Origin of the sequence: Halanaerobium hydrogeniformans, from assembly GCF_000166415.1 — a bacterium.
Lineage (GTDB): Bacteria > Bacillota > Halanaerobiia > Halanaerobiales > Halanaerobiaceae > Halanaerobium > Halanaerobium hydrogeniformans.
The window spans coordinates 1-115,343 of the sequence record NC_014654.1; the positions used below are offsets into that span (position 1 = coordinate 1).

Genomic DNA, 115,343 nt, shown 5'->3' on the forward strand with positions numbered 1-115,343 from the left:
AGTGTTTATTCAACCCCCTTTAAATGGGGGTGAATTTTACTTAAGATTAATTTTTTAGAATTACAGGAGGTATTTTATGTCTTTTTCGCAAAAAGAACTAAATCATATCTGGGAGAAAACTTTAGAGAAGATTAAAGAAAAAATTACTAATCCTAGTTTTAATACCTGGTTTTCAGAAACAAAAGCAGTTTTAACTACAAAAGAAAATCAGCTGGTTTTACAGGTTCCTAATAACTTTATTCAGGAATGGATTGAAACACAATATATTAATTTAATTGAGGATATACTAAATGATCTCACTGGCAATGAATGGAGCCTGCTTTTACTAACTCCCAAAGAGGTAAAAAAATTCAAAGAAAAACAGGCTGAAAACAAAAAAGTCCACTCAAAAAATAATAATACTGATCTGATGGATGAAACTGATGATTTCGATGATTTAGGGGAGCAGGAGGATGAAGAAAAACTTAATAATGGTTTTAATCCTAAATATACTTTTGATACTTTTGTAGTAGGTAACAGCAACCGTTTCGCTCATGCTGCTTCACTAGCTGTAGCAGAAGCACCAGCAAAGGCATATAATCCTCTTTTTATTTATGGAGATGTAGGTTTGGGTAAAACTCATTTAATGCAGGCTATTGCTCACTTTATTTTAAAAAATAATCCTGATTATAAGGTTGTGTATGTTTCATCTGAAACTTTTACAAATGAACTCATAAATTCAATTAAAGATGATTCAACTGTTGATTTTAGGGATAAATATAGAAATATAGATATTTTACTGGTTGATGATATTCAGTTTTTAGCTGGCAAAGAACGGACTCAGGAAGAATTTTTTCATACTTTTAATACTTTGCATGAATCAAACAGACAGTTAATAATTTCCAGTGATCGCCCACCAAAGGAAATTCCTACACTTGAGGAAAGACTTAGATCCCGATTTGAATGGGGTTTAATAACTGATATACAAAAACCTGATTTAGAAACTAGAATTGCTATTTTAAGAAAAAAGGCAGATATAGAAAACTTAACCATCCCTAATGAGGTAGTTATTTATATTGCCAATAAAATACAATCAAATATTAGAGAATTAGAAGGAGCATTGGTTAAGGTTATTGCGTATTCTTCACTTGTTGATCGGGAAATAGATATTGAATTAGCCAGAGAAGCTTTAAAAGATCTAGTTAATAAGAAAAAAGATGAACATATCGAGGTTAATATAGAACGAATCAAAAAAATTATTATTGAAGACTATAATTTACGGATGGAAGATATGGAATCTAAAAAAAGAACCCAAAATATTGCTTTTCCTCGTCAAATTGCAATGTATTTAAGCAGAGAATTAACAGATTTTTCTTTACCCCATATTGGAGACGAATTTGGTGGTAGAGATCATACAACTGTTATTCATGCTCATAATAAAATTAAAGAAAAAATAAAAAATGAAGAAGATTTCAGCAAGAAAATAGAACGTCTAACCAATACAATAAAACACGGATAAATTTATAAACAAAAATTGTGGATAGTTATTAAGGTAGTTGTAGATAGAATGTTAATAAAATAAAACTGTTAGTATGTGGATAACTTTTGGGTGTTAAGCCCACATATTATCTACAGGCAAAATCAACTACTAGTTGGTATTAGAGGGCTTATCCACATATTAACAGCCCCTACTACTATTACTACTAGTTATATTAATAAAAAAACAACTATAATATTTTGTGCTTATTGTTAATAACTTTTTAAAATGGAGGGATCTAAGTTGAAATTTTCAATAGAACAAAAGGATTTATACAAAGCTTTAAACATAGTTAGAAGAGCTGTAGCTAAAAACAAAACACTTCCTATTTTGACAGGTATTTATTTAAAAGTAGAAAAAAATATACTAAGTTTAAAAGCTACAGATTTAGAATTAGGTATTAAATATAATGTTAATGTTGATTCAGAAGAAGAGGGTTCAGTTGTATTGCCTGCAATGCAATTTATTAACATTATTAGAGAATTACCGTCAGAAAAGATTGAAATTGAATTAAACGAAGATAAATGGCAGTTGCAAATAAATTGTTTAAACTCATTATTTAAAATTAATGGTTTTGATCCTGATGAATTTCCAAGTCTACCAGAAGTTGAAGCAAGTGCTGAATTTAATTTGCCTGCTGCTAAATTTAAATCAATGCTGGAAAAGGTTAAAATATCAACTTCAAAAGATGAAACTCAACCAGCTTTGACCGGAGCGCTTTTTGTTGTTAAAGCAGAAGAAGTGAGAATGGTTTCAACCAATACATATCGATTATCTTATGTTGATTCTCCTTTAAAAACTAATTTAGATCAAATAATAGAAGTTATTTTACCTGGTAGTACCTTAGATGAATTAAATAATTTACTGGAAGATGAAGGTAGTATTGATATTGTAGTTGATAACAATTATGCTCGTTTTGAATTTGCTGGTATAGAATTAATATCTAGACTTATTGAAGGTAAATTTCCCAATTATGAACTAGTAATACCAGATGAATTTAATTCAAAATTCAAAGCAGACTTATCTAAACTACATGGAGCAGTTAAAAGAGCATCATTGATAGCTAAAGAAGACGCGAATATAATTTCTATTTCAGCTGATGAAGGAATAATGGAAATTAATTCAACTGAAGGAAGTGCTGGTTATGCTCATGAAGAGCTTTCAATAGAATTGTCCGGTCCTGATCAAAAAATTAATATTGATGCTGGTTATTTAATTGATGTATTAAAAGTGTTAGATAGTGAAGAAATAAATATAGAAATGATAGGTCCATTAAATCCTCTTGTTATAAAAAATGAAGATCAAGCTGGAGGAAAATTTATTTATTTAATTATGCCTGTTAGAGCTCAGGCTTCTTAAAGGAGGGTTATGTTTGGAAAAAATAGAGATTAATACCGATACAATAAACTTAGATCAATTTTTAAAATGGGCAAATATTGCTATGAGTGGTGGAGAGGCTAAATATCTAATTCAAGAAGGAGAAGTAACAGTTAATGGAGAAGTAGAAACACAGAGGGGAAAAACTCTAAAAGTGGGAGATGTTGTATCTCTAACTGGAAACGATAAAAAATATATAGTAAGTCGGGGATAATAAATGCATTTAAAAAGGGTTCTCTGCCGTAATTTTCGCAATTTCGATGAAATAATACTTGATTTAAATTCAAATTTAAATATATTTTTAGGTGATAATGGTCAGGGAAAAACAAATTTATTAGAAGCAATTTACATAATGGCTACAACTAATTCCCACCGCAGTAGTGTTTGTTCTGAATTAATAAATTGGAAAAAAGAAGAAGCTCTTATTCAGTTGCTTTTAGAGCGCAGAGAGGGTAATATTAAATTAGCTATGCGTTTAGATAAAGGTGGACGCAGGGTAGAATTAAATGATAATCCACTTGATAAGGTAAAAGAAATGGTGGGTTATCTTAATGCTGTTTTATTTTCGCCTGAAGATTTAAAGTTGGTTAAAGAGGGACCTTCTCACCGGAGAGAATTTATTAATTTGGAAATTTCTCAGGTTAGCAGATATTATAATCATCTTTTAAGTAAATATGATCATATTTTAAAACAGAGGAATAATCTTTTAAAATCAATTAGAGATGGGAAAAAATCTTCAGAAAATATGCTCTCTATTTGGGATGAACAGTTATCTACTATTGGGGCAAAAATTATTTTAAAAAGAATAGAAGTAGTTGATAAATTAAAAATCTTGGCTAGACTTTCTCAAAGACAGATAACAGAGGGAAAAGAAGAACTAGAAATAGAATATGATATATCATTAGATGGTTTTTCTGAAAAAATGGGAGAGGCAGAGTTGAGAGGACTTTTTAATAAAAATTTAAAAGAAAAAAGAGAACAAGAAATTAATAGAGGTTATACTGTTATTGGACCACACAGAGATGATCTAATCTTAAAGATAAATGAGATGGATTTAAGAAAATATGGATCTCAAGGCCAACAGAGAACTGCTGCTCTGGCTTTAAAACTTGCAGAGCTTGAATTTATGAAATCTGAAACGGGAGAATATCCAGTTCTGCTTTTAGACGATGTTTTTTCTGAATTAGATAGTTTAAGAAGAAAAGCATTGATTAATATTATAGCAAATAAAATTCAAACTATAATTACAGCAACAGACGGAGAAAATTTATCCGGACTTAAAAATAACTCTTATCATGTTTATAGAGTTAAAGAGGGTAAAATTAAAAAAAGAGGGTGAGTTTTAAGATGTTCTTACATCTTGGTGGAGGCAATATGATTCCTTCTGATCAAGTAGTTTTGATCGGTGATCTAGAAAATACTACTTATTCTGAAATCACACAAGAATTTATGCAGATTTCTGATGAAGAAGGATTTATAGTAGACTATTCGGCGGGTAATCCCCGTTCTTTTGTGTTGACAGGAGAGACAATATATCTTTCAATGATCTCATCTAAGACACTAGCAGATAGAGTTGATAAGTTTACTGAAGAAAATGGGGGATATTGATGGATTTTAAAGAGAGAAGTAATTACGAAGCAGAACATATACAGGTTTTGGAAGGTTTGGAAGCAGTTAGAAAAAGACCTGGAATGTATATAGGTTCGACCAGTACTGAGGGTTTACACCACTTAGTATATGAGGTCGTTGATAATAGTATAGATGAAGCAATGGCAGGCTATTGTACAGAAATAATTGTTGAAATTCAGCCAGGTAATATTATAAAAGTTAAAGATAATGGACGTGGTATTCCGGTTGAAAACCATCCAAAAATTGATAAACCTGCTGTAGAAGTTGTAATGACAACCCTTCATGCAGGTGGTAAATTTGGAGGAGAAGGTTATAAGGTTTCTGGAGGTTTACATGGTGTAGGAATTTCTGTTGTAAATGCCTTAACAGAATGGATGGAAGTTGAGATTGCCTGGAAAGATGGAAAAGTATATAAACAAAAATATGAAAGGGGCGTACCTCAACACGAACTGAGAGCTATTGGAAGCTGTGATAGTGATTGTACAGGTACTACAATAGAATTTAAAGCTGACCCCCAAATTTTTGAAGAGATAGATTATGAATATAGAAATTTAGCCCAGCGTCTAAAAGAACTTGCTTTTTTAAACAAAGGGCTTAAAATTAAAATAATTGATAGTAGAGTTGATGAAACAAAAGAAGATGAATATCAGTATGATGGTGGCCTAGTTTCTTTTGTTAAGTATTTAAATCAAAGTAAAAAACCTCTTTATCCAGATCCAATCTATTTAGAAACAGAGGGAGAAGAGGGCTCATTAGAAGTAGCTATTCAATATCATCAGGGCTATAACAGTTCTATTTTTAGTTTCGCTAATAATATTAATACCAAAGAGGGTGGAACTCATTTAAGTGGGTTTAAATCTGCCATTACAAGAACCTTTAATGATTATGCTCGCAAAAAAAATATTTTGAAAGATTCTGATGATAATTTTAAAGGTCAGGATATTAGAGAAGGAATGACTGCAATAATAAGTGTAAAATTAGCTGATCCTCAGTTTGAAGGACAAACCAAGACTAAACTTGGTAATTCTGAGATGAGGGGTTTTGTTGATTCTGCAGTTTCCTCTTTTCTTAAAACCTTTTTAGAAGAAAACCCTAAAATAGCTAAGGTAATTGTTGATAAGGCATTAAGTGCTGCCAGAGCAAGAAAAGCAGCTCGTAAAGCCAGAGATCTAACCAGAAGAAAAAGTGCCCTTACTTCAACTGCTTTACCAGGTAAATTAGCTGACTGTGCAAAAAGACAGGCAAAAGATACAGAGGTATATATTGTTGAGGGTGATTCTGCAGGTGGTTCGGCTAAACAGGGAAGAAATAGGGAATTTCAAGCTATTTTACCATTAAAGGGTAAAATATTAAATGTGGAAAAATCCCGTTTAAATAAAATATTAAACAATGATGAGATTAGAGCTCTAATTACTGCCATTGGTACAGGTGTTGCAGAAGAATTTGATATAAATAATTTACGCTATGAAAGAATAATAATTATGACAGATGCAGATATCGATGGTGCTCATATAAGAACTCTACTTTTGACATTCTTCTATCGTTATATGCGTCCTTTATTAGAAAATGGAAATATTTATATTGCACAACCACCTTTATATAAGGTTAAAAAGGGAAGAAAAGAAGAATATGTTTATAATGACAAAGCATTAAAAGAGCTTCTCGATGAAATTGGTAGAGATAGAGTTTCTATGCAGAGATACAAAGGTTTAGGAGAAATGAATCCGGGACAGCTCTGGGATACTACAATGGATCCTGATAATAGGATTTTACTCCAGGTTAATATTGAAGATGCAATTTTGGCTGATGAGACATTTTCTATTTTAATGGGAGATAAAGTAGAGCCAAGACGGAAATTTATTCAGGAAAATGCAGCTCAAGTTAAAAATCTTGATGTTTAAATCTTATTATTATATAAAGGCTGGTGAATAATTTGAATCAAAAAGCAGCAAGAGTAGAAAAAATTGACATAGATAAAGAAATGAGGGGTTCTTATCTTGATTATGCAATGAGTGTAATTGTAGGTAGAGCTCTTCCTGATGTAAGAGATGGCTTAAAACCTGTTCATAGGAGAATATTATATGCTTTAAATGATCTAGGTATGACTCCTAATAAACCACATAAAAAATCAGCTCGTATTGTTGGGGAAGTACTTGGTAAATACCATCCTCATGGTGATACAGCTGTTTATGATACTATGGTAAGGATGGCCCAGGATTTTTCATATCGCTATCCACTTATCGATGGACATGGTAACTTTGGGTCTGTTGATGGTGATTCAGCAGCAGCCATGCGTTATACAGAAGCAAGAATGTCATCTATCACAACAGAATTATTAACAGATATAAATAAAGAAACTGTAGATTTCACACCTAATTTTGATGAATCTTTAGAAGAACCGCAAGTTTTACCGGCAAGGTTCCCCAATCTTTTGGTAAATGGAAGTGCAGGAATTGCAGTTGGAATGTCAACAAGCATTCCTCCTCATAACCTGGGCGAAGTAATAGATGGTGTCGTAAAATTAATTACTAAACCAGAAATAACAACCAAAGAATTAATGACAATTATTAAAGGACCTGATTTTCCTACAGGTGGACAGATTATGGGAAGGGGAAGTATCTACAAAGCTTATAAAACTGGTAGAGGAAAATTAACAGTCAGAGCTAAAACAAGGATCGAAGATTTAAAGGTTAATAGAAAACAGATTATAGTAGATGAATTACCCTTTCAGGTAAATAAAGCTCGTTTGATCAAAAAAATTGCTAATCTGGTTAAAGATGAAAAAATTGATGCTATTTCTGATATTAGAGATGAATCTGATAGAGATGGAATGAGAATTGTAATAGAGTTAAAAAGAGAAGCTACTCCAGAAGTTGTTTTGAATCAATTATATAAACACAGCAGATTACAAATAACCTTTAGTACAATAATGATTGCTCTGGTAAATAATGAGCCAAAGGTATTATCATTAAAAGAAATTTTAGAACATTATTTAGAACATCAAAAGAAAGTGATTACCCGAAGAACTAAATATGATTTAGATAAGGCATTAGATAGAGCTCATATTTTAGAAGGATATAAAATTGCTCTGGCAAACATAGATGAAATTGTAGAAATGATTAAAGAAGCTGAAGATGTGGATACTGCTAGAATTGCATTAATGGATGATTATGAATTATCTGAGATTCAAGCAAATGCGATTTTAAGAATGAGATTGCAGAGTTTAACAGGGTTAGAAAGAAATAAAATTGATACTGAATATGATGAACTTCAAGCTAAAATAACCAGATATCGTTCTATTTTAGCTGATGAAGATAAACTTCTTAATATAGTTAAAAAAGAGATATTAGAAATAAAAGACAAATATAATGATAAGCGTAGAACTAAGATTATGGATAAGGTAACTGATCTTGAAATTGAAGATTTAATAGAAGAAGAACAAATAGTAATTACTATGACCCATCAGGGATATATAAAAAGAATGGCATTAGATCTCTATAGAAGTCAAAGACGTGGAGGTAAAGGTGTAATTGGTATTAGTACCAAAGAAGAGGATTTTGTAGAAAATATATTTACTACTACAACCCACCATAAATTCCTGTTTTTCAGCAATCAAGGAAGGGTCTATAGACTTAAAGGATATCAAATTCCAGAAGCAGGTAGACAGGCAAGGGGTACGGCAATAATAAATCTTTTAGAATTAAAAGAAGAAGAAAGAATAACCGCCGTGATTCCTGTTAAAGAGTTTCCTGAAGATGCCTATTTAATTATGGCCACCAAAAATGGTTTAATTAAAAAGACATCATTAGATGCTTATGATACTAATTATACTGGACTGATTGGTATTAATTTACGAGAAAATGATGAATTAATTGGTGTCAGGATTATTGATGAAGATGAGAATATAATTTTAGTTAGCAAAAATGCCAAAGCTATTCATTTTAATGAAAGTGATGTAAGGTCAGTAGGTAGAAATTCTTATGGAGTTAGAGGAATCAGGCTTAGTGAAGAAGATTATGTAATAGACATGGGAATTGATTCTGCTGGAGAGCATCTGCTTGTAATTACCGAAAATGGATATGGTAAAAAAACACCTCTTACAGAGTACAGAATTCAAAACAGAGGTGGAAAAGGTATATTAACTGCTAATATAACCGAAAAAAATGGTCAACTTGCAGCAGCTAAAATTGTAGATGCTAATTCTGAAATGATGGTTATTACTCACGAAGGAATTATTATTAGAGTTCAGGCAGAAGAAATATCAACTACAGGTAGAAATACTATTGGTGTTAAAATAATAAATGTTGAAGAAGATGATAAAGTAGTTTCTCTTGCTAGAATTAATGAAGATGAGATAGTGGATGAACTCGAAGAATTAGATAAAATAGAAACAGAAACTGATGATCTAGATAAATTATATGAAGAAGAATGATTGTAAAAATTATAAATATTATAAAATAAAGGTGTTTTAAGGCTATAAAACCCGCTTTCACAGGGGTTTTTATAGTCAAATGAAATAAAATCAATAATTCCTTGACAAAGGAAGTTAATCAATGTTAACATAGTAAATGTCGCTGAAAAAGACACATTGTTTTTTTGGAAAAATAATAAAAAAAGTTCTTGACAAACGACAGCAGTATTGATAAGATATTAAATGTCGCTGTTAAAAACAAAAGCGATCTGTGAGGGGCAAAACTTCCCGAGCAAAGCACCAATCTTAGTATTATTAAAGAAGATAGAGTGCGACGGTCTCAATGACCTAGCAAGGTATCATCTTATTATTGTTCTATTAAAGAAGATCAGTGCGACGGACTCAATGTCCAAGTGCTGAATCATCCTTTTTGTTCTATTAAAGAAGATTCAGTGAACCTTGAAAATTAAACAGCAAGCCAACGTTAATATACTTTGAGTGTTAAAACTTAAAAGTAATTATTAGTTCAAAGCTTTTATATAAATAATAGAAGCCAAATCAAATTCTTTAAACGGAGAGTTTGATCCTGGCTCAGGACGAACGCTGGCGGCGTGCTTAACACATGCAAGTCGAACGGTCTACCTCGACGGAAGCCTTCGGGCGGAAGACGAGACTAGATAGTGGCGGACGGGTGAGTAACACGTGGATAACCTGTCCTCAAGTCTGGGATAACCTGGCGAAAGTCGGGCTAATCCCGGGTAAGCTGAGAGTGTGGCATCACACAATCAGAAAAGGTGCTATTAGCATCGTTTGAGGAGGGGTCCGCGGTAGATTAGCTAGCTGGTGAGGTAATGGCTCACCAGGGCGACAATCTATAGCTGGTCTGAGAGGACGATCAGTCACACTGGAACTGAGACACGGTCCAGACTCCTACGGGAGGCAGCAGTGGGGAATCTTCCACAATGGGCGAAAGCCTGATGGAGCAACGCCGCGTGAGTGAAGAAGGTCTTAGGATTGTAAAGCTCTGTCCTTAGGGAAGAACCGTGGGTATAGAAAATGATACCCACCTGACGGTACCTTTGGAGGAAGCACTGGCTAACTACGTGCCAGCAGCCGCGGTAATACGTAGAGTGCAAGCGTTGTCCGGAATTATTGGGCGTAAAGGGTACGCAGGCGGATAATCAAGTCAAGCGTGAAAGGTGTCGGCTTAACCGACAGACTGCGTTTGAAACTGGTTATCTTGAGTGTAACAGAGGAGAGTGGAATTCCTAGTGTAGTGGTGAAATACGTAGATATTAGGAAGAACACCAGTGGCGAAGGCGACTCTCTGGGTTAACACTGACGCTGAGGTACGAAAGCTGGGGGAGCGAACGGGATTAGATACCCCGGTAGTCCCAGCCGTAAACGATGGATACTAGGTGTTGGAGGTTCGAATCCTTCAGTGCCGGAGTTAACGCATTAAGTATCCCGCCTGGGGATTACGATCGCAAGATTGAAACTCAAAGGAATTGACGGGGGCCCGCACAAGCGGTGGAGCATGTGGTTTAATTCGAAGCAACGCGAAGAACCTTACCGAGAATTGACATCCCGTGACTACCTGTGAAAGCAGGGTTTGGCATTTATGTCACACGGAGACAGGTGGTGCATGGCTGTCGTCAGCTCGTGTCGTGAGATGTTGGGTTAAGTCCCGCAACGAGCGCAACCCCTGTTCTTAGTTGCCAGCGAGTAATGTCGGGGACTCTAAGAAGACTGCCGGTGAAAGTCGGAGGAAGGTGGGGATGACGTCAAGTCCTCATGCCCTTTATATCTCGGGCTACACACGTGCTACAATGGTTGGTACAGAGGGGAGCTAAGCCGCGAGGTGGAGCAAATCCTTGAAAACCAATCCCAGTTCGGATTGCAGGCTGCAACTCGCCTGTATGAAGTTGGAATCGCTAGTAATCGCAGGTCAGCATACTGCGGTGAATACGTTCCCGGGCCTTGTACACACCGCCCGTCACACCAATCGAGTTGGATGCACCAGAAGTCATCTGCGGATGCCGGAAGGTGTGTCCGGTAAGAGGGGTGAAGTCGTAACAAGGTAGCCGTACCGGAAGGTGCGGCTGGATCACCTCCTTTCTAAGGAGAGAACGTGAGCTTGCTGTTTAATTTTGAAGGTTTGCAAAAATCATTCAATAAAAATAAAAAATAGAAAAAACAAATAAATCCTGCAATAAAAGATGTGAGGATTTATATTAATTTAAAAAGAGAATGGGTCTATAGCTCAGTTGGTCAGAGCGCACGCCTGATAAGCGTGAGGTCGGTAGTTCAAATCTACCTAGACCCACCATTTCACTAATTTAGAACTACTATACGGGGGTATAGCTCAGCTGGGAGAGCGCCTGCCTTGCAAGCAGGAGGTCAGCGGTTCGAATCCGCTTACCTCCACCAATTTAACACCTTGAATGTTAGAAATCAGAAGTTAGGATATAAGCAAAAAATAAAACTAACTTTTAATTTGTAACATTTAAAAACTGTACATTGAAAAATGCATATAGGAAATAATATAGATTAAGCTAGAAAGAGCTTATGGTGGATGCCTAGGCATTCAGAGTTGAAGAAGGACGTGACCGGCTGCGAAAAGCCGCGGGGAGCTGCTAAATAAGCGTAGATCCGTGGATATCCGAATGGGGCAACCCACCAGTGTGGAGCACTGGTATTATGCAGTGAAAGAAGTAGCTGTGTAAGAACAAGCAGGAGAATTGAAACATCTTAGTACCCTGAGGAAAAGAAATCAAAACGAGATTCCCTTAGTAGCGGCGAGCGAAGGGGGAGAAGTCCAAACACTAAAAGTGTAAACCTGTAGGTGTTGCTTTTAGTGGGTGTGGGATATTGTTAATTAGAGGCTACAGCCTTTAGATGGCTTAAATTTTTTGCTAAGTCGAAGGGACTGGAAAGTTCCGCCAGAGAGGGTAATAGCCCTGTAGGCGAAAAGCAAAAGAAGTCAAACGATATCCAGAGTATCACGGGACACGAGAAACCCTGTGAGAATATGGGAGGACCACCTTCCAAGACTAAATACTCCTGAATGACCGATAGTGAACAAGTACCGTGAGGGAAAGGTGAAAAGAACCCCGGAAGGGGAGTGAAATAGAAACTGAAACCGTAAGCTTACAACAAGTAGGAGGACTATTAGAAAGTCTGACTGCGTACTTTTTGTATCACGGACCGGCGAGTTACTGATCGTAGCAAAAGGTTAAGCCATAGAGGTGTAGCCAGAGCGAAAGCGAGTCTGAATAGGGCGGAAGTTATGATGAGTAGACCCGAAACCGAGTGATCTATCCATGACCAGGGTGAAGCGGGTGTAAGAGCCTGTGGAGGCCCGAACCCGGTGTTGTTGAAAAAACATGGGATGAGTTGTGGATAGGGGTGAAAGGCCAATCGAACTCGGAGATAGCTGGTTCTCCTCGAAATAGCTTTAGGGCTAGCCTCAGAGTAAAAGTTAATTGGTTGTAGAGCACTGATTGGACAAGGGGCCCAACAAGGTTACCAAATCCATTCAAACTCCGAATGCCAATTAATGTTCTCTGGGAGTCAGACTGTGGGGGATAAGCTTCATAGTCAAGAGGGAAAGAGCCCAGACCACCAGATAAGGTCCCAAAGTATATGCTAAGTGGAAAAGGAAGTGAGATCGCACAGACAACCAGGATGTTGGCTTAGAAGCAGCCATTCATTTAAAGAGTGCGTAATAGCCCACTGGTTAAGCGGTTTCGCGCCGAAAATGTAACGGGGCTAAAGCATATCACCGAAGCTGTGGTTTCTAGGAACTGTCCATAAAATTTATCTATTAATGATTTAGGATGAATTTAGATAGGTTTTATGGGCGGTTTCTAGAGAGGTAGAGGAGCATTGTGTGCTGGGTGAAGCTATACCGTAAGGAGTAGTGGACGGCACAGAAGAGAGAATGCCGGTATGAGTAACGAAAAAAGGAGTGAGAATCTCCTTCGCCGAAAGTCTAAGGATTCCTGAGGAAGGCTCGTCCTCTCAGGGTTAGTCGGGACCTAAGCTGAGGCCGAAAGGCGTAGGTGATGGAAAATCGGTAAAGATTCCGATACCACTGTAAATTGATTGAGTGAAGTGGGGACGCGGTAAAGAAGGTGGAGCATGTGACTGGAAGAGCATGTATAAGCTATTAAGCTGGGGTAAGGAGGCAAATCCCTTTACCCATCTAAACAGCTTAAAGTGATGTGGAGCCAAAAGAGGCGAAGCCACCGGATAAATCGCCAAGAAAAACCACTAACGAGATTTACAGTGCCCGTACCGCAAACCGACACAGGTAGACGGGAAGAGAATTCTAAGGCGCGCGAGAGAACCCTTGTTAAGGAACTCGGCAAAATGACCCCGTAACTTCGGGAGAAGGGGTACCCTTTAGGAATACCTAGAGGGTCGAAGTGAAAAGATCCAAGCGACTGTTTATCAAAAACACAGGTCTCTGCTAAGTCGTAAGACGAAGTATAGGGGCTGACGCCTGCCCGGTGCTGGAAGGTCAAGGAGAAGGCTTAGTACTTATGTACGAAGGTCTGAACCTAAGCCCCCAGTAAACGGCGGCCGTAACTATAACGGTCCTAAGGTAGCGAAATTCCTTGTCGGGTAAGTTCCGACCTGCACGAATGGCGTAACGACTTGGATGCTGTCTCAACAAGGGACTCGGTGAAATTAAATTGCCTGTGAAGATGCAGGCTACCTGCGACAGGACGGAAAGACCCCGTGGAGCTTTACTGCAGCCTGATATTGGGTTTTGGTGTAGAATGTACAGGATAGGTGGGAGGCATTGAAGCTGGTATGCTAATATCAGTGGAGCCGTTGGTGGGATACCACCCTTTCTACAGCGGAATTCTAACTGGAGGCCATAAACTGGTCACAGGACATTGTCAGGCGGGCAGTTTGACTGGGGCGGTCGCCTCCCAAACAGTAACGGAGGCGCTCAAAGGTTCCCTCAGTGCGGATGGAAATCGCACGAAGAGTGTAAAGGCAGAAGGGAGCTTAACTGCGAGACAAACAAGTCGAGCAGGTACGAAAGTAGGACTTAGTGATCCGGCGGTATAGTGTGGAATTGCCGTCGCTCAACGGATAAAAGTTACCCCGGGGATAACAGGCTTATCTCCCCCAAGAGTTCACATCGACGGGGAGGTTTGGCACCTCGATGTCGGCTCATCGCATCCTGGAGCTGAAGCAGGTTCCAAGGGTTGGGCTGTTCGCCCATTAAAGCGGTACGCGAGCTGGGTTCAGAACGTCGTGAGACAGTTCGGTCCCTATCCGTCGCAGGCGGAGGATACTTGAGGAGAGCTGTCCCCAGTACGAGAGGACCGGGATGGACACACCGATGGTGAATCAGTTGTTCCACCAGGAGCATAGCTGAGTAGCTAAGTGTGGGAAAGATAAACGCTGAAAGCATCTAAGCGTGAAACAAACTCCAAGATAAGGTATCCCACTCTGTTAAAGAGTTAAGATCCCTTAAAGATGATAAGGTAGATAGGCCGGAGGTGTAAATGTAGTAATACACTGAGCTGACCGGTACTAATAGATCGAGGGCTTAATCATATTTATTTCCTATATGTATCTTTGAATTTACAGTTTTCCGGTGGTAATTGCGGAGGGGTAACACTTGTTCCCATTTCGAACACAAAAGTTAAGTCCTCCAGCGCCTATGGTACTGCATTGGTAACGATGTGGGAGAGTAGGTCTCTGCCGGATCCTTTTTTGTTTTAAATTAATATATTTTCCATTAAAAAAACTGATAAATATTTAAAAAAATACTGGAAATAATAAATAAATTATGCTAAAATAATAAATAAGGGAAATAATAATATAACTTTAATAATACTCCCCGATAGCTCAGTTGGTAGAGCAGGTGACTGTTAATCATCTTGTCGCAAGTTCGAGTCTTGCTCGGGGAGCCATTTTTTAAATATAATTGTCAGAATAATTTCATTAATATAAAAACTTTCATATAGATGCCGTTAAAGCCAGTATATACAAGGTGGGATCAGATGATGAATGTTAAGATGAGAGTTGAAACAATATTAAAAATTTTGCATATCTTTACATTCTTTTCATTATTTTTAAAATTATTTGACAAATCTGAAAAAAATGCTATACTATTTCTAGTGATAAAAAAATGTGTAAAAAATTGAATATAAAATTAGGTGGAGAAAATGAGAAAACCTTATTGATAATAACTTGAGCTAACTATGTCTAAATACTTTTATTAGTTGTTATCAATAAGGTTTTTTTCATTGAAACCTTAATATATTAATTGGAAGGGGGATAGAAAAATAGTACTTAGGTTGAATTAATTTCATAATATTATGACTATATTATCTTTATTATCTATTAGGAAAATCAAAAATTAGGAGGATTAAGTATATGGGAATTACTTTAAATTTAGTTTTAGCAGCTTTTGGTGGCGGACTTTTCGGATCAGCAATCGGTGCATTACCCGCATTTATTTTTACAGGATTTTTAGTATTAGCTGGTGAAGCTCTAGCACTCGCTGGAGGAGCAGGAGATTTTACAGGAGTTATAGCATTTGGTACTTTATTTGGTCCACATATCGCTTTTGCTGGTGGAGCAGCTGCAACAGCTTATGCTGCAAGCAAAGGTAAATTAGAGGGTGGAGCAAATATCTTAAAACCTTTAATGGGAATTAGAGAAAACTGGGACATCTTACTTGTTGGTGGAGCTTTTGGTGTTTTAGGTTTAGTAGTTAATCAATTCTTAGCTTCAATTGGTACTCCTAGTGATACAATTGCTATCACTGTTGTTGTTTCTGCTTTAGTTCATAGAGTTGCTTTTGGTGAAACAGGTATCTTTGGTAAATATGATCCAGAAGTAAGTGATTCAAGATGGAGTATTACTCCTGATATTGCCTGGTTACCATGGCAGATGAATCTTTCTCAATTAATTCCAATTGGTTTAGGTACAGGTTTAGTTGCTGGGTTTGTTGCAATAGAAACTGGTACAGTATTTATCATGTTCGGTATTACAGCTGCTTCTTTAATTATTCTGCAGACAATGGGTGAAGGTCCAGTTACTCACCATATAGCTTTCCCTGCAGCAGCGGCAGCAATGGCTACAAACAGTGTTATCTGGGGTGGAATCTTTGGTGTGCTAGGTGCTATCTTAGGTGAATTCTATGCTCGCTTATTCTACTCTTGGGGAGATACTCACATTGACCCTCCTGCAGCAACAATTGCAACATTGATTACAGCTGCAATGTTATTCTTAGGATTCTCATTCTAAGTAAATTTTATGCTTAACAATTAATTATAGCTTGAAATAAGATAAATAGATTGCATTCACTATGATTAATGTAAGACCTTTTATAGATTCATGTAAGATAACAAAATAACAAGAGGAGTGATTAATTTTGGAAAATTATGTCTTAGCGATTGATCAAGGAACTACTAGTTCACGGGCAATGATATTTGATCATGATGGGCAAGTTGTTAGTGTAGCTCAAAAAGAATTTACACAGTACTTCCCAAAACCTGGTTGGGTAGAACATGATCCAGATGAAATTTGGGGTACAACATTAGGTGTTATTGCTGATGCTTTAGGTAAGAAAAATATTAAACCTTCTCAAATCATCTCAATTGGTATCACAAATCAGCGTGAAACAACAGTTGTTTGGGATGCTGAAACTGGAGAACCTATCCATAATGCTATCGTTTGGCAGGATAGAAGAACCGCTTCAATTTGTGATGACTTAAAAGACGCAGGTCATGAACAAACTATTAAAGACAAAACTGGTCTTGTTGTAGATGCTTATTTCTCAGGTACAAAAATTAAATGGATGCTTGACAATGTAGAAGGCGCTAGAGAAAAAGCAGATGCTGGCAAACTTAGATTTGGTACAATTGATACCTGGTTAATCTGGAAACTTACAGGTGGAAATGTACATGTTACTGATTATACTAATGCTTCACGTACATTAATTTATAACATTAAAGAACTTAAATGGGACGATGAATTATTAGGTTTCTTAGATGTACCTCGTTCAATGCTTCCAGAAGTTAAAGCTTCAAGTGAAGTTTATGGTAATACAGTTGACTTCCATTTCTTCGGCGAAGAAGTACCAATTGCTGGTATTGCTGGAGATCAACAGGCAGCTACATTTGGTCAGGTATGTTATGAAAAAGGTATGGCTAAGAATACTTATGGTACAGGTTGCTTTATGCTCATGAATACTGGTGAAGAAGCAGTTGCATCTGAAAATGGATTATTAACTACAATTGCTTATGGTATTGATGGTAAAGTTAACTATGCACTTGAAGGTTCTATCTTTATTGCTGGTGCAGCTATTCAGTGGTTAAGAGACGAATTGAAAATAATAGATAAAGCTCCTGATTCAGAATACTTTGCTAATAAAGTTGAAGACACTGGTGGAGTTTATGTAGTACCTGCTTTTGCTGGTTTAGGTGCTCCATACTGGGATATGTATGCACGTGGTACAATTGTTGGATTAACAAGAGGTACTTCTAAAGAACATTTAATCCGTGCAACATTAGAATCTATTGCTTATCAAACAAGAGATGTATTGGAAGCTATGGAAGCAGATTCTGGCATAGAACTTAAGACTCTTCGTGTAGACGGTGGAGCTGCTATGAATGACTTCTTAATGAACTTCCAGGCAGATATCCTTGGTGTTGAAGTAGAAAGACCAAAAGTTAATGAAACTACTGCTTTAGGTGCTGCTTATCTTGCTGGTTTAGCTGTTGGATTCTGGGACAACAAAGAAGAGCTCGTTGCTAAGTGGGATAGAGATGCTTTATTTGTTCCTAAGATGGCTGAAGAGAAGAAAGAAAAATTATATGCAGGCTGGAAAAAAGCTGTAGAAAGAGCAAAAGATTGGTCTGACGAATAAAAAAATAATATAAAGTTACTATTATATTATTGGACATAGAAAATTAGAAAGCCCAATCCAGACAGCATATTTTTTATGGTGTCTGGTTGGGTTTTATTTATCTTATGGATAAAAAATATGAATTAGGAGGAAATAAAATTGTCTCAAAACAAATATGATGTAATTATTGTTGGAGGAGGCATTTCTGGTTGTGCAGTGGCCTGGAAACTTGCCAGGTATAATATTGATGTTTTATTACTAGAAAAAGATCCAGATGTTGCAACTGGTACAACCAAAGCTAATACTGCTATTATTCATGCTGGATATAATGCTGATCCAGAAAAACAAAAAGGTCGTTTAAATAATAAAGGAAATATCCAGATTAAACAAATTGTAAAAGATTTAAATATACCTTTTGAAGAAATTGGTTCATTAGTGGTTGGTATGGAGGGCGATAATTTAAGTGTTTTAGATGAGTTATTAGAAAAGGGAAAAAGAAATGGTGTAGAAGGCCTAGAAATTGTTGATAAAGAATGGTTGCTCAGAGAAGAGCCCCATATCAACAAAGATGTTGTTGCTGCTTTATGGGCTCCAACTGCTGGGATTATTACTCCCTGGGAATTCGCCTTAGCTATGGCTCAAAATGCTGTTGCAAATGGAGTAGATATTCAATTAGAAACTGAAGTATTAGATGTATATACTGATAATGGTAAAGTTACCGGTGTAAAAACTAATAAAGGAGATTATCAGGCTGATTATGTAGTTAATGCAGCTGGGTTATATGCTGATGATGTTGCTAAAATGGTAGGTGTAGAAAAAATTGAAATCCATCCTCGTAAAGGTGAATACTATATTTATGATCATGCTAAAGATTTTGAAATCAATCATGTACTTTTCCCAATCCCAACCAAAATATCAAAGGGTATAGTTTGTACTCCTACAGTAGAAGATAATTTACTTATCGGGCCTACCTCAGATTTTGTAGACAGCAAAGAAGATTTAGCTACATCCAGGGAAGGATTAGATCATGTCTTTGAGGGCGCTAAAAAGATGTTCCCTGATCTAACTCTACAGGATACTATTAGAGTATTTGCTGGTTTAAGAGCCGCGGATAAAACAGAAGATTTTGTTATAGAAGCAGCAGATACTGTGGATGGTTTTGTTAATGTTGCTGGAATCCAATCACCTGGATTATCTTCAGCTCCTGCAATCGCTGATTTGGCAGCTGAAATCTTAGAAGATTTAGGCTTAACTTTAGAAGAAAAGAAAGATGTTATTGAAACTAGAGAAGAACCTGTAAGATTCTATGAAATGTCAAATGAAGAAAGAGCAAAATATGTTGAAAAAAATAAAAAATATGGTAAAATTATCTGTCGTTGTGAGACAGTATCATATAAAGAAATCTTAGATGCTATACATGGTCCTGTTGGAGCAAGAACAGTTAATGCTGTAAAAAGAAGAACGAGAGCCGGTGCTGGTAGATGTCAGGGTGGTTTCTGTGGGCCTAGAGTAACTCAAATATTAGCAGATGAACTCGGCATTGATACCACTGAAGTAAGATTAGAGAAAAACAATTCAAAAATTGTTGAACACAAAATAAAAGGTTTACTCGGAAGTAAGGTGATTGATAATGCTTAAAGTAAAAAAAGATGTAGTTGTTATTGGTGGTGGACCAGCTGGTTTAGCTGCTGCAGCTGAGGTTTATGATAATGGAGTAGAAGATGTAATAATCCTTGAGCGTGACTTTGAGCTTGGTGGTATTTTACCACAGTGTATTCATAATGGATTCGGCCTCCATTATTTTAAAGAAGAGTTAACCGGACCTGAATATTCTCAGAGATTCGAAAATGATGTAGAAGAAAGAGATATTGAGGTTAAACTGAATACCATGGTTTTAGATGTAACTCCTGATAGAAAAGTTTATGCGATGAATCAGGAAGAGGGTTTTCTGGAAATTGAAGCTGGTGCAGTAATACTTGCTATGGGATGTAGAGAAAGAACAGCTGGTGCTTTAGGTATTCCTGGAACAAGACCAGCGGGTGTTTTAACTGCAGGTACAGCCCAACGCTTTACAAATATTGAAGGATATGTACCAGGTGAAGAAGTTGTAATACTTGGTTCTGGAGATATTGGACTAATTATGGCTAGAAGAATGAGACTAGAGGGAGCAGACGTAAAAGCTGTCTGTGAAATTCTACCATATACCGGTGGACTAACCAGAAATGTAGTTCAATGTTTAGAAGACTACGATATTCCTCTATTGCTTAATCATACCGTTACAAAAATAATTGGTAATGATAGACTTGAAGCAGTTGAAATTACTGAAGTTGATGAAAATATGAAACCTAAACCAGAAACTTCAAAAATTATTAAGGCTGATACCTTACTGCTTTCAGTTGGCCTAATTCCTGAAAATGAACTTTCTAAAAAAGCAGATGTAGTACTTGATGATACTACAGGAGGACCGTTTGTAAATGAAGGACGTGAAACCAATATAGAGGGTATATTTGCCTGTGGTAATGTATTACATGTACATGATTTAGTTGACTGGGTAACCCAGGAGTCACAAATTGCAGGAAACTGGGCTGCTAAATATGTCAAAGGTGAATATAAAAGAACCGATTCTAAAATCAAGATGAAAGCCGGGGAAAATGTTAGTTATGTAATTCCTCATACTGTAGAATTGGATGGTTCAGATAGAAATAGAATACCACTTTATATGAGGGTTTCAACTCCTTTAATGGCAGTAGATATTAATCTATATGCTGATGGAGAAAAACTATATTCTTTCTCTGAACCATTTGCTAAGCCCGGAGAAATGATTACAGTTCCTTTAGCACAAAAAACTCTAGATGACTTAGATGATGTTAAAGAAATCAGAGTGGATATTATAGAAAAGGAGGGACAATAAATGAAAGAAACTAAGACCCTGACTTGTGTAGCCTGTCCAAAAGGCTGCGAAGTAACCGTAGAATTTGAAGGCGATGAAATCTTAAATATTGATGGACATGCTTGTCCACAGGGTAAAACTTATGCAGAAGAAGAAATTGTTGCTCCTACTAGAATATTACCTACAACCGTAAAGGTAAAAAATGGAGCATTACCTCTTTGTCCGGTTAAAACAACCAAACAGATACCCTTAGAAATAATTCATGATGCTATGGCAATAATCGGTCAAAAAGAAGTTGAAGCACCTATAGAAATAGGACAGATAATAATAGAAAATATACTAGATTCAGGTGCAGATATTGTTGCTACAAGAGATCTACCAAAAAAAATTGAGGTGTAAAGAATGAAACTAAAAGATAAAAAAATTGCGATGCTCATTGGACCAGGATATGAAGACTTAGAATTTTGGGTTGTCTATATGCGAATGATTGAAGAAGGAGCAGAAGTTGATGTAGTTGGAGTTGAAAAAGGTGTAGAATACTCAAGTAAACACGGCTGTCTTAAAAAAGCAGCAGACTACACAGCTGGTGAAGTATTAGACAATGATTATGATGGTGTTTTAGTTCCAGGTGGATGGACACCAGACAAAATCCGTAGAGATGCTGATGTTGTAGAATTGGTCAGAAAAAACCATGATGCCGGTAAAATAATAGGATTAATCTGTCATGCAGGACTTGTTGGAATTTCAGCAGGTATTGTTGACAGTAAAGCGACCGGTTCTCTTGGTATAAAAGATGACTGCATAAACGCAGGTGCTGAATGGGTAGATGAAGCTGCCTTTAGAGATGGTGATATTGTCTGGGGTAGAGTGGTAAAAGATATTCCTGCCTATTGTAGAGAGCTTGTTGCAGCATTAGCAGATTAATTAAAGAATAGCCTTATAATTGGATAAAATTTGAAAGATGGTTTGTTTTTAGCTATGGTGAAGTATTTAATATTTTGCCATAGCTAAATTCTCTTTATAATAAATTACTATATTTGTTAATTTTTAATAATTTTATAAGTTCTTAATTGTTTGATTATTTAAAATTAATATGATAAAATTACTATGATGAAGAGAGAGCATTAATAGAATTAATTAAACTTTCCAAGACAAAAATAGAGAAATTTATATTTTTTAAAAATAAATTAAAATAATAAAAGGAGGAGTTTAGTTATGAAGAAAAAATTAGTTAATAATCCAGATCATGTTGTAGAGGAAATGGTAGAAGGTATAGTTCTTGCCGCCCCAGATAAGCTGACCAAGATTGAGGGCTATAATGTAGTTGTTAGAAAAGATAGCCCCAATGAAAAAGTTGCTCTAGTAAGTGGTGGTGGAAGCGGTCACGAACCAACTCATGCTGGATTTGTTGGTGAAGGTATGTTAGATGGAGCAATTGCTGGTGATGTTTTTACTTCTCCTACTCCTGATGCTGTTTTTGAAGCAATAAAGGCAGTAGATGGTGGAAAAGGTGTTCTCTTAGTAGTTAAAAACTATACTGGTGATGTTATGAACTTTGAAATGGCAGCTGAAATGGCTGAAGCAGAGGGCATCGAAGTAGACCATGTAGTTGTAGATGACGATGTTGCTGTAGAAGATAGTTTATATACCACAGGTAGACGTGGTGTAGCAGGAACTATTTTCGTTCATAAAATTGCTGGTGCAAAAGCAGAAGCTGGCGCAGATTTAGCCGAAGTAAAAGAAGTTGCAGAAAAAGTTATAGAAAATGTTAAAACCAAAGGTATGGCTTTATATCCTTGCCGTGTTCCTTCTGCTGACGAATCAACCTTTACTTTAGATGAAGATGAAATTGAATTAGGTATTGGTATTCATGGTGAACCAGGAACAGAAAGAACTGAAATCATGAAAGCTGATGATATTGTTGATGAACTATTAGGTAGTGTTATTGAAGATATTCCATATCAATCTGGTGATGATGTAGCATTGATGATTAATGGTATGGGTGGAACACCATTAATGGAACTGTTTGTTGCCAATAGAAGAGCCAATCAGATTCTTGAAGAAAAAGGAATTAATATTTATAAAACATTTGTTGGAGAATATATGACTTCATTAGAAATGGCTGGTCTTTCTATAACACTTCTTAAACTTGATGATGAAATGAAAGAACTTTTAGATGCTCCAACAGAAATTAATATAATGAAATAAGCTATTCAAGATAGTTATTTAAGGAGGACTTATTTGTGACTGAGAAAAGCAAAGAAATTCTGGATAAAATAGCAGATGTAATTATTGAAAACAAGAAGCATCTAACAAAATTAGATTCTGCTATAGGTGATGGTGACCATGGAATTAATATGGCAAGAGGTTTTAAAGAAGTTAAAGAAAAAATAAATGGTAATAATTTCGAAACAAATCAAGAATTACTTAAATCAGTAGCAATGACTTTGATTTCTACTGTTGGAGGTGCTTCAGGACCTCTATATGGAACTGCTTTCCTTTATATAAGCAAGGTAATACCTGATGCCGATTTTACAGTTGATTCACTTATAGAAATCGGTCAATCTGCTGTTGATGGAATTCAAAAAAGAGGTAAGGCTGAGCAGGGTGAAAAAACAATGTTAGATGCTATAATTCCTGCTGTAGATGCACTCAAAGAAAGCAAAGAGAATGGTGATGATTTAGAAGAAGCCTTACAAAAATGCAAAGCAAAAGCAGAAGAGGGTATGAAAGCCACAATTCCGATGCAGGCTACAAAAGGTAGAGCAAGTTATCTAGGTGAGAGAAGTATCGGCCATCAGGATCCAGGAGCTACTTCAAGTTATTTAATGATTAAAACAGTAGTAGATGAATTATATAAATACAAAGACTAATTAATTTAAATTGATTGGAGTGAGTAGATGGTTAATATTTTGCTTGTTTCCCACAGTGTAGAGATTGCTAAGGGAACTAAAGAATTAGCAGAACAGATGAAACAGGGTGATGTGGAAATTGTTGCAGTTGGAGGAACAGAAGCTGGAGATCTTGGTACAAATCCAGATGCAATAGAATCTGCAGTTAATGAGATCGATAAAAGTGATGGCTTAATCATCCTGGCTGATTTAGGTAGTGCTGTAATGAGTGTAAATATGGTACTGGATTGGCTTGATGATGAGGTCAGAGAAAAAATACATTTAGCAGATGCCCCATTTGTAGAAGGAGCTGTTATTGCAGCTGTTGAGTCAGGAATGGGCAATTCGATGGAAGAAATATTATCTTCTATAGAATCTGCTGAAATAATCAAAAAAAATTAAAAAAACAAAGCGTATTAAAAAACGGGTCAGTATTAATTTACTGGCTCGTTTTTGATTTTCTAACAAATTTTTTGAAAATTATGTTGACAAAGAAAATTCAATACTATATAATCATAATTGAACATAAACAAAAACAAACAATCACTAACGAAAAGAGGTTTTAATTATGTTTGCCGAAGAAAGAAGAAAAGAGATAATAAAGACTTTGGAAAACAGTAAAAGAGCGAGTGTTAATGAATTAAGTGAAGAATTTGATGTTTCCCGAGCAACAATTAGAAGAGATTTAAGTGAGTTAGAAAAGGAAGGTTTTTTAAGAAGAACTCATGGCGGAGCAATTTTAAGTGGAAGCAGCAAATTAGAACCATCTTATAAGGAAAAAGAAGACCATTTTGCTAGCGAAAAAGCAGCTATTGGTAAAAAAGCAGCAGAAATTATCAAAGATGGAGATACTATTTATATAGATGCAGGAACAACTACCAGAAATATTATTGACCACCTTAAGGGAAAAAACAATTTAACCATAGTTAGCAATGCCCATCACATAATAAAGAGGGTCAAAGATTCGGAAATAGATTGTGAGCTTGTAGTAGTCGGAGGAAGTTTCAAAAAAACAACTGAGGCAATGATAGGTCCAATGGCAGAAGATTTTTTAGAGAAATTAAGGGTTGATAAAGCTTTCATTGGTGTAAATGGATTTAATTTGGAAGCTGGAGCTACAACTCCAGACCCTAAAGAGGCAAAGATAAAAGAAATTGCAGTTTCAATTGCAGCTGAAAATTTTTTTCTCTTCGACAGATCTAAGTGGGAAGAAGTATATTTTTGCAGATTTGCTGATTTAAATATGATAGATTTTATAATAACAGATCAATTGGCCAGAGAAAAAGAAAAGGCTTTAAAAGAGAAAAATATTCAAATTATAAAAGCTTAGATTTGACGTAACAAGATTTTAACAGGGAGGTGAAAAGATGATTTTAACAGTAACTCTTAACCCAGCTGTAGATAAAATAATAATTCTTGACAAATTAAAATTGGGAAAATTAAATCGAGTAAAAGATGCAAAAGCTCTTGCAGGTGGGAAAGGTATCAATGTATCTGAAGTGCTTAGTGCTTTAGGAGTTGACAATACAGCTCTAGCAATAGTTGGAGGAGATAACGGAAATTTAATCAATAATTATCTTGAAAAAAGAGGTGTAAAAACTGATTTTCAGTGGTCAAATATTAATACCCGCCAGAACCTTAAAATCAAAGAAAATAACAGCAATAGAGAAACTGAAATAAATGAAACAGGAAGAGTAACAAAAAAAGATATAAAAGCATTCAAAAAAAATCTTGATAAATATTTAACCGCAGATAACACTATAGTTCTTTCTGGCAGTCTTCCTGAAGGAGTAAATAAAGATATTTATGCAGAATTGATAGAAAAAGCTGTTACACAAGATGCAAAAGTGATTCTTGATAGTTCAGGTGAAGAATTTAAACAAGCAATTAATAAAGCTCCATATTTAGTAAAACCAAATTTAGCTGAGATAGAAAATCTTCTATCAACGAATATAGAGAGTGATGCTGACCTTAAAAAGGGAGCTGAATACTTGTTAAAAAAAGGTATAAAAATTGTGATGATTTCTTTAGGAGCAGAAGGTGCTTTTATTGCTTCAAAAGATGAGGCATACAGACTTTATACTCCTGAAGTAGAAGTAGCGCAAACAACCGTAGGTGCAGGTGATACTATGGTTGCTGGACTGGCAGCAGAAATTGATAAAAATTCTTCTTTAAAAGAGACAGCAGTTTATGCTTCAGCACTAGCAACTGTATTTGTAAAAAGCGGCTCTATAGAAAATGTTACCAAAGAGCAGCTTAATGAAATAAGAAACACTATTAAAGTAAAGAAAATCTATTAATTAAAGGGGTGTAATAATGGAAGTAAACGAATTTATTAATCAGGATTTAATTAAGATGGAGCTGCAGAGTAAGGACAAAGATTCGGTAATCAAAGAAATGATTGATATCATGGTTGAAAATGGCATTGTTGGTGACAAAGAAGAAGTTGTAAAAAAGGCAATGGAAAGAGAAGCAAAAGGAACAACAGGTGTTGGTAGAGGTGTTGCAATTCCTCATGTTAAAAGTGATGCGGTTAAAAAAGCTGCTGTAGCATTTGGTAGGTCAAGTGAAGGTATTGATTATGGATCAATGGATGAAAAACCAAGTTATTTATTTTTCCTAATCACTGTTCCAGAAGAATCTCATAATGAACATTTGAAAATATTGGCTCAACTATCAAGAAATTTGGTCCATGATGATTTTAGAGACAGCCTTTTAGAAGCAGAAAGTGCAGAAGAGGTAATGGGTATTTTAGAAGCAATTTAATTTAAACGGTCTATTTATTCTATTTTCTATTTATTCTATTGATTATTCGTCAAGTAATTATTTTAATTACTAAAAGATTGAAGTTAAAAACCAAGGAGGATTTATAATGAGTGAAAAGAAAAAAATTGTTGCGGTAACTTCCTGTCCGACAGGAATTGCTCATACTTATATGGCTTCTGAGTCTTTAGAAGAAGCAGCTAAAAAAATGAATGTAGAAATATCTGTTGAAACCCAGGGTTCTGTTGGGGTTGAAAACGAATTGTCTGAAGAGGATATTAAAGCAGCAGATGCTGTAATAATTGCTGCAGATACAAATGTAAGTCATGAAAGATTTGTTGGTAAATATATAGAAGAGGTTGCTGTAGCAGATGCAATTAATGATGCAGAAACTTTAATTAAGAATGCTTTAGAAGGTGCTGAAAAAGGTGAAGTTAAAGAAGATGTTAGCTTAGAAGCTCAAGTTGACGATGAAAAAGCAAAAAGAAAGCAGAAAAGAACCGGAGCTTATAAGCATTTAATGACCGGAGTATCATTTATGTTACCTTTTGTTGTGGCAGGTGGACTGGCAATAGCTATTTCATTTGTTTTCGGTATTGATGCGGCTGAAGAATCAGGGACTCTTGCTGCAGCTTTAATGCAGATTGGTGGAGACGCAGCTTTTGCTCTAATGGTTCCAATTTTAGCGGGTTATATTGCATTCTCCATTGCTGATAGACCTGGTATTGCTCCTGGTATGATCGGTGGTATGCTGGCAAGTCAATTAGAAGCAGGTTTTCTTGGTGGTATTATAGCAGGTTTTCTAGCCGGTTATGTAACTCAGTTTTTGAAAGAAAAGATTTCTTTGCCGAAAAACTTAGAAGGTTTAATGCCCATTCTGGTATTGCCTTTCCTGGCTAGTTTAATAATTGGTCTATTAATGATCTATTTGATTGGACCACCTGTAGAAGCAATAATGACAGGTTTAGAGAGCTGGCTACAAGGAATGACAGATGCTAATGCAGCTTTACTTGGTCTAATCTTAGGAGCTATGATGGCTTTTGATATGGGAGGACCTGTAAATAAAGCAGCTTATACATTTGGTGTTGGTCTGCTGGGATCAAATATTTTTGCTCCAATGGCAGCAATTATGGCGGCAGGTATGACACCTCCACTTGGCCTTGCTTTAGCAACAGTATTGTTTAAAGATAGATTTACCAGACAGGAAATTGAAGCAGGAAAACCAGCCTGGGTTATGGGAATATCCTTTATTACTGAGGGAGCAATTCCATTTGCCGCAGCTGATCCATTAAGAGTAATCCCTTCAATAATGACTGGTTCAGCAGTTACTGGTGCTTTATCAATGTTATTTGGGGCAGGCTTAAGAGCGCCTCATGGTGGTATTTTTGTCCTACCGATTCCTGGAGTTGTAACTAATCTGGGATTATATGCAGTAGCGATAGTTGCTGGTACTTTAGTAACTGCATTAATGTTAAGGGTTACAAAACCTAAATTAAAAAATGCTTAAAGAAAATTTTCCTAATAAATAATAAAGATAATATGCAAAAGAGAGGGCCTTAAGGCCTTCTTTTTTGTTTTAAATATAAAAATTTTTAATTTAATAGAAGAAATACCATTAAAAATTGATTATAAATTTATTGATTGGTTTCATTAATGATTAATCTTTGATATAATAAAGTAATATTTAAAAAAATTATTTTAAAAAATTAGGGAGTGTTAAGATGATTTTTATTAAGAAGGTTTTTGTTTTAACAGCTATTATTTTTTTAGTGTTTTCAATGTCAGCTATGGCACAAAATATTGAAAATACAATGAGTTTAGATCAGACAGGTCCTGCAGCAGTTGTTAATGGGGAAGAAATTTCCAGGCAGGAATTAGAGGGATTTGCAGCTTTAAACGAAATATTAATGGATATTTTGCAATCTAATCAAGAATTTGGAACAGTATTATTACAGACAGAATCTGGCCAGGAATTAATTGAGGAATTTATGAGATATAAATTAGACCAATTAATCAGTACAAAATTGATGGTTCAGGAAGCAAAAAATCGAGGTTTAGAAGTAAGTGATCAGGAGATTAATCAAATTATTGATCAGCAGATTGCTGGAATTAAACAGCAGAACAATCTCAATGATCAACAATTAGAAATGGCTCTTCAGCAGGAGGGTTTTGCTTCTTTAGATGAATATAAATCTTTGCTTATTGAAAGTAATATGGACAGATTTTTTATAGAAAAATTAAGAACAGATATTACTGAAGAAATAACCATAAGTGATGCAGAAGTAGAAGAATTTTATAATGAAAATCAAGCTCAATTTGCAATTCCTGCAGAATACAGAATCAGCCATATTTTGTTTAATGAAGCAGATAAAGCAGAAGAAGTACTAACTCAAATAGAGTCTGGAGCAGACTTTGCCGAAATGGCTAAAGAACATTCTATTGGTCCGACTGCTGAAAATGGTGGTGATTTAGGCTTTATTGCAGCTGATGATAGAGGTATAGATGCAGTTTTCTTGAATGCTGCTAAAGAGCTTGAAGTCGGACAGGTAAGTGAGAGTCCTGTAGAAACTCAATTTGGATTTCATATTATTAAAATTACTGATTATCGTGATGGTAGTAGCAGAGAATTTGCTGAAATTAAAGACGAATTAAAAGAAGAAATGCTTTCTCAGAGAGCTAATCAGCTCTGGAATGAATTCATTATTGGACTCAGAGAGGATGCTGAAATCACTATAAATCTCTAAAATAAATAAAGATGTATTTAAAGCTCCTGGTTTATTTTCCATTAAATTAGGAGTTTTTCATTAAAAATAATGGGAGATGAAAGTATTGCAGGATATTATATTAAAATATGGCAAAAAAAAATTAAATTTTAATATAGAAGAAGTTAAAATTAAGAAAATTATTGAGGCTAATTTAATTAATCAATCTTCTTTGGCAGAGATCACTAAAAAAGCACTTGCTGAACCGATTGCATCTAACAGGCTGAGCGAGATTGTAAATGAGGGAGAAACAGCAGTTATTGTAATTTCTGACTTAACACGATCCTGGCAGAAAATTGATCAGTTTCTTCCCTTTATAATTAAAGAACTTCAAGTGGGTGGAATTAAAGCAAAAGATATAAGCCTGCTTTGTGCTGGGGGATCTCACCGTCCTCATTCAGAAACTGAAATCAAAAAATTGATTGGGGAAGAATTATATAAAAACTTTAAGTTTATAGATCATGACTCAACTAAAAAAGAAGATCTAGTCAAAGTAGGAGTTACAAGCTATGGAACAGAAGTTATAGTTAATAAAAATATTTTAGAAAATGATCGAGTTATTTTAACTGGCGGGATCGTTTTCCACCCTCTGGCTGTATTTTCAGGAGGCAGAAAATCACTTTTGCCTGGAACTGCAGCTTATCAATCTATTATGAAAAATCATTCTTTATCTCTGGCCGAAAAAGAGGGAGCAGGAATCAAAAAAAGTGTTGCCAGCAATAATCTTTCAGATAATCCAGTTCATCTGGATATGTTAGAAGCTGCCAAAATGATAAATAATGTTGATTTTATTTTCAATGTTATTCCTGATGGCAGAGGAGGGATTTCAGCAGCAGTTGCAGGTGGTTTATTTAAAGCCCATCAAAAAGGCTGTCAGATTACAACTGATTTGTTTGCTAAAAAGATTGATGAAAAAGCTGAGCTAGTAATTGCTTCCTGTGGGGGTTTCCCCAAGGATATGAATCTTTATCAGATCTCAAAAGCAATTATCAATTCAGTTAGAGCCGTCAAAAAGGGTGGTTATTTACTTTTAATGGGTCAGGGCAAAGAAGGCATAGGTCATCCAGAAGTTAAAGAGATTATCCAGAACTGCAAAAATAATTTAGAGAGAGAAATGCTTTTACGCAGAAACTTTACAATTGCTCGTTTTGTAGGTTATTTAATTACTTCAAAAATAGAAGATATAAACTGTATCTTAATAAGCGAATTAGAACAAAGGCAGCTGAGCACCACCAGCATTAGAGTTGTAAAAACTTTAGAGGCTGGTTTAGAGATAGTGGAAAATGACTTAGGTAAATTACCCCCAGCATATATTATGCCTGATGCTGCCAACACTTTACCAATCGAATAAAGAAGTAATAGAATAAACTTGAATTTAAAATTTTGCTGTAATATAATTAATTTAAGAAATAAATAGCCAGAGACTAAAAACTTAGAAGGGCAATAGTAGATATTTAGTAGAAAAAACCAGAGAGCTGATGGCTGCTGAAAATCAGCCTACTAAATATTCGAATCCAGCCTGGAGTTGTAAGGAAGAAAAGAATTTTCTGAGTAATCCAAACCGGAGAAGTCCGTTAAAACTTTTTAAGCGGCAGTTAATTTGTCATTAGGGTGGCACCACGGGAAATCCTCGTCCCTTTTTATAGGGAGGAGTTTTTTTATTTTTAGAATATAAAGAGGAGGAATAAAAATGCTAGATATGAGATTTATCAGAGAAAATCCAGAGCTGGTAGAAGAATCTTTTGCCAAGCGCAACATGGATTCTATAATACCAGAGTTTCAAAAATTTGATGAAAAGCGGCGTGATCTGCTTTATGAAGCTGAGCAGCTAAAACATAAACGTAATGTTAATTCTGACAAAATAGGTGAATTAAAAAGAAATGGAGAAGATGCTTCTGAGCTTATTTCTGAAATGCAGGAAGTATCAAGTAGAATCAAAGAATTAGATCAAAAAATTGCAGAGGTAGAAGAAAAATTAGATTGTGTGTTGTTAAGCATTCCTAATATTCCGCATCAGTCTGTACCTGTTGGCAGTGATGAAGAAGATAATAAAGAAGTGAGAACCTGGGGAGAGCCACCAGAATTTGATTTCGATTTTAAAGCTCACTGGGAAATTGGTGAGGATTTAGATATACTTGATTTTGAAAAAGGTGCAAAGGTTACTGGAAGTAGATTTACCTTCTTAAAGGGAGCTGCAGCTCGTTTAGAGAGAAGTTTAGTTAATTTCATGCTTGATTATCATACAGCTGAGCATGATTATGAAGAGGTTTTCCCACCATTTATTGCTAATGCAGATAGTATGACAGGCACTGGACAACTGCCTAAATTTAAAAAAGATATGTTCAAACTTGAAGGTCTTGATTATTATTTAATTCCAACTGCAGAAGTACCTGTAACAAATATGTATAGGGATCAGATTATGGAGCCTCAAGAACTGCCAAAATATTTATGTGCCTATAGTGCTTGCTTTAGAGCAGAGGCAGGTGCACATGGCCGTGATACCAGAGGAATAATCAGACAGCATCAATTTAATAAGGTAGAAATGGTTAAGTTCGTAAAGCCAGATGACTCTTATCAGGAATTAGAAAAAATAACTGCTGATGCAGAAGATATACTTCAGCAGCTAGGACTTCCTTATCGAGTTGTAACTTTATGTACAGGTGATTTAACATTTTCTTCTGCAAAAACCTATGACTTAGAAGTCTGGATGCCTGCTTATGAAACCTATCGTGAAATATCTTCCTGCAGTAATTTTGAAGATTTTCAGGCCAGAAGAGCAGGAATAAGATATAGACCAGATCCTGATTCCAGCACTGAATTTGTGCATACCTTAAATGGTTCTGGACTTGCAATAGGTAGGACTTTAGCAGCTATCTTAGAAAATTATCAAAATGAAGATGGAAGTGTAACAGTTCCCGAGGTTTTAAGACCATATATGGGAACAGATCTAATTAAATAGCAAAAATATAATCAACAAGTTAATATAGATAAAAGATTAATCAATCCTCTTTTGCTGTAGTGTTAAAAAGATAAAATTTAACTGCAGTAAAAGGGGATTTTTATTTTTTTAAATTTTTTTCAAAAAAAAGAAGGAGTATTGAAGTCAGTCTAGAATATAGTTAATGAGATAAAAATAAAACTGCGTTTTACTATTAGAAACAAAAAGTTTTGTTGTTCGTTATAACTATCTCTAAAAGATTAAAGGAGGATTTTAAATGAGTAAGTGGGATGATTTAAAAAGAGTTGAAGAAAGTGGAATTGTTGCTGTTGTGAGAGCTGAAAATGCTGAAGAGGCAATAAAAATTACAGAGGCAGTGAAAAAAGGTGGAATCAAAGCTATTGAAATCACCATGACTGTACCTGGTGCAATCGATGTAATTGATGAGCTTACAGATGAATACAGTAGAGACGAAATTTTAATTGGAGCAGGTTCTGTGCTTGATGCAGAAACAGCTCGGGCTTGTATTTTAGCTGGTGCTGAATATATTGTTTCTCCTTCTTTTGATAAGGAAACCGTTGCTTTGTGTAATCGCTATCAGAAGGCCGTTATGCCTGGTGCAATGACTGTTACAGAAGTTGTAAATGCTATGCAGACTGGGGCTGATATAGTTAAAATTTTCCCGGCAACATTATTTGGTCCAAAAATTATTAAAGCGGTTAAAGGCCCGGTACCTCATGCACCCTTAATGCCTACAGGTGGAGTTAACCTGGATAATGTTAAGGAATGGATTAAAGCTGGTAGTTATGCAGTTGGTGTGGGAAGTTCTTTAACTAAAGGTGCAAAAACTGGAGATTATGAGCAGGTTACAAAAACTGCTAAAGAATTTGTAAGGTTGATTAAAGAAGCTAGAGAAGAAATGAAGTAAAATTTCAAAAATTATCAGGAGGTTTTAATATTATGTCTAAGAAAGTTGTAACTTTTGGAGAGATTATGTTGCGTTTAACACCACCTGCTCATGAACGTTTTGTTCAGGCAGATAGTTTTAATGTTATTTATGGTGGTGGAGAGGCTAATACTGCTGTATCACTTGCTAATTATGGTCTGGATGCACGTTTTGTGACTAAATTACCAGATAATCCAATCGGGCAGGCTGCCTTAAATGAAGTTCGTCGCTTTGGTGTTAATACCGATTATATTGCTCGTGGAGGAGATCGCTTAGGTATTTATTATTGTGAAAACGGTGCCAGCCAGAGACCATCTAATGTTATCTATGATAGAGCTCATTCAGCTATTGCTGAGGCCGAAAGCGCAGATTTTGACTGGGAAGAAATTTTTGCTGATGTTGACTGGTTTCACTATACAGGTATAACCCCTGCTCTAAGTGAACAAATGTCAGATGTTACTTTAGAGGCTGTTAAAGCTGCTAAAAAGCATGGTGTCAAGGTTAGTTGTGACCTAAACTATAGGGCCAAACTGTGGAGCCGTGAAAGAGCAGGCCAGGTAATGGAAGGTCTAATGGAATATACCGATGTTGTAATTGCTAATGAAGAAGATGCCGAAATGGTATTTAATATTAAAAGTGGTTCTGATATTACAGGTGGAGATCTCAATGTCGATGGTTACAAAGATGTTGCAAGCCAGTTAATTGAACGTTTTGATCTCGAATTAGTTGGTAGTCATCTAAGAATTAGCCACAGTGCTTCTAGAAATGGTTGGCTGGTAATTTTATTTGATGGCGAGAACTTCGTCCAATCAGCTAAATATGATATTCATATTATTGATAGAGTTGGAGGCGGAGACTCTTTTGCTGGAGGTTTAATATATTCACTAGTTACAGGCAAAGACCTTCAGGATGCTGCTGAATTTGGAGCTGCTGCTTCCTGTTTAAAACAGTCAATACCAGGTGACTTTAACCATGTTAGTGTTAAAGAGGTAGAAACTCTTGCGGCAGGTAATGCTTCAGGTAGGGTTAAAAGGTAAAAAGATAATAAATTATATAGATAGAAAATAAGGCTGCATTTATTTTGTAGCCTTATTTTCATTTAAAGTAATATTTTTCTAAATTAGGATATTTTAAAAAAATTTAAATTAAGGAGGTTTCAAAATGATTGATGTAGTTACAATAGGAGAAACCATGGCAGCTATGGCTCCGAAAGAGGTGGGTTCACTTAAATATTTAAATAATTTTTCCAAATATATTGCCGGAGCAGAATCCAATGTGGCAATTGGTATTAAAAGATTAGGATTTAAATCAGGTTGGATAAGTAAATTGGGGAAAGACCCTTTAGGAGACTATGTAGAATTTTTTATTAGAGGAGAGGGAGTAGATGTTTCGCAAGTTAAAAAGGATAGTGATCATCGAACAGGTCTTTTAATTAAAGAAATGCATACGACTAAAGAACCAAAGGTTTTTTATTATAGAGATAATTCTGCTGCAAGTCATCTTGAGCCAGATGATATAGATGAAGGTTATATAAAAAAAGCCAGACATATGCATTTAACAGGTATAACACCTGCTTTGAGTGATTCAGCTCAGAATGCTTTCTTTAGAGCCTTAAATTATGCTAAAAAAAATGGTTTAAGGGTTTCTTTTGATCCAAACTTGCGCTTTAAATTATGGTCTACAGTAGAAGAAATGAAAAATGTAATGCTTAATATAATTCCTCAGGTAGATGTGCTTCTGCCGGGTATTGAAGAAGGAGAAATCCTGCTTGGACTCAGTGAACCTGAAGCAATAATTAAAGCTTTTTATGAAATGATGAACGAGGGTTCCCTGGTTGTATTAAAGCTTGGGGCAAAAGGTGCTCTATATTATCAGGGTGATCAGATAGTACATGTAGATCCCTATAAGGTAAGTAATATTGTAGATTTAATTGGAGCAGGAGATGCTTTTGCTGCTGGACTTATTACTGGTCTACTGAGAGAGATGTCAATAAAAGAAGCTGTGGAGCTAGCAAATTTAGTTGGTGCTCTTTGTATTACTGTTAAAGGAGATATCGAAGGTTTGCCGACCTGGGAACAGGTAGAAGTTTATCAGGGCAAAAAAGAAGAGATTCATCGTTAATGGAATTTAATAAACTAAGCTAAATTTCTTTATTTGTATCTAATGTGCTTTAAGTAAGTATAATTGACTAATTTACTCTGTATTCATACTGAAATATAGGCAAAATTATGCTATAATGAATATTCAGGTACATTTAGTAATTTAAAGGAGGTTGGTAATTTGAGCAAATCTGATATGACAGTAATTAAAAGAGATGGTCGTGAGGTAGAATATAAAAGAGAGAAGATAAAGACGGCTATTCACAGAGCGATGATTGAATCTGGAGAAGATGCAGGTGAGAAAGATGCGGAGAAGGTGGCTGTTGAAGTAGAAAACAGTCTAAAAAAAGAATTTTACAGTAAAGATAAAGTGCCAAAGGTTGAGGAGATTCAGGATTTAGTTGAAGAAGAATTAATGAAATCAGCTTATGTGACTACTGCAAAAACTTATATATTATATAGAAGTAAAAGACAGCAGTCAAGATTACAAAGGAAAAGCAAGGATAAAGAAGGAGCCTTGTTAACCAATGAATTTTTAAGCAAATATAAGCATCAGCCTAATCCATTTCCAACTGAGTTGGGAGAATTTATTTATTATAGAACATATTCTCGCTGGTTACCGGAAGAACAGCGAAGAGAATACTGGTGGGAAACAGTCAAAAGGGCTGTTGAATATAATTGTTCTTTAGCTCCTACTACTAAAAAAGAGGCAGAAAAGCTTTATGATAATGTTTATTATTTAAAGAACTTTTTAGCTGGTAGGACATTATGGACAGCCTCAACCAAATCCAGCAAAAAATATGGGATGTCAAATTACAATTGTAGTTTTACAGTAATTGATAGTTTTAAAGCCTATCAAGATTTATTTTATCTTTTGATGATCGGTAGCGGTGTTGGATTTCGCGTATTACCTCGTGATGTAGAGAAATTGCCTAAGATTAGAACAGATATAGAGGTTATTCATAAATATTATGAGCCTGTACCTAAAGATGAAAGAAGAGAATATACAGATTTTGATTTTGACGGCAAAGATGTAGTAAAAGTAAATGTTGGTGACAGTAAAGAAGGCTGGATCCAATCTTTAGAATATTACTTTAAGTTTTTAACTGATCATGCTTTTCGTCCTGTAAAAAGAATTATCTTTAATTATGATTCTGTTCGCCCTAAAGGAGAAAAGCTAAAAACTTTTGGTGGAACCGCTTCAGGACATCAAAGTTTGAAGAGAATGTTCACTAAAATAGATAAACTTTTAAGAGAAAAACCGGATAGAGAAATGGACTCTATTAAAAGAGTTAAATTAAAGTCAATCGATGCAATGGATATTGCAAACATAATAGCAGAAAATGTAGTTTCTGGTGGAGTTAGACGTTCATCTCAAATTTGTCTTTTTGCTAAAGAAGATAAAGAAATTGCCCAGGCTAAAAGCAATCTTTATATAAAAGAAGATGATGAATGGGTTATCAATCCCGAGATTTCTCACCGTCAGATGAGCAATAACAGTATTTTCTATGAAGATAAGCCTTCTCGAGAACAGCTTAGTTGGCATGTTAAGCAGATGCGTTTTAGTGGAGAGCCAGGTTTTATTAATGCTGTAGAAGCAAGCCGCAGGCGCGAAAACTTTAAAGGAGTTAATCCCTGTGCTGAAATTCTCTTGGACTCCAAAGGAGTATGTAATTTAACATCATTAAATGTGATGGCATTTGTTGATGAAGAAGGTAATCTAGATAAAGAAGCCATGTTTGAGGCCCAAAAACTTTCTGCTCGTTCCGGTTACAGGATGTCTTTAATAGAATTTGAACTTCCAGAATGGGATCAAATAAACAAAAGAGACAGATTGATTGGAAACTCTGTAACGGGCTGGCAGGACATGAAAAATGCTGCTGGATTAAGTGAAGAAGAGGAAGCACAACTTTTAAAAGAGTTAAGAGAGGTATCACATAAGGCTGCTAAAGAGATAGCAGAAGATGTGGGAGATAATGTGCCCAAATTGATGACCACGGTTAAACCTGAGGGAACTCAAACTCAGATGCCAACAGTTTCTAGTGGTTTGCATTATTCTCACAGTGCATATTATATACGTAGGGTAAGGATTTCTGCATCTGATCCGCTGGCCCGGGTCTGTGAAGAATTAGATTATCCTATTCATCCAGAAGTAGGTCAGAATCCAGATGATCCAGAAACATTAGTTATAGAGTTTCCGGTTAAGGCACCAGAAGGTGAAGTTAAAGCTGACATTGATGCTATTACCCAGCTGGAAACATATAAGATGTTTATGAAAAACTATGTTGACCACAACGCTTCTATTACTGTTCATGTAAAAGATGATGAATGGGAAGATGTAGAAGAATGGTTATGGGAAAACTGGGATGATGTAGTTGGGATTTCATTCCTATCCTACAGTGATAACTTCTATGAACTAATGCCTTATGAAGAAATCACAGAAGAAGAATATAATAAAAGAGTAGAAGAGATGAAAAGATTTAATCCCTCTTTAGTAACAAAGTATGAAACAGAATATATAGAACGAGAAGTAGAAGAGGGTGCATGTGAAACTGGAGCTGCCTGTCCTATAAGATAATAATTACAAAAAATATTCAATTAATATTATAACTCTTAAAACTAAACTCCTATCAATTTAAATTGATAGGAGTTTCTATTACGTTAAATAATTTTTTTTAGTGTCATCAGGTGCATTATCAAGTTTCTTTTTTAGTTTTTTGTATTGATGATCTAAATTCCTATATTTGATTTTAATATTCTCAACTTCTCGATCATTTATACCCATTGAAACTTCTATATAGGAATAAATTGTTTTTAAAGCAGAAGCTATTATATTCAGATTTTTTTGTTTTATTTCATTACTTTGCTCAGGATCATAGTTTTTCAGCTTTTCTTCTACAATCTCAATATTATTTTTAAGTTTATTAATCATTTGATTCTTCAATCGACTTCCTCCTTTTAAGATATATCTAATTTAGTATTAGTTAAAACATTTTTAATTATAGTCTGTTTAAAATAAAGGCTTTTTCTTTTGATCGAAGATTAGAGGCTCAATTATTATCATTGCTCTGTTCAAATACTATTTAGCTCCAAATAGCTAGAGTAAATTTAACTATAGTTCAATTTACTCTATATAACTATAATATCATTTTAGCAATGATTACGCAACACTATGACCTATATTATGCTTTTAATTCTATATTTATCAAAAAAATAGAGTTTTTCTTTACAAATATTAGTAGAAAGATAGTTTTAAGTAGACTATTTTTTTAAAAAAGCTTTAAAATAAATGATGCTTGTGAGAGAATAGAATAATAGAGAAGTACTTAAGTTGAGATTTTTCAATAATTAGGAGGGATTTTAAATGAAAATTGTGATGATTGAACCGATTAATATTTCTATGATGAAGTTAGAAGAATACAAACAAAGATTTGAAGTTGAAGGTCATCAATTGATCGCTTATTCTAATAGGGCCAAAAATGATAAGGAAATGATTAAAAGAGCCGAAGATGCTGATATTTTAATTATTGCTAATCAGTCGCTTTCAGCTGATGTAATAAATAGCTGCAAAAATTTAAAAATGATTTCTGTTGCATTTACAGGTTATGACCATATTGCGATTGATGCCTGTCAGAAAAATAATATAGTAGTATCGAATTCCTCCGGTTATGCAAATCAGGCTGTGGCGGAATTAGTCTTCGGTCTAGTAATTGATTTAATGAGAAATATAAAAGAGTCTGATCAGGCTGTTAGAGCCTCGAAAACCAGAAAAGGTTTAATTGGAAATGAACTTGCAGGAAAGAAATTCGGTATTATTGGATTTGGTTCAATAGGTCAAAAAACTGCCAGAATTGCCAAAGCATTTGACTGTAATATACTGGTTGATAATCATAAAAAACATAAAGCGGGCGAAGAGCTTGAGGTAGAATATTTGCAATTAGATCAATTAATGCAGGAGAGTGATATTGTAAGCCTGCATGTACCTCTAAAAGAGTCAACAAAAAATTTGATTGATGTAGAAAAAATTGCTTTGATGAAAAAGAATGCAATTTTAATTAATACTGCCCGGGGGCCTGTAGTAAATAGTAAAGATTTAGCTGAGGCTTTAAATAATGAAAAAATTGCCGGAGCAGGAATAGATGTTTTTGAAATGGAACCACCGATTCCGGAAGATCATCCACTTTTAAATGCCAAAAATACTATTTTAACTCCTCACACAGCATTTGCAACAGATGAGGCTTTTTTAAAAAGAGCAGATATAGTATTTAATAACATAGAAAAGTGGTTAGCTGGTAATCCCCAGAATGTTGTTAGTTGAGAGATGAAAATCAAATAAAAGAAAAAATAATTATTTTAATTACTTTCAGCTTTTCTTTCTTTGTATAATTTCTAGATAAGATAAAAAAAGCAGAAAATATCTTGACAGCAATAAAAAGATATAGTACAATATTACTTGTGACATAAGTGGAGAGATGTCCGAATTGGCTAAGGGGCCGGACTTGAAATCCGGTGAAGCCGAAAGGTGTCGGGGTTCGAGTCCCCGTCTCTCCGCCATTGAATATTAAGGGCTAACGCCTATTTTAGAGACCTGCCGAGAGGCGGGTCTTTTTGTGTTTTGGGAGTGAATCCTGCCATAATCCTGCCATTTTAAAAATTAAGTAAATTAATATAAAAGCAGCTTACTTTAAAAGCAAGCTGCTAATTTAATTAAATAGTTTATTAAAGCAGTAATTAATCTTCAATTAACTAGGAGGGAACAATTCATCTAAATCAGTAAGTTTATCGCCTGTCCATGGATTAATACCATTTTCAGCATCTTCCCAAAATGAATTGATTGCTTCCTTTCTTACTGTTTTATAGTATAGATCTTCGAGGCTATTAATAGTATCCTGCTTCTCCTTTTCAGTATCAAATTCATCATCTTCGTGTCTTTCTTCTTTTAGTCTATAAATCTCATCCATAATTTCATCACTTGTCATAAAATCATCTCCTTTTTAAATTAATGGCTAAAAAATATCTGCAGGTTTGCATTCCTGCAGATATTCAATTATGAATTCATAAATTTCTTGTACTTATCAACTGATTCTTTCTGCATAGAAGGAATAACATGAGAATATGTATCTAAAGTTGTAGTGATAGTAGAATGACCTAATCTTTCTTGTACAACTTTAGGATGTACTCCTGCTTGCAGCATCAAGGTTGCATGTGTATGTCTAAGATCATGCAGGCTTACGCTATTAAGTCCTATTCTTTTAGCAAGTAACTTAAAACGATTTGTAGTAGTGTTAGGATATATTTTACTTCCATCTGACTTACAAAATACTAAGTTGTTATTTTGATATTCTGGTCCAAAGAGTAATTTATTTTCATTTTGTTTTATTTTTAATTTCTTTAAAATTTTAGTATCGTCTTCTGCAATTGATATTACTCTGCGGCTGGATTTGTTCTTGGGTCCCTTATATACCATACCAGTTTTTTTAGTTTTTACTAATGTTCTAGTTACCTGAATGGTTTTACCGTTAAAATCAATGTGATTCCAACCTAATCCCAATAATTCACCTCTACGCATACCAGTATTTACTGCTACATATATGAAATAATAAAGCCAAGAGTTACCTGCTTTATTCAGCAAATGTTCTACCTCTTCAATTGATAAGGTTCTTATTTCAGGCTTCTCAGGACTTGGAGCAGGGACTGCTTTTACAGGATTGTAAGAAATGAGCTGCCATAGTACAGCCTGTTTAAAAGCTCTATTCAGTATTCTGTGGTGCTGAAGAACAGTTTTTTTAGATAAACCACCTTCTTTCCCATCTAACCTACCTTTTTTCAATTTTTTATTTTGATAAGATTGAATATGGAGTGGTTTAACTTCTTTTAATTTTAAAGCCCCTAGTGCAGGTATAATATGTTTTGTTACTATCATTTCATATCCTGCATAAGTAGTAGGTGATAGTTTTGGCAGAGCATAATCTTCTAACCATCTTTTTAAATACTTTTCAACGCTAATTTTTGTTAAAGAAGTTCCAATTCCCATAGTTTTTTCTTGCCGCTTTTTAGCCACCCAATCTTTTGCTTCTCTTTTCGTATTAAAAGTCTTGCTAATTCTATTTCTTTTTCCAGTGGCAGGATCTTTACCCATATCCATAAAAACTTCGTAATTACCACTCTCAGTTTTTCTAATGTGTGCCATTGTTATTCCTCCCTTATATTGCTATCTACTATCCTTATACAAGAAAAGAATAAATAATTTAACTGCTTTTATTATCAAGATCACTGTAAAACCAAGCTAAGAATTTATCGCGTGGAATCACCCATTTCCCTTCTAGCTTTTTAGCAGGTATTATGCTTCTATTTAATAGTTCATAAACTTTAGTTTTGCCGTATGGCAAAATCTGAACTAAATCTGCTGGAGATAGTGTAAATGGCAGATCTTTTCTTGATTTTCTAGATAGTTCTTTAAACAAATTTTCATTATCTTGATATTTATCATTATTTTTCATTTTCCACCTCCTAGTAGTTCTTTGCTGGTATGCAATTTTTTATTCTTATATTGAAATTATAATATAAGTTAAAATCTTGTTCGATGTAAAACAAAAAATTATTGTTTTACAAAAGAGAAAATAATAGAGGTAAAAACATATTTATGTTCAATATTGAATTAAGGGAGTGATTAAGAATGACAGATAAAGCTTATAAAAAAGAAATATTAAAAACTTCATATCGTGAAACATTAATCTATTGTATTAATTTACTTAACAACCCAGATTTTCAAGAATTTAATGAAGATATAAAAGAGATTAGAAATGATTGGATAAGCAAAAAAATTACAACTATAAATTGGGATAAGGATAATCGAATTAATAAATGCGGGGAGCTGAAATTAACCGGGCCTATACTACCAGTTAATATAGATAGAGAAAATATTGAATATATATTTTATGAGGGAAATATTCCCGGTATTGACGATAATATATATATAGATAGTTGGCAGTCGAAAATCAAAGAAAAATTTAATATAAATAAAATAATAATAGATTACAAAAATGGTGAAAATGCCAATAGAGAAGAATATCGAGATTTACTATTACATGAATTACATCATAAGAAGAATAATAGTTATGATAAATTTGATCTTCTATTTAAATTAAAAAAATGTTCTTTTATAATGGAGTTGTATTTAGATAAAGTCATCGAGAAAAAAAATAGAGGTAATAATATATATAAATTTTATAAAAATTTAGCGGCTGAAATTAAAGACAGAAATATTAAAAAAATCAATATAATTTTGAAATCTATTTTTGTTGCGTTCTCAAAAGAAGAGCTCAATTCTGATGTAATATCAAATATCTATGAAAAAGTAAGTTCTTATGATAAAAGCAAAACAGGTTATGAGGAAACCAAGGAAATTATTAATAATATAATTCTTGAACTAAAAAAAGAAAAAATTAATATTAACGAAATATCTCAATCTTTTCAGAAAATATTAACTAGTAAAGAATTTACCAAGACTAATATCAATACAAATAAATATTTTGAAACAAAAAAACATTTAGAAATAATTTTTGGAGAATTAAAAGAAGAAGGAATTAATAATGATGTGCTAGCAAATATTCACAAAGATATAATTTCTTCTTATAAAAATAAAACAGCTAAAAAAGAAGATGCTAAAAAAAATATAAATGAAATATTGCTTGAATTAAAAAAAATAAAAATTAACAAGAGGATAGACAAAATATCTAAAAATTATAAGAATTGGTTTTTAGATAAGGAAGAATTTACTGAGAGTCATAAGGCAGAGGAGTATTTAGAGATATTTTTTGATGATTTAAAAGAAGAAGGAATTAATAATGATGTGCTAGCAAATATTCACAAAGATATAATTTCTTCCTATAAAAATAAAACAGCTAAAAAAGAAGAAGTTAAAAATAAAATAAATAAAATATTGCTTGAACTAAAAACAATGAAAAGTAATATAAATATAAAAAAGATTTCTGCTCTTTTTCGGGAATTACTCGATAATGATGAATTTAATAAGATTAATACTAATTTAGAAATAAATTTTGAAAAGCCAAAAGGAGAAATAAGTCTTAAAAAAGTCAAAATAATTTACAAAAAATTAGAATCATTGTTAAATAATTTAGAAGACAAAATAAAAATATATATTGAACAGATTATTTGCGAACTAAAACAAGACAAAATTGACTATCTTAAGATTAACAATTTATTCAATAAAATCATCAATAACAAAAAAAGATTTTATGCAGAAAAGAAATTTGCGGAATTAATTTTTTATGAATATGAAAAGGAATATGAACATGAAAAGTTATTTGTTGATAATGATAAATTATCTAATATTTATAATAATATAAAAAAAAATATAGTTTATAAAAAAAATGAAATAAATTTTTTGTCAGAATTTAGATCAGAAATAAATTATATAAAGTTTGATCATTATAATTTATTTGATTTCTATTTAGACTTAGGTAATTACTTAAATATAAAAGAAGAAAGATTTAATAATGTAATACCTTCTATGGAAATAGAATTTAAAGTATATAGTCATATTTTCGATATAACAATATATGATTATCAAGATTTATTCGAGTATTTTGTTCCCGAAAACAAACTCGAAGGATCTATAATTTATAAATTTTATTGTTTTATTAATAATTATTATAATGAATTGAATCATACTAAAATAGAGGATCCTTTATCAGAAAAGGAGAGAAAAGAATATAGACTTTTTAAAAGATCTTATCTTGGGATGAAAAAGGATATTGATAATGGTAAAACAAATTATGAGAAATCATTAGATTATCAAAATAAGGATGGCTACATATATAAATTCAATAAATATATAATAAAAGGCTGCAAAATAAAAAATGAATTTAAAGATAAGGAAATGATATTTGACTTTAAGCGTTTACACGAGAAAATAAAAATAAAATTTATTAATTTAATTAAAAAATGGTCTTATCCATCTGTAGCTGGGCCTGAATATGGAATAGATGAGATTAATCGTTTCTTATGGCGTATTGCAGAAGATAAAAGTGGTGTTATTAGAGATAAATTTACAGAGGTAAATCCTTTGGAAGATCCATTTGCAATTTTTTTGAGCAATTGTATTGTTTTTGATATGAAAAACATTAAAGATATAGAAAGCTTTTTTATTCCTCCTAAAAAAAAGCTATATGACTTAAGAGAATTGATAGTTCAATTTAAAATTGATAAGCATGAATTGGAAAAATTGAAAGAAATGATAGATAATCCTGATAAAACTAAAGAGGATATATCTGAAAAAATTAATTCTGATTCTTACAAAAAAGGGAAAGAAAATTACAAAAAAAAATTATTAAGAGAGCAGGAATCAGTATGGTCTTATCCAGGTAATTTACCGACAAAAAAACTCTGGAATAATTTGTATTATTTAAAAAAAGAAGAATTAGAATATAATGAGATTGACCAAAAACTCAATTCAATAAATTATCACCGTATTATGGAATTTTATAATTTTTATATAGATTTTCAAAAACAAGATTTTAATAATGATGATGAGATGTTCAATTATATAAAATCTAATAGCAAATACAATCGAAAAAAAATATAAAAAATTGGTTTAAAACTTATTATAACCTTTTTAATTTGGAAACTCCTTTTAAATAAATATTTTCATCTCAAAAAAATTTTTTTAAATTATACAAATAAGCGATTATTTATATTAAATTTACAGCAGATTATATTTATGATGGGTATGCTATTTATTGTAATCTATCAAATATTGAACATTAATATTCAACGGGTGTTAGATAATCTAAAAAACCAGGAATAGAACCAGTAATTCTGCGATAATTATATCAATTAATATAGTCTAATAGCTCATATTTTAACTCTTCAAATGTATTAAGTATTCTATTATGGGGAAAAGGCATTTATATAAATTATGGAATTATCAGTAATAAATGAGGTTTTAAAGAGCTTTTTATCCATTTTATTACTTATTTAAACATAATATGTTAATATAGGGTGGACTTGATTTCAGGTCCACCCTCGAAATATCGAAGTCCACCCTCCATGAAGCCCGGCACGTTAGTAAAAGGTGGTTTGGTGGACTTGTTTTGCCATATTTAAGCACCTGTGCAATTATCGCTGTGTATTCACTTCTGGTTGTTCTTAATCTTATACACTTACACTAGAATTATTTATATATATATATATTAGCTTTTGAACAGGTCAACCCAGAGACAGAGTTGCACAGGCACCCCCAAAACCCACTTTCAGGTCCACCAAACCACCTTTGCCTGACATGACAACGATGTCGGAGGGTGGACTCCTGTTTTGGGGTGGGTGGACTTGTTTTTAAGTCCACCCTATCTTTGAATTATTCGTTTTTTTTCATAATTTTATTTGCTGCCAATAGGGATGTTATGTCCTAATACAATTGCATAAGCAAAATTTAAAATATATTAGAGTATAAGAATAAAATCTCTTATAATTTATATTTTCGTTTTGTATTGATTTGTACTAAAATGTGTTATATTATTAATGCAAATAATTAGAAGGAAGCAAGGATAATGGCAGATAATTAATATTATTTTTCTGCTGAATTGTCAGATATACTTAATTTAGATGCTCGTAATGTGAGAAATTGATTCACAATGTAAATCTACAGTGGTAAAAGTTAGTTTACAATTGTGACCAGAGCAAAAATAATTTGATCAGTTTATTGATAAAAACAAAAACACAAAGAAGCATGAATTTAGTTTTCTAAATTTTGAAATTATATATATTTCTGAAAGAAATGCCTTGTTATTAAAATAATAGGTGTAACAAATCCAAAAAGTGATGTTTCAAAGACTAGCACTGTTAAAATTTTCGGATCTGTGTTAGCTAAAATAATCCGATAAAATATTGTCAGAATATTTAAGATGTGATCAAATGCAAATTATATATGATTTGCAACTAGAAAAAATCAACAAATATATTTCTGAAGGATTATCTGAGCAGCTTATTTTAAAAGCTATTGAGTATTGTGGTTTAGGAGGACATAACTAATCGTTTTTCTTTAACAGGCTATTTATGCTTGTAGAGGATGAAATTTATACAGTTGATCAGTTGGATAATGTTCTGTCTACAAATAAGTCAACCCATTCTTCCCAAAAAAATAACTCCAGTGAAGATAACAAACAAGATGATTCCGATTACAAGTGGAAAGATTTCTTTATCGATTTTTCAAAATACAAAGAATAATTTAATCAAAAAAGAAAAGAGTTAATTATTGATCTGATAGTTAAACAGCTAGCCTATCAGGGTGCTCTAAAATCTACCAGAACAGCTTTACATGGATTTTAACAGACTAAAAGGCATAAAGGGGTTATAAAACCTAAAACAGTTCTATATCAGCCAATATAGGAGGTGTTTTATTGATTAGGATTGAAAAAATTTCAATAGATATGATAAAAAAGAACCCAAGTTTATATCCTATGGATTTTAATAAAGAGAAATGGGAGGAATTTGCTCGTTCCATTTCGCAAATTAGCATTTTAGAAATGGTGATTGTGAAAGAACTAGATAATGGTTACTTACAATTGAGCGGCAATTCCAGGATTAAAGCTAATAGAAAAGCAGGTAAAGACGAAATATCTGTTATTGTTGTTGATGATATCGAGTTAGATTTAAAAAAGAAAGAAATCATCAAAAATTTACAACCTAAAGAAATAGATCCTCTTGAGCGAGCATTAATAATAGATCGATATATCAAAGAAGAAAATTTAAGCAAGAAAGCAGCTAGTGAAAAGTTAGATATAGCTAGAATGACATTAACAGTTTGGCTCATAATCTTAGAATATGAAGAAAAGTATCAACAGGCAATAATTGATAATTTTTATGAAAAAGATGGTGCAAATTTAACTTTATCTCATCTTTCTTTAGCAAAAAATCTGGAATCAACAACTTATAATCATGAACTAGCGACAAGATATTTAGATGCAATAATGGATTATGGATTAACAAGAAAGCAAAGCATGAAATTGAAAGATCTAATCAAAAAACATCCCAGGATAGATATAAGAAAAGCGGTTGAAATTTTTATCAACCAGGAAAAACTAGAAGACGAGTTAGTTAACAATGTTGAGTTAAATGACGAAATAAGAGAATTAATAGAAATTTTTGATAATGTAAATTCTAAAATGGAAGGTATGATTAATGTCAGCACTCAAATAGATAAAAGGCTTGAGAAAAGATTGCTTAAAGAACTTTTGCTTACAGAACACAAACTGCAGCAGATTTCGATAGAAACATTCGGTAAAACTTTAGATGAAGCAAAAGAAGAGCTACTGTAAAAGGATAAGATTTGATTATTTCTTCCAAAATTTGATTTTGTAGCAATTATATATTATAATCAAAGTTGTTAATTAATTGAACTTTGTTTAAAAATTAAATTACCGCAAACTTAGAGGGGTTAAGCTATGGAAGAGAAAATCACTGATATACTAATTATACTCGATAGAGAAGACAGTCCATCTCAAAGGAAAATAGCTGATCAGACAGGTTTTTCACTGGGTTTAGTTAATGCATTGATAAAAAAATGTGCTAAAAAAGGGTTAGTGAAAATTAAAAAACTGAATTCTAGAAATATGAAATATATTTTAACTCCCAAAGGAATCAAAGAAAAGACTAAAAAGACCATCGATTATGTGAAGAAATCCTATCAGGCTATTAATCAACTTCAGGCTTCAATAGAAGAGTTGGCTAATAAACACAGCAAGGAAGGGAAAAACATTTATATTCTAGAAGAACGTAAAGATGAAATTCGAAATATCGTCCAGAATATATTAGTTGAACTTGAAGTGGATTATACTGTTGTTGATGGAGTAGAAAATATTGAGGAAACTATATTTGATATAAAAGAAAATGTTCTCTATCACTGGAATCCAGGACTTGAAACTAACTTTAAGGAAGCAGAAGTAGTTAATATTTTTAGATATTAAATGATTAAAAATAGCTTAAAAAAGTTAATTTGAGGGAAATAAACAATAACTAAAATATTTTACATATATTTACTTTGACACTCGATGTCTTGATTTAGGTTTTATATTCTATTATGTTATATTTTAAATTCGACAATTGCTTATCAAGTTCTTGACTTGTAGAGGAGACTGAAAATGAAAAGGGTTGAACCAATTAGAGACAAGAAAAAGATTGAGCAAATCAAAGCAATATTGAAGGCCCAAAGTGATAGAAATTATATGATTTTTGTGGTAGGTATTAACACAGGTTTGAGAATAAGTGATTTGCTTTCGCTTAAGGTTGAACATATAAGGTATAAAAGGCATATTATGATTATAGAGAAAAAGACTTCTAAAATTAAGCAGTTTTTAATCAATTCATATCTACGTAGAGAGTTGGATGAATATATGAAAGATATGGATGATTACGAATATTTGTTTCAGAGTAGAATTGGCAAAAATAAACCTTTATCAAGGTTTCAGGCTCACAGAATAATGAAAGAAGTTGGTAGAGAAGTTAATTTAGAAAGAATAGCTTGCACAACGACAAGGAAGACCTTTGGTTATCATCACTATAAACAGTATAAAGATTTAGCTCTTCTTCAGAAACTTTTTAATCACTCTAAACAATGGGTAACATTAGATTATATAGGGATCAATCAAGATATGATGGATGAGTCTATTGAAAATTTTCGTTTGTAATATTGGAGTTATTTCATATATTTGTGGATTTTACATAAATGATATATAAATATAAATTTGGGGGCATAAGTTTAAATGATTACTTCGCTTAAAAAATTATGGGATTTATTTAATAAAAGAGAAAGGCTGCAGATTTTCGGTCTGCTAATAGCTATCTTAGCTATGGCATTAGCTCAGGTTGTTGGAGTTGCTTCTGTAATGCCCTTTATGGACTTAGTAATGAACCCAGAAATGATAGAAGAGAGCAGAGTGCTTAACACTTTATATAATTATTTTAATTTTGAATCGATCAATAGATTTACAATTTTTATCGGAGCAGCAATGTTTTTTGTAATTGTCTTATCAAATGCTATTTCTACCTTTGCTATCTGGTTAAAGATGAAGTTCGTCTGGAAGAACAACCACCGACTTTCGTTAAGGTTATTAAAACAATATATGGCTAAACCTTACAGCTATTTTTTAGTCAACAACTCATCTGATTTAGGTAAAAATGTATTGCAGGAAGTTCAATCATTAACAACTCAGTATTTAATCCAACTTGTTGATTTAATAACTTACAGTTTAGTTGCTTTAGCTTTAATATCTTTTTTATTTATTACTGATTTTAGAGTTACTCTGGCAGCTATATTTATTTTAGGTGGAAGTTATGGCTTAATTTATTTTTTCACTAAAAAGAAGATGAAAACTGCAGGAGCAGAAAGGCTTGAGGCAAATAAATATCGTTATAAAACTGCCAATGAAGCTTTCAATGGAGTTAAACAGATAAAAGTCAGAAGTAAAGAAGAAGAGTTTATTAATCGTTTTGCAGTTCATTCTTCTGAGCATGCTGATTTAAGAGCCTGGTATGATATTATCCGAAGATTACCTCGCTATATTTTAGAGGCAGTTGCTTTTGGAGGGATAGTTTTACTTGTTTTATATCTGATTATTTCTGGTCAGGAGGCAAGTCAGGTAGTTCCTATAGTAAGTTTGTTTGCCTTTGCTGGTTATCGTTTGATGCCTGCCTTACAGAAAATCTTTGCAGGAGTTAGTTCTCTAACTTTTAATTCTGCTGTTTTAGATAGAATACATGAAGATATTTTTGAAACAGGGCAGTTTGCTTCTAAAGCCTGGCCGAAAGAAATACCTGAAGCTTTAGATTTTAAAGATACAATTAAAGCAGAAAACTTATCTTTTAAATATCCAGGAGATAATAAGCCAGTGCTCAATAATGTTAGTTTTGAGATTGAGCATCATACAGAAATAGGTTTAGCTGGAGCTACTGGAGCTGGTAAATCTACTTTAGTTAATATTATTTTAGGTCTTTTAAAATTCCAATCAGGTAAAATGACTGTGGATGGGGTAAAATTAACTGAGGATAATATGAGGAACTGGCAGCAGAATATAGGTTATGTACCTCAGGATATATATTTATGTGATGATACCATTTCAAGCAATATTGCTTTTGGAGTTCCAGAAGATCAAATAGATATGAAAGCAGTTAAAAAAGCTACTAAAATAGCTAATATAGATCAATTTATAGAAGATGAATTACCGAAAGGTTATGATACCATTGTTGGAGAAAGAGGAGTTAGAGTAAGTGGTGGACAGAGACAGAGGTTAGGACTAGCTAGAGCTCTTTATCATGATCCAGAAGTTTTAGTTTTAGATGAGGCTACAAGTTCTTTAGATAATAGAACTCAGAAATCTGTTATGGAAGCTATTAATAATATCGCTGAAGTTAAAACAATGGTAATGATAGCTCATAGATTAAGTACTGTTAAGGATTGTGATCGAATTTATCTCTTAGAGGATGGAGAGATTATTGACTCGGGTACTTATGATGAGTTAGTTGAGGGTAATTATAAGTTCAGGAAATTGGCTAATTTGAGTGGGTGAGATTTATGGATTAAAGACCTAAGATAAATTAAAGTATATTTTTTAAAGTATTATTATGTATATTATATAAAGTTGGAATAGATTATCGGACAAATATTTTGATATTTAACTTTTGATTTGAATATAAAATTTTGTCTCTATTATTGGAATGTTTTTTACTGAGTATAATAATTATAAATTCTGTGAGAAAATTAATTTAAGTTTCCTATAAATTAACAGGATTCATAATATGAAAGGTGGAAAAAAGTGAAAAAAGTTTATTTAGCAATGAGTACAGATATAATTCATCATGGGCATATGAACATAATTGAGAAAGCAAGGGAATTAGGAGAAGTAACAGTTGGCATTTTAGCAGATGAGGTTGTAGCTAGTTATAAAAGATTTCCTCTTTTATCATTTGATGAAAGAAAAAAAATAATAGAAAATATCAAAGGTGTAAATAAAGTAGTTAAACAGAAAGAGTTAGATTATGTTAATATTCTTAAAACAATTAAACCTGATTATGTAGTTCATGGAGACGATTGGAAAAAAGGACCTCAGAAAAGCATTAGAGAAAGAGTAATTAAAACTTTGGCTGAATGGGATGGACAATTAGTTGAAATAGAATATACTGAGGGAGAATCTATTGAACAACTAGATGATAAAATTGATGAATTAGGGACTACACCTAATCAAAGAAGGAAAAAATTAAGAAGATTAATTGAAATGAAACCAATTGTAAAAATTTTAGAAGCTCATAATGGTTTAACTAGTTTAATAGCAGAAAAGACAAAAGTAGTTGAAAATGGAGAAATAGCAAGTTTTGATGGTATGTGGATTAGCAGCCTATGTGATTCTACTGTTAAAGGAAAACCAGATATTGAATTAGTTGACCTTACTTCTAGAATAAATACAATTAATGAAATTCTTGAAGTAACTACTAAACCTATTATATTAGATGGAGATACTGGTGGTAAGATTGAACACTTCACATTTACGGTTAAAAGCTTAGAAAGAATTGGAGTTTCTGCTGTAATAATTGAAGATAAAATAGGTTTAAAGAAAAATTCTTTATTTGGTACAGAAGTTCAACAAGAACAGGATTCTATTGAACATTTTTGTGAAAAAATAGTAGCTGGTAAAAAAGCTCAGGTAACTGATGATTTTATGATTATAGCAAGAATAGAAAGTTTAATTTTAAAAGCTGGTTTAGAAGATGCTTTAAAAAGAGCCAAAGCTTACATTGAAGCTGGAGCAGATGCTATAATGATACATAGTAAGATTGATACTCCAGTTGAGATTCTCGAGTTTTGTGAAGAATATAAAAAGTTTGACCATAAAATTCCTTTAGTTGCCGTACCTTCTTCATATTGTCAAATTACTGAAGATGAATTAATTGAAGCTGGTATTAATGTTGTAATATATGCTAATCAGTTAATTAGAAGTGCTTATCCTGCAATGAAAAATACTGCTGAGAGTATTTTAAGAAATAATAGAGCTAAAGAAGCAGATGAAGATTATTGTATGCCAATTAAAGAAATTTTAACTTTAATACCAGGAGGAAAATAAATTTATGATTAAACCAGCTGATTTTTATGAAAAACTTAATAATATAGGTATAGAATTTTTTGCTGGAGTTCCTGACTCTTTACTGAAAGATTTTTGTGCTTATGTAACTGATAATACTTCTAATGAAAAAAATATAATAGCGGCAAATGAGGGCAATGCTATTGCCCTTGCTGCCGGCTATAATTTATCTACAGATAGAGTTGGTTTAGTTTACATGCAAAATTCAGGTTTGGGAAATTCTATAAATCCTTTATTGTCTCTTGTTGAAGAAAATGTTTATGATATACCAATGCTTTTAATAATTGGTTGGCGTGGAGAGCCTAATAAAAATGATGCTTGCCAACATTTAAAACAAGGCGAAGTGACTAAAAAATTATTAGATACTATAGATATTAAATATAATATTTTGCCAGAAAATACAGAAGAGGCTAATATATTATTGGGAAATATTGAAGATTATTTCAAGAAAGAAAATAAGCCATATGCATTAATAGTAAGACGAGGTACTTTTGAAAAATATGAATTGAATGGTAAGTATAAAAATAACTTTGAAATGAGTAGAGAAGAAGCTATTGAAATATTAGTTAATAATATAGAAGATGGTGTATTTTTTTCTACAACAGGAAAGGCATCAAGGGAACTTTATGAGATCAGAGAAAGAAATAACCAATCTCATGATAATGACTTTTTAATGGTTGGATCTATGGGACATATATCACAGATAGCTTTATCAGTAGCAGTTGATCGGAAAAACGAGAATATATATTGCTTAGATGGTGATGGTTCAATGATTATGCATTTAGGTGGTCTTTCTTTGGTTGGCTCATTAGGATCCAAAAACTTTAAACATGTGATTTTAAATAATGGAGCTCATGATTCCGTGGGTGGTCAACCTACTGTTGGTTTTAATATTGATATTAATAAAACTGTAAAAGGTTTAGGTTATGAAACTGTATTCCAGGTAGAAACCAAAAAGGAACTAGAAGAAAAGTTAGAAGATTTTATTATCTGTAAAGGTCCAGCACTTATGGAGATAAAAATTCACAAAGGAGCAAGGGATGATCTAGGAAGACCTGATATATCTTCTCATAAACGAAAAGAGTTATTTATGGATTATTTACAGAGAGATAGAAATTAATGCAAGCATTAATATTAAATTCTGGTCTTGGAAGAAGAATGGGAGAGTTGACGGATAAGAAACCTAAATGTATGGTAGAAATTAATAATAATCAGACAATATTATCAAGACAATTAGATATTTTAAGAGACAATTATATAACTGATATTGTTATAACAACAGGTCCTTATGAATCTGAAATCAAAAAATTAATTAAAAAGAATTATGAGAACTTAAATATACAATTAATTAATAATAACAAATATGATAAAACCAACTATATATATTCAATGTATTTGGCTAAAGAAATAATTAGTGAACGTGCTGATGTTTTATTATTACATGGGGATTTGGTGTTTAATGATAAAATTCTTAAGAAGATAAATAGTGCTGTATTTGATAATTTTGTTTTAATAAATAAAAATAAGAAGAATCCATCTAAAGATTTTAAAGCAATAATTGAAGATTATAATGTTAAAAAAATTGATGTAAATCTAGAAGGGAATAATGCTTTTTCATTACAGCCTTTTTATAAATTTAAATATAATGATTTTAAAGTTTGGTTAAATGAAATTGGAAATTTTATAATGAATGGTGAAAATAAAGTTTATGCTGAAAAGGCTTTAAATCAAGTTTTAAATAAAAAGATTGAACTCAAATATGTGGATATTGGAAGTTTATTATGCATGGAAGTTGATAATAAAGAAGATCTTAAAAGAGTTCAAGAAATTTTAAATAAGGATTGATATGATGAGACAAAAAGAATATTTTGGTTTTAATTCAATCAGCAAGCTAAAAGAAATAATTGATATAGAAAGTCCTTCTAAAATATTTTTAGTAACTGGTAAGTCTTCATATGAAAAATCAGGTGCAAAAGATAAAATAGAAAATATATTAAAAGGTAATATTGATTATCAAATATTTAATGACTTTTCTAATAACCCTAAATATACTGATTTAAGGAAAGGTATTTCTAAGTTTAAAAGTGAAGAATTTGATATGATTATTGCAATTGGTGGTGGTAGTGTAATTGATATGGCTAAATCGATTAATATATTAGCTAAACAAGATCATCCTCCAGAAAAATATATTTTAAAGCAAAAAAAGCTTGCAGATAAATCAATACCATTATGTGCTATACCCACCACTTCAGGAACAGGTTCTGAAGCTACTCATTTTTCTGTTATTTATTATAATGAAACAAAATATTCATTAGCTAACCAGAATATTTTTCCTGATTATGTTGTGTTGGACCCAGAATTAACATTTTCATTATCGGAATATATAACAGCTAGTACAGGAATGGATGCTTTATGTCAAGCAGTTGAATCTTATTGGAGTGTTAATTCAACTGAAAAATCTAAAAAATTTGCAGAAAAAGCTATAAAAATATTATTAAAGAATATTAATGAAACAGTCAATAACCCAGGAAAGTTAAATAGAAAGAAGATGATGCTTGGAGCTAATTATGCTGGTAAAGCTATTAATATTTCTAAAACAACTGCTCCACATGCTTTTTCGTATATAGTAACTTCTAAGTGCAATGTTCCTCATGGGCATGCAGTTTCATTATTTTTAGGAGAAATATTAATTCATAATAGTGAACTAGATCAAAATGAAATTGTTGATTATAGAGGCAAAGAATATGTTAGGGGAGTTGTTAATGATATTAATCAATTTTTTTATTCTTTAAATTCTAAAGAAGCTAGAGATAATATATATGAGTTAATGATTAATATTGGTTTAGAAACTAGTTTGTCTAAATTATGTAAAGATGTGAAAGTAAAAGATTTAATTGAAGGTGTTAATCAAGAAAGATTAAAAAATAATCCGGTATATATTAATAATATAAGAGAAATATTTAATAGAATAATTGCTTTTTAATAAATTATATTAAAGTCTTTTGAGCTAGCCCCTCTAATCTTGGACAAACTTTAATATGATTTGTTAAACATAGTTTTTTCAATAAATTAACTGCTTATGCAGCAAATCTAATTCCTGAAACTAAGTTGTTAAGAACATTTTTATGATAAACTGCTGGTGGTATTTTACCAACAGATGAATGTGGTCTCCTATTGTTGTATTTATCAACAAATTTAGCAATAGAATTCCTGCAGTGGGTTATGCTGCGGTAATGTTTTTGATATACTTCAGCTCTTTTTAATGTGCCGTGAAAGCTCTCAATATGGGCGTTTTCTTCTGGTGTGTTTACCATTGTTCTTTCATGAGATATATCAAGCTCTCTAATCCTGGTCTGAAACTCTCGACTTCTAAACTGGGTACCATTATCAGTTCTTAATATTAGATTATCAGTATTCCGATTTTCTATTGCCTTTTCAAGGGCTTTAAGAGCTTCTTTTGTGCGGCATCTTAATCCTTCATGATGACCTACAATCTCTCTGGTAAATACATCAATAATATCAAACATATATACCCACTGGCCACTGTTATCTATGTACATCTGGACCATATCCATCTCCCAGAGCTGGTCAGGTCCAGTGAGTTCATGTTTTTGTTTTAATTGATAATTTTTAGGTTTTGGAACTCTCTTATCCTGTAGTAGATCTAAGACTTTCATTATACGGTAAATACGCTTATGATTAACTTTTAGATTTTCTGTATAATTCAAGTAATCAGTTACCATTCTATAGCCCAGATGAGGAGACTCATCACAGTACTTTTTAACCAATTTAACAACCTCTTTTTCTGGAACTAAATTACCATCTTTATCATAAGCTGGATGACCAGTGTAAAGTTGATCTTCAGTATTAGTATCTTTCTCTTTTTGATCATTGTTCTGACGGTAATAATAGGTGCTCCTGGCTATATCAAAAGTTCGGCATAGTTCTGCTACAGTATATTCTGATTTAAGCTGATTAATTATCTTGATTTTATCGACAGTATTTAGTTCTGCCAGGGCTTTTTTTTAAGGATTTCCATCTGGACTTTCTGTTGGCCAATAATTTTTTCCATCTCTTTAATTTGTTCGTCTTTTTTCTTAAGTTTAGCTTCCTGTTCAGTAGCAGATTCACCACTGAGTTTACTCATACCTCCGTTTAAGAATTCTTTTTTCCATAGGTAGATGGAATTACGGCTGACACTATATTCATCAGCAAGATCAGATATTTTTTCACCTTTGATAGCTCGAAGAACAATTTCCATTTTTTCTTCAGGATCATAACTTTTAGGCATTTGCTTTTACCCCCTGTAATTATTATAAGATGTTAAATTGGTATCTGTCCAATATATTTAGGGGGGGTCACACTTTTTTAAGAATATAAGGACTAAGACAGGGAGGGTAGATTTTAATAGGGATTATTATTTTTTCACTCCTCTATTAAACACAATTTGATGTATATAAAAAAAATTAAAAATAAAATACCTGAGACTATCAAAAATATATTAAAACCTTTCTATTTTAAATTGAAATCAATTATTGAAAACATGAAAATAAAAAAACAGTATTACTATCATAAATATAATTTACAAAAAGTTAAGAATAAAGTTAAAAAACAAAAAAAAATAAATATTGCATTTATAGTTTTAAATTCTTCGATCTGGAAATACGATGAACTTTATAAAATGATGGAAAATGATGATAGGTATAATCCAATAATTTTAATTTGTCCTTTCACTAGATACGGGAAAAAAAGTATGCTTAATGAAATAGAAAAATGTTATAATATGTTTCTAAACAAAGGTTTTAATACAATAAAGTTATATAATACCGATGAAGAAACATATATAAATGTAAAAGATAAATTTAAACCAGATATTATATTCTTTACTAATCCTTATTCTAATAAAACTAAATCAAAATATTATATATCTAACTTTCCTGATATATTGTCTTGTTATACACATTATTCATTTCATGTATGTAATAGAAATGAAACGATGTATAATAGTTTATTTAATAATTTATTATGGAAAGCTTTTTATGAAACAGAAATTCATAAAGAAATAGCAAAAAAATATTCTAGAAATAATGCGAAAAATGTTGTCGTATCAGGATATCCAGGAATAGATAGACTCGAGTATGGGAAAAGTATTGTTCTTAATAAATGGAAAAAACAAAATTTTAAAAAAATAATCTGGGCTCCACATCATTCAATTCAAAAAAACGATGAATTAAAATATTCTAATTTTTTAAGGTATCATAAATTTATGTTTGATATAGCTCAAAAGTATGAAGAGAGAATACAAATTGCTTTTAAGCCACATCCATTTCTAAAAAATAAACTATATAATCATAATAACTGGGGAAGAACAAGAACAGATGAATATTATAGAAAGTGGGCTCAATTATCTAATGGACAATTAGAAACAGATGAGTATGTTGAATTATTTAATTCATCAGATGCTATGATTTTTGATAGTGCTTCTTTTACTGCAGAATATTTATATTGTGGAAAGCCTTCATTATTTTTATATTCAGATGAAAACGTTTCAGATAGATTTAATGAATTTGGTAAGTTAGCTCTCAAGCAACATTATACCGGATATAACAAAAAAGACATTAAAAATTTTATTGAAGATGTAATTAATGAGAAAGATAAAAAAGAAAAGTCAAGAAGAGAATTTTATAATAAATATTTAATACCTCCAGATGGTAATAAAGCTTCTAAGAATATAATGAATGATTTAAATAATTCTATATTTGGCGGTTAATAATATTTCTATAGAAACATATTTAGTAATTGGTGAAACAATTTTTTATTAGCAGTATTAATTATATTAATTATCTGACTCTTGATGTAACTAAAAAGAAAGCATTATTAATATAAGAGAAAGTTAAACTATTTGTGTCTAGATTATTGACTTAGATCCAAATGTGATGTTGTTTGATTATAAATATTGCACTTTCAGGGATAAGATTAAATCAAATACCATATAACTTAACAGAACGGGAATAATGATAACGTCAAATAAAATATGATAGTTACCACAAAATGTAAGTAAATAGTAATCGAGCATCACTAATTACGATTATAATGGAAATGATCAGAATGTCAAAAGTTTTAAGTTGTAAATAAAGTAAGAAAATGGTATCTGGTGATTATAAATATCTAAAGAGATAAAACATGGATTTTCTAAAAGATATTTAATTACCTATCAGTTTTGGTGATCCATCTGATAAGTTGGGCCCAGGATTCGATAGGCTGACCTCTTGCTCCTACTACTATCAGTGGTGGTTTATCATTAAAGGAACTATGAGGTTTTAAATAATTGAAATAGAGCTGATAAAGAGTTATATGAGCAAGTGCACCATCAAAAGAGCTAAAGCTTTTATGGCGTTTGTAATGGGCTTTATAAATACCGAAAAACCTTTCAATGATGTTTTTATAAGGCCTGTAAATCTCATCTGAGTTATCATTATTAGTAAATAGACCCTTAAGTTGTTTGTGGTCAATATTGGTTTTCAAAAACACTCTAGCAGCATGGACAGCAGCTCTGCAAACTGGAGCCATATCAGTAATTAGAACAAAGTTTTGCTCTTGATATTGGTCGATGATTCTTTTTAAAATGGTTATTGCACCTTTAGCATCGCGCTGTTTTGAAAGATGCTGAGCGATAACACAGCCATTTTCACCATCTATGGCAGTAAAGAGATAATGCCAGCTACCTTTGATTTTAATATATGTTTCATCAACAGCAACAATACCAGATAAGGGCAAATCAAGATTATTGATTTTAGGAGCAAGTCTGTAAGCTAAAGAGACAGTCCAGTTTTGGATGGTTTGAGCTGAAGGTGAAACACCATAGGCAAGTTTAAGAGCTCTTTCAGCCTGTCTTAAAGAAAGACCAAGACTGACATAAAAGTCAATAGCTTTAGAGATGGTAAAGTTTCCATAGTGAGAATGATCAAGGTTAACAGGTTCTTTATTAGGTTTGGAAACTTCAAGCTTATTGATATCAAAATTATAGGCTCTGTAGCGATAACGCTTATGTTCATTTTTCCATTTAGAACAGTCATCATTGCGGCATTTATACTTGGTAAAATGCTTGCGCTTTTTCTCTTTAGCAAGAGCATAGTTGCAGAAAGGACAGCGATATGTAGGGTGGTTCTTAGGTTTTTTAGGTTTCTTAGGAGCCCACTGATGTTTACAGAGTTTACACTGGAACTTTTGGTATCCATCTGGATCATGACCGAAACTGTAGAGATATTTTTTGGGAGCTCCACATTGAGAGCACTCCTCAACCTTTACAGTTAGAGGTTTATTGCGATTAACAGGCTGAATAGTTTCACCATTTTTTCAGCTTCAGCTAGAATATCGCGATAGTCAACCTGATTATATTCTATAATAGGTTGTGGGTCATCAAAACTGTTAAATTTAGTATAACTATCATCGAGTTTATTATTGGGTTCAAAATCAACCTGGAAAAGTCTGGACGAAAAAAGATAGGTCAAAAGAACAAAATTCATGATAGGTTTAAGCAGGAAATTAGGTATTTTTCGAGAAAACATAACTTACATCCCTTCCTTTCTGGGTCTAGTAGGTTGTGACTTTCTCAATTACTATTTACTAGCTCAGGGGGAGGGGATTCCTTCTTTTTATGGAGATTCCTAGCCTGACAACTATGATAACTATTAATATTTTTGAAAAAACTATTAGATTTGACGTAACAGGAATAATATATGGAGGTATTTCAATGAAAAAGAATGTTGCTTTATTAGTTGGAAAATTAACTGGAGGAGGAGCTGAAAAAATTGCTGCTAATTTGTCATTACAATTAAGTGTAAAATATAATATTTATATATTTGTTTATAATGAAACTAAAAACACTTATTCTCATAAAGGCAAAGTTATAAAAGTTGAAAGCAATACATCAAAAAATATTTTTGGAAAAGCCTATTATTTATATAAAAGAGTAAATAACTTAAAGAAATTAAAGAAAAAATTCAAAATCGATATTACAATTAGTTTTTTAGACCACGCTAATTTTTTAAATATCTTTTCAAGATATAACGATAAAGTATTGATTTCAGAACATAATTATATTAATGCCGATAAAGGTAATTTAAGTAAAAGAGGTGCATTTTTTAGATTTTTTTATAATAGAGCAGATGAAATAGTTGTCGTGTCAAAAGGAATTAAAAATAATTTGATAAATAATTTTAACATTAATCCAACAAAAATCACTAATATTTATAACTCTTTTGAAATCAAAAAGATTAACAGATTATCTCAAAAAACTATTGAAAATAAGTACAATGATATTTTTAATAATCCATGTATTATTAATGTTGGTAGTCTATCTAAACAAAAAGGTCAATGGTTTTTAATAAGAATATTTAAATTAGTCAAGGAAGAAATCCTAGATGTAAAGCTAGTTATTTTAGGACAAGGTTCTATGGAAGAATATTTAAAAAATTTAACTAATAAATTAAACTTAGAAGATGATGTATATTTTTTAGGGTTTAAAGATAATCCGTATAAATACATTAGAAACTCAGATGTTTTTGCATTTACTTCTTTATTTGAAGGGTTTGGGAATGTATTAATAGAATCAATGGCTTCTGGTACTCCTGTAATTTCAACAGATTGTAAACATGGCCCAAGAGAGATTATGACTAATGAAATTTTAGAAAAAAAATTAAAAGATGTTGAATATACAAAATATGGTGTATTAACTCCAGTATTTAGTAATAAAATTTTAAATTATGATGACCAGTTTACTGAACAGGAAATTAAATATTCAAAAGCTTTAATCAAAATTCTAAAGGATGAAAATTTAAGAAAAGATTTCATTAATAACCAACAAAATATAATGAATAAATTTGATTTAACAAAAATCAGTAAAAAGTGGGAAGAATTAATAGAATTTAATTTATAAAATTAATGAATTTTGGTATTTGAATTTTCTGATTTAAAATATGACACAAACATTAGAAATAATTGAAATTATCAATAAAAATGTATCTTCAAAACATACATAATATTTCTTTTTATGATATGATAGAAATATTAAGAATCTCTAAATAGTTTTAAGAAGGTTGTTGCGCCCTCTGTGACGCCCCCTAAAGATATTGGACAGATACCAATTTAACATCTTATAATAATTACAGGGGGTAAAAGCAAATGCCTAAAAGTTATGATCCTGAAGAAAAAATGGAAATTGTCCTTCGAGCTATCAAAGGTGAAAAAATATCTGATCTGGTTGATGAATATGATTTCAGCCGTAATTCCATCTATCTATGGAAAAAAGAATTCTTAGATAGAGGTATTAGTAAACTCAGTGGTGAATCTGCTACTGAACAAAAAGCTAAACTTAAGGAAAAAGACAAACAAATTAAAGAGATGGAAAAAATTATTGGCCAGCAGAAAGTCCAGATGGAAATCCTTAAAAAAAGCCCTGGCAGAACTAAATACTGTCGATAAAATCAAGATAATTAATCAGCTTAAATCAGAATATACTGTAGAAGAACTATGCCGAACTTTTAATATAGCCAGGAGCATCTATTATTACCGTCAGAACAATGATCAAAAAGAGAAAGATACTAATACTGAAGATTAACTTTACACTGGTCATCCAGCTTATGATAAAGATGGTAATTTAGTTCCAGAAAAAGAGGTTGTTAAATTAGTTAAAAAGTACTTTGATGAGTCTCCTAATCTGGGCTATAGAATGGTAACTGATTATCTAAACTATACAGAAAATCTAAAAGTTAATCATAAGCGTATTTACCGTATAATGAAAGTCTTAGATCTACTACAGGATAAGAGAGTTCCAAAACCTAAAAATTATCAATTAAAACAAAAACATGAACTCACTGGACCTGACCAGCTCTGGGAGATGGATATGGTCCAGATGTACATAGATAACAGTGGCCAGTGGGTATATATGTTTGATATTATTGATGTATTTACCAGAGAGATTGTAGGTCATCATGAAGGATTAAGATGCCGCACAAAAGTAGCTCTTAAAGCCCTTGAAAAGGCAATAGAAAATCGGAATACTGATAATCTAATATTAAGAACTGATAATGGTACCCAGTTTAGAAGTCGAGAGTTTCAGACCAGGATTAGAGAGCTTGATATATCTCATGAAAGAACAATGGTAAACACACCAGAAGAAAACGCCCATATTGAGAGCTTTCACGGCACATTAAAAAGAGCTGAAGTATATCAAAAACATTACCGCAGCATAACCCACTGCAGGAATTCTATTGCTAAATTTATTGATAAATACAACAATAGGAGACCACATTCATCTGTTGGTAAAATACCACCAGCAGTTTATCATAAAAATGTTCTTAACAACTTAGTTTCAGGAATTAGATTTGCTGCATAAGCAGTTAATTTATTGAAAAAACTATGTTTAACAAATCATATTAAAGTTTGTCCAAGATTAGAGGGGCTAGCTCAAAGGCTTATATAGTAATATAAAAGATAATAGGAAAATATCATCCTGAATATTTTAATTCTAATAACAATAAATGTTTAATTTTGAATACTAAGTAGTAAAAGAATACCACATGATAGGTGTAATAAATCTAAATTTATTATCGAAAGAGTGATAAAAATCAGAAATATGAGAAAAGATATGGAGAAATTTATCGAAACTTTTGAAGAAGTAGGTATTAAAGGAACTTTGGAGAAATCTATTAAGTCGATTAAGTTTAGGCTAGTTAATAAACTGTTGAGAGCTTCTTATAGAAGTTATATAGAAATAAGGGGTAAATATAATATTGGTTTTAGTGATGAATATGGAGCAGAAATTATAAAGAATCCATATCAAGTGGTTATAGTTCCAATAGATTTAATTGAATATTGTATATCTCCATATGCAACATCTCACATTTCTTTTATCAAAAATAAAGATGTAAATGAATATAATCCCCCCGCAAGACAAACTGTTAGACCTATAAAAAATTTATTTATAACGGAAGCAAAAATAAAAGGGTTGATAATCAATGGTGATTGGGATGTAAATAGGTTTAACTTTTTTGATGATTCAATAACCCACAGTGCTTTTAGAGAACGATTTTTACAGAATAAACTTTGGTCAGACACATTATATTATAAAAGATTACAAATATTATTAAATAAAAAAGGCTGTGGCAGAGGTAATACTAAAACTTTTGAAGAATATAAGAAAAAGTATCTAAAAAAATGGGATAACTTATATCAAGATATAAAGAATAATGGCTATAAAACTCAAAAAGAATTAGGGAAATCATCTATTGCAAAAGAGATTGAAGTTGGTATTTCTAGAAAAGGAGAAATATTACTTATAGATGGAAAACATAGATTTTCTATTGCTAAGATTTTAGATATAGAAAAAATTCCAGTAATAGTTAATGTGTGGCAGAAAGAATACATAGAATGGCTTAAGGAGAATAAAGATATAAGTAATGTAACTCCTAAGATAGCCATGGAACCTATATTGGATGGAAAGATTGAAGAGATAGAGTAGTATATAAATATAACGAAGTAAGTTTACTCAAAAGTAAATGCTAAAATTAATGTTTTAAGAAAATGATTGTTGAAATTTATCATTCAGGCAGTTCATTAACTGATGTGGAACGTGAATATGGAGTAACAAGAGTGACAATATAAATGGTTCAAAGAATACAGTGAGATAGAATTTAATGAAAACACCACATTAACTAAAAAATAAATGCTTAAAATTCAAAAAGAAAATAAAAAATTAATGGAAAAGCACAGACATTATAGCAGCAGTAATTCTAATTTTAACGCATCTGAGATTAATAAAATATGGGTGACCGATATTACATATATTCATACTTTAAAAGATGGTTGTTGTTATCTTGCCTCAGTGATGGATCTATTTACAAAAAAATGTTGGATATTCATTTTCTAAGACAATGAATATTAAATAATTCTAGAAACTTTAAATAGAGCCTATAGCAAACAAAAACCAGGAAACAAAGTAATTATACATTCAAATATAGGAACTCATCAATATATACCAGATATTTTTAGAAAAGAATCTAAAGATTTAGGTTTTATTCAGTCTTTTTTTTCTAAAGGCAATCCATACAATAATGAAGTAATAGAGTCATTTCATGCAATTATTAAAAAAGAAGAAGTTCATCATAGAAAATATTATAGAGATTATCATTATGCTTATTTATCTATATTTCAATTTATTGAAAGCTGGTATAATAGAAAAAGAATACACAGCAGCATTGATTATATGACTCCTAATGAATTTGAAAAGAAAGCATTATTAAAATACCAGTAAATTAAAAATATTCATTTCTAGAATATTGAATTAGAAACTGGATCGGGTATAATTAATTAAACAGTTTTTTCTCGGACATGATATAATAAGATAATAACAAACTAATAATGGAGTAAAATATCATGCCTACTAGATATCCTGAAGAAATCAAAAGAAAAGTTGTTACTCTGGCTAATAATGGTAAAAATCAGACTGAAATTCTTAAAGAATACGGAATAGCAAGGTCCACACTTCATAAATGGATAAAACACTATAACAACTCTGGATCATTTAAAGCAAAAGATAATAGAACTGATAAAGAAAACGAATTAATCAAATTACAAAAAGAAAATAAGCAGCTTAAAATGGAGAATGATATTTTAAAGCAAGCGGCGCTGATAATGGGACGAAAGTAGCAGTTATTAAGGTAAACAGGGATAAATACAGTATTAGCGCTATGTGCAGAGCACTCAATATATCAAGGGGTATGATTTATTATACCCTTAAAGAAAACCAGGTTAATGTTGGACTAGAAAGCGAAGTGATTTCAATTCACAAAACAAGTAGAAATCACTATGGAACCAGAAAAATCAAAAGAGAATTAGCTAAAAAAGGTTATCAGGTATCTAAACGCAAAATAGGTAAAATAATGAAAAAATATAATCTGGTTTCCACTTATACTAAAAAGCAATACAAAGTTCATTCTCCAAAATGTAATGAAGATAAAATTGCCAATGTTGTAAACAGAGAATTTAATAAAGCAGAAGCTTTAGACGTTGTTGTCAGTGATCTAACCTATGTTAATGTAAAAGGTAAATGGAACTATAGCTGCCTGATAATTGATCTCTTTAACCGCGAATTTATAGGTTATGCAGCAGGTAAAAAGAAAAATGCTGAATTAGTAACTGAAGCTTTTAAAAGTATTAAAAGGCCACTGGATCAGATTAATATTTTACATACTGACAGAGGCAATGAATTCAAAAATAAAGCTATTGATGATATTTTAGACAGCTTCGATATTAAGCGTTCTTTAAGCAATAAAGGATGCCCATATGATAATGCAGTTGCAGAAGCAGCCTTTAAAGTAGTTAAGACTGAATTTGCTTATGATAGAATATTTAATAGCTTTGAAGAGCTGGAATATGAGCTATTTGACTATGTTAACTGGTATAATAACCACAGAATCCACGGGTCGTTAGATTACCTAACACCTGTTGAATATAGATATTTAATGTTCGATCTTAAATTGCAATATTAAATGCAACACTAATAGAAAAACCTAGTATAACGAAGTATATTATATTTAAAACTATTTATACATCGCTGATAATAGATTGAAGTTCTTTTTGGAATAATTCATTTGGAGTAAAATAATTCAATAATTTTCTTGGATAATTATTACACCAATTTTGTATTCTTTGAATTTGTTTTTCTGTATATTTACTTATTTGTTCTCCTTTAGGAATGAATCGTCTAATGAGACCATTGTGTCTTTCATTAGTGCCTCTTTCCCAAGCTGAATAGGGATGAGCATAGTAAACATTAATATCGTGATTATGTAAATTAGTAAATTCAGTTCCATTATCAGCCGTAATTGTTTTAAATAGCTTATTAAAAACATTAGAATATTGAACTTTTAGCTTTTTAATTGCTTGATCTACAGCAGCAGAGCTCTTATCTTCTAAAACTCTAATCAAATGTTGACGAGTAGTTCTTTCGGTAATTGTCAAAAGAACATTGTCTTTGGCTCTAGTGCCTCTAACAGTATCAATTTCCCAGTGGCCAAATTCTTTTCGGTCATCAACTGTTTCTGGTCTTTCTTCAATACTTTTACCCTTAAGTCTTTTATGCTTTCTTTTATTAGGAACTCTTTTTTTTCTACGAACTTTAAGCTGAAGATCAATATTTTTAACATCTAGTAGATTTTGGTCTATATAATTATACAAAGTTTTAGCAGATACCATTTTATCTTTAGTAAATTTATTATTTTTCAGAGCATGGCCAACAACAACATCTGGAGACCAACTATTTTCTAAAATCATCTTTTCTGCATAATTTAGAAATGTTTCTACTTTAAGTAATTTATGTTTATTACCGCAGTGAGAACGATTTTTCTCATAAACAGCCTGACCAGTTTCAGGGAAATACTGCTCATAGGTAGACAGATCATAGTTTAGTTGAGTTGTGGTGCCTTTTTTAATTTCACGATTAATAGTACTGGGAGATCTTCCTAATTTTTCAGCAATCTTTCTTTGAGAATATCCTTCTTGCAAAAAAGCAGCAATTTTGCCTCTTTCGTAAGAAGAAAGATGTTTAAAAGTTCTTTGAGTTGTGGTATTATCTTTAGTATGAGCCATAGCTTAAACCTCCATATGATTTTGTTTGGTCACTTATATCATACTAGGTTTTTAGCTATGGTTCTAATTTTTTTGTCTGTTGCATTTAATTTTACAATGAACCGTCAATTTTCAATTAATAAAAGGGTCAAATTTCACTTGACAAAAACACATAGATAACAGTGGCCAGTGGGTATATATGTTTGATATTATTGATGTATTTACCAGAGAGATTGTAGGTCATCATGAAGGATTAAGATGCCGCACAAAAGAAGCTCTTAAAGCCCTTGAAAAGGCAATAGAAAATCGGAATACTGATAATCTAATATTAAGAACTGATAATGGTACCCAGTTTAGAAGTCGAGAGTTTCAGACCAGGATTAGAGAGCTTGATATATCTCATGAAAGAACAATGGTAAACACACCAGAAGAAAACGCCCATATTGAGAGCTTTCACGGCACATTAAAAAGAGCTGAAGTATATCAAAAACATTACCGCAGCATAACCCACTGCAGGAATTCTATTGCTAAATTTGTTGATAAATACAACAATAGGAGACCACATTCATCTGTTGGTAAAATACCACCAGCAGTTTATCATAAAAATGTTCTTAACAACTTAGTTTCAGGAATTAGATTTGCTGCATAAGCAGTTAATTTATTGAAAAACTATGTTTAACAAATACTATTAAAGTTTGTCCAAGATTAGAGGGGCTAGCTCAGTGTTGGGGTGGTACACTTTTCGGTTAGCAGAACATTAATTTTGGTATACTTTTAGTTTAGCATATGCAATTAATTTTTATTTAGATCTAAGCTGTATGACCCTCCCCCGATTTGTAGGACACTGAGTTAAGATATATAATAAACTCAGGAGGTGCCCAAATGGGAAAACGAAGAAGTTACACTGAAGAATTCAAAAGAGATGCTGTTGAACTCAGTCTCAACTCTGATAAATCTGTTAAAGAAATTGCTGAAGATCTCGGCATTAATTATGGTAATCTTAATCGCTGGCGTAGAGAATATAGAAACAAAGGTAAACATGCTTTTCCTGGTAATGGAAAACAGAATTTAACACCTGAACAAAAGAAAATAAAAGAAATTGAAGATGAACTTAGAGAAACCAAATTAGAACGTGATATATTAAAAAAAGCAGTAGGCATCTTTTCGAAAAAACCGAAGTAATCTATGGTTTTATCCGGGACCACAGAGATCAATTCCCTGTGACGAAAATGTGCCAGGTATTAGCAGTTTCCCGGTCAGGTTTCTATGATTGGTTAGATAGAGAACCCAGTCAAAGAGAAATCGAAAATAAGAAACTAAAACTAGAAATAGCTAAAATATACTGGCAGCATAGCGGCCGCTATGGAAGCCCTAGAATACATCGTCAGCTGATAAAAGAAGGTCATAACTGTAATATAAAAAGAGTTGTGAGACTTATGAAAGTAATGGGTCTTAGGGCAATTCAGAAAAAGAAATTCAAAAAGACAACTGATTCAAATCACAACCTACCTTTAAAAGAAAATTTGCTTAATAGAAATTTTGATGTATCTAAGCCTAACAAGGTTTGGGCTTCAGATATTACATATATACCTACAGCTGAAGGCTGGCTTTACTTAGCTGTAGTAATAGATCTTTATTCCCGCAAAATTGTTGGTTGGTCAATTAATAAAAGAATGACCAGACAGCTTGTCATAGACGCTCTTAACATGAGGATAAAAAACAGAAATCCTAAAAAAGGTTTAATATTTCATTCTGATAGAGGCAGCCAGTATGCAAGCCATGATTTTCAGAAAGAACTATGGAAAAATGGTATAAGATCCTCAATGAGTCGCAAAGGAGACTGCTGGGATAATGCAGTAGTAGAAAGTTTCTTCTCCACATTAAAAACAGAATTAATTTATCAAGATAATTATAAAACTAGACAGCAAGCAAGACAGGAAATTTTCCAATATATTGCTGTTTATTACAACAGAATCAGAATGCATTCTACATTAGATTATAAAAGTCCAGAAGACTACGAAAACGAGAGAAAACCATCTAAACTATGTGTCTAATTTAATGGGGAAACCTCAGTAAGATAAATTTAAGATTAAATTATAATAAGGTGTGATTTAATTGGGAACTTATATGACATATATTTTATATTATTCATTAGCAGTAATTCCTGTCTTTTTAGATTCTAAAAGCCAAAAGTATAATTATAATAAGATTTTATTGTTTATTTCATACTTATTTTTATGGTTTTTTGCTGCTTTTAGATATGATGTTGGAAGTGACTATTTTTCATATATAAGAATGTATAATAAAATAGGCAGTAGAGGAATAAGCTGGGCATTAAGTTCTGTGAGAACTGAACCTTTGTATGCAATTTTTAATTGGATAATATATAATGTATTTGAAAATCATAATTTAGTTTTTGTGCTTAGTTCAACAATTTTATTATCTTTGATTTTTTCAGTGATTATAAAAAACAAAAATAAATTATCTGTTGGTTTAAGTTTATTTTTATTTGTTACTACTTTTTATTTGTCTATGTTTACATTTATTAGACTTTCAATTTCTGCAGGAATTATATTTTATTCTTATGAGTATTTAGTTAACAGGAATCCAGTCAAATATTTTTTCTTAATAATTTTAGCTATAGGATTTCATTTTACAGCTATTGTAATGTTGCCAGTTTATTTTATAGTTGATAAAAGACTTAAATTTTTTGTTTTAAAATTTTTGTTTGTATTAATATTTGTGGCTGCTGCTCTAATGCTATTTACTTTTTTTGTAGATATAATTGGTGGTTTTCTTGGTTATGAATATGCTCATAGAGTTGGTAATATTAGAGGAGGTATTAATCAATTAATATTATTTAGTCCAATATTTATTTTTATATTTATTTTTAGAAAAAGATTAATATTATATAATTCTAAAAATATAATATATACTCAAATATTTTGGCTTGGTTCAATATTAATGCTGTTTACTTTATGGCTTGGAATTCTTGATAGAATGGCTGTTTACTTTCAATTTAGTATTATATTATTAATACCTCAAATATTTAAGGTGATGAATAATAAAGAGAAGATTATTTTCCCATATCTTATAGTATTATACTTTTTACTGAGATTTTCATATAGCATATTTGGTAATATGAGCTTGATTCCTTATGAAAATATTATATTTTGAAGGTGATTTAAATTAAATTATTATTATTTCTTTCTAATTTGAATGCTGGAGGGGCACAAAGAGTTATAATAAATTTATTAAAAGCTCTTGATAAAAGTAAATTTAAAATAAAATTAGTTTTATTAGATTATGATGAAAATCAAGCATATTTAGATTTAATACCAAAAGAAGTTGAAATAATAAATATTAACAGAAGAGGCCGATATTCAATAATTAAAATAAAAAATATTATTAAGAAAGAAGAACCAGATATATGTTTTGCTACATTACCACAGGTTTGTAAAGCGGTAATGATCGGACATAAATTATCAGGTTCAAACTCAAAAGTAATTTTTAGAGAATCAAATTATAGGCCAAAAAATAAAATGTTTTTTTTAAATTATATTTTATTAAAATTAGTTTATAGTTACTCTGATTATAATATTGCATTAACTGAAGATTTAAAAAAACAAATAAAGAAACAATATAATATATCAGATAATAAAATAACAACAATATATAACCCTTTAAATATAGAATTAATTCAAAAAAAAATAAAAGATAGTAGTTGTTCATTTGAACAAAATAATTTTAATATAGTTTCATGTGGAAGACTTAGCAAACAAAAAAACTTTTCTATGCTAATTAAATCAATAAAATTAATTAGAGAAGAAAATATTAATAATATAGTTTTATATATTCTAGGAGATGGACCACTAAAAAAACATTTAGAAGGTTTGATTTGGAAATATGATTTGACCAATTCTGTATATTTATTAGGATATAAGAAAAATCCTTTTAAATATATAGCTAATGCAGATTTATTTATTTTATCTTCCTTATATGAAGGGATGCCTAATGTTATATTAGAGTCATTAGCTTGTGGAACACCTATTTTGTCAACTAATTGTCCAACTGGACCTAAAGAAATACTTGAAGAGGATAAATATGGATGGCTTGTTCCAAATGATAATGTTGAAGCTATGTCTAGAAAAATAATTCATTTATATAATAATCCTGAAGAAATTAACAAAAAACAAAAGAAGTTAGATTTAAGAGCAGAAAGGTTTTCAATTAATAATATTGTAAAAGAGTATGAAAATTTATTTTTTAAAGTTTTAGATAAATAGTCTTATAAATTTATAAGAGCAAATAATAATGTTATGAAATAATTTGTTTGTAGTTTTAAAATATCACAAAAGAGAGGGTAACTTTTGAATAAAATAACTAATATTCTAGGTCGAATCTATTGGAAAATTAATAGAATTTATTTTAAATTAACTTTAAATAAAAAATATAATTATTGGCAACAAAGAAAAGATGAGATTCTTGAAGCTTGCAAAAATGGTTATATTAAAGATATTGAATCTTTAGATTTGAATATAGAGCAAAATAATGATTATATTGAAATTGGAGAAATTGATGAGCGTGGGAGAGTAATGTCGGCATATAATATTAATGATCGAAAAAAAGTCACTAAAAACTGCTTTATAAAAAGAAGAAAAAATGATTTATATATTGTTTCTTTAAGAGGTAAAGCAGGAATCAAAAAGAATTATAGAGGTAATAAATATGCTTTTCTTAAAGAATTAAGAGGACTTTATTATTCAAATTTGTCAAAAATTAATGTACCAGCAATTATGGATATAGATTTTGATAAAACATTTATTATACTTTCTTATATTAAAGGGAGATCTTTGCAAAATTTTAAAACTTTGTCTGATGAAAAGAAGATTGCTAGTAAGCTCACAAATCATATTAATAAGATTCATGGCCAAGGTATATATTTAAATGATTTGACTCCTAAGAATATTATTATTGAACCAAATCGTGGTCCTTTTATTATTGATTTTGAGATGAGTGCTCACAAATCAGAGTTAGGAGTTTTTTATAAGTATTTTACAAAAATTGAGAAAGAGAAAATTAAAAAACTTTTCTAATTTTCTGTTTAGATACACATTTTTTAGTCAGGAGGCCACAATTTTGAATAACAAGAATATAAAAATAACTTATGTTATCACAACTTTAGGTTTAGGTGGGGCTGAGACTTTACTTTATAATACTCTTAGAAAAATAGATAGGAATAAATTCGAACCTTTAGTTATATGTTTGATTGAAGGTTCTAATGAATTAGCTGATGATATAGAAAATAAATTAGATATAAAAGTTTATAAACTTAATATGAAAAACAAATTAGATATTAGAAAAATATATTCATTATATAAAATCATTAAGAAAGAGAACCCTGATATTATTCACTCCCATCTATATGCAGCAAATATTTTAAGTAGAGTAATTGGAAAATTAACATCTGCTCCAGTTATTATCTCAACTATACATAATTCAGTCTTTGGAGGTAAGTTAAGAGAAATTTCTTTAAAATTTACTGATAAGTTTTCAAGTTTAAATACTATTATTTCAGATAAGGCAGCATCAAACGCTATTAAAATGAATATTACAAATAAAGATAAACTTAAAGTTATTTATAATGGTGTAGATGTGGAAGTATTTGAAGATTATTCCCAGATGGCTGAAAGGAAAAAAATTATTAAAGAGCTAAACTTAGAAAATGATATACCAATATTATTGTCTGTTGGAAACTTATCTAAACAAAAAGGATATCCTGTTCTATTTAAAGCCTTGGAAAAATTAAAGGATAAGAATAAATCATTCTATTTATTAATAGCTGGTAAAGGTAAGTTAGAAAATCAATTAAAAGAGTTAGTTAAAAAATATGATATGAAAAATGAGATATACTTTTTAGGAACTAGAAGAGACATACCTCAATTAATGGCTGCTGCTGACTTTTTTGTTATGAGCTCTCACTGGGAAGGTTTACCTGTGGTACTTTTAGAAGCAATGGCTTCAGGTCTTCCTGTTATATATACAAATGTTGGCGGAGTAGGTCAAGTAATTGATAGTAATTTTGGATATCTTGTTACGCCTGATGATGAAAATGAATTAGCTGATAAAATTATTGAGATGATAAATTTGTCTGACTCAGAGAGAAATAAAATGGGTGAATATGCCAGGGGAAAAGTTAAAAGAGAATATAGTATTGATAATATGGTTGAGAACTTTGTGAAACTTTACGATGAATTAATGCAAAGGAAGGTGAAATAGTGAAAATACTTAAATCAAAAATCAAAAACAAAACAGCTCAAACAGCAGTCATCGGTCTCGGTTATGTAGGCCTGCCATTGTCTGTAGAGATAGCAAATTCAGGTTACAATGTAACCGGTATAGATATAGATCAGGAAAAGGTAGAAAGACTTAATAAGGGAGAATCATATGTTTTAGATGTTGGTGATGAGAAGTTAGATAAAATATTAGATAATGGTAAGTTTAAAGCAACAACAGATTACACTCAGATAGCTGATTGTGATGCAATTAGTATTTGTGTGCCAACACCATTACGGAAGACAAAAGATCCAGATACGACTTTTATAATCTCTGTTGTTGATAAATTAATTGAATACATGACAGTGGATACATTGATTATTCTTGAAAGCACTACATATCCAGGGACAACTGAAGAATTAATCCAGAACCGTCTTGAAGAAGAACTAGGATTTAAGGCAGGAGAAGATTTTTATCTCTGTTTCTCACCGGAAAGAGTAGATCCAGGCAATAAAGTTTATGGAACCCATAATACTCCTAAGGTTATAGGTGGAACAACACCTGAAGGATTAGAACTTGCTCAGGATTTTTATGGTTCTTTTTTAGAGGAAATAGTACCTGTGAGTTGTACAAATGTTGCTGAAACGGTTAAGCTATTGGAAAATACTTTTAGAAGTGTTAATATAGCATTAGTTAACGAGATGGCTATGATGTGTGAGAGGATGGGTATTGATGTCTGGGAAGTAATAGATGCAGCAGCTACTAAACCATTTGGTTTTATGCCATTTTATCCAGGTCCTGGTATTGGAGGGCACTGTATTCCATTAGACCCAACCTATTTATCCTGGAAGGCAAAGACTTATGATTTCTATAATAAGTTTATTGATCTTGCAAGTGATATTAATGGTAATATGCCTCGCTTTACAGTCAATAAAGTTGCAGATATTTTAAATGAAGTTAAAAAACCGATTAATGGTTCAAAGATACTGCTTTTAGGTATAGCCTATAAAGCAGATATAGATGATTTAAGAGAATCACCAGGTTTAGAATTATATCGCCTTCTTGAAAGCAAAGGAGCAGAAGTCGATTATTACGATCCATATGTTGATAGCTTTGATAATGCCGGTGAAATAGTTAAAGGAATAGATTTAGATGAAGATATTATTAAGGATTATGACTTATCAGTCCTTGCTACTAATCATTCTAATTTTGAATATAAATGGCTGGCTGAGAATGCAGACTTAATCTTAGATACTAGAAATGCCTTTACTGGAATAGAAAAAGAGCATATTTATAAATTAGGTGCACCGCTAAATAATTAAATAGTTATACTGGAGTGGATATATAATGTCAAAAACACATTTAGTTACTGGAGCTGCAGGCTTTATCGGTTTCCATACAAGTAAGAAGTTACTGGAAGAAGGTCAGCAGGTAATCGGCCTTGATAATCTCAATGATTATTATTCTGTTCAGTTAAAAAAGGATAGGCTGGCTATCTTAAAAGAATATGATAATTTCATATTTATCAAAGGTGATTTAGAGAATAATAAACTGGTTGCAAATACATTTGCGAAATATAAGCCTGAAATAGTTATTAACCTGGCTGCTCAGGCAGGGGTTCGCTATAGTCTTAAAAACCCTCATTCCTATATAGATTCTAACCTTGTTGGTTTTATGAATATACTTGAAGGTTGTCGCCATCATGATGTTGAGCATCTTATTTTTGCTTCATCCAGTTCTGTATATGGCTCAAATGAAAAGGTGCCATTCTCAACGACGGATAATGTCGATCATCCAGTAAGTCTTTATGCAGCTACTAAAAAATCTAATGAATTGATGGCACATAGTTATAGTCATCTGTATGATCTTCCTGTTACCGGGCTGAGGTTCTTTACAGTCTATGGGCCCTGGGGCAGACCAGATATGGCTTTATTTATTTTTGCAGAGAATATGCTTAAAGGCAAACCTATTCAGGTCTTTAATCATGGAGATATGAAGCGTGATTTTACTTATGTGGATGATGTAGTTAAAGGCATTTATAAATTGACCTCATTACCTGCTCAACCAGATAATAGCTGGAATGGCAAAGATCCTAATCCAGGCACAAGCAAAGCTCCTTACAGGATTTATAATATTGGTAATAATAGCCCAGTTAATTTAATGGACTTTATTGAATGTATTGAAGATGAGCTTGGAATTGAAGCTGAAAAAGAATTTAAACCAATGCAACCTGGTGATGTAAAGATGACTTATGCTGATGTTAAGGATTTAATTGAAGATGTTGGCTATAAACCTGAAACTCCTCTAAAAACTGGAGTTAAGAGGTTTATTGATTGGTACAGAGAGTATTATGGATTTTAATCACTTCAAAAAATAGCAATAATTTCAAATATTTTAATCTCACTTATAAATTATCGCGTTGCATTATTAAAAATGTCTTAGTTTAAATTACAAAGTACATTTATTAGCTTTTTATTTTGACAAATAACATAAAAAATCAAATTAATTTAATATAGTATTTTTGAGTTATTATTTGCACTGCAGTGGAAAGAAATACAGTTAAAGTTTTTAAATCAGGCTTTGAAGACCCTATTGATTGATATAAGGAGAATCTATAATTTGATGAAAAATAACAAAAAAAGAATTTTGATATTAGCTAATTCGGGTAGAGATATATATATATTTAGAGGAGAATTAGTATCGAGATTGATAAAAGAAGGATTTGAAGTATATTTTTCTGTCCCTCAAAAGAACTCTAACAAGAAAGTTGAAGTATTGGAAAATATGGGAGCAAAACATATTAAGACTTATATTAATAGGAGAGGAATAAATCCTTTAGAAGATTTAAAGCTTATCATTGATTATAAAAATATAGTAAAAAAAATATATCCAGATTTAATTTTAACTTATACAGTAAAGCCTAATATTTATGGTAACTGGGTTGCAAGTTACTATAATATCTCTTCAATCATGAACATAACTGGGATTGGAACCTCTTTAAATTCAAAGTTAAAGTATTTTGTAAAACATTTATATAGTTCTGCTTGTAAAAGAACAGATATTGTATTTTTTCAAAACAAATCTAATTTAACTTTATTTCTAGAAAAAAATATGGTATCAAAAAATAAAAGTGTTTTAATCCCTGGGTCAGGTGTTAATATTGATAAATTCAAACCACTAGAGAAAGAAAGTAATGATAATAAGATTAAGTTTCTATATATAGGAAGAGTGATGAAAGAAAAAGGAATAGAGGAATATATTGAAGCTTCAAAACTATTAAAAGAAAAATATTCAAATTTAGAGTTTCAAATTTTAGGTTCTTTTGAAGAAGATGAATATGAAGAAATAATTGAAAAAACCTCCTCGGTAAAATTTCTTGGTTATTCTCATGATGTAAGACAAGAAATAAAAGAAGCAGATTGTATAGTTAATCCATCTTATCATGAAGGTATGTCGAATATTTTGTTGGAGGGAGCTGCAATGGCTAAACCTTTGATTGCTTCTAACATACCTGGATGCAAAGAGATTATTGAAAATAATATTAATGGTTTTTTATTTAAAGCCAAATCTTCTCTTCAACTACAAAAAAGAATAATTCAATTTATTAGCTTAAGTCCAGCAGAGAGAACTAAAATGGGAGAAGAATCTAGGAAAAAAATTGAAAAAGAATTTGATAGAAAAATTGTTACAAATGAATATTTAAAGAAAATAAATAAATTAATTTAAGAAGGGTAAGTTTTTAATGAGTAAAAAGATTAGAATTTCAAAACGAGAAAAGTTAATCAAACGATTTTTTGATTTTATAATTGCTAGTATTGGTTTAATTATTGTTTTGCCTATTATTTTAATAAGTTATTTAATTGCTTTAATTGAAACTAAAGAAAGTGGTTTTTTTACTCAAAAAAGAGTCGGTAAAAATGGGAAGATATTTAAAATAATAAAAGTTAAAACAATGAAATCTAATACTAAACATAATACTAATGTAACTACAAAAAAGGATCCCAGGATAACGAATTCAGGAAAATTTTTTAGAAAAACTAAAATAGATGAATTACCACAGTTGATTAATATTGTCAAAGGAGAAATGAGTTTTGTTGGGCCAAGACCTGATGTGCCAGAGATAATAAATACAATGAACAAGGATGATAAAGATATTATTCTTTCAGTAAGACCTGGGATTACCGGTCCTGCTTCTTTAAAATATGAAAATGAAGAAGAAGTATTAGCAGAAAAAGACAATCCGGAAAAGTATAATGAAGAGGTAATCTTTCCGAATAAGGTTAGGCTGAATAAAGAATATATAAGGAATTATTCTTTTTTTAAAGATATATATTATATTTTTAAGACAATATTTTTTTAATTTTAAAAAAGGGTGATATAATGCCAGAAAAAAGATCAATCCCACTTTCAGTACCCAATCTATCTATGGATATAGTTAAAAATATAAAAGACACTATAGAATCAGGCTGGGTATCCACAGGTGGTAAGTTTATAAAAGCATTTCAGGAGAAAATGGAAAAGTACTTAAAAGTAGACAGAACAGTAGCAGTTCAGAGTGGAACAGCAGGACTACATCTAGCTATGAGAGTCTTAGGAGTAGAACATAATGATGAAGTAATAGTTCCGACAGCTACCTTTATAGCAGCAGTAAATCCAGTTACTTATATGGGAGCAGAACCTGTTTTTATGGACTGTGCAGATGATATTAACATAGATCCAGATAAATTAGAGTCATTTTTAGCCAATGAATGTAAAATTGTTGATGGCAAAGTAATCAATAAGCAAACAGGTAGAGAGATTAAAGCTATAGTAGTAGTTCATGTCTTCGGTAATCCAGCTGATATGGAAAGAATAATGGAAGTTGCAGCTAAATATGATCTAAAAGTAGTAGAAGATGCAACAGAAGCCCTGGGTTCATATTATACTTCCGGTAAATACAAAGGCCAGCACTGTGGAACAATAGGAGACATCGGAGTTTATTCCTTTAATGCCAATAAGATAATTACCACCGGTGGTGGAGGACTGATGGCTTCCAATCACCCTGACCTTTTAGAAAAAGCATCATTTTTAGGGGTTCAGGCTAAGACTGACCCTTTATATTATCAGCATGATGAAATAGGATATAATTACCGAATGACTAATATTCAAGCTGCTTATGGAACAGAACAAATAGACAGGCTGGAAAATTTTATAGCTACTAAAAAGAAAAACTATCAGCTTTATAAAAAAGCAATAGCTAAAATAGATGGTTTAAACTTATTGCCTTTTAATCAGGGAACAAGAGCCAATCACTGGTTTTATGCAGTAATAGTTGATGAGGATAAATACGGGATAGATAGAGATCAGCTTTTAATAAAATTAAATGATGTCAATATTCAGGCTAGACCTCTATGGGGGCTGATTCATCAGCAAAAACCATATCTTGATAATCAAGCCTATCAGATAGAAAAAGCTCACTACTTTGTAAATCATTTAATTAATATTCCCTGCAGCAGCAACTTAACTGAAAAAGAAGTTGAGATTGTAGTTGCATGGTTAAAAGAGTTTAAGCAATAATTTAGAGGCTGTTGATGGAGAGTTTTTAAATAAGCATCTAAGCAAATTGGAAAGCTGAGCTGAGCAAGCAGATGGTTTAGAGATTTTTGCTGCTTTAGTTAATCTTGTTGATAGTTATCAACCAAGAAGAGATAATGTAAACAAGATTGATTTTACAAATAAGCAGAAATACTCTTAGCTTTTTATAAGAGTTTCTTATACTTTTTACACTAAATGATAAAATTAAATAACTTTCTATATCTCCTGCTATTTAAAAGATGGTAGGATTTTTTATTATAAGAAATGAAGCTAAATAAAAGTTTATTGAAATCCTTAATATTTTTCATCTAACTTTTTCATATCATTTTCAAGTTCTTCATCGACCAGATGAGTATAAATCATGGTAGTTTGAATACTGCTGTGGCCTAAAGTTTTCTGTACCTTCCTCAAATCATTAGTCATTCTATATAATTCGGTAGCAAAGGTATGTCTTAGAACATGAGGGCTTACCTTCTTCTGCCAATAAGTCTCTTCTAATTCCTTTCCTTCCTCATCTCTATAATTTTTTTCTACTTCTTCTTGAATACCAGTTTTTTCTGCATAGTTATAGACCATTTTCCTTACATTAGCTTCATTAAGTTTTTTTCCAGCAAGAGAAGTGAAAACTAGATTGTTTTCATTTTCTAAATTCTTTTCAGCTAAAACTTTATTTTGCCGTTCTCGCCACTTGCCAAGTTGATTTAAAGTTTTTTCTCCCAGCCATAAGTTTCTATCTTTTCTTCCTTTACCTTCGACAATTGATAATTTAGCAGCAGGAAAATTAATATTGTTCCATTTTAAATTTAAAGTTTCTCCCAGTCTTAATCCAGCTTTCAGCATTAACCTGATCATAGTTTTATTTCTCAAGGCAGTTGGATATCTTTCGTTGAAAACTTCCAATAATTGCTTTTGTTCTTCCTCCCTTAGTACTTCAGGTATTCTTCTCCCTCTTTTTGGCATTTTGCAGTTTCAACTCCTTTTTACTCTATTTTCTATATAATAGTGTTATATTCACATCATATTTTTAGTTTATCAGCCTTGATACCTTTTGGCAAGAAATTAGTGTTATATTCACAAATAAATACAGATTTAATTTTTTCTTAATTGAAAGCTCACTCTATCAGGATAAGTTTATAATTGGTTACCCTAGCCAAGTTTAAAGATAATAAAAAATAGAGAAAAGAAACGACAAGGGATACTTTAATTGATTGGTATCGTGAACATGCTCAAGAAAAAATTAATGAGCGAAATGAGCGAGTAGAAAAATAGGACAACTTCTATTAGTTAAATTTGCTATAAGTTTTAATATTAATATAAATTAAGCGTATTATGATTTTTTTAGTGATAAAACAGGACAATTTGTTTATTCATATAATTATAAAAATAATATTTCATTTAGATTATTATGAATTGATACAGGAGGCGAAATAATGGAAGGTAAAAGAAAAAACAGAGAACCCGGAGAGTATAAATTTCCGGAAGATAGTTCTTTTAAAGAAATATATTTTCCAGAAAGAAATTATTTTTTAAATTTAGTTGTTGATATAGTTCCTGAAGTATATGAAGATATTTTGGATTGTGTGGTGCCAGAATTAAATAAAGTTTATGAGAACCAAAAAAAAGAAGAATTTAAAGCAATAAATTGGTCTACTATTAAAAAAGAAAAATTTTTTATTGATCTGAAAAAAGTAATAATTAATTTAAAGAAAAAATATAATTTAATTGAAGCTGACAACTGCAAAAAAGATTGGATATCAATATTAATTTTAGAAGAAGCTAATAAATTATTGGTAACCGGTAAATATAAAGAGAACAAGGATAATAAGAACATAAAAAAGAATGAAGTTGAATATACTCCATTTCAAATAACAACTGATCAGAAAGATCTTGCAAAATATTTTCTGGAAAAAAATAAAAAAGAAAAATTTAGAATCAATATAGGAGATGAGCCTTTATTTTGGAATCCTATTCTCAAAAGTAGAGCAGCTAAAAAAAGTGAGATTAATTATAATGAGCTTGAAGATAAAAAGAAGGACAAAATAGATAAAGAAATGGATAGAATATGTGATTATATGGAAGAACTAGGTTGTAAGAAAGTAGCCTCTAAAAAAGACATGTATAAAAGATTAGTTTTATATCAGGTAAAAGAGATGACTTTTCTAGATATTATTGATAATTTTTTTGAAGAAAATTCATATACTGATAAATATGATGAAAAAACAATTCAAAAATCTGTTGAAAGACTAGCTAAAAGGATTGGAATAAAAAGACGCACACAAATATAAAAGACACAAATAAATATCTTTTTAAGACCTCCACTTGTAATTTAGTGGGGGTTTTTTATTTGATAAAAACAATCTTATTTAGAGAAAAAAGTTGGATGTCGTTCTTAAATTATCACTTTTAATTTATACTTAATTTAAGAAATGGACAAAAGACAAAAAAAGATGAAATAAAAAAAGTTGGATGTCGTTCTTATATGCTTTTATATATTTTATAATTAATTACAGAAAGGTCAAAGGACAAATGGGGGAGGTGAAATCGATGGAAAATAATTTAAAGGAAATTAGAGAGCAAAAAGGTTTATCTCAGTTAAAATTAAGTTATGAAACTAGAATATCTCCACCAGATATATCTAAAATTGAGAGGAATAAAATTTTTCCTCATCCAAAATGGAGAGAAAAAATAGCAAGGGTATTAGAAGTTGAAGAGAAAGATATTTTTCCTGGAATAGATAAAGGTTAAAAACTTGCATATTATTTTATAACTTACACATTAACAAAGACTTAAATTAAAAAAGGAGAGATATTATGTTAAACGAAAAAGCAAAAAGTATTTTCATTGAAACTATGGAAGCAATTAAAACTCAGGAGTTTATTTTGAACAATAAAGATGGTGATTTTTTCGGGAAAGTTTGTTGCGGCCAAGAAAAAGTAGTCTCACGTGATAAAAAAACTGGAAAGGAGAGATTTATTTGCGAGGAAGAACTATTAATCGATCCCATCAAAAATACTTATCAGTGTAATAAATGTGGATCAAAAGGAACAATAATTGAATGGTATAGTAAAGCGCACGGCTGTAATTTTTCAGAGAGCATCCAATATATCAATGATTATTACAATTTGAATTTGTTAAAAGATATTGATGAGTCAAATATGAATAGAATAATGAAGCTGGTTGAGAATTATAACGATTTATATATTAAAAGCCTCGAGATTGATTCTTTATTAATTATTATAGATGATTTGGTAAATATTTTTAGTTTTTAGAACTAAAAATTGCTAAGAAAAAATGAATTGAATGGTATTAAAGATATAATCAATTATTAGGGCATTGTTTTCAATGGATATAGAGGTGGTTTAATTATGAATTTAATAAAAAAATAAGCCTACCTTCCTGTAAAGGTAGACTTATATAGAGTAAAACTCTTAAATCTATTATACCAGATAACTTAGGAAAGATTCAATAAAAGTTAAGCAAAACACTCTAATGCCCTAATTTTGATTTATTAAAAATAAATCTAAAATTAGGAGGAAACAAAAGTGAGTAAATTAATAAAAAACTGTAAAATAAAAGAAATATCAAACAATGCAAATATCAAAGAAATTATTGAAGAAGATGTGGGATCATTAAAAAAAGAATCAACTAATAATTATAGCGGCTTCCATAAAAACAAACATGCTTCTGAAAGTAAAACTTCATTAAAGGTAAACACTGATAAAGGAGTTTATTATTGCTTTAACTGTGGTGAAGGAGGAAATGCAATTACATGGCTAATGGCAAATAGAAGTATGGGATTTTTAGAAGCAGCCCAATATTTAGCTGCAAGATATGACGTTGATATTGGAGATTTAAGTGAAGAGGAATTGGAAAAAATAAAAAAGTTTCATCAAGAAAAAGAAATGATATATGAAATATTTACAATAGCCGCGGAAATTTATAACAGTCAGTTAAGAGAAGAACACTATCACTTATTAAAAAACAAATGGGGTATAACAAAAGAAACTGCAGATAGTATTAATATCGGCTATGCTCCAAGTGATGGTAATTTTCTTTTAAGAAAATTACTAAAGAAGGGTTATAGTCAAAAAGATCTCAAAAAAACAGGCCTATTTATAAAAAAATATGATTTTTTTCAGGGACGAATCATATTCCCTTATCAAAAAAATCATAAGGTAGTGTTTTTTATAGGACGAAAAACAAAACACACACCTGATAAAAAATGGGAGAGAGGAAAGTATAAGAAACTGCTTACTCACTCTGACAAGAGAAAATATATTAGTTCTGTAGTAAAAAATGAACATTTATTTGGTGTAGATAGTCTCAGTAATACAGAGGCATTAATAATTACCGAAGGTATAACAGATGCTATTACAACTATACAGGCCGGATACTCCTGCATATCACCAGTTACAGTTCAATTTCGTAAAAAAGATTATAAAAAACTGGAATCAATAGCTGAAAAAGCAAAAAAAATATATATTGTGAATGATAATGAAGAAAGTGGTGCCGGCAGGAAGGGAGCATTAGAGACTGCTCGATATCTTCATAAAAAAGGTCATAAAGTTTATATAGTTGAGCTGCCTAAACCAGAAGAGGTATCAAAAATCGATCTTGCTGATTATTGGAAAGATCATAATAAAGATGATTTTGAGAAATTGCTCAGAGAATCAAATAATCTAATGGATTTAGGTATTAAGAAAATAAAGCAAGCTTCCTATGATGAAAAAATAACTGCTGCTGAAAGTGTTTACCCTTTATTTGCGGGGTTAGGGGATATTGAAAAAGATAGATATATCAAAAAGATAAAGGAAGCTTTCGGTAATGATGTGCGAATTAAAACTATAAGGGGAAAGATTAATGAGGTTATAAATAAAAAAGAAAAGAAAGAAAATACTAATGATATTAAATCTGAAGAATCTACTAGTAATACATCTCCTATTCCAAGAATTAGAGAATCATCTAGCGGGTATTTTTATGTGGAAAGAGATTCAGAAAATGATTCTGGAGAAATAATTTATATATCAAATTTCATTTTGAATATAGATACTATATTAAGAAATCAAGATGGTAAAGAAATAATTTCGGGGGACATATTATATTACGATAAAAATAAAGAAGAAATCAATTTAGATTCCAACGCATTTATTTTGAGTAAAAACTTCAAAGAAGAACTGCCTAATAAAGCTATTTGGACAGGCAATAGTACTCAATTACAACAGATTAAAGTAAATATATATGACAATAATCCTGTGTCAAAAAAAGCTGTAGAATTGGCTGGAAGATATGATAATCAAATATTGCTTCCAGAAATAACCTTAAGTAAAAATGGTATTGTAGAAAGAGCAGATAAAGTTGTTATCAATCTAAAGAACAATCATTTGTTATCGAAAATGCCTAAAAAAATGCCAGACCAAAGTGAACATATGAGAGCAGCTGAAAATATTTATAAATATCTTCCTAGAATAAATGAGCCTGTCATAGCTGGTGCTATAACTTCTTGGTCTTTTGCTTTACCCTGGTGTGATCTAATAAGGAATAAATTAAGTTGGGGTGGCTTTCCCCACTTAATTCTTTACGGCGAAGCCGGTAGTGGTAAAACTCAGAGTGCTAAGTTAATCTGGCGGTTAAATGGTATAAGTCAAGATAATGAGCCTTTTTCTTTGCCTAATACACGTTTTACAAGACTGAATAATTACTCGAGCAGCAATTTAATACCGGTTTTTCTTGATGAATACAGACCAAGTGCATGGAGCGGTTATAGATCTAGACAAATTCACGAAGAATTAAGAAATATTTATAATAAAAATGCTGCTGAAAGAGGAAGAGCAGATCTTACGACTAAATCTTTTTCTTTAGCTGCCCCGATTATTTTATGTGGAGAAGATAGACCTAGAGACACAACAGGCTTAGAAGAAAGGATGATAATTCTTAATCCTAATAAAGATATAGTTGATGGAAACAATAATCAATATGGTGATATATGCAAGAAAAACTTTAATAAATTGCAGAAAGCTCCTTTAGAAGCTTTTGCTCTACCATACTGGAAGTGGTCTTTAGCTCAAGAAAATTGGGAGGAAAAGCTCGAAAAAGCAAGAGGTGAAATAATAATTTGGAAGGAAGATGAACAGCTTACTATACCTGAACGATTGATTAATAATTTAGCTATATTAAAGTTTGGATGGTGGATGTATTTAAGTTATGCAGAAGAATTAGACATTGAACTTGATGAAGAAATTTTAATTGAGGCTGAGTTAAATGCAGTACTTAAGAGTGTTTATTATAATGTGATGCCAGAAGGACGGCATTTTAATGAGTTTGATGAATTGATTGTTTTTCTAAATACCATGGTAAACAACAGTAAATTGTATTCTAGAATTCATTATACTATCAAAAATAAGAATACTTTAATTTTGAGACTGCCTGATATCTTACCGATAGCTAAAGAATTTGCACATAAAACACAAAGAAGTAGAGAGCTCCTCGGAATAGATGCATATCGATCGATCATTAGAAGGCTCGAAGAAGACCCCAATTCATATGTGTTATCAAGCAGTGACAAAGGATCGTTTAGAAAAAGTGGAGACAGCTATTGTGAATTAAGAGGAGTAGCTTTAGATATGGATAAATTAGAAGAACAACTAAAGATAGAACAGGAAATTTGGTCATAGTTAGATGTTTTGTATAACTTAAAAATAAATTAAGGAGAATGATATAAATGGAAATAGAAAAGTTTTCTTTTTGTTCTGAAAAAGCAAAAGGAATTTTTAATAAGATAATAGAAGGTACGGATCTATCAGAATTAGCTCATGATTTTTGGAAAAATAGAGGAACAGGTATTTTTGATTACAAGATTCCTTGCTGCTTTGAGGATATATCTTCCGAAGGAAATGGAGAAATAGTTGTTCATCGTTTTAAAATATATAGAATAAGTGATAATAATAAATATTATGAATGTAGTGGATGTGGCACTAAAGGAACTATAATTAACTGGTACAGAAATTTTATGGATGTTTCATTAGTTGAAACTTTTGAATTTCTTGATGAATATTTTCAATTAGATCTATACAATATTACAGACCTGGATAATTCTATAAAATTTATTATAATTAACAATATAAGAGATTTGAATAGAAAATATATTGAAAGTGAATGTCCAGATATTCATGAAATAAGTAAGATTGTGTTTTCTGATGAAGATCCTTTTGCTTCAATTCAAAAGTGATTAAAGTATAATAGTGTCGGTTCTACAGTTATTCGACACATAATCTACACCTTGAATTAATTGTTATATCAGTCTTTATAGTACTTTTATATTAATATCGACACATAATTATGTATAACTATATAGTAAATAAAAAAAGGGGTATATACATTTTAACACCAGTTATTATATACCCCTTTAAATATTTATATATATTGTGCTACCCCCTCTAAAAAAGTGTCGATGATTAAAAATGCTTTAAAATGCTGTCATGACAGTGATTAAGGTGTTTTTAGGATGTGTCGATATCGACACTTTTTGAAAATCTAATGTTAATTAAACGATATATAATAAAAAACTAAAAAGAAGAATTTAAAATGGCCAGAAAAAATTGACTATCATTGATTGGTGTAGTCAGTTTATGGATTTATCTATAGCTGATACAATAAAATATATTGCTGAATCTTGTAATTTAGATTTATATGATATTGAGAGTTTAGATGATTATGATAAGTATGAGGTTGTATTTGCTGTTAGAGAGCTAAACAGGGAATATCTAGAAAAAAAGAAATTTCAAATCAAAACATTGTATAAGTATAGTGTAAGATAGCGGCTGTAATCAAAATAAAAAAGGTGGTGGTTTATTGAGAAGATTACTAAAAAGAATAATAGAACAAATTTCTGATGATATTGATGAAAAAAAGCTCATGGAAATCAAAAGTGACTCTGCTCAGTGGAGGAAAAAACATAAAAATAACAGTTCTTTAAAGAAAATACTCTTTTATTTCACGTATTTTTTAAAGATTATCGATGATTACTTTAAAGTTAATAGTGATATAACATTTAAGATAGCAGCCATAAGTGCTGCTGTCTTATTGTATATCATAACCCCCAATGATTTAATACCCGATTACCTGCCGGTAATAGGCTACATGGATGATCTAGCCGTTATCGGCATATTCTTTCCTTTAGTCAAAAAAGAATTAACTTAAGGCCATTTGCAGCAAATACTGCAGGTGGCTTTTTTTGTTTGTGTAAAAAAGAAAGGAGCAAAAAATGTGTAAGGTAACAGAAAAAGCAAGAGCATTTGAATTCCATCTTTTTGGAGGCGACCTTGATTTTCCTGAAAGGTATACCCTTCATATACCAAAAAACTTAGAAACTCTTTTCGACAGTTTAGAAACTGATGAAGAAGATATAGAGATAGCTTTGTGGAACAGTGGTGCAGATGCAGTATCTACGGTAAAAACCTTCGCTCTCTACAACAGATCCAACAAAGAATACTTAGAATTTGAGATAGAGCTTGATAATTTCTTAGAGGGGTTTTTTATCACTCTCAAAAGAATTTATAGAAAAACATCAGAAAAAATGCTGAATTTCCCAGTGATAACGATAAATTAAAAAGGAGTGGTCTTTAATGATTGATGCTAAAGAAATAGCAAAACTAATTAGAAAGAGTAATAAGGTGATTATAGAAAAATTCACAGATGGTACTTACAATGTGACAGACACCTATATCATGGTAAATCTTAATGAAACTGAGTTTGGCAGGTTCTTTGCTAAATACAACAGCTATAAGTCCACAGCAGATATTCCCTTTAACTTTGAAGGGACAATATTATCAAATGGTAAAAAAACTTTTGAGAAAAACAAGCTGAACACTAAAACAGTAACAAGCCAGGTTGGAAATGCTAAACATGATGCAGTCATCACAGATTTTTATAAGAAAAACGATTCAGGTGTTGAGATAAGAATCTTTAAAGCAGGTAACGAGGTAGGGATGTTCAACAGAGATTATGAATTCCTGTTAGATTACGGAGAAAAATACAAAGCTAAAGATAATAAAAATCCGCTGTTCATCCTGGATAAAAAGGATGATGTAAAAGCTGTCATAATGCCTGTTTTAGATAGGGGTGATACACCAATAAAGCAAATGCTCAGCAATTTGGTTAAAAAGAGCTATTTAAAGAACAAGATAGCCTAGTAGGTAGTAAAAACTAAGGAGGTAAGCATGGAAGCCGTTAAACTAAAGCCAGAGCTTAAAGCCAGAAAAAAAGAAAGTGAGCATTTTGTAATAGATAATGATTCTAAAGCTAACTGGGCTTTAAGAAAGATCAAACATTTAAAAAAGAAAAAGAAAGAAAATAAAGAGTTTGCAAAAAGCGAGATTGAAGCTATTCAAAAAGAAATAGACGAGATAAGTGAGTGGTTGGAAAGTGAAAACAGCAGCTTAGATAATGATATAGACTATATGGAGGGGATGCTTAGAATTTACGGTGAGCAGCTAAAGGATCAAGATCCAGAGTTGAAAACTCACAAGCTCCCATTCGGCCAGCTGCAGTTTAGAAAACAGAGGGATAAATGGAAATATGATGATCAAAAATTGTTAGAGTTTGCAGAAAGAAATCTTAAAGATACTATTAAGATAAAAAAGAAGGTTGATAAAAGAAAGCTTAAAAGCAAGGTAAAAGTAGTGGGAACTAAAGCAGTTGTAGCTGATACTGGTGAAGTGATAGATGGAATTACGGTTTTAAAAAGAGGAGAAAAATTCAAGGTTAAGATAAAAGAATAATATTTAAGGAGCTTAGCTTTTCAGCTGGGCTCTTTTCATTTTAAGGAGGTAAAAAATAATGGTAAAGATAAAAACTAAAGAACTTTTAAGCAGGCTCAACCAGAAAATTGATTCAGTGCAGAATTCAGATGAATTTAAAAAGATACTTAAAACTTTATCTAAATTCCATAACTACAGCTACCAGAACTCCATACTTATCCGGCAGCAGAATCCTGAAGCGACTTTAGTTGCTGGCTTTAAACAGTGGCAGAATAACTTTGATCGCCATGTCAAAAAAGGTGAAAAAGCTATAGCTATTCTAGCGCCTTTTACCTACAAAAAGACGGTTACTGAAGAAAAAGAAGTTAAAGGTGGGATTAAAGAAGTAGAAAAAGAAGTTAAAAGGATGTATTTTAGACCGGTATATGTGTTTGATGTCAGCCAGACAGAAGGCAAACCTCTCCCCAGGATAGATATTACTGTAAAAGACAGCAACGATAAGCTTTTACTACCTTTAAAAAAATTCCTTCAAAGTAAAGAGATCAGTTTAGAAATAAAAGAGCTCAAAAGAGGTTTAAAGGGCTATTCTAAGGGTGGAAAGATAGTGGTAGATAAAAAGCTTAATGATACCGAAAAAGCCGGTGTTATAGTCCACGAGACTGCACACGAGCTCTTACATGATAAAGGAAGCCGTAAGAAGATGAGCAAAGAAATAAAAGAAATGGAAGCAGAAGCAGCAGCTTTTATAGTCATGGAACACTATGGAGTGGAGATAAAATCAGACAAATACCTGGCCTTGTATAAAAAATCCTATGATTTAAACCAGAGTTTAAAGAGGATCAGTAAAATAGCTTCTGAAATAATAGGCTTTTTAGATGATTATTTATTAAATAAAAGTAGCGAAAATAAAAAGTTAAAGGAGGTAGTTTGATTGAATGCTCAAAATAAAGTGGTTGATATAGAAAGCAAAAACAAGGAGCTAATTAGCTTTAGTCAAAAAGAAGTTGAGACTATTAAAAGAACAGTAGCCAGTGATGCTAATACAGATGAGCTGAGGATGTTTTTGCACATAGCTAAAACTTACGGTCTGGATCCCTTTAACAAAGAGATATTCTTCTGGAAGATAAAAGGTAAACCGACAATCATGACCTCCAGGGATGGCTATCTAAAAATAGCTGATAGGCATCAGGAATACAACGGTTTAGTCTCAGATGTAGTAAGAGAAAATGACAGCTTCAGAAGAAAAGCTCAGGGTATAGACCACGAATACGGTACCAAACGCGGTGATATCATCGGAGCTTATGCTCTAGTTTATCGTAAAGATAGAGAATATCCTGTCTATGTATTCGCCCCTTTTAAAGAATACTTTGCCGGGACAAGAGTCTGGTCTCAGTATCCATCAGCTATGATTCTAAAAGTAGCTGAGTCAATGGCATTAAAAAGAGCATTCACCGTTTCAGGTTTAGTTACAGCTGAAGAAATGGATGTGCAGCGGTTAAATGAAAAAGACACGGAAACTCCTAGACAGCCTTATGGTAAGAAAACGAATGAAGATATTCCAATAGATGTAGATATTGAAGCTGAACTTACTGATAGAGAAAAAGAAATAAAAAAGCTAATAGGCAGTAATAAAGATTTAAGAAAAGATCTCTATTCTTATCTAAAAGAGATAAAAGAAAAAGAAAAGCTGGATAAAGATAAAAACATTTCCATTGATGATTTAAGTGATAGCCAGTATAAGCAGCTTAAAAATATACTAAAGACTTTTAAGAAGATGGCTTAGAAAAGAAATTTTAAGATTTGCAAATAATGAAAAGAGGTGAAAGCTATGCCTATAGGTGGAGTTCCAAGTGATGATTGGAAGGTAAAAAGAGCTTTAGGACCATATGCAAAAGATATGGATGAGCTGGAGCTAAAAGAAGCAGAAAGATTATTAAAACTTAAGCGAAAAAGGAATAAAAATATGGGTAAAGGAGATAATAAAAATGATTAATATCCAGAAATTTTCATTGCGAGTTGTTAAAGAAAATGGAGGTAGGTATGATTTGGATAAAACGATATCTAATCCTTTAGCAGCAAGAGATCTATTTATAGAAGTTCTAGAATTAGATAAAAGAACTGAAGAAGTCTTTGCTATGGCCACCTTAGATGCAAAAAACAAGCTGACAGGAGTATTTGAAGTATCAATCGGTAGTTTAACATCCAGCCTGGTATCACCACGAGAGGTGTTTAAAAGAGCGCTTTTGCAAAATGCTGCAGCGGTTGTATTAGGACATAACCACCCTAGTGGCAGCATAGATTTCAGCAGTGATGATATTAATATTACTAAAAAGCTGGTTAAGTCAGGTAATATCTTAGGAATAAAGGTAGTAGACCACATAGTTATTGGCAGCAGAGAAGATTATGAAAGTATGAAAGAAAGAGGCATTATTTAGAGTATTTTAGGGTGGATCTGAGTGAGATCCGCCCTATAATAAAGAATTATATCTTTTCTAATCTAAATAATTACAAAAAAATGGAATAAATTGAAGGAGAAACTTAGTTGATGTATAAATATATAATTAGTCAAAAATTGTCACATTTTCTATAAATACATATTTATTGAGGAGTTGATATATTTTAAATATTACATTCAAAAAAACAGAAAAAGAAACTGGTGAAGCCAAAAAACGGGTTAGTGGTTTGCTAAATAAATTAAAGAAAAAAGATAAATAAGCTCTGACATTATGGTGTCAGAGTTATATGATATTATAATTGTTAATATATTTTTTTCAAAAATTTAAAATAAACCCATTAAAGGGCTATCTAAATATGAAAAAAGATGATGAAATTATTTGATTAGATATTATTGATCATAAACTTGACTATTCTTAATCAATTGAAGAAAATAATAAAGTATTAGCTGAACAATATCTTGAAAAATATGGGGAATTACCAGAATGGTTAAAGAATAAATTAAAATGATTTTTTTATGAGAAGAGGTAAAATATAACTTTTGTTCCTTATAAAATCAAAGATGACAGAAAATGAAACAACTCAAAAAGAAGGATTTTAAATTAGAAAAAGAGCTACAAAGTTTGGTGGAAGAAAACTTACAAAAACTTTTTGGTATTACTTTTTTAGCCACTGAACACTCTACTGGTCAACGATATGGTGGCAGAATGGACACTATAGGTATTGATGAGAATAATTATCCAGTGATTTTAGAATATAAGAGAAAAAAATCAGAATATAATTAACCAGTCTTTGTTTTATCTTGATTGGCTGGTTGATCATAAAAGTGCTTTTGAATTACTGGTAAGAGATACAATTAATCAAAAAATAGAGGTTTGATTGATCCTCTCTAAGAGTTTTTTGTATAGCAGAGGAGTTCAATAAGTATGATACTTATGCTGTTGAACAGATGAAAAGATCCATTGAGCTTATAAAATACAGGATTTTTGAAGATGATTTATTTGCACTTGATATATTTAACAGCAACAGAAGAAAGTAAGAGTAATAATAAAAGTTCTACTAATAAAGATTATAGTGTGGACTATTATTTAGAAAAGGGTTTTGAAAAAATCGAAAAATTATTTAATGAGCTAAGAAATTCCACTCTGGAATTGGCTGATGATGTAGTAGAAAGTCCCCATAGATTTTATATTGCATATAGAATTATAAGAAATTTCTTATGTGTAGATATTCATAAAGAACATTTTCTTATGTATCTTAGAATTGAACCAGATGAAGTTGATTTAGAGCATCAGATGATAAGAGATGTTTCTAATTGTATATGATAATTTTGGAACAGGTGATTTAGAAGTTAGAGTAGAGAGTGAAGATGATATTGAATTAGCTAATAACTTGATTGGAAATGCTTATGATAATAGTAGTAGTTAAAGTCTAATTATTAAAAAGGGGGAATAAAAGTGAATAAAAAATTAAATTTATCCATAATTTGTTTGATTTTTATATTAATTTTAACTGGTTGTGCTAACGAAGAAAGCAATAATGACGTTAATTTATCAGATGAAGAAAGCAATAATGACGTTAATTTATCAGATATAGAAAATCCATATGGGGAATCTCCTATTACATTAAGAAATATAATAACAGAAAAAACAGAATATTTGGGAGAAAAAGTAGTAGTAGGACCAGTCGTTGTTCAGTATCATAATGTTGAAAGAGGTTCATATACAGTTTATCCTATATTAGGTTTTTATAAAAATCTTGGAACTCCTCAAAGTGATAGGGATGTGTCGATAGAAGTTTTTTATGATAATGTCGAGAATAAAAGTAAGTGGATAAATCTAAAAACATCTGATGATCCGATTATTTTTTTAGAGGGGCAAATTAATTTTTACTCAAATAATAATAAGCCTTATATTTATGCTATAGATATTAAACAGTATGATTATAATAATCATAAAAATAGAGATGATAAAATTTCAGATATAGAAAATCCATATGGGGAATCTTCCATTACATTAAGAAATATAATAGCAGAAAAAATAGAATATTTGGGAGAAGAAGTAGTGGTTGAACCAGTCGTTGTTCAGTTTCATAATATTGAAAGAGGTTCATATACAGTTTATCCTATATTAGGTTTTTATGAAAATCTTGGAACTCCTCAAAGTGATAGGGATGTGTCGATAGAAGTTTTTTATGATAATGTCGAGAATAAAAGTAAGTGGATAAATCTAAAAACATCTGATGATCCGATTATTCTTGTAAAGGGTGTAGTACTTTATTACTCAAATAATAATAAGCCTTATATTTATGCTATAGATATTAAACAGTATGATTATTAGAAAGATATAGATAAAATATATTTATATATATGAATAACATAATATGGACTTGTTAAGTAATTATGGTAAAAAAACTTAAGTAATCGCAAAATCGATAGAGATTACGCAGTAATGAGCCAGAATTTTTTTCCTGATCAGAATAATTACAGCCTGCAACATGAGCTGGGGTTAAGTCATTAAGTTTAGAATGAGATCTGACAAAATTATAAAAGAAAACGAAAACAGAAATCAACTGATGAGCAGAAGTATATGATTTAAAGCCTTTACGTCCATTATATCAATCTTTAAAAGTGCTAAAAAATGATTCTATCAAATTATTAGATATATCATCATGAAATGATTGGACTTTAATATGATTAGAATGATCAAAGATCATATTAGTAGGGGCATTATAAGAATGATAACGGTCAGAAACAATTGAATTAGGTTGTTTAAATTTAAATTTAACGCTTTTAAATAGCTCAAAAACTGCTGCAGTATTTCGATAAGGCGAAAAGGTTGTAAGAAAGAACAAACCTTGTTTCTGAATCGATGATAACCCAGAGATAATATTTTTGCCCTTTAATTTTAACGATAGTTTTATCGACATGCCATTCATCTGAATGGTTTAGATTATCAGGGATAATCTTTTCAGATTTAAGTTTAAATAAAGGAGCAATTTTTTTAGTTAGGTAGCGATAGTAACATGGGTGTATCCTCAATTAAATGGGTAAAGGCAAGTGATTAGCTTTATCGAGTAATATATCAGATAATAGCAAGGTTTACAATTTCGCTATGCTGAATCAAAATTCATTGGCCAAGGGCAGTACCCATACCCCTCATAAAATTCTTAAAACCAAAGAAGTTATATTAAATTCATCATCAGTTTTTATGGAGCATTTCTTAAATCTTAAATTATTATTTATTAAAAAAGGAGATGTTATTTATGAGTAATATTTATATTAAAAGTAATTCAGTAGAAGATTGGAGAACTCTACTTGCAGATTGTGAGAAGCATTGGAAAACAGGTTATTCTGCAAAAAGTTTAGCTTATTCATGGGAAGATAGAGATGGCTTTCCTAAGAAAGTAAGAGGTGTTTTCGATAATTGTAGGTTTGATAACATAGAATCATTAGAACTATTATATGCATTTCCTGAATATAAAATATCATTACCAGGTGGAATTAGGCCATCACAGAATGACTTGTATGTTCTTGCTAAGAATAATAAAGGATTAATGACAATTATGGTTGAAGGGAAAGTAGAAGAAACATTTGATAAAATAATTTCTGAGTGGGCTAAAAATAAAAGTAATGGGATGAATAATGAGAGATTACACTTTCTTATTGAAAAGTTAAAGTTAACAGATAAGAAAGAAAAAATTCCTAAAATTAGGTATCAATTATTACATAGAACTGTATCTGCAATTATTGAAGCTGAAAGAATTGGAGCAAGTCAGGCTATGATATTAGTTCATTCATTTAGCAAAATTGATTCAGGAATTAATGATTTTAAGAATTTCGCAAATTTATTTGGAGTTAAAGTTGGAATTAATGATGTGCAAGGCCCAGCGCTGATTAATGATATTGAGGTCTATTTTAGTTGGGTTAAAGGTGATGAAGTATATCTAACAATGTAATTAAAAGATTCTAGGGTTTTTCTCAAATCTTGAGAGGAAACTTTGCATGATATTGAATTTATATAGCCACCTAACAGAATTGGAGAAAAAGTTGAAAGTGATATACTCTAATTACAAGGGGGGAACACCAATGGCAAAAAGAAAATATTCTTATGGAACTAAAGAATAAATTGTATAAACATATTATAAGAAATTTATTCTAATAAAAAGGAACATTTATACTTTTGTTGTAATATATTAAAAGGAGATAAATATATAATTTTACATAAGTAGTGTACAATAAGTTGTGTAAATAGATTTTTTTCAATAAAAAAAGAGGAATCCTTCTTTGAATGGTTGAAATATTTATTAGCGAAATAAACTCAACCCAAAGGAGGACTCCTCATGAACAGTATACCCGAAAAAAACAGTGATGGTCAAGTTGAATTTCACGATTTAATCATTGAACTCATCAAAAATTTTCTCGAGAATTTCCTCAAGGCTGAATTAACTGAATTTCTAAACTATGAAAAACATGAATACTCAGGTAGAAACTCTGGCAATAGTCGTAATGGATCTTATCTTCGTGATTTCTTAACTCAGTTTGGCAGTATTAAAGGCTTAAATGTTCCTAGAGATAGAAATGGTGAATTCCAAACTGAACTATTCCAACCATATAAACGCTATGATAACTGGCTTGAAGAAGCTATAATAAACATGTATGCTAATGGCCTTTCCACCCGCTATGTAGCTGATTGGATAGAGCAGATGTATGGACAAAAATATAGCCCTACTACTATTAGTAATCTAACTAATGTTGCTCTTGAAGAGGTTAAAAAGTGGAAAGAAAGACCACTTCAAAAACGGTACAGCGTTATTTTTATTGATGGCATGAGCATAAAAGTCAGACGAGATACTGTTGCAAATGAATCTGTATATATTATCATTGGTATCAATGAAGACGGCTATCGTGAAATACTTGATTTCTACATTGGTGCAACTGAATCTGCTGCTTTATGGGAAGAAGTACTAAGTAATTTAAAAGAACGCGGAGTCCAGGAAGTCCTACTAGGTGTTATAGATGGACTCCCAGGACTTAAAGATTCTTTTCTAAAAGTATTCCCTAAAGCGGATGTGCAGCGTTGTATAGTTCATAAAGTGCGAAATACAATAGTCAAAGTTAGAAAAAAAGATACTGATGAAATAGTTAAAGATTTAAAAAAGATCTATAGATCTCCCAGCAGAGAGTTTGCAGAAAAGGCTTTAGAAGAATTTGATTTTAAATGGAGTAAAATCTATCCTAAAGTTACTCAAAGCTGGTACGTAGATAAAGATGAACTATTAACATTTTATAAATATCCAGAAAGCATACATAAAGCCATATATACAACAAACTGGATTGAAAGAGCCAATAAAGAAATCAAAAAAAGATTAAAGCCTATGAATAGTTTGCCTAATGTACAAGCAGCTGAAAAAATAATTTATTTAAAGATTATTGAGTACAACTCAAAATGGTCTGATAGAAAAATGAGAGGCTTTTTAGCTGCAAAAGATCAACTTCACCAACTTTTCAAAAAAGATACTGATTTATTTACATAAGATTCTTGACGTTATCTGTTCTCTTATTAGACTTCCTTTAAATTATAATAGTTCTTCTTTCGAGTTATAAATGTATTTTATCGAATTAATAAAGACAGTAAACTTACAGTGTAACTAAAACGACTTATAGATAAAACTTATGCAATCATAAACAGCATTTCTTATATTTTTTTCCACTACCACAGGGACAGGGATCGTTTCTGCCAACATTCCATTTTTCTTGATAGAGTTTTTGCATTTCTTTTTTCATTACTGGTGGTGATTTTCTCTGTTTGACCAGCTGAGCTAACCTTTTCATGAAAGGATCAATATAATCAAAAAACAATTTATATCCCTCACAAAGATAATTAAGCTTATAATCAGCATCTGTATCTACTATTCTATTTTTAGGACAACCACCATTACAGAAAAATAGGTAATCACATCCCAGACACTTTTTATTTAATTTTTCTTTTTTAGCTCTGCCAAAGTCCTGCTGCTGACTAGAGTTCATCATCTCTAAAATATCTTTTTCTTTAATATTACCAAGTTTGTATTCTGGCTCCACAAAATGATCACAGGAATATAGGTCTCCATTATGTTCTATTACTGAAGCTTTACCACATTCTTCAGTAAAAACACACAAATTCGCTCCATATCCTGCCCAGGCTGATAATGCTTCCTCAAATATCTGAACATAGATATCCCCCAGGTCATCAATCCATTCGTTAAAAATTCCTATTAAAAATTTACCATACTCTTTTGAGCCTACTGAGCGGTATATTAAATTCCCTTCTGAATCCTGCTCAACAATAGGAATAAACTGAATAAAATCTACTTCATTTTCTTTAAAAAATTGATAGACTTCTTTTGGTTTTTTAGCATTGACATCATTTACAACTGCTAAAATGTTATAGGTAACCCCGTATTCTTTTAATTTCTCTATTCCAGCCATTACTTTTTGATGACTTCCCTTACCTTTTTTATCTTTTCTGTATCTGTCATGCAGCTCGGCCGTTCCATCAAGGCTTACTCCCACTAAAAAATTATTTTCTTGTAAAAATTGAGCCCACTGTTCATCTATTAAAACTGCATTAGTCTGAATTGAGTTTTCTATCCTCCAGCCTGCAGATACATATTTTTGTTGCAGCTCTACTGCTTTTTTGAAAAAATCTAATCCTCTTAAAATGGGCTCCCCACCCTGCCAGCCAAAATTAATTACTGGACCTGGTTGAGACTTTATATATTGTTTTATATATTCTTCTAAAGTTTCTTCTTTCATTTGAAAATCATTTGTTTGAGGATAAAGTTCAGTCTTTTTAAGATAATAGCAGTACTCGCAGTCTAAGTTACAGACTGCTCCTGCCGGAAAAGCCATTACATTAAAGTTTGTTTTTTGATCTGTCATTTTTAAACTCCCCATTTTTATAAATTAAATATTACAATAACCATTTTCTTGAACATCTTTTATTGCATTTTTAGTAGAAGAATATAGATTTTTATTATAAAATTTAATATCATCTTCTTTTAGTTTATCTGTTATTCCATAGGATTTCAATGATTTATATATACTGTTTTTAACTCCACTTAAAATTATCTTGCCTCCGCTTTCTTGGACCTTATCTATAAACTTATCTATTTCTTCGATCACTGTTAAATCAATATTATCTATTCTTCTCATTCTAATAATAAATACTTTGTTTTTGACATAAGAGTTATTTAAATTTTCTTTTAAATTTTCTGCTGCATTAAAGTGCATTGTTCCAGTTAAGTTTATTATTATATAATTATCATCTTCAACTTTCTCTACGTTTTGATGAGTTACAAATTGATCTTCATCTTCATCATAACTTATATGAGAATATTCTAGTTCACTTGTGTTTTTTAAAACTAAGACTGCTGACATAACTACCCCTAAATAAATAGCATAATCTAATCTTGGAGTCAAAATAGTTGTCATAAAGGTAATTGTAAATATAATAGCATCAAACCTCGTTGTAAAAAAATTTCTCTTTATCTCCCTTATGTCAAACATTTTAAAAGCAACATAAATAACTATCCCTGCCAGTGTTGGGATAGGAATATATTTTATAACTGGTGCCAGCAGTACTACCAAGAGTAAAACAGCTATTCCTGAAATAAACTCAGAAACTCTTGTTTTTGCTCCTGCTTCATAATTTGCATATGATTTTGTAAAAGAACCTGTTATAGCAAAACTATTAAAAAAAGAACAGACTATATTGGTTATTCCCTGTCCTATAAACTCTTTATTTATCTGAGCTTCTTCTCCAGCTGTTTTCTCCATCATTTTAACTATTGATAAGATCTGGACACAGCTTATTATTGCCAGTGAAAAAGCTGAACTTAATAATCTAAACATAAAGTTTAAGTCAAATCTAAAAAGACTGAATTTAGGAATTGAGGACTCCATAGTTCCTACTATTACTAATTCTTCTGTAAGATTAAATAGATAAACAAATACCATTGATAACCCTACAGCAATTAAGTATGAAGGCAGTTTGGGTAAATATTTTTTTGATAATATAATTACTATAATTGCTAAAAGACCAAATAATAAAGAATAAAGATTTGTTTGGCTGATATTTGTTATTACATTATAGAGAGTAGTTATTACATTGTTTCCACCGTTAACTTTTAAACCTAAAAATTCAATCAATTGACCAGTTAAAATTATTAAAGCAACTCCATAGGTTAAACCTGAGATAACTGAACTGGAAACAGAGTTAACAAGATAACCCAATTTTAAACTTCCCATTAATATTTGAATAATCCCAACCAGAAAGGTTATGAGCAGTACTCCCTGCAGATAATTTGCAGGATCAGTAATATTCATACTGCTTAAGGTACCGGCAATTGTTACAGCTACAATATTTGTTGGACCTACTATCATATAGCTTGATATCCCGGTAAAGGTGGATACTATTGTTGAAACAATAAAAGTATAGAGTCCAAATACAGGATTTAAACCTGCTATCATGGCATAGGCCATTACCTGCGGCAGACTAACTGCTGCCACAGATAAGCCTGCCATTAGGTCATCTTTTAAATATTTTATTTTATAGATCTTAATCAGTTCAATTGAATTAAGCATTTTGGCTCCTTTGTAATATAATAATATAGTCGTTTGTATAATGTCTAAGGCCCGAAATAACAGGGCTCATGACATAAATTTTTGGTGACTTCCTCCTTAAAATATGGTATAATATAGTTAGAAATACTAAAAATACCACAAATCAAAAGGAGGAAATCATAATGTCTTTTAATTCTAAAAAGCAATTGTCTTTCGGTGATCTTTATGAACAGGCCAAAGATTGGGCTCAAAATGATAAACCTCAATTCCTTGAAATGCTCGACCAATATCTTGATTTATCTGAATTTATTCCTGACGGTTTCTACAATGCTTACTACAAATATTTTGGTAGAAATAGAATTTACAGACTGGAATCAATGCTTTCTGCATTTATACTGCAAAAAATACTGGGTATTCCAACTCTTGTCCTTCTAATTAATATCTTAACTTTAAGCAGTGATTTAAAAGAATTCTGTGGTTTTAACTCTGTACCTGATATCTCTCAGTTTTCTCGTTTTAAGACAAAATTTGAAGATCATTTAGAAGACTTTTTCTATCACCTTGTTGATGTTACTGAACCTCTCTGCAGAAAAATTGATCCTTTAATGGCTGATCTTTTTATCTATGATACAACTGGTTTTGAACCCTATGTGATTGAAAACAATCCTAAATACATAAATAATATTATTCGCAGACTTAAAAATATCTACAAAAATGATAAAAATGTTAATATTTATGGTTTTGCGTATCAGTCTATGCCTTCTTCTGCTCAAGTTAATAATGAGATAAAACAACTCTATATTAACGGCCATTTTTGTTATGTCTACAAAGCTGGTATTGTCACTAATGGTCTTGGAATTATCCGTCACATTTCTTTTTTTGATGATCAATTTAAAGATAATCACCCTGAAATACCTATTGAGAAAAAGACTGATTCACCTGATGAAGATAAATCTATTGGTGATTCAACTTCTTTAAAACCAGTTTTAGAAGATTATTTTAAACTTCACAGTAATCATCAATATTCAACTTTTATCGCTGATTCAGCCTTTGACAGTTATCAAACTTATCCTTTTTTACTGAAAGATTTTGGTTTTGATAAAGCAGTCATACCACTTAATTTTAGAAACACTAAATCAAGTTTACCACAGCCAGAATACAATGAAAACGGCTGGCCTTTATGTCCTAAAGACTCTTCCTTACCAATGAAACCTAATGGTTGGTGTCGCGGTAAAAACCGCAGTCCCAGATTTAAGTTTGTCTGTCCTAAAATTAATCATAAGGGTGGTAAAAGAAACTGCTACTGTGAGAACCCCTGTACTGACTCCAGTTACAGTAGAGTTATTTATACCTATCCTGACCAGGATTTAAGAACTTACCCTGGTATCATCAGAGATACAGATGATTGGATAAACCTCTACAGAAAACGAGGAGTAGTTGAACAGACAATTAACTATTTTAAAGATGCCATGGTTACTGGTAATTTAAAGACTCAGAACCTAAAAAGTGTTAAATCAGATGTTTTTCTAGCCGGAATCACTCAACTTTTAACATTAATTCTAGCTGATAAAATGGATAAACCAGAAAATATTAGATCTTTAAGATCACTAATTGCTTAGAATTCAAATCTTTTAATATCTTTTTTAAAACCTGTATTCATAGGTTTATTTTGTCATGTCTAATTTTATTAGAACATTTTCTTATTCAATTTTTAAATTCTTAAAATTGAATTCAACCTACTATTACAGTTTTTCACTATTTTCTTTGCCTATTTTGCAAATACCTAAATATAATAATATCTTATTTAAACCTACTTCCGTTATTATTCTGCATATTCTTCTGGTACCGGACCTTCATGAGAAGGGTCAAACCAGAGTAAAAGATCTTTTTCTGCTTTCCATAATTCATTAAACTGGATAGGGTATAATATCTTATGCTAAGTATCATTTATTAATAAATGATAAAATTCTAATGTTTAACAGCCCCTTTTGTTAATCCAGCAACGAAATATTTTTGAATTACAAAGAAAATACTACCATTGGAATAGTGACCAAAACAGAAGCTGCCATCATATCTGTCCAAAAATATTCATATTGTCCAACATAGGACATTAGAAAACCAGGAGCAATGGTTCTTTTACTTGCATCAGACATTAATGTTAATGGAAATAATAAATTATTCCACCCTTGTAAAAAAGAATAAAAAGCTACTGTTGCTACACCCGGCGAAACTAATGGTAAAACAACTTGAAACAAAATTTCAAAAGGACCAGCTCCATCAATTCTAGCTGCTTCTTCAATTTCTACTGGAATAGTATCAAAGAAACCTTTCATCATCCATATACTAAATGGAAGTCCAAATGTTGTAAAAGCTAATGCTAACCCAAAATATGTATTTAATAAATTTAAATTATTATATAATATATATAAAGGAATTAATAGCAAGGATAAAGGAAACATTTGGGTTGCTAAAATCGAAATCAAAAATGTATGTCTTCCTTTGAATCTAAGTCTTGAAAGTCCATAACCGGTTAATATAGAACAAATAACGGATATTAAAAGTATTGTATAATAAGTTGTGTAAATTAAATTTAACAATTTTTTAAAATAAAAAAAGAGGAATCCTTCTTTAAGTGGTTGAATTATTTATTAGCGAAATAAAAACCAAACCACTAGGAGGACTCCTCACTTAACTTTCAGACTAAATAAAGTATCATTGAAAATCTAGAAGTCCCAAGAGATAGAAACAATGACTTTCAGACTGCTCTATTTGAGCCATATAAACGCTGTGATGACTGGCTTGAACAGCCTGTGATCCAGATGTATGCCAGAGGTCTATCCACTCGTGATATCGCTAATTCGATTGATCAAATGTATGGTCAAAAATATAGTGCTACCAGTGTCAGTAATCTGACAGATATAGCAGTAAAAGAAATTGAACAATGGAAAAAAAGACCCGTAGAAAAACGCTATAATGTGCTCTTCATTGATGCCCTATGCATTAAGATTTGCCGAGAACATGTTGGTAATAAATCAGCATATATTATCATTGAAATCAATAAAAAAGGCTATAGAGAGATTTTGGACTTCTACATTGGAGTAACATAGTCAGCTACACTCTGGGAAGAAGTACTGATGAATCTTAACTCCAGAGGTGTAGAATAGGTGCTTTTAGGCGTTATGGATGGCCTACCAGATTTAACTGATTCATTCCTGAAAGTATATCCAAAAGTTATTATGATTTAATTATTACTTAAAATCACCTCCCATACCTATATATTATTTAATTTTTATTTCTATTATATTCGGTTACTTCTAACCCAGTATCATAATCTAATGGCTTTTTTTCTCCTGTATCTGGTTTTCTTTGTCTAGTCATACCTGTGTAATCCCAACTAGCAGCTCTTGCATCATCTCTCCATGGTCTTCTTTCCCAATAATAGCCTCTATAAGGATCTCGAGTATTATTCATCCATTTTAGTAATTTGTCATGCAAATTATTTCTAATAACTTTAATACTATTATTGTCAATTAAATTCTCTGTTTCTTCAGGATTATTTTCTAAATCATAAAGTTCATCTGAAGTTAATAAATTGATTACCAACTTATATCTACCGTCAAAAACGGATCTAATGGGCTGAAAACTTCCAAAACCATCATGATCTATCTCATATCTATGGAATTCCATAAATATCTCTTCATTTTTCCTTGTATCATCTCCTTTTAGTACATTTAATAAGCCTTCTCCTTCTATCACCTCCGGTATTTTTAAATCGGCTGCTTCCATTATAGTTGGAGCGATATTAATATGTGATACTGGTTTACTATATATTTTATTTTTAGAAATGAATTCTGGGTATTTAATTATAAGTGGTATATTCGTAATTTCATCATACATAGCAGCTCCTTTACTCCTGAGTTCATGTTCTCTTATGCATTCACCATGATCTGCAGTATAAATAATCATTGCATCTGGAGCATATTTTTCAATAGCATTAATTACTCTGCCAATTTCATAATCAACAAAAGTATTGCATCCTAATCTCTGTTCTAAACTAACTCCGTCAACAATTACTTTATCTTCTTTTTGTTTTGAGTTTTCCGACCACAGTTTTTGATGCTCAGGATTTTCTTCCTCATAATTTTTGTTTTTCATAAATGATAAATCCATATTTTCATACATCTCTATATATTCTGGAGGACAAAGTGAGGGACTATGAGGCTCATCATAAGAAACCACCATAAATAAATCATCTTCTTCATAATTTTCTAAACAATCAATTGCTCTATCTGTAACTCGGTGGGCGTATGTAAATTCTTCAGTAAAATCTTCATCATAAACTGTTTCTGGTTTACGTGATCTTTTTCTATCTTCAATAGATAATTCTTCTAAATAACACCTCATATCATACCAATAATTTTCATCCCACCCATCAGGACATTCACCAAACCCAAAATAATCTCCACCATCCAAATGCCATTTTCCTATATATGCACTTTTAAAATTATTTTTTTGCAATCTTTGACCAATATTTTTCACTAATTCATTTGGCGCCATACTATTAGAATATACTCCATTACTGTGTGGATATTGCCCTGTGAATATTGCTGATCTTGCTGGACCACAAACGGGTTGGGTTGTATAAGCCTTTTCAAATTTCATCCCTTCATTTGCTAATTTATCAATATTTGGAGTTTTCATAGAGCTATTTCCATAGCAATTCAAATAATCTGTTCTTTGCGTTTCTGTTAATATTAAAATAATTTTCTTTGGTTTTTTTTCAGCCATTTTAATTCTCCTTTTATATTCAATCTCTTCATTAAAATAATCTTTTTCTTAGCTAAATATTTAAGAAAATTTAAAAAAATAAAGAGATAAAATGATTCAATTGGTGCTATTTTGATTTACAACATTTTTCGACAAACCCTATTTAATTGCTTTTCTTTTAAAATAAGCAATTAATAATATTACACTCATACTTATAAAATATACAGAAAAAATAACTAAAAATCTAGTTAAAGCAGCTTCCCCAGCCCAAACAATACCAAGAGGTGAAAGAAGAGTATATACAAAGATTAGTGTTGCAATAACAGCTGCACTTACAGAACCTACATGCTTCCAATGATTTAATTCTACTACTCCAGTGTCTTTCTGTTCATAAGGCGTTTTTCGAGGAGCAATTTTACCAATTATCAGCATTAGACCTACACAAAGCAAAAATAACATTCCTAAAATATGAAGAAAATGAATATTTGGTTTAAAAACGAATTGTAATAAACCATATAAGAACATAAAAGTGAAAATTGATACTTTTGCTGCAATGGCTGGGACTCTCTTAGTATAGAAGCCTACTATAATAATTACCAATGTAGGGACATTAAAAAATCCCATAAATTTTCTCATGAAAACAAACAATCCGCTTGGTGCATTTACTATTTGAGGAGCTAGAAGCATAGAAAAGATTGCTAGAAAAGTACCAAATATTTTTCCTACCTTTACTAAATCTTTATCTTTAATATTTGGCTTAAAGATAGGCTTATATAAATTAATACAGAATAAAGTTGAAGCAGAATTTAAAGCTGAATTAAAAGAACTTAAGATTGCTCCAAATAATACTGCTGCAAAAAAACCAACTAATGGCTTAGGAAGTACTCGACTAACTAATATAGGATATGCCATATCTCCTATAGACAGGTCTCCTCCATATAAATGAAAAGCAATAATACCAGGTACCACCATAACAAATGGTGCTAAAATTTTCAAAAACCCAGCATAAAGAACACCTTTTTGCGCTTCAGCCAAATTTTTAGCACCAAAAGTCCTTTGTACTATAAATTGATTAGTACACCAATAAAATGTATTAATTAATAAAATTCCTGTAAATAAAGTGCCAAAAGGAACCGGATCTCCCGCACCACCAATAGCATTTATCCTCCCTGGATGATTAATAATTATCTTATTAACACCATCAATAAAACTTCCATTTCCTAAAGTAATAAAACCTAAAATAGGTATTAACATTCCACCAATTAATAAACCTACCCCATTAATCGTATCTGATACTACAACTGCTTTTAAACCTCCAAAAATAGCATAAATACCTCCAACTATTCCAATTCCCCATACCATTATTGTAAGACCAGTCATTTCAGAAACACCAAATACCTTTGATATATTAAATAATGAATTAAAAGCTAAACCTCCTGAATATAATACAACCGGTAAGAAGATAACTCCTAAGCTTATCAAAAACAAAATTGCAATTAAGTTTCTTGTGCTTTTATCATATCTATCCTCAACAAATTCAGGAATTGTAGTAATTCCACTCTTTAAATATTTAGGAAGGAATATCAAGGCCATAAAAACTAAAGTTAAACCTGATGTTGCTTCCCAAGCCATAACAGATAACCCCCCCATAAAAGCATTGCCATTCATACCCACTAATTGCTCTGTCGATAGATTAGTTAACATTAAAGATCCTGCAATAACAACCCCAGTTAAATTCCTACCTCCAAGAAAATAGCCAGAATTAGTATCTAAATCTTCTTTTCTTGTCAAATTCCAAGAAATAAAAGCCACTGAAATTGTAAAAAACAAAAATGATGCAATTGTAAATAAATTCATTTTATTCCTCCTTATTAATTATAATTTTTTTCGCTGATATAATATATAAAGCCCTAAATAACATTTCTTATGAAATAATTTTTTCTGAATACTTACTTAAAATATTCAATCTATTGTTAATTTAATCCCCCCTTTTTTTGATATCTTTTTTCTAATATATATAATATTATCTGCAATATGAAAAATCATTGGATTTAGAGTATGTTATTAATCGCTCTACCAATTCCATCATAAACAAATAATTTTCTATATATTTAATTAGTTAATTAAACTTATTAACTAATTAGTTAAAAATTTATTTTTTTAATAATATTCTATCTATTATAAGAGCTCCTGCTCCAATTACTGCTGCTTTTTCATTCAATTTACTTCTTTTGGTTAGAATTTTATCATTGACACCAAAAAAGTTAGATTTTAAATACTTCTCAACATTAGAATAATAACTTTCAGAATCAAATAACTCTCCATGTAAAACAACTAAATCAGGCGCTAATAAATTCAATAAATTAGATATTGAAACACCCATATATTTGCCTGCTTTAGACATGATTTCATTTGCATAATTAATACCATTTTCATCTTCAAGTATTATATTATTTATCTCAAAAAGATAATTTTTGCTATCCGCTTTAACTTCTTCATAATTTGATATAATAGCATGCCCAGACGAAAAAGCCTCAAGACATCCATTTTTGCCACAAGTACAAGTAGGTCCATCTGGTATTACTATTGTATGTCCTAATTCACCTGCACCAAATTTATATCCATAATATAATTCTCCATTTAAAATAATTCCACATCCGATTCCATAACCTGCATGAATGAATAACATTCTAGGGATTTCTCCCCAATTGTAACAAAATCTATTTTCTCCAAGTGCCATTAACCGAACGTTATTATCTATTAAAATTGGCAAAGAAATTTGTTTTTCTATTTCTTTTTTTAAATTAACATTATTCCAATTAAGATTTGGAGATTTTATTACAACTCCTTTATTATTATCTATTATACCGGTTGCTCCAATTCCAACTCCTAATATTTCATTTTTTTTAAAATTAGCACTAATCTTTTTAATTACATCAATAGTTTTATTTATAATTGTTTTTTCTGATTTTGTGTTTAACGATATTTTAAGTTCATTCAATAAATTCCCTTTTAAATCAATAATTCCGCTCTTAATTGTTTTTACTCCAATTTCAACACCTATCACATACTTAGCTTCAGAAACAATATCAATATTTTTTCTTTTTCTTCCTACAGATTTATTACCTTCTTGAAATCCAGTTTCTTCTAACAAGCCTTCATCTATTAGTTGTCTAGTTATTGTGGAAACACTAGCTTTTGTTAAGCCCGAAATATTACTTATTTCAGATCTAGATAATGGGCCTGATTTTAATACTATTTCGATAATTTTAGCAGAATTATCTTCTCTTAAATCTGACATACTTTTTCCTTTTAGATAACTCATATTATTACTCCCCTATATTTATTAATTAGATTTATTAATTAAATATTAACAAAAAAGATAACATTTGTCAACAATTTTCTGAAATTTGTTTTTATTGAGTTAATTAAAATATTAAATGCTTTATTCTAAAATTTAATCATTAGCTGGAAAACTCCTAAAATCACTGTTTTAGCGGAATAGTTGGCAATACTTGATATCAACTAACAAACCTCAGTACGGACTTGAAATCCGGTGAAGCCGAAAGGTGTCTGGGTTCGAGTCCCAGTCTCTCCGCCATTGAATATTAAGGGCTGATGCCCATTTTAAAGACCTGCCGTAAGGCAGGTCTTTGTAATTTACTCATTAACAGCTGTTCAGCAAGTCTTCATTAAATTATTATTTGGCTGTTATAGCTTCAATAGCAGCTAATTCATCATTTGTAAATTCTATATTATTTAAGCTGCCAACATTTTCAATAATCTGCTCGACTTTACTGGCCCCAACAAGAACAGAAGTAGCTCCTTGATCTAAAACCCAGGCTAAAGCCATCTGGGATAAGCTTTGTTTTCTATCAGCAGCAATTTGATTCAGTTCTTTTATTTTTTCTAATTTCTTTTTAGTAATATCATCTTTTTTAAGGTAGCCGCTTTCTTTGGCGGCCCTTGAATCTGCAGGAATTCCATCTAGATATTTATCAGTTAATAAGCCCTGAGCTAGTGGAGAATAGATAATAGCACCCATTCCGGCTTCCTCAAGAGTTTCTAAAAGATTTTCTTTTTCAGACCAGCGTTCAAAGATAGAATAATTATACTGGTTTAAAAGCAAATTGACTCCCATTTTTTCAGCAACTTCTACTGCTTTTTTAGTCTGTTGAGAATTATAATTTGATATACCAACATAAAGCGCTTTTCCTTGATCCTGAATTTGTTTTAAAGCTCCGATCGTTTCTGCTAGTGGTGTATCAGGGTCTGGACGATGATGATAAAAAATATCTACATAATCAATATTCATTCGCTGTAGACTTTTATCAAGACTGGAAATTAAATATTTACGAGAACCCCAGTTTTCATATGGGCCAGGCCACATATAATAACCTGCCTTAGAAGAAATTATCAATTGATCACGATAAGGTCTAAAGTCTTTCTCCATTAAAATTCCCATAGTTTCTTCTGCTGATCCAGCTGGAGGACCATAATTATTGGCAAGATCAAAGTGGTTAATTCCTAAATCAAAAGCCTTACGCAGCATTTTTCGGGCATTTTCTAGAGTATCAACTCCACCAAAGTTATGCCATAAACCTAAAGAAACTGCTGGTAATTTAAGACCGCTATTGCCAGTGTAATTATACTGCATTTTTTCATAACGATTTTCATTAGCTAAATAAGGCATTAAAAAACCTCCTGTTATGATTTTTAGAGAAAATTTTCATTTCTAAATTTTATTATATCAGAATTATCATCCAAATTAATGTCAGCAGCTTACAATATTCACCACGTTAAGTTAAAGCAATTTTAGAAGCCAACAATGAAGTCTACCAATTGATGTATGCCATAGACCTAACTTTGTAGGTATGATTGGTTCAGCTATTGGTTTTGGAACATGGCAAATACCTGATGGAGAAACAGCTGTATCAGCTGTTTTGACAGCTCTTGAAAACGGATATCGACATATAGATACAGCAGCTGCTTATGATAATGAAGCAAGTGTTGGCAAGGCAATTAAAAAATCAGAAATTCCAAGGGAAGATTTGTTTATAACAAGTAAGGTATGGAATACAGAAAGAGGGTATAATAAAACAAAAACTGCATTTGAAAAAACATTAGCAGAGTTACAGCTTGATTATCTTGATCTTTATCTTATTCACTGGCCAGCAAATGCAAAACAGTTTTCAAACTGGAAAGAATTGAATCAAAACACCTGGAGAGCTTTAGAAGAATTATATAAAGCCGGAAAAATAAAAGCTATTGGTGTAAGCAACTTTCTTTCTCATCATTTAAAACCTTTAATGGAAAATTGCGAGATTAAACCTATGGTCAATCAGATATGTTTTTGATTTTGAAATATCTCAAGAAGATATGAAGCAAATAAACGAGATGCCATATTTTGGCGGATCAGGACTTAATCCTGATGAAATAGAATTTTAGTTTCAACAAAAAAATTGAATATTAAAAGGCTGGAGAAATTCCAGCCTTTTAATTAGATATTTATTTTTCTGTATAATGGTTTTTAACAATTTCTGCAAGATTAATTTCTTTAAGTTTTGAAATGGGAGTTAAAATAGTGATATTAACTATCCCTGGTGCTCGGCCAATACAAATGTCTCCATTAACTGTTACTCTATTTTTTACTTCATCAAGTGGATAATCAAGCAATTTTGCTAATTTTTTTAATCCATCTGCTGCTGCAGAGTTTAAATCAGCACCACTTCCAATCATCTGTATCGGATACATTTCTCTTTCTACATAACTGAGACCAATGCTTTGGGCTGTCTCATTTATTCTTTTATTTTCTTCTTCAGTATAAGGTTTTGTTAGCGGGGTTAAATCTTCAAGATTAGGAAGTATAATTGGACCTAAATTGTTTAAATTTTTGATTAAGTCAATCGTGATTTCTACTTCAGCTGCAATATCAGTTGTGTGTCCAGCAATTTCTCCATCTCCCTGCATGGCATGAACATCTCCAACATAAACTCCGGCACCTTTAACTTTAACGGGTGCGATTATTACTGCTCCTTCTCTTACCTCATTAACATCCATATGCGCATCACTTCTATTATTCAAATCTTTTTCACTGCAGGCATATTCATGTTCAGCCCCAAGCAAGAACTGAGCAAAATCTCCAGCATTATGAGAAGAAGGCATATCCATAGCAGGCACAGTACCAATATTACCAATCATCGGTATTACTCTTGCAGGCACTCCTGGCATATCATGTTTAGCAAAGACATTTATAGAATGCTGCATTCCTGCTGAAGTTAGATTGCTATATTCATTAGCTTTTTCTGCAATTTCTTGACTTATATTTTCATCAACTGTTATCCCAAATTCCCTTTTGTTATCAAAATACATTGTGTAGCCATGTGGCATAGTGAAAGGAACTACAGGTGAATCACAGTTTTGACATTTTATAGCTTCTTCACCGGTTCCTTTAATATAAGTATCAGGATTTTTAGTTCCGCAATTAGGACAGAAACTGTCTATACCAGGATCACTTTTGAAATATTCACCCTGTGCTGCATCTGTTCCTGAAGATGTTGCTCTAGACAAAACATTAATTTTGTCTATCTTAATTGCTACAGCATCTCCAACTTCTGCATCTTCGATAGCTACAGGTCTGCCTACTTCATGCCAACTTTTAATACTTGGGGTAATCATATTTCCCCAACATCCTGGGTTTGTTCTAACAATGAATTTTCCCCCAGGTGAAAGTGTATCTACCATTTCTATTCCAGGACCAACAATATCTGTAGTTTCGTCACAGTATACCAGTTTTTTCACTTTCCCACCTCCTCGTATTAATTTAATTATATTATTAAAATTTTGATAATTCAAATTATTAACGATTTAAATATCTTTAGCAACATAATTGACATAGAAAGAATAGTAAGAGTTGAGATTGCCAATAAGATAGATATGTCCCTTTAAGAAGTTAGAGATGTAGTTTGTTTACAGAATTTGAAGATGATTAATAATATAATTATATAAACAGAATGCAAGAAGGTGAGTTGAAATGGAAAAAGATTATCAAACAGGTCCATTAAGCGATAATTTATTGATCAGTCTCCATCTGTCATTTATAATATTTTCTTTTAGCTTTGCTTTAAGAGCACCATTTTATTTTGGCTTTCTACTTATATTTTTGCATAAAGCACATGAAATATATTTTGGGGAATGCTATTTAACCCTTTTGCAGCAGCGTTATGGCTACAGTGGGCAAAATGATGATTTTTTCTATCATTTTTTTAGGCGTTTAAATATTGAAGTGAAGCGAAAATCAACCCGGAATATTCATCTAGCGATCAAAACAATAATTTTACTAATTGTACTTTTTAAAACATTTAATTATTTTGATTTTTTTTAGTTTAAATGACAGTTAAAGATTTATAAAATAGCTAGAGCTAATAATTAAATAATGATGAGTAATTATAAAAAAGGGAGGAAATTAAAGATATGAAGATAATATTATCACCCAGTAAAACCCAGAATCACGAAAGACAGCGAAAAGAAGAAGGTAGAGATATTTTAAAAGAAAACAAAACTGAGGAATTATTTAATTATCTCAAATCACTATCAAAAGAAGAATTAAAAACAGAGCTTGATATACAGGGCAATCTTTTAGATAGAACATATGAGCTTTATCAGCAGCACAGTTTTGAAAATGAAACAATTCCTGCAATTGAATGTTATAATGGAGCAGTATTTAAGCAGATTGACTTAGATAGCTATGATAAAGATCAGTTAGCTTATATGCAGGACAAACTTGTCATAATATCTCCGATGTATGGACCAATTAGTTCAGATACCGAAATCTGGCCCTATCGACTTGAGATGAGACTAAAACCTGATGGAATCAATCTTTATGAACACTGGCAGGATTTAATGGAAGATTATTTTCTTGATGTTGATTTAATAATAAATCTGGCTTCAAATGAATATAGTAAAGTAGTAGAAAGAAATTATGAAGGGAAGATAATCGACTTTTATTTTAAAGAAGAAAAAGAAGATGGCAGCCTTAAAACAATTGGTTATTATGTTAAACAGAATAGAGGTAAATTACTTAATGAATTGATCAAAAAACAGGTTAATAGTCTGGATGAGATTAAAAAAATAGAATTGGATGGCTATAAATTTGATGAAAAACGCTCTGATGAAAAGAACTTTAGGTTTATTAAACCATATACAGAGTAGTAAAATAAATTAAATAGAAGAAAATATAAATGCCCGCCTATTTGAAAAAGATTAGCTCAATTGGCGGGCTTTAATTAATTAAAGCTGTAATTTTAAGTTTATAAAATTGGAGAAAGAAGTCTAGAAATTGATTCGCTTATCTTTAAAGTCCAGCTTCTATTTTGATAATCTTCCATCGTTATTTCATCTGAATATTTCAAATCGTTGTTAAAAATTTCCTCATGTTCTTTTGCAACTTTTTTATCATAAATAAAGGCATTTATTTCGAAATTAAGCTTAAAGCTGCGGGTGTCCATGTTTGTAGTACCGATTGAAAGAATTCGCTCATCAATAGATATTGTTTTGCTGTGTAAAAAGCCTTTTGTATAACGAAAACAGCGGGCTCCAGACTCAAGGAGGCTGCCAACAAAAGAGTGATTAGCTCCATAGACAAATGGATGATCTGCTCTATCGGGAATCATGATCTTAACATCAATACCAGAACGAGCAGCATTTTTCAGAGCTTCTAATACAGGTTGATCTGGTATAAAATATGGAGTTTGAATATAAATATTATCTTCAGCTCCATAGATCATTTTGAGAAAAAGAGACTTGATTATCTGTTCTTTTGAATCAGGTCCACTGCTTACAATTTGAACCGGGGAACCATCATTTATATTTTTAGGTGGAAAATATTTTTCTTCATTAAATAGTTCTTTTCCATAAGCAAAATTCCAATCCAATAAAAATCTGTGCTGCATACTATCTACATTTTTCCCTTTAATCCTTAAATGAGTGTCCCGCCAATCAGCAAATCTTTTAGAATGACCAATATACTCCTCACCAACATTTATACCACCTAAATAACCTATTTGACCATCAATTATCACATTTTTTCGATGATTTCTATAATTGATATCCAAAATAAAAGGTGCAAATGGAGCTGTTTCTGCCCCTGCATCTTCCAACATATTTAACGAATGAGTTGAAAGATTTCTACAGCCCATTTTGTCATAAAGCAGCCTGACTTCTAGCCCTTGAGCAGCTTTTTTGGCTAATAGATTAATTAATTTATCTCCAAGTTTATCATTCTGGATAATATAATAATTGACATGAATAAATTCTTGAGCGTTTTCAATATCATTAAAAAGATCATTGAATTTATCACTACCATTAGTATATATCTTAAGTTCATTATAACCGACTAAAGCTGTTGTTTTTGCTTGAAAACCAAGTCTTATTATATTTCTTTCCAGCTTGCTAAAATTAGATCTAACTTCTGCAAGCAATTCTTCTTTTCTTTCTTTAGACATATTTTTTAACTCATCTATATGCTGTTTTCTCCTAAATGTTTTTCTTTTTTTAGGTGTTAACCCAAGAAAAAGATATAATATAAAACCAAGAACCGGAATTAAAGTTAAAATCAATAGCCAACCCCAGGTTGCAGTAGGATCTCTTCTCTCAAAAAAGATAAGCAGAATAATAAAAATTATATTTGAGATTATTATTGCTGATGGTAAATAAGTAAATAAATTCATAAAAACCTCCATAATAAATAACGGTGATTTAGTAGTGTACAATAAGTTGTGTAAATAGATTTTTTTCAATAAAAAAAGAGGAATCCTTCTTTGAATGGTTGAAATATTTATTAGCGAAATAAACTCAACCCAAAGGAGGACTCCTCATGAACAGTATACCCGAAAAAAACAGTGATGGTCAAGTTGAATTTCACGATTTAATCATTGAACTCATCAAAAATTTTCTCGAGAATTTCCTCAAGGCTGAATTAACTGAATTTCTAAACTATGAAAAACATGAATACTCAGGTAGAAACTCTGGCAATAGTCGTAATGGATCTTATCTTCGTGATTTCTTAACTCAGTTTGGCAGTATTAAAGGCTTAAATGTTCCTAGAGATAGAAATGGTGAATTCCAAACTGAACTATTCCAACCATATAAACGCTATGATAACTGGCTTGAAGAAGCTATAATAAACATGTATGCTAATGGCCTTTCCACCCGCTATGTAGCTGATTGGATAGAGCAGATGTATGGACAAAAATATAGCCCTACTACTATTAGTAATCTAACTAATGTTGCTCTTGAAGAGGTTAAAAAGTGGAAAGAAAGACCACTTCAAAAACGGTACAGCGTTATTTTTATTGATGGCATGAGCATAAAAGTCAGACGAGATACTGTTGCAAATGAATCTGTATATATTATCATTGGTATCAATGAAGACGGCTATCGTGAAATACTTGATTTCTACATTGGTGCAACTGAATCTGCTGCTTTATGGGAAGAAGTACTAAGTAATTTAAAAGAACGCGGAGTCCAGGAAGTCCTACTAGGTGTTATAGATGGACTCCCAGGACTTAAAGATTCTTTTCTAAAAGTATTCCCTAAAGCGGATGTGCAGCGTTGTATAGTTCATAAAGTGCGTAATACAATAGTCAAAGTTAGAAAAAAAGATACTGATGAAATCGTTAAAGATTTAAAAAAGATCTATAGATCTCCCAGCAGAGAGTTTGCAGAAAAAGCTTTAGAAGAATTTGATTTTAAATGGAGTAAAATCTATCCTAAAGTTACTCAAAGCTGGTACGTAGATAAAGATGAACTATTAACATTTTATAAATATCCAGAAAGCATACATAAAGCCATATACACAACAAACTGGATTGAAAGAGCCAATAAAGAAATCAAAAAAAGATTAAAGCCTATGAATAGTTTGCCTAATGTACAAGCAGCTGAAAAAATAATTTATTTAAAGATTATTGAGTACAACTCAAAATGGTCTGATAGAAAGATGAGAGGATTTTTAGCTGCAAAAGATCAGCT

The 115,343-nt window shown here is 31.5% G+C and carries 99 protein-coding genes, 5 tRNA genes, 3 rRNA genes, 4 pseudogenes and 1 other annotated feature (1 of these 112 running past the window's edge); of the genes and pseudogenes, 90 read left to right on the plus strand and 21 right to left on the minus strand.

The window, feature by feature from the left end:
• The first annotated feature begins 76 nt into the window (after positions 1-76).
• The 33 genes from dnaA to nrdJ all read left to right on the plus strand — a co-directional run bounded on the left by dnaA (position 77) and on the right by nrdJ (position 37,684).
• Positions 77-1,498 carry a chromosomal replication initiator protein DnaA gene (dnaA, locus tag HALSA_RS00010; protein ID WP_013404607.1) on the plus strand — a complete coding sequence of 474 codons (1,422 nt, stop codon included), beginning with the start codon at positions 77-79 and terminating at the stop codon, positions 1,496-1,498.
• A 261-nt stretch (positions 1,499-1,759) separates the two neighbouring features.
• Positions 1,760-2,875: a DNA polymerase III subunit beta gene (gene dnaN / locus HALSA_RS00015; protein WP_013404608.1), complete on the plus strand. Its 1,116-nt coding sequence runs from the start codon at positions 1,760-1,762 to the stop codon at positions 2,873-2,875.
• 13 nt (positions 2,876-2,888) lie between these two features.
• Positions 2,889-3,107 (plus strand): RNA-binding S4 domain-containing protein, encoded by a 219-nt coding sequence (locus HALSA_RS00020; RefSeq protein WP_013404609.1) that lies wholly within the window; start codon positions 2,889-2,891, stop codon positions 3,105-3,107.
• 3 nt (positions 3,108-3,110) lie between these two features.
• Positions 3,111-4,232: a DNA replication/repair protein RecF gene (gene recF, locus HALSA_RS00025; RefSeq protein ID WP_013404610.1), complete on the plus strand. Its 1,122-nt coding sequence runs from the start codon at positions 3,111-3,113 to the stop codon at positions 4,230-4,232.
• A gap of 8 nt (positions 4,233-4,240) precedes the next feature.
• The gene (remB, locus tag HALSA_RS00030) at positions 4,241-4,501 is read left to right on the plus strand and encodes an extracellular matrix regulator RemB (RefSeq protein ID WP_013404611.1); all 261 of its coding nucleotides are present in this window, start codon (positions 4,241-4,243) and stop codon (positions 4,499-4,501) included.
• Entirely contained in the window at positions 4,501-6,423 is a 1,923-nt protein-coding gene (gene gyrB / locus HALSA_RS00035; RefSeq protein WP_013404612.1) for a DNA topoisomerase (ATP-hydrolyzing) subunit B, read from the plus strand. Before remB ends, gyrB begins: the two co-directional genes overlap by 1 nt.
• Positions 6,424-6,455: 32 nt before the next feature.
• Entirely contained in the window at positions 6,456-8,954 is a 2,499-nt protein-coding gene (gene gyrA, locus HALSA_RS00040; RefSeq protein ID WP_013404613.1) for a DNA gyrase subunit A, read from the plus strand.
• Positions 8,955-9,501: 547 nt separating this feature from the next.
• Positions 9,502-11,051, plus strand: a 16S ribosomal RNA gene (locus HALSA_RS00045).
• A 134-nt stretch (positions 11,052-11,185) separates the two neighbouring features.
• A tRNA-Ile gene (locus HALSA_RS00050) sits at positions 11,186-11,262 on the plus strand.
• 25 nt (positions 11,263-11,287) lie between these two features.
• Positions 11,288-11,363: transfer RNA gene (locus tag HALSA_RS00055), tRNA-Ala, on the plus strand.
• A gap of 118 nt (positions 11,364-11,481) precedes the next feature.
• A 23S ribosomal RNA gene (locus tag HALSA_RS00060) occupies positions 11,482-14,513 on the plus strand.
• A gap of 36 nt (positions 14,514-14,549) precedes the next feature.
• Positions 14,550-14,666, plus strand: a 5S ribosomal RNA gene (gene rrf / locus HALSA_RS00065).
• Together the 16S, 23S and 5S rRNA genes with 3 tRNA genes alongside form the textbook arrangement of a ribosomal RNA operon.
• Before the next feature lie 130 nt (positions 14,667-14,796).
• A tRNA-Asn gene (locus tag HALSA_RS00070) sits at positions 14,797-14,872 on the plus strand.
• 466 nt (positions 14,873-15,338) lie between these two features.
• A complete protein-coding gene (locus HALSA_RS00075) occupies positions 15,339-16,214 on the plus strand; it encodes a DUF7973 family transport facilitator (RefSeq protein WP_013404614.1) in 876 nt (291 codons plus the stop codon).
• A gap of 127 nt (positions 16,215-16,341) precedes the next feature.
• Entirely contained in the window at positions 16,342-17,838 is a 1,497-nt protein-coding gene (gene glpK, locus HALSA_RS00080) for a glycerol kinase GlpK (RefSeq protein WP_013404615.1), read from the plus strand.
• Positions 17,839-17,976: 138 nt separating this feature from the next.
• Positions 17,977-19,455 carry an NAD(P)/FAD-dependent oxidoreductase gene (locus HALSA_RS00085; RefSeq protein WP_013404616.1) on the plus strand — a complete coding sequence of 493 codons (1,479 nt, stop codon included), beginning with the start codon at positions 17,977-17,979 and terminating at the stop codon, positions 19,453-19,455.
• Positions 19,448-20,728, plus strand: a complete 1,281-nt coding sequence (locus tag HALSA_RS00090) for an NAD(P)/FAD-dependent oxidoreductase (protein ID WP_013404617.1) — start codon at positions 19,448-19,450, stop codon at positions 20,726-20,728. Before HALSA_RS00085 ends, HALSA_RS00090 begins: the two co-directional genes overlap by 8 nt.
• Positions 20,729-21,106, plus strand: a complete 378-nt coding sequence (locus tag HALSA_RS00095) for a DUF1667 domain-containing protein (RefSeq protein ID WP_013404618.1) — start codon at positions 20,729-20,731, stop codon at positions 21,104-21,106.
• A gap of 3 nt (positions 21,107-21,109) precedes the next feature.
• Positions 21,110-21,631, plus strand: coding sequence for a type 1 glutamine amidotransferase domain-containing protein (locus HALSA_RS00100; protein WP_013404619.1), 522 nt, complete (start codon positions 21,110-21,112; stop codon positions 21,629-21,631).
• Between the two features lie 291 nt (positions 21,632-21,922).
• Positions 21,923-22,915 carry a dihydroxyacetone kinase subunit DhaK gene (gene dhaK, locus HALSA_RS00105; protein ID WP_013404620.1) on the plus strand — a complete coding sequence of 331 codons (993 nt, stop codon included), beginning with the start codon at positions 21,923-21,925 and terminating at the stop codon, positions 22,913-22,915.
• Positions 22,916-22,950: 35 nt separating this feature from the next.
• The gene (gene dhaL / locus HALSA_RS00110; RefSeq protein WP_013404621.1) at positions 22,951-23,580 is read left to right on the plus strand and encodes a dihydroxyacetone kinase subunit DhaL; all 630 of its coding nucleotides are present in this window, start codon (positions 22,951-22,953) and stop codon (positions 23,578-23,580) included.
• A gap of 27 nt (positions 23,581-23,607) precedes the next feature.
• Entirely contained in the window at positions 23,608-24,000 is a 393-nt protein-coding gene (gene dhaM, locus HALSA_RS00115; RefSeq protein ID WP_013404622.1) for a dihydroxyacetone kinase phosphoryl donor subunit DhaM, read from the plus strand.
• Between the two features lie 166 nt (positions 24,001-24,166).
• Positions 24,167-24,928: a DeoR/GlpR family DNA-binding transcription regulator gene (locus HALSA_RS00120; RefSeq protein ID WP_013404623.1), complete on the plus strand. Its 762-nt coding sequence runs from the start codon at positions 24,167-24,169 to the stop codon at positions 24,926-24,928.
• A 37-nt stretch (positions 24,929-24,965) separates the two neighbouring features.
• Positions 24,966-25,898 carry a 1-phosphofructokinase gene (pfkB, locus tag HALSA_RS00125; protein WP_013404624.1) on the plus strand — a complete coding sequence of 311 codons (933 nt, stop codon included), beginning with the start codon at positions 24,966-24,968 and terminating at the stop codon, positions 25,896-25,898.
• A gap of 16 nt (positions 25,899-25,914) precedes the next feature.
• A complete protein-coding gene (locus HALSA_RS00130) occupies positions 25,915-26,364 on the plus strand; it encodes a PTS sugar transporter subunit IIA (protein WP_013404625.1) in 450 nt (149 codons plus the stop codon).
• A 106-nt stretch (positions 26,365-26,470) separates the two neighbouring features.
• Positions 26,471-27,868 (plus strand): PTS fructose transporter subunit IIC, encoded by a 1,398-nt coding sequence (locus tag HALSA_RS00135; RefSeq protein WP_013404626.1) that lies wholly within the window; start codon positions 26,471-26,473, stop codon positions 27,866-27,868.
• 214 nt (positions 27,869-28,082) lie between these two features.
• Positions 28,083-29,105, plus strand: a complete 1,023-nt coding sequence (locus HALSA_RS00140) for a peptidyl-prolyl cis-trans isomerase (protein ID WP_013404627.1) — start codon at positions 28,083-28,085, stop codon at positions 29,103-29,105.
• A 76-nt stretch (positions 29,106-29,181) separates the two neighbouring features.
• Positions 29,182-30,474 (plus strand): nickel-dependent lactate racemase family protein, encoded by a 1,293-nt coding sequence (locus tag HALSA_RS00145; protein WP_160143030.1) that lies wholly within the window; start codon positions 29,182-29,184, stop codon positions 30,472-30,474.
• 73 nt (positions 30,475-30,547) lie between these two features.
• Positions 30,548-30,764, plus strand: a binding site (T-box leader).
• Positions 30,765-30,813: 49 nt separating this feature from the next.
• Entirely contained in the window at positions 30,814-32,082 is a 1,269-nt protein-coding gene (gene serS / locus HALSA_RS00150; protein WP_013404629.1) for a serine--tRNA ligase, read from the plus strand.
• 256 nt (positions 32,083-32,338) lie between these two features.
• Positions 32,339-32,989 carry a bifunctional 2-keto-4-hydroxyglutarate aldolase/2-keto-3-deoxy-6-phosphogluconate aldolase gene (locus HALSA_RS00155; RefSeq protein ID WP_013404630.1) on the plus strand — a complete coding sequence of 217 codons (651 nt, stop codon included), beginning with the start codon at positions 32,339-32,341 and terminating at the stop codon, positions 32,987-32,989.
• A gap of 32 nt (positions 32,990-33,021) precedes the next feature.
• The gene (locus tag HALSA_RS00160) at positions 33,022-34,044 is read left to right on the plus strand and encodes a sugar kinase (protein WP_013404631.1); all 1,023 of its coding nucleotides are present in this window, start codon (positions 33,022-33,024) and stop codon (positions 34,042-34,044) included.
• A gap of 124 nt (positions 34,045-34,168) precedes the next feature.
• Positions 34,169-35,128 (plus strand): sugar kinase, encoded by a 960-nt coding sequence (locus tag HALSA_RS00165; RefSeq protein ID WP_013404632.1) that lies wholly within the window; start codon positions 34,169-34,171, stop codon positions 35,126-35,128.
• A 159-nt stretch (positions 35,129-35,287) separates the two neighbouring features.
• Entirely contained in the window at positions 35,288-37,684 is a 2,397-nt protein-coding gene (nrdJ, locus tag HALSA_RS00170; RefSeq protein ID WP_013404633.1) for a ribonucleoside-triphosphate reductase, adenosylcobalamin-dependent, read from the plus strand.
• Positions 37,685-37,762: 78 nt separating this feature from the next.
• On the opposite strand, the gene HALSA_RS00175 is transcribed toward nrdJ, so the two are convergent.
• A complete protein-coding gene (locus tag HALSA_RS00175; RefSeq protein WP_013404634.1) occupies positions 37,763-38,050 on the minus strand; it encodes a hypothetical protein in 288 nt (95 codons plus the stop codon).
• Positions 38,051-38,470: 420 nt separating this feature from the next.
• Here HALSA_RS00175 and HALSA_RS00180 point away from each other — a divergent pair, with 420 nt between their 5' ends.
• Together HALSA_RS00180 and HALSA_RS00185 are read left to right on the plus strand one after the other, a co-directional pair.
• The gene (locus tag HALSA_RS00180) at positions 38,471-39,424 is read left to right on the plus strand and encodes a 2-hydroxyacid dehydrogenase (RefSeq protein ID WP_013404635.1); all 954 of its coding nucleotides are present in this window, start codon (positions 38,471-38,473) and stop codon (positions 39,422-39,424) included.
• A gap of 148 nt (positions 39,425-39,572) precedes the next feature.
• Positions 39,573-39,660, plus strand: a tRNA-Ser gene (locus HALSA_RS00185).
• Positions 39,661-39,848: 188 nt separating this feature from the next.
• Here the strand turns inward: HALSA_RS00185 and HALSA_RS00190 are convergent.
• The 3 genes from HALSA_RS00190 to HALSA_RS00200 all read right to left on the minus strand — a co-directional run bounded on the left by HALSA_RS00190 (position 39,849) and on the right by HALSA_RS00200 (position 41,606).
• The gene (locus tag HALSA_RS00190) at positions 39,849-40,085 is read right to left on the minus strand and encodes a hypothetical protein (protein WP_013404636.1); all 237 of its coding nucleotides are present in this window, start codon (positions 40,083-40,085) and stop codon (positions 39,849-39,851) included.
• 68 nt (positions 40,086-40,153) lie between these two features.
• Positions 40,154-41,296 carry a tyrosine-type recombinase/integrase gene (locus HALSA_RS00195; protein ID WP_013404637.1) on the minus strand — a complete coding sequence of 381 codons (1,143 nt, stop codon included), beginning with the start codon at positions 41,294-41,296 and terminating at the stop codon, positions 40,154-40,156.
• 58 nt (positions 41,297-41,354) lie between these two features.
• Positions 41,355-41,606 carry a helix-turn-helix domain-containing protein gene (locus HALSA_RS00200; protein WP_013404638.1) on the minus strand — a complete coding sequence of 84 codons (252 nt, stop codon included), beginning with the start codon at positions 41,604-41,606 and terminating at the stop codon, positions 41,355-41,357.
• 176 nt (positions 41,607-41,782) lie between these two features.
• Between HALSA_RS00200 and HALSA_RS00205 the strand changes: the two genes are divergently transcribed.
• On the plus strand, positions 41,783-44,713 hold the full coding sequence (locus tag HALSA_RS00205; protein WP_013404639.1) for a transcriptional regulator: 2,931 nt from the start codon (positions 41,783-41,785) through the stop codon (positions 44,711-44,713).
• A gap of 178 nt (positions 44,714-44,891) precedes the next feature.
• Here the strand turns inward: HALSA_RS00205 and HALSA_RS12740 are convergent.
• A pseudogene (locus HALSA_RS12740) lies at positions 44,892-45,029 on the minus strand (IS3 family transposase); the annotation flags it as partial.
• 1,153 nt (positions 45,030-46,182) lie between these two features.
• Here HALSA_RS12740 and HALSA_RS12745 point away from each other — a divergent pair.
• The 9 genes from HALSA_RS12745 (at position 46,183) to HALSA_RS00245 (ending at position 55,239) form a co-directional block, all read left to right on the plus strand.
• On the plus strand, positions 46,183-46,353 hold the full coding sequence (locus HALSA_RS12745; protein ID WP_160143031.1) for a hypothetical protein: 171 nt from the start codon (positions 46,183-46,185) through the stop codon (positions 46,351-46,353).
• Between the two features lie 173 nt (positions 46,354-46,526).
• On the plus strand, positions 46,527-47,444 hold the full coding sequence (locus HALSA_RS00210) for a ParB/RepB/Spo0J family partition protein (RefSeq protein ID WP_013404640.1): 918 nt from the start codon (positions 46,527-46,529) through the stop codon (positions 47,442-47,444).
• Between the two features lie 126 nt (positions 47,445-47,570).
• Positions 47,571-48,092, plus strand: coding sequence for a winged helix-turn-helix transcriptional regulator (locus HALSA_RS00215; protein WP_013404641.1), 522 nt, complete (start codon positions 47,571-47,573; stop codon positions 48,090-48,092).
• A 174-nt stretch (positions 48,093-48,266) separates the two neighbouring features.
• Positions 48,267-48,812 carry a site-specific integrase gene (locus HALSA_RS00220; protein ID WP_013404642.1) on the plus strand — a complete coding sequence of 182 codons (546 nt, stop codon included), beginning with the start codon at positions 48,267-48,269 and terminating at the stop codon, positions 48,810-48,812.
• 75 nt (positions 48,813-48,887) lie between these two features.
• Positions 48,888-50,690 carry an ABC transporter ATP-binding protein gene (locus HALSA_RS00225; RefSeq protein ID WP_013404643.1) on the plus strand — a complete coding sequence of 601 codons (1,803 nt, stop codon included), beginning with the start codon at positions 48,888-48,890 and terminating at the stop codon, positions 50,688-50,690.
• Positions 50,691-50,936: 246 nt separating this feature from the next.
• Entirely contained in the window at positions 50,937-52,238 is a 1,302-nt protein-coding gene (gene aepX / locus HALSA_RS00230; RefSeq protein WP_013404644.1) for a phosphoenolpyruvate mutase, read from the plus strand.
• A 4-nt stretch (positions 52,239-52,242) separates the two neighbouring features.
• Complete coding sequence (gene aepY / locus HALSA_RS00235) at positions 52,243-53,376, plus strand: phosphonopyruvate decarboxylase (RefSeq protein WP_013404645.1); 1,134 nt, start codon at positions 52,243-52,245, stop codon at positions 53,374-53,376.
• Positions 53,376-54,101: a phosphocholine cytidylyltransferase family protein gene (locus HALSA_RS00240; protein ID WP_013404646.1), complete on the plus strand. Its 726-nt coding sequence runs from the start codon at positions 53,376-53,378 to the stop codon at positions 54,099-54,101. The genes aepY and HALSA_RS00240 overlap by 1 nt, the downstream gene beginning before the upstream one ends.
• Before the next feature lie 4 nt (positions 54,102-54,105).
• The gene (locus HALSA_RS00245) at positions 54,106-55,239 is read left to right on the plus strand and encodes a phosphonoacetaldehyde reductase (RefSeq protein WP_013404647.1); all 1,134 of its coding nucleotides are present in this window, start codon (positions 54,106-54,108) and stop codon (positions 55,237-55,239) included.
• Between the two features lie 94 nt (positions 55,240-55,333).
• On the opposite strand, the gene HALSA_RS00250 is transcribed toward HALSA_RS00245, so the two are convergent.
• Complete coding sequence (locus HALSA_RS00250) at positions 55,334-56,272, minus strand: IS3 family transposase (protein WP_187323464.1); 939 nt, start codon at positions 56,270-56,272, stop codon at positions 55,334-55,336.
• Positions 56,260-56,547: a transposase gene (locus HALSA_RS00255; RefSeq protein ID WP_041595728.1), complete on the minus strand. Its 288-nt coding sequence runs from the start codon at positions 56,545-56,547 to the stop codon at positions 56,260-56,262. The genes HALSA_RS00250 and HALSA_RS00255 overlap by 13 nt, the downstream gene beginning before the upstream one ends.
• A gap of 159 nt (positions 56,548-56,706) precedes the next feature.
• Between HALSA_RS00255 and HALSA_RS00260 the strand changes: the two genes are divergently transcribed.
• Complete coding sequence (locus tag HALSA_RS00260; RefSeq protein ID WP_013404649.1) at positions 56,707-58,026, plus strand: CDP-glycerol--poly(glycerophosphate) glycerophosphotransferase; 1,320 nt, start codon at positions 56,707-56,709, stop codon at positions 58,024-58,026.
• Positions 58,027-58,463: 437 nt separating this feature from the next.
• On the opposite strand, the pseudogene HALSA_RS13215 reads toward HALSA_RS00260, so the two are convergent.
• A pseudogene (locus HALSA_RS13215) lies at positions 58,464-59,824 on the minus strand (DDE-type integrase/transposase/recombinase).
• 89 nt (positions 59,825-59,913) lie between these two features.
• On the opposite strand from HALSA_RS13215, the gene HALSA_RS00270 reads away from it, so the two are divergent.
• The 6 genes from HALSA_RS00270 to HALSA_RS00295 all read left to right on the plus strand — a co-directional run bounded on the left by HALSA_RS00270 (position 59,914) and on the right by HALSA_RS00295 (position 65,806).
• Positions 59,914-61,194: a glycosyltransferase gene (locus tag HALSA_RS00270; protein WP_013404650.1), complete on the plus strand. Its 1,281-nt coding sequence runs from the start codon at positions 59,914-59,916 to the stop codon at positions 61,192-61,194.
• 245 nt (positions 61,195-61,439) lie between these two features.
• Entirely contained in the window at positions 61,440-61,739 is a 300-nt protein-coding gene (locus HALSA_RS00275) for a transposase (protein WP_041595729.1), read from the plus strand.
• A 235-nt stretch (positions 61,740-61,974) separates the two neighbouring features.
• Positions 61,975-62,652, plus strand: a complete 678-nt coding sequence (locus HALSA_RS00280) for an IS3 family transposase (protein WP_238524785.1) — start codon at positions 61,975-61,977, stop codon at positions 62,650-62,652.
• 252 nt (positions 62,653-62,904) lie between these two features.
• Positions 62,905-63,777: a ParB N-terminal domain-containing protein gene (locus tag HALSA_RS00285; RefSeq protein WP_013404651.1), complete on the plus strand. Its 873-nt coding sequence runs from the start codon at positions 62,905-62,907 to the stop codon at positions 63,775-63,777.
• A gap of 555 nt (positions 63,778-64,332) precedes the next feature.
• The gene (locus tag HALSA_RS13265; RefSeq protein WP_420795047.1) at positions 64,333-64,569 is read left to right on the plus strand and encodes an integrase core domain-containing protein; all 237 of its coding nucleotides are present in this window, start codon (positions 64,333-64,335) and stop codon (positions 64,567-64,569) included.
• 122 nt (positions 64,570-64,691) lie between these two features.
• Positions 64,692-65,806 (plus strand): IS3 family transposase gene (locus tag HALSA_RS00295; RefSeq protein ID WP_095522090.1). Its coding sequence is split into 2 segments (ribosomal slippage): positions 64,692-64,929 and positions 64,929-65,806, totalling 1,116 coding nucleotides; the frame shifts between segments, so codons are not numbered across the junction.
• A gap of 55 nt (positions 65,807-65,861) precedes the next feature.
• Here the strand turns inward: HALSA_RS00295 and HALSA_RS00300 are convergent.
• Complete coding sequence (locus HALSA_RS00300) at positions 65,862-66,905, minus strand: IS30-like element ISHahy11 family transposase (RefSeq protein WP_013404654.1); 1,044 nt, start codon at positions 66,903-66,905, stop codon at positions 65,862-65,864.
• A gap of 151 nt (positions 66,906-67,056) precedes the next feature.
• On the opposite strand from HALSA_RS00300, the gene HALSA_RS00305 reads away from it, so the two are divergent.
• From HALSA_RS00305 to HALSA_RS00360, 11 genes are all read left to right on the plus strand, one after another.
• Positions 67,057-67,533, plus strand: coding sequence for an integrase core domain-containing protein (locus HALSA_RS00305; RefSeq protein WP_274377472.1), 477 nt, complete (start codon positions 67,057-67,059; stop codon positions 67,531-67,533).
• A gap of 233 nt (positions 67,534-67,766) precedes the next feature.
• A protein-coding gene (locus HALSA_RS00315; protein WP_095522091.1) for an IS3 family transposase occupies positions 67,767-68,938 on the plus strand; the annotation gives its coding sequence in 2 pieces (ribosomal slippage) (positions 67,767-68,025 and positions 68,025-68,938; 1,173 coding nt in all).
• A 61-nt stretch (positions 68,939-68,999) separates the two neighbouring features.
• Positions 69,000-70,061 carry an EpsG family protein gene (locus tag HALSA_RS00320; protein WP_041595731.1) on the plus strand — a complete coding sequence of 354 codons (1,062 nt, stop codon included), beginning with the start codon at positions 69,000-69,002 and terminating at the stop codon, positions 70,059-70,061.
• A 38-nt stretch (positions 70,062-70,099) separates the two neighbouring features.
• The gene (locus HALSA_RS00325; protein ID WP_041595732.1) at positions 70,100-71,170 is read left to right on the plus strand and encodes a glycosyltransferase; all 1,071 of its coding nucleotides are present in this window, start codon (positions 70,100-70,102) and stop codon (positions 71,168-71,170) included.
• A gap of 84 nt (positions 71,171-71,254) precedes the next feature.
• Entirely contained in the window at positions 71,255-71,980 is a 726-nt protein-coding gene (locus tag HALSA_RS00330) for a BUD32 family EKC/KEOPS complex subunit (protein WP_013404659.1), read from the plus strand.
• A 43-nt stretch (positions 71,981-72,023) separates the two neighbouring features.
• Positions 72,024-73,163 carry a glycosyltransferase gene (locus HALSA_RS00335; protein WP_013404660.1) on the plus strand — a complete coding sequence of 380 codons (1,140 nt, stop codon included), beginning with the start codon at positions 72,024-72,026 and terminating at the stop codon, positions 73,161-73,163.
• The gene (locus tag HALSA_RS00340; RefSeq protein ID WP_013404661.1) at positions 73,163-74,482 is read left to right on the plus strand and encodes a nucleotide sugar dehydrogenase; all 1,320 of its coding nucleotides are present in this window, start codon (positions 73,163-73,165) and stop codon (positions 74,480-74,482) included. The genes HALSA_RS00335 and HALSA_RS00340 overlap by 1 nt, the downstream gene beginning before the upstream one ends.
• A 25-nt stretch (positions 74,483-74,507) precedes the next feature.
• Positions 74,508-75,521 carry an NAD-dependent epimerase gene (locus HALSA_RS00345; RefSeq protein WP_013404662.1) on the plus strand — a complete coding sequence of 338 codons (1,014 nt, stop codon included), beginning with the start codon at positions 74,508-74,510 and terminating at the stop codon, positions 75,519-75,521.
• 261 nt (positions 75,522-75,782) lie between these two features.
• The gene (locus tag HALSA_RS00350; RefSeq protein WP_041595733.1) at positions 75,783-76,886 is read left to right on the plus strand and encodes a glycosyltransferase family 4 protein; all 1,104 of its coding nucleotides are present in this window, start codon (positions 75,783-75,785) and stop codon (positions 76,884-76,886) included.
• Positions 76,887-76,902: 16 nt separating this feature from the next.
• Positions 76,903-77,520 carry a sugar transferase gene (locus HALSA_RS00355; protein ID WP_013404664.1) on the plus strand — a complete coding sequence of 206 codons (618 nt, stop codon included), beginning with the start codon at positions 76,903-76,905 and terminating at the stop codon, positions 77,518-77,520.
• Positions 77,521-77,540: 20 nt separating this feature from the next.
• Complete coding sequence (locus HALSA_RS00360) at positions 77,541-78,716, plus strand: LegC family aminotransferase (RefSeq protein ID WP_013404665.1); 1,176 nt, start codon at positions 77,541-77,543, stop codon at positions 78,714-78,716.
• Between the two features lie 312 nt (positions 78,717-79,028).
• On the opposite strand, the gene HALSA_RS00365 is transcribed toward HALSA_RS00360, so the two are convergent.
• Positions 79,029-79,694, minus strand: a complete 666-nt coding sequence (locus HALSA_RS00365; protein WP_013404666.1) for a tyrosine-type recombinase/integrase — start codon at positions 79,692-79,694, stop codon at positions 79,029-79,031.
• A gap of 470 nt (positions 79,695-80,164) precedes the next feature.
• On the opposite strand from HALSA_RS00365, the gene HALSA_RS00370 reads away from it, so the two are divergent.
• From HALSA_RS00370 to HALSA_RS00440, 18 genes are all read left to right on the plus strand, one after another.
• A complete protein-coding gene (locus HALSA_RS00370) occupies positions 80,165-81,019 on the plus strand; it encodes a hypothetical protein (RefSeq protein ID WP_013404667.1) in 855 nt (284 codons plus the stop codon).
• A gap of 259 nt (positions 81,020-81,278) precedes the next feature.
• Entirely contained in the window at positions 81,279-81,479 is a 201-nt protein-coding gene (locus HALSA_RS00375) for a helix-turn-helix transcriptional regulator (RefSeq protein WP_013404668.1), read from the plus strand.
• A 65-nt stretch (positions 81,480-81,544) separates the two neighbouring features.
• On the plus strand, positions 81,545-82,003 hold the full coding sequence (locus HALSA_RS00380) for a hypothetical protein (protein ID WP_013404669.1): 459 nt from the start codon (positions 81,545-81,547) through the stop codon (positions 82,001-82,003).
• A gap of 273 nt (positions 82,004-82,276) precedes the next feature.
• On the plus strand, positions 82,277-85,405 hold the full coding sequence (locus HALSA_RS00385; RefSeq protein WP_013404670.1) for a CHC2 zinc finger domain-containing protein: 3,129 nt from the start codon (positions 82,277-82,279) through the stop codon (positions 85,403-85,405).
• A gap of 47 nt (positions 85,406-85,452) precedes the next feature.
• A complete protein-coding gene (locus tag HALSA_RS00390; RefSeq protein WP_013404671.1) occupies positions 85,453-85,959 on the plus strand; it encodes a hypothetical protein in 507 nt (168 codons plus the stop codon).
• Positions 85,960-86,359: 400 nt separating this feature from the next.
• A complete protein-coding gene (locus HALSA_RS00395) occupies positions 86,360-86,548 on the plus strand; it encodes a hypothetical protein (RefSeq protein ID WP_041595734.1) in 189 nt (62 codons plus the stop codon).
• Positions 86,549-86,582: 34 nt separating this feature from the next.
• Positions 86,583-86,930, plus strand: a complete 348-nt coding sequence (locus tag HALSA_RS00400; RefSeq protein ID WP_013404673.1) for a YkvA family protein — start codon at positions 86,583-86,585, stop codon at positions 86,928-86,930.
• A 64-nt stretch (positions 86,931-86,994) separates the two neighbouring features.
• The gene (locus tag HALSA_RS00405; protein WP_013404674.1) at positions 86,995-87,339 is read left to right on the plus strand and encodes a P-loop NTPase family protein; all 345 of its coding nucleotides are present in this window, start codon (positions 86,995-86,997) and stop codon (positions 87,337-87,339) included.
• A 16-nt stretch (positions 87,340-87,355) separates the two neighbouring features.
• The gene (locus HALSA_RS00410) at positions 87,356-87,922 is read left to right on the plus strand and encodes a hypothetical protein (protein ID WP_013404675.1); all 567 of its coding nucleotides are present in this window, start codon (positions 87,356-87,358) and stop codon (positions 87,920-87,922) included.
• 27 nt (positions 87,923-87,949) lie between these two features.
• The gene (locus HALSA_RS00415) at positions 87,950-88,510 is read left to right on the plus strand and encodes a host-nuclease inhibitor Gam family protein (protein WP_013404676.1); all 561 of its coding nucleotides are present in this window, start codon (positions 87,950-87,952) and stop codon (positions 88,508-88,510) included.
• Positions 88,511-88,568: 58 nt separating this feature from the next.
• Positions 88,569-89,420 carry an ArdC-like ssDNA-binding domain-containing protein gene (locus HALSA_RS00420; protein WP_013404677.1) on the plus strand — a complete coding sequence of 284 codons (852 nt, stop codon included), beginning with the start codon at positions 88,569-88,571 and terminating at the stop codon, positions 89,418-89,420.
• Entirely contained in the window at positions 89,421-90,272 is an 852-nt protein-coding gene (gene bet / locus HALSA_RS00425) for a phage recombination protein Bet (protein ID WP_013404678.1), read from the plus strand. It begins immediately after the preceding gene.
• 45 nt (positions 90,273-90,317) lie between these two features.
• Positions 90,318-90,482 (plus strand): hypothetical protein, encoded by a 165-nt coding sequence (locus HALSA_RS12750; protein WP_013404679.1) that lies wholly within the window; start codon positions 90,318-90,320, stop codon positions 90,480-90,482.
• Positions 90,475-90,924 (plus strand): JAB domain-containing protein, encoded by a 450-nt coding sequence (locus HALSA_RS00430; RefSeq protein ID WP_013404680.1) that lies wholly within the window; start codon positions 90,475-90,477, stop codon positions 90,922-90,924. Before HALSA_RS12750 ends, HALSA_RS00430 begins: the two co-directional genes overlap by 8 nt.
• A 591-nt stretch (positions 90,925-91,515) precedes the next feature.
• Positions 91,516-91,728, plus strand: coding sequence for a hypothetical protein (locus HALSA_RS12235; protein ID WP_049773784.1), 213 nt, complete (start codon positions 91,516-91,518; stop codon positions 91,726-91,728).
• A 207-nt stretch (positions 91,729-91,935) separates the two neighbouring features.
• Positions 91,936-92,268, plus strand: a complete 333-nt coding sequence (locus HALSA_RS12240; protein ID WP_049773786.1) for a DUF5655 domain-containing protein — start codon at positions 91,936-91,938, stop codon at positions 92,266-92,268.
• Positions 92,249-92,371: a hypothetical protein gene (locus HALSA_RS13090; protein WP_274377466.1), complete on the plus strand. Its 123-nt coding sequence runs from the start codon at positions 92,249-92,251 to the stop codon at positions 92,369-92,371. The genes HALSA_RS12240 and HALSA_RS13090 overlap by 20 nt, the downstream gene beginning before the upstream one ends.
• Before the next feature lie 29 nt (positions 92,372-92,400).
• Positions 92,401-93,282 (plus strand): hypothetical protein, encoded by an 882-nt coding sequence (locus HALSA_RS00440; RefSeq protein ID WP_013404681.1) that lies wholly within the window; start codon positions 92,401-92,403, stop codon positions 93,280-93,282.
• 277 nt (positions 93,283-93,559) lie between these two features.
• On the opposite strand, the gene HALSA_RS13270 is transcribed toward HALSA_RS00440, so the two are convergent.
• Together HALSA_RS13270 and HALSA_RS13275 are read right to left on the minus strand one after the other, a co-directional pair.
• On the minus strand, positions 93,560-93,796 hold the full coding sequence (locus HALSA_RS13270; RefSeq protein WP_160143032.1) for a DDE-type integrase/transposase/recombinase: 237 nt from the start codon (positions 93,794-93,796) through the stop codon (positions 93,560-93,562).
• A complete protein-coding gene (locus tag HALSA_RS13275) occupies positions 93,744-93,983 on the minus strand; it encodes a DDE-type integrase/transposase/recombinase (protein WP_083789269.1) in 240 nt (79 codons plus the stop codon). The genes HALSA_RS13270 and HALSA_RS13275 overlap by 53 nt, the downstream gene beginning before the upstream one ends.
• Before the next feature lie 224 nt (positions 93,984-94,207).
• Between HALSA_RS13275 and HALSA_RS00450 the strand changes: the two genes are divergently transcribed.
• Both HALSA_RS00450 and HALSA_RS00455 read left to right on the plus strand, forming a co-directional pair.
• The gene (locus HALSA_RS00450) at positions 94,208-94,900 is read left to right on the plus strand and encodes a DUF6946 family protein (RefSeq protein ID WP_013404682.1); all 693 of its coding nucleotides are present in this window, start codon (positions 94,208-94,210) and stop codon (positions 94,898-94,900) included.
• Positions 94,901-95,284: 384 nt separating this feature from the next.
• Complete coding sequence (locus HALSA_RS00455; RefSeq protein WP_013404683.1) at positions 95,285-96,478, plus strand: IS256 family transposase; 1,194 nt, start codon at positions 95,285-95,287, stop codon at positions 96,476-96,478.
• A gap of 145 nt (positions 96,479-96,623) precedes the next feature.
• Here the strand turns inward: HALSA_RS00455 and HALSA_RS00460 are convergent, their stop codons facing one another.
• Positions 96,624-97,865 (minus strand): anaerobic sulfatase maturase, encoded by a 1,242-nt coding sequence (locus tag HALSA_RS00460; protein ID WP_013404684.1) that lies wholly within the window; start codon positions 97,863-97,865, stop codon positions 96,624-96,626.
• A gap of 24 nt (positions 97,866-97,889) precedes the next feature.
• On the minus strand, positions 97,890-99,569 hold the full coding sequence (locus HALSA_RS00465; RefSeq protein ID WP_013404685.1) for a SulP family inorganic anion transporter: 1,680 nt from the start codon (positions 99,567-99,569) through the stop codon (positions 97,890-97,892).
• A gap of 161 nt (positions 99,570-99,730) precedes the next feature.
• Between HALSA_RS00465 and HALSA_RS00470 the strand changes: the two genes are divergently transcribed.
• A complete protein-coding gene (locus HALSA_RS00470) occupies positions 99,731-101,167 on the plus strand; it encodes an ISNCY family transposase (RefSeq protein ID WP_013404686.1) in 1,437 nt (478 codons plus the stop codon).
• A gap of 399 nt (positions 101,168-101,566) precedes the next feature.
• Here HALSA_RS00470 and HALSA_RS00475 read toward each other — a convergent pair whose 3' ends face one another.
• Complete coding sequence (locus tag HALSA_RS00475) at positions 101,567-102,145, minus strand: carbohydrate ABC transporter permease (protein WP_160143033.1); 579 nt, start codon at positions 102,143-102,145, stop codon at positions 101,567-101,569.
• An 87-nt stretch (positions 102,146-102,232) separates the two neighbouring features.
• Between HALSA_RS00475 and HALSA_RS12245 the strand changes: the two are divergent.
• A pseudogene (locus HALSA_RS12245) lies at positions 102,233-102,778 on the plus strand (IS256 family transposase); the annotation flags it as partial.
• Positions 102,779-102,830: 52 nt separating this feature from the next.
• On the opposite strand, the gene HALSA_RS00485 reads toward HALSA_RS12245, so the two are convergent.
• The 3 genes from HALSA_RS00485 to HALSA_RS00495 all read right to left on the minus strand — a co-directional run bounded on the left by HALSA_RS00485 (position 102,831) and on the right by HALSA_RS00495 (position 107,640).
• On the minus strand, positions 102,831-104,336 hold the full coding sequence (locus tag HALSA_RS00485) for a sulfatase-like hydrolase/transferase (protein WP_013404687.1): 1,506 nt from the start codon (positions 104,334-104,336) through the stop codon (positions 102,831-102,833).
• 138 nt (positions 104,337-104,474) lie between these two features.
• Positions 104,475-106,172, minus strand: coding sequence for a solute:sodium symporter family transporter (locus tag HALSA_RS00490; RefSeq protein WP_013404688.1), 1,698 nt, complete (start codon positions 106,170-106,172; stop codon positions 104,475-104,477).
• Between the two features lie 295 nt (positions 106,173-106,467).
• Positions 106,468-107,640 (minus strand): ROK family transcriptional regulator, encoded by a 1,173-nt coding sequence (locus HALSA_RS00495; protein ID WP_013404689.1) that lies wholly within the window; start codon positions 107,638-107,640, stop codon positions 106,468-106,470.
• A 173-nt stretch (positions 107,641-107,813) separates the two neighbouring features.
• Here HALSA_RS00495 and HALSA_RS12760 point away from each other — a divergent pair.
• Positions 107,814-107,916: transfer RNA gene (locus HALSA_RS12760), tRNA-Ser, on the plus strand.
• 99 nt (positions 107,917-108,015) lie between these two features.
• Here the strand turns inward: HALSA_RS12760 and HALSA_RS00500 are convergent.
• On the minus strand, positions 108,016-109,008 hold the full coding sequence (locus tag HALSA_RS00500) for an aldo/keto reductase (RefSeq protein ID WP_013404690.1): 993 nt from the start codon (positions 109,006-109,008) through the stop codon (positions 108,016-108,018).
• A gap of 181 nt (positions 109,009-109,189) precedes the next feature.
• Here HALSA_RS00500 and HALSA_RS00505 point away from each other — a divergent pair.
• Positions 109,190-109,663 (plus strand): annotated as a pseudogene (locus HALSA_RS00505) (aldo/keto reductase); the annotation flags it as partial.
• 160 nt (positions 109,664-109,823) lie between these two features.
• On the opposite strand, the gene HALSA_RS00510 reads toward HALSA_RS00505, so the two are convergent.
• The gene (locus HALSA_RS00510; protein WP_013404691.1) at positions 109,824-111,116 is read right to left on the minus strand and encodes an acetamidase/formamidase family protein; all 1,293 of its coding nucleotides are present in this window, start codon (positions 111,114-111,116) and stop codon (positions 109,824-109,826) included.
• 232 nt (positions 111,117-111,348) lie between these two features.
• Here HALSA_RS00510 and HALSA_RS00515 point away from each other — a divergent pair, with 232 nt between their 5' ends.
• Positions 111,349-111,699, plus strand: a complete 351-nt coding sequence (locus HALSA_RS00515; RefSeq protein ID WP_013404692.1) for a hypothetical protein — start codon at positions 111,349-111,351, stop codon at positions 111,697-111,699.
• Positions 111,700-111,788: 89 nt separating this feature from the next.
• On the plus strand, positions 111,789-112,526 hold the full coding sequence (locus HALSA_RS00520; protein WP_013404693.1) for a YaaA family protein: 738 nt from the start codon (positions 111,789-111,791) through the stop codon (positions 112,524-112,526).
• A 98-nt stretch (positions 112,527-112,624) separates the two neighbouring features.
• Here the strand turns inward: HALSA_RS00520 and cls are convergent, their stop codons facing one another.
• Positions 112,625-114,043 (minus strand): cardiolipin synthase, encoded by a 1,419-nt coding sequence (gene cls / locus HALSA_RS00525; protein WP_013404694.1) that lies wholly within the window; start codon positions 114,041-114,043, stop codon positions 112,625-112,627.
• 146 nt (positions 114,044-114,189) lie between these two features.
• Here cls and HALSA_RS00530 point away from each other — a divergent pair, with 146 nt between their 5' ends.
• Positions 114,190-115,343, plus strand: the 5' portion of a protein-coding gene (locus HALSA_RS00530; RefSeq protein ID WP_013404695.1) for an IS256 family transposase. 28 nt of this gene lie beyond the right edge of the window; 1,154 of the gene's 1,182 nt are visible here — the first part of the coding sequence; the start codon lies at positions 114,190-114,192; its stop codon lies beyond the right edge, outside the window.

Excerpts from the sequence above, each read along its gene's own strand:
- aepY (WP_013404645.1), top strand. The coding sequence starts at position 52,243 with ATGATTAAACCAGCTGATTTTTATGAAAAACTTAATAATATAGGTATA.
- HALSA_RS00515 (WP_013404692.1), top strand. The coding sequence starts at position 111,349 with ATGGAAAAAGATTATCAAACAGGTCCATTAAGCGATAATTTATTGATC.
- serS (WP_013404629.1), top strand. The coding sequence starts at position 30,814 with ATGCTAGATATGAGATTTATCAGAGAAAATCCAGAGCTGGTAGAAGAA.
- HALSA_RS00120 (WP_013404623.1), top strand. The coding sequence starts at position 24,167 with ATGTTTGCCGAAGAAAGAAGAAAAGAGATAATAAAGACTTTGGAAAAC.
- HALSA_RS00285 (WP_013404651.1), top strand. The coding sequence starts at position 62,905 with ATGGAGAAATTTATCGAAACTTTTGAAGAAGTAGGTATTAAAGGAACT.
- HALSA_RS00130 (WP_013404625.1), top strand. The coding sequence starts at position 25,915 with ATGGAAGTAAACGAATTTATTAATCAGGATTTAATTAAGATGGAGCTG.
- pfkB (WP_013404624.1), top strand. The coding sequence starts at position 24,966 with ATGATTTTAACAGTAACTCTTAACCCAGCTGTAGATAAAATAATAATT.
- HALSA_RS00395 (WP_041595734.1), top strand. The coding sequence starts at position 86,360 with ATGGATTTATCTATAGCTGATACAATAAAATATATTGCTGAATCTTGT.
- dhaK (WP_013404620.1), top strand. The coding sequence starts at position 21,923 with ATGAAGAAAAAATTAGTTAATAATCCAGATCATGTTGTAGAGGAAATG.
- HALSA_RS00430 (WP_013404680.1), top strand. The coding sequence starts at position 90,475 with ATGATTAATATCCAGAAATTTTCATTGCGAGTTGTTAAAGAAAATGGA.
- HALSA_RS12745 (WP_160143031.1), top strand. The coding sequence starts at position 46,183 with ATGCTTGTAGAGGATGAAATTTATACAGTTGATCAGTTGGATAATGTT.
- HALSA_RS00135 (WP_013404626.1), top strand. The coding sequence starts at position 26,471 with ATGAGTGAAAAGAAAAAAATTGTTGCGGTAACTTCCTGTCCGACAGGA.
- dhaM (WP_013404622.1), top strand. The coding sequence starts at position 23,608 with ATGGTTAATATTTTGCTTGTTTCCCACAGTGTAGAGATTGCTAAGGGA.
- HALSA_RS00260 (WP_013404649.1), top strand. The coding sequence starts at position 56,707 with ATGTATATAAAAAAAATTAAAAATAAAATACCTGAGACTATCAAAAAT.
- HALSA_RS00190 (WP_013404636.1), bottom strand. The coding sequence starts at position 40,085 with ATGACAAGTGATGAAATTATGGATGAGATTTATAGACTAAAAGAAGAA.
- HALSA_RS00500 (WP_013404690.1), bottom strand. The coding sequence starts at position 109,008 with ATGCCTTATTTAGCTAATGAAAATCGTTATGAAAAAATGCAGTATAAT.
- HALSA_RS00370 (WP_013404667.1), top strand. The coding sequence starts at position 80,165 with ATGGAAGGTAAAAGAAAAAACAGAGAACCCGGAGAGTATAAATTTCCG.
- remB (WP_013404611.1), top strand. The coding sequence starts at position 4,241 with ATGTTCTTACATCTTGGTGGAGGCAATATGATTCCTTCTGATCAAGTA.
- dnaA (WP_013404607.1), top strand. The coding sequence starts at position 77 with ATGTCTTTTTCGCAAAAAGAACTAAATCATATCTGGGAGAAAACTTTA.
- HALSA_RS00450 (WP_013404682.1), top strand. The coding sequence starts at position 94,208 with ATGAGTAATATTTATATTAAAAGTAATTCAGTAGAAGATTGGAGAACT.
- HALSA_RS00195 (WP_013404637.1), bottom strand. The coding sequence starts at position 41,296 with ATGGCACACATTAGAAAAACTGAGAGTGGTAATTACGAAGTTTTTATG.
- HALSA_RS00240 (WP_013404646.1), top strand. The coding sequence starts at position 53,376 with ATGCAAGCATTAATATTAAATTCTGGTCTTGGAAGAAGAATGGGAGAG.
- HALSA_RS00420 (WP_013404677.1), top strand. The coding sequence starts at position 88,569 with ATGGTAAAGATAAAAACTAAAGAACTTTTAAGCAGGCTCAACCAGAAA.
- HALSA_RS00075 (WP_013404614.1), top strand. The coding sequence starts at position 15,339 with ATGGGAATTACTTTAAATTTAGTTTTAGCAGCTTTTGGTGGCGGACTT.
- HALSA_RS00145 (WP_160143030.1), top strand. The coding sequence starts at position 29,182 with ATGAAAGTATTGCAGGATATTATATTAAAATATGGCAAAAAAAAATTA.
- HALSA_RS00360 (WP_013404665.1), top strand. The coding sequence starts at position 77,541 with ATGCCAGAAAAAAGATCAATCCCACTTTCAGTACCCAATCTATCTATG.
- HALSA_RS00410 (WP_013404675.1), top strand. The coding sequence starts at position 87,356 with ATGATTGATGCTAAAGAAATAGCAAAACTAATTAGAAAGAGTAATAAG.
- HALSA_RS00455 (WP_013404683.1), top strand. The coding sequence starts at position 95,285 with ATGAACAGTATACCCGAAAAAAACAGTGATGGTCAAGTTGAATTTCAC.
- HALSA_RS00245 (WP_013404647.1), top strand. The coding sequence starts at position 54,106 with ATGAGACAAAAAGAATATTTTGGTTTTAATTCAATCAGCAAGCTAAAA.
- HALSA_RS13090 (WP_274377466.1), top strand. The coding sequence starts at position 92,249 with ATGTTTCTAATTGTATATGATAATTTTGGAACAGGTGATTTAGAAGTT.
- HALSA_RS00160 (WP_013404631.1), top strand. The coding sequence starts at position 33,022 with ATGTCTAAGAAAGTTGTAACTTTTGGAGAGATTATGTTGCGTTTAACA.
- cls (WP_013404694.1), bottom strand. The coding sequence starts at position 114,043 with ATGAATTTATTTACTTATTTACCATCAGCAATAATAATCTCAAATATA.
- HALSA_RS00205 (WP_013404639.1), top strand. The coding sequence starts at position 41,783 with ATGACAGATAAAGCTTATAAAAAAGAAATATTAAAAACTTCATATCGT.
- HALSA_RS00200 (WP_013404638.1), bottom strand. The coding sequence starts at position 41,606 with ATGAAAAATAATGATAAATATCAAGATAATGAAAATTTGTTTAAAGAA.
- HALSA_RS00255 (WP_041595728.1), bottom strand. The coding sequence starts at position 56,547 with ATGCCTAAAAGTTATGATCCTGAAGAAAAAATGGAAATTGTTCTTCGA.
- HALSA_RS12235 (WP_049773784.1), top strand. The coding sequence starts at position 91,516 with ATGAAACAACTCAAAAAGAAGGATTTTAAATTAGAAAAAGAGCTACAA.
- recF (WP_013404610.1), top strand. The coding sequence starts at position 3,111 with ATGCATTTAAAAAGGGTTCTCTGCCGTAATTTTCGCAATTTCGATGAA.
- HALSA_RS00215 (WP_013404641.1), top strand. The coding sequence starts at position 47,571 with ATGGAAGAGAAAATCACTGATATACTAATTATACTCGATAGAGAAGAC.
- HALSA_RS00275 (WP_041595729.1), top strand. The coding sequence starts at position 61,440 with ATGCCTAAAAGTTATGATCCTGAAGAAAAAATGGAAATTGTCCTTCGA.
- HALSA_RS00140 (WP_013404627.1), top strand. The coding sequence starts at position 28,083 with ATGATTTTTATTAAGAAGGTTTTTGTTTTAACAGCTATTATTTTTTTA.
- HALSA_RS00350 (WP_041595733.1), top strand. The coding sequence starts at position 75,783 with ATGAAAAATAACAAAAAAAGAATTTTGATATTAGCTAATTCGGGTAGA.
- HALSA_RS00355 (WP_013404664.1), top strand. The coding sequence starts at position 76,903 with ATGAGTAAAAAGATTAGAATTTCAAAACGAGAAAAGTTAATCAAACGA.
- HALSA_RS00270 (WP_013404650.1), top strand. The coding sequence starts at position 59,914 with ATGGAGATTCCTAGCCTGACAACTATGATAACTATTAATATTTTTGAA.
- HALSA_RS00225 (WP_013404643.1), top strand. The coding sequence starts at position 48,888 with ATGATTACTTCGCTTAAAAAATTATGGGATTTATTTAATAAAAGAGAA.
- HALSA_RS00090 (WP_013404617.1), top strand. The coding sequence starts at position 19,448 with ATGCTTAAAGTAAAAAAAGATGTAGTTGTTATTGGTGGTGGACCAGCT.
- HALSA_RS00405 (WP_013404674.1), top strand. The coding sequence starts at position 86,995 with ATGTGTAAGGTAACAGAAAAAGCAAGAGCATTTGAATTCCATCTTTTT.
- HALSA_RS00415 (WP_013404676.1), top strand. The coding sequence starts at position 87,950 with ATGGAAGCCGTTAAACTAAAGCCAGAGCTTAAAGCCAGAAAAAAAGAA.
- HALSA_RS00345 (WP_013404662.1), top strand. The coding sequence starts at position 74,508 with ATGTCAAAAACACATTTAGTTACTGGAGCTGCAGGCTTTATCGGTTTC.
- HALSA_RS00375 (WP_013404668.1), top strand. The coding sequence starts at position 81,279 with ATGGAAAATAATTTAAAGGAAATTAGAGAGCAAAAAGGTTTATCTCAG.
- HALSA_RS00520 (WP_013404693.1), top strand. The coding sequence starts at position 111,789 with ATGAAGATAATATTATCACCCAGTAAAACCCAGAATCACGAAAGACAG.
- HALSA_RS00165 (WP_013404632.1), top strand. The coding sequence starts at position 34,169 with ATGATTGATGTAGTTACAATAGGAGAAACCATGGCAGCTATGGCTCCG.
- HALSA_RS00365 (WP_013404666.1), bottom strand. The coding sequence starts at position 79,694 with ATGCCAAAAAGAGGGAGAAGAATACCTGAAGTACTAAGGGAGGAAGAA.
- HALSA_RS00300 (WP_013404654.1), bottom strand. The coding sequence starts at position 66,905 with ATGGCTCATACTAAAGATAATACCACAACTCAAAGAACTTTTAAACAT.
- HALSA_RS00490 (WP_013404688.1), bottom strand. The coding sequence starts at position 106,172 with ATGAATTTATTTACAATTGCATCATTTTTGTTTTTTACAATTTCAGTG.
- HALSA_RS00155 (WP_013404630.1), top strand. The coding sequence starts at position 32,339 with ATGAGTAAGTGGGATGATTTAAAAAGAGTTGAAGAAAGTGGAATTGTT.
- HALSA_RS00380 (WP_013404669.1), top strand. The coding sequence starts at position 81,545 with ATGTTAAACGAAAAAGCAAAAAGTATTTTCATTGAAACTATGGAAGCA.
- gyrB (WP_013404612.1), top strand. The coding sequence starts at position 4,501 with ATGGATTTTAAAGAGAGAAGTAATTACGAAGCAGAACATATACAGGTT.
- HALSA_RS12750 (WP_013404679.1), top strand. The coding sequence starts at position 90,318 with ATGCCTATAGGTGGAGTTCCAAGTGATGATTGGAAGGTAAAAAGAGCT.
- HALSA_RS00465 (WP_013404685.1), bottom strand. The coding sequence starts at position 99,569 with ATGCTTAATTCAATTGAACTGATTAAGATCTATAAAATAAAATATTTA.
- HALSA_RS00220 (WP_013404642.1), top strand. The coding sequence starts at position 48,267 with ATGAAAAGGGTTGAACCAATTAGAGACAAGAAAAAGATTGAGCAAATC.
- HALSA_RS00460 (WP_013404684.1), bottom strand. The coding sequence starts at position 97,865 with ATGACAGATCAAAAAACAAACTTTAATGTAATGGCTTTTCCGGCAGGA.
- HALSA_RS12240 (WP_049773786.1), top strand. The coding sequence starts at position 91,936 with ATGATTTATTTGCACTTGATATATTTAACAGCAACAGAAGAAAGTAAG.
- HALSA_RS00100 (WP_013404619.1), top strand. The coding sequence starts at position 21,110 with ATGAAACTAAAAGATAAAAAAATTGCGATGCTCATTGGACCAGGATAT.
- HALSA_RS00470 (WP_013404686.1), top strand. The coding sequence starts at position 99,731 with ATGTCTTTTAATTCTAAAAAGCAATTGTCTTTCGGTGATCTTTATGAA.
- HALSA_RS00485 (WP_013404687.1), bottom strand. The coding sequence starts at position 104,336 with ATGGCTGAAAAAAAACCAAAGAAAATTATTTTAATATTAACAGAAACG.
- HALSA_RS00180 (WP_013404635.1), top strand. The coding sequence starts at position 38,471 with ATGAAAATTGTGATGATTGAACCGATTAATATTTCTATGATGAAGTTA.
- HALSA_RS00095 (WP_013404618.1), top strand. The coding sequence starts at position 20,729 with ATGAAAGAAACTAAGACCCTGACTTGTGTAGCCTGTCCAAAAGGCTGC.
- HALSA_RS00495 (WP_013404689.1), bottom strand. The coding sequence starts at position 107,640 with ATGAGTTATCTAAAAGGAAAAAGTATGTCAGATTTAAGAGAAGATAAT.
- HALSA_RS00390 (WP_013404671.1), top strand. The coding sequence starts at position 85,453 with ATGGAAATAGAAAAGTTTTCTTTTTGTTCTGAAAAAGCAAAAGGAATT.